Source organism: Cupriavidus sp. P-10, assembly GCF_003402535.2.
GTDB lineage: Bacteria > Pseudomonadota > Gammaproteobacteria > Burkholderiales > Burkholderiaceae > Cupriavidus.
The window spans coordinates 1,692,975-1,808,317 of record NZ_AP025170.1; the positions used below are offsets into that span (position 1 = coordinate 1,692,975).

Sequence of the window (115,343 nt, forward strand, 5' to 3'; positions counted from 1 at the left end):
AGCCGTCTCGCATCACGACGCCCAGCAGCAACGCGGGTTCGCCGTTGTTGCGGACGAGGAAGGTCGCCGGATCTTCATAGCCACGTTCCACCGTGGCGACATCCGAAAGCTTGAGTGTGCGGCCCTGTGCCACCACCGGCGTGTCGCGGATCTTCTGCAGCTTGTCGAAGGCGCCGTCGAGGCGGATGAACACCTGGGGACCCGCGGTGTCGATCGAACCGGCGGGCGTGAGTGTGTTCTGGCTGTTCAGCGCCGCCAGGATGGCCTGCGGCGAGATGCCCAACGTCGCCAGGCGGTCATGGGAAAAGCTCACGAAAATGCGTTCGGACTGTTCCCCGATGATGTTCACCTTCTTCACGCCGGCGACGTGCAGGAGGCGCTGCCGCAGTGCTTCGGCATCGCGGACGAGCGCCCGCTGCGACTCGCCCCTGGCCTTCAACGCGAACAGCGCGAAGGTCACGTCCGAATATTCGTCGTTGACAATGGGGCCGATGACGCCGGCGGGCAGGGCGGCGGACTCATCCCGGATCTTCTTGCGGGCCTGGTAAAACTCTTCCTGGACCTCCGAAGGGGGGGTGCTGTCGAGCAGGGTTACTGTGGTGAATGCCAGGCCGGGGCGCGTGTAGGTCTCCGTGCGGTCGTACCAGCGCAATTCCTGCATGCGCTTTTCCACCCGTTCGGCCACCTGGTCCTGCATCTCCTGCGCCGTCGCGCCCGGCCAGGCCGTGATGACAGTCATGGTTTTCACCGTGAAGGCGGGATCTTCCGCGCGGCCCAGCTGGAAGAAGGCGATGACGCCTGCCACCGACACCAGGATGATCAGGAACAGCGTGACGGACCGCTCGCGGACCGCGAGTGCCGAAAGGTTGAAACCACTCATTGCAGCGCTCCTTCCCCGGAAGCCTGGGTAGCCTTGGTGCCAATGGCTGCGATCCGAACCTGGTCGCCTTCCCGCAGCAAGTGCGCGCCAAGCGCCACGATCCGGTCGCCGGCCCTGAGCTCACCCGCCACGCGCGCGGCATCGTCGTCCAGGCTGCGGACCTTCACCGGGCGCCAGGTGACGCGGTTGGATTTTCCGTTCAGCATCCACACACCCGGGCCTTTGCCCGGATCGAAGAGGGCGCCGATCGGCACCTGCAGGTCGGGTTGCGTGGCGGTGCGGCTGACTTCCGGGATCTGGACGATAACGGTGGCGCCGAGCGGGGCCTCGGCCAGCGCGCCTTCGAGCACGTACCTCGCTTCGTAGGTGCGGGTCTGCCGGTCCGCCGCGCTGGAAAGCTGCCTGAGTTTCGCCGGTACGGTCAGCGTGTCATTGCCGTAGAGCGTTGCCTCGCCAACGGAACCCACCGGCGGCAGCAGCGTTTCGGGCAGGTGGACGACGGCTTCGCGCCGGCCGGCATGCGCCACGCGCACCACCACCTGGCCGGCACTGACGACCTGCCCGGCATCGGCCAGTGTTTCCACGACAACGCCGTCGGCGTCGGCGACCAGGACCGCGTAGCCGGTTGCATTCCTCGCCACGTCGGCCTGGGCTTCCGCTGCTTTGAGCTGGGCCCTGGCCGACTCCGCCGCTGCCTTGATCTGGTCATAGGCCGAGGCCGATACCGCGCCGGTCCCGACCAGGTCGCGATACCGGGCTTCGTCCTCCGCCGTTTGCCTGGCCCGTGCCCGCGCGGCAACAACCGTCTCCTGCTGCGCATGCGCTGCCAGCTTCAGGTCGTTCGGATCGATGCGCATCAGCGGCTGGCCGCGCTTGACGGCCTGGCCCGTATCGACGAGCCGCTCAACGACTTTGCCCGCCACACGAAAGCCCAGATCGCCCTGGATTCTGGTGGCCACGATTCCCGTGAATGCACGAGTCGGGGTGGCCGGATCCTGGACGATTCCGACCCTGACCAGCGGAGGCTGGCTGCGGGGATCGGGTGCCGCGGGCTCGCCGCAAGCGGCTAGTACAAGTGGCAACACGCACGCGGCGGCGGATAAGGCGATTCGGTGCTGAAGCATAAGATCCTCTCGAGCGAGACTGAACCTGGATTATTGTTCTGGTGACTAATTTAGTCAATGGTCACAATGGCGCAAAACAAAAGCGGCGTCTGATGCGCCGCTTCCGGCAATGTTCAGTTCCTTCCTATGGAGCCAGGCTGCGCAGGATCAGGCTGGAAAGCTGGGCGTGAGCCTCCGCGGCGACATCGAGGTTGTGCTGCAGCAGCAACGGATCGATGTAGGGACGCATGACGAGGTAGATGCCGTTGGCGGTCTCGTCCAGCGGTGTCTTGCGCTCGAATTCCCCGGATTTGCGACCCTCCAGCACGATCCGCATGACGAGATTCCGAATGTGGTCCTCATAGGCGAGTACCGGCTGCCACCGCTCCTGCGCCGCCGCCGAGGCAATGGCGTAGAGCTTGCGGTCCTGGAAGAACAGGCGCACCCCGGCCTCGACGAGCGTCTTGAAAAGGCGCCGCAAGCGCTCGGAAGCGGTCGGGACCGCTGCAAGGGCCTCGTCGACCTCGCTTGTGATCGCGCCCAGGCAGTTGGCGCATATCACTTCACCGATCGCCTGCTTGGAATCGAAGAACTTGTAGATGTATGCCTTGGAGAAGCCGATTGCCTTGGCGAGGTCGGAAACCGTTGTCTTCTCGTAGCCGTAGAGGCTGAAGTGCTCGGTGGCAGCCTCAACGATCTGCGAGCGGACGTTGTGGTCCGCGGGGCCTCGGGACGGCAGGACAGGGGGTGTGGTTTCGATCATTCGGCCAGCTTACCGTGGCAGACGGTCATTGACAACTAGTGACCGTTTTATAATATAGTCACAGTTCCGATCGATCTTGAGTACCGCACATCCATGCCTTTTCCTCGCTATCTAACCCTGTTGCTGAGTGCCGGCGTCATGGCGGGTTGCGCAGTCGGCCCTGACTACAGAAAGCCGGATGCCCCGGTTTCGCAAAGCTACCTGGGACAGTCCGGTGTTGAACAAAGGCAGGCGCCGACGCCGGCGGAGCTGACGACGTGGTGGGAAGGATTCGGTGACCCGATGCTGACCCGCCTGGTGTCTGTGGCGTTGGCGCAGAACCTGGACCTGGCGCAGGCCTCAGCGCGCGTCACCCAGGCACGCGCGGGCCTCGGCGCGGCCAACGCGGCCTTGCTGCCTTCAGGCAGCGCCAGCGCGCAGGCGGCCAGGAGCTACCAGTCGATCGAGACGCCCGTCGGCAAGTTGCTGAATGCCACGCCGGGCTTTGACAGGTATGGCAACGCCTACGAGGCAAACCTCGGCGCCGGCTGGGAGCTGGACGTATTCGGCGGACTGCGCCGCGGGCGGGAAGCCGCCCTGGCGGAGTACCAGGCCTCCACAGCGGGTGCCTCCGCGACGCGCCTCGCCGTGGCCGCGCAAACGGCCGATCTCTACATCACCGTGCGTGGGTTGCAGGCCCGTCTCGGCATCGCCAGGCGGCAGATGGAGACCCAGCAGAAGCTGCTCTCGACGGTTCGCCTGCTGTTCAGCAAGGGGCTTGCAGCCGAACTGGAAGTCCGACAGGCCGAGGGGGCGCTGGCTCAGGTCAGCGCCACCATCCCGGTGCTGGAGACCGGGCTCGATGCCGCGTTGAACGCGCTGGACGTGATGCTCGCTGTCCCGCCGGGCACGTATCGCGCCGAACTGGCCGGTCCCGGTACGATTCCCGCCGCACCGCAACTCGCCGGCACGGGTTCGCCGGCGGACCTGCTGCGACGCAGGCCCGACCTCATCGTCGCGGAGCGCCGGCTGGCGGCGGCCAACGCACGCATCGGCGTAGCGATGGCGGAGTATTACCCCAAGTTCTCGATCAGTGCCCTGTTGGGCAGCGCCACGACCGTAGCCAGCGGCAACCTGTTTTCAGCGGGCGCGAGCCAGGCAGCGGGCGTGCTGGGCTTGCGCTGGCGCTTGTTTGATTTCGGCCGCATCAATGCACAGATCGAGCTGGCCCGAGGCCAGGAGGCTGAAGCTTTGGCGGCGTACCGGCAGGCCGTGCTGCGCGCGACCGAAGATGTCGAAAACGCCTTCTCCGCGCTGATCAATCGTGAAAGCCAGGCCGGCACACTGGCACAAGGCGAAGCCTCGCTCACGCAGGCGCGAAACGCCTCGCTAGCCGCCTACCAGAAGGGCGTCGTTCGCCTGATCGAAGTGCTGCTTGCTGACGAGAGCCTGCTGCGCACGTCTGATGCCAGGGCGCACGCACAGGCCGAATCGGCCCGCGCCGCGGTGGCGGCGTTCAAGGCGCTCGGCGGCGGGTGGGAGCCGGCAACGGGTGTGGCTGCGCTGGTCCCGGCGGGAAGCCAGATGAATTAACGACGTATGAACAAGCCATGGCATTACGGTCATCAGGGCGACCACGCGCGCTGGCTTTATACGGAATCGCCCACAAGGAACGCCATGGGCGACAGGAAGGGCGCGCCAGCGCATGGCTGGCGCCGCTTACTACAGTGACAGCCGCAGGATCAGACAGCGCGGCGGACCATCAGCTCCTTGATCTTGCCGATGGCCTTGGTCGGGTTCAGACCCTTGGGGCACACGTCGACGCAGTTCATGATGCTGTGGCAGCGGAACAGGCGGTACGGGTCGTTCAGGTTGTCCAGGCGCTCGCTGGTGGCCTGGTCACGGCTGTCCGCGATGAAGCGGTAAGCCTGCAGCAGGCCGGCGGGGCCGACGAACTTGTCCGGGTTCCACCAGAACGAGGGGCACGACGTCGAGCAGCTGGCGCAGAGAATGCACTCGTACAGGCCATCCAGCTCGTCGCGCTCTTCCGGCGACTGCAGGCGCTCTTTCTCGGGCGGCGGCTCGTCGTTGATCAGGAACGGCTTGATCGAGTTGTACTGCTTGAAGAAGTTCGTCATGTCGACGATCAGGTCGCGCACCACCGGCAGCCCGGGCAGCGGACGCAGCACGATGCGGTCCGGCAGCTCGCGCATGTTGGTCAGGCAGGCCAGGCCGTTCTTGCCGTTGATGTTCATCGCGTCCGAGCCGCACACGCCTTCGCGGCACGAGCGGCGGAACGAGATGGTCTCGTCCAGCTTCTTGAGCTTGACCAGCGCGTCCAGCAGCATGCGCTCGTGACCGTCCAGCTCGACCTCGTAGGTCTGCATGCGCGGTGCCGCATCCTTGTCCGGATCGTAGCGGTAGACTTCGAAAATACGCTTCATTTCTGTGGGTCCTGTTTTCTCTACGACGCGGTGCTCAGAAGGTACGGGCCTTCGGCGGCACGCTTTCCACCGTCAGCGGTTCCATCTTCACCGGCTTGTAGTCGAGGCGGTTGCCTTCGCTGTAGAACAGCGTGTGCTTGAGCCAGTTCTGGTCGTCGCGGTTCGGGAAGTCGCTGTGCGCGTGGGCACCGCGCGATTCCTTGCGGGCCGCCGCCGAGATCATGGTGGCCTTGGCCACTTCCACCAGGTTGGCCACTTCCAGGGCTTCCACCAGCGCGGTGTTGAAGACCTTGGACTTGTCCTTCAGGTGGATGTTGTTGGCGCGCTCGGACACTTCCAGGATGCGCTCGACGCCTTCGTCCATCAGCTTCTGCGTACGGAACACGCCGGCATGCGACTGCATGTTCTTGCGGATGTCGTTGGCGACGTCCTGCGTGTACTCGCCCGACGACGTGGCCTGCAGCTTGGCCAGGCGCGACAGCGCGAGGTCGGCGGCATCGGCCGGCAGCGGCTTGTGTTCCTTCTGCTTCAGGTTCTGCGCGATGATGTGGTTGCCGGCGGCACGGCCGAACACCACCAGGTCGAGCAGCGAGTTGGTGCCCAGGCGGTTGGCGCCGTGCACCGACACGCACGAGCATTCGCCGATCGCATAGAAACCGTTCAGGACTTCGTTCGGGTTGCCGTTCTTCGGCACCACGACCTGGCCGTGATAGTTCGTCGGGATACCGCCCATCTGGTAGTGGATGGTCGGGACCACGGGGATCGGTTCCTTGATCGCGTCGACGTTGGCGAACTTCATGCCGATTTCGCGGATCGACGGCAGTCGCTTCATGATGGTCTCGGCACCGACGTGGGTCAGGTCGAGCAGCACGTAGTCGCCGTTCGGGCCGCAGCCGCGGCCTTCCTTGATTTCCTGGTCCATCGAGCGCGAGACGAAGTCACGCGGCGCCAGGTCCTTCAGCGTCGGGGCATAGCGCTCCATGAAGCGTTCGCCGTCCTTGTTGCGCAGGATACCGCCTTCGCCGCGCACGCCTTCGGTGATCAGCACGCCCGCGCCGGCCACGCCGGTCGGGTGGAACTGCCAGAACTCCATGTCTTCCAGCGGCACGCCAGCGCGTGCGGCCATGCCCAGGCCATCACCGGTGTTGATGAAGGCGTTGGTGGAAGCGGCGTAGATACGGCCGGCACCGCCGGTCGCGAACAGCGTGGTCTTGGCTTCGAGGATGTAGACCTCGCCGGTTTCCATTTCCAGCGCGGTCACGCCCAGCACGTCGCCGTCCTGGTCGCGGATCAGGTCCAGCGCCATCCACTCGACGAAGAAGTGGGTCTTGGCGCGCACGTTGCGCTGGTACAGCGTGTGCAGCAGCGCGTGGCCGGTCCGGTCAGCCGCGGCGCAGGCGCGCTGCACCGGCTTCTCGCCGTAATTGGCGGTGTGGCCGCCGAACGGGCGCTGGTAGATGGTGCCGTCGGGGTTGCGGTCGAACGGCATGCCGAAGTGTTCGAGCTCGTACACGACCTTCGGGGCTTCACGGCACATGAACTCGATGGCGTCCTGGTCACCCAGCCAGTCCGAGCCCTTGATGGTGTCGTAGAAGTGATAGTGCCAGTTGTCTTCGCTCATGTTGCCCAGCGAGGCACCGATGCCGCCCTGCGCCGCCACGGTGTGCGAGCGGGTCGGAAACACCTTGGACAGCACGGCCACGTTCAGGCCGGCTTCCGCGAGCTGGAGGGATGCGCGCATCCCGGCGCCGCCAGCACCGACGATGACCACGTCAAAGCGGCGACGCGGCAATCCAGTCTTGACTGCGACCATTTATTACACCCTCCAGAGAATCTGAGCAGCGTAGCCCGCGCAACCGACGAGCCACAGAATCGTAAGTACTTGCAGCACGAGGCGCACCGCCATCGGCCTCACATAGTCCATCCAGATGTCGCGCACGCCGATCCAGGCGTGGTAGAGCAGCGACAGGATGGTCAGGAACGTGATGATCTTCATCCACTGGTTGGCGAAGAGCCCTGCCCACGCTTCGTACGAAGCGCCGTTCGACAGCAGGAAGGCAATGGCCAGGACCACGGTGAACACCACCATGATCACGGCCGTGACGCGTTGCGCGAGCCAGTCTTTCAGGCCGTAATGGGCACCGACGACCAGACGCTTGGGACCGATATTGTTATTTGCCACCTTGATTCTCCTCAGAACAGGCCGAACAGCTTCAGGCCGAAAATCAGGGTAAGCAGCAGGCTGACAACCAGCACGCTGATGGCAGACTTAGCCGAAGCGGGCTTGGACACACCAACGTGCACATCCAGCAGCAGGAAGCGGATACCCGCGCAGAAATGATGCAGATACCCCCAGATCAGGGCCAGCACAACCAGCTTGACAAAGCCACCGGACAGCAGGGCCGAAAACTTTGCGAAGCTCAGTTCGGAGGTGATGCTCTGCTCGAACAGATACAGGACGAAGGGAAGGAGGAGGAACATCAAGGCACCGCTCACGCGATGCAGGATGGATACCTTGCCGGCCCAGGGCAACCGGTATTTCGCGATCTGCGAAATACCGATATTCCGGTATTCGGGCCTGGTGGATAGTTGCTTTTCCATGGGGCGCTGATTTCTTGTAGTGGGATGATTCGCCGCCTTTGCCTTGAACAACACGATTCGAACGCGGTCTTCGACACCGTGAAGCCCCGGCAAGGGGTGATACGCGCGTATTTTGGCCTTCCGCTGATATACTGTCCAATATCTATCGCATCTTTCTGATATATAGGACGGCAGATATCGCATGGAGCTGCGGCATATTCGCTACTTTCTCGCCGTCGCTGACGAGCGCAACGTAACGCGGGCAGCGGAAAAGCTCGGCATTGGCCAGCCGCCGCTCAGCCAGCAGATTCACGCGCTGGAGGAGGAGCTCGGTGTAAAGCTGTTTCGCCGGACCGGGCATGGCGTGGTCCTGACCGAAGCGGGCGAGGCGTTCGCAGCGGATGCCCGGCGAATACTCCATGACACGCGCGCGGCCGTAGAAAAGGCACAAAGCGCCGGACGGGGCGAGATCGGGCGCCTCAACATCGGATTTACCGGTTCTGCCGCGTTCAACCCCGTGGTCTCCAGGCTGATCCGCGCATATCGGCAGGATTACCCCAATGTTGTCCTGACCCTGGCGGAAGGCAACACCTCGCAACTCCTCTCCTATCTCAACGATGGCCGTGTCGATGTGGCGTTTGTCCGATTGAGCGGGCAGTCGCCGGCGGGGGTTCAACTGCAGCACATTGCCGTGGAGCCAATGAAGGTCGTGCTTCCCGCAACCCATCCTCTTGCGAAGCGGCGCCGGATATCCCTCGAAGCATTGGCGGAAGACCATTTTGTCCTGCTACCCCGCGAGGCGAGTCCGACCTTGCATGACGTCATTGTCGGCGCCTGCAAGCAGGCCGGTTTTGATCTCATCGCCGGGCAGGAAGCGCCGCAACTCTCTTCGGTTGTGAATCTCGTTGCAGCGGAGTTCGGCGTGTCCATCGTCCCTGCGTCTGTTTGCCAGATTCAGGTCGAGGGCGTTGTCTATAAGGACATCGTCGGCAGCCCGGTTTCCATCCGCCTGGCACTCGCGTCACGGATTGAGTCGACCCCTGCGAAAACGGCTAACTTCCTCGAAAAGGCTCAGGGATTCGGCGTCGGCGCCAACGCAGGCTGACCTGCATGATGTGGCTGGGACGTGAAGACACGCCTTACCATCGGCGCAAAGACTTCCAGCGGCAGGGTGTCATAGTGGGGATCGAACGAGTTTTGATCCCACTGTTCGCAGAAGCGTTCGGCCGATGCAAAGTACGGGTGCCCGCGAAACGCCTCGCGTGCGTGCCTGTCGCGACCAATATGGTGCCAGTAGTAGACCCCCTGGAAGACGCCATGGTGCCGGATGACCCAGTAAATCTCGTCCGAGACAAACGGCCGCAGAATCTCCGCCGCGACGGCTGAATGATTGTCCGGAGCCAGGACGTCACCGACATCATGCAGCAGCGCAGCAACGATCCATGCCTCGGATGCCCCATCACGACAGGCACGCGTCGCGGTCTGCAGGACATGCTCCAGGCGATTGACCTGGTAGCCGCCATCGTCGCTCGCCTGTGTTGACAAGATCTCCAGGATCCGATCGGGTAGCGCATGGCTGTATGCCTCGTCCCGGGCGGCCAGCATCTGGAACTCTTCGGCCGTGCCGGCCTTCATCTCGATGAAATTGACTTTTTCCACGTTTAACCAGAAATAGTAGAGGGTGCGTCAGTTCGGCACGGCCACGGGCAGTTGTCGGCAGCCGTGCCACTGGTCGGCAATGCGGATCAGTCCAGCTTGATGCCGACCTCGTCGACGACTTTCTTCCACTTGCCGGTTTCGCTCTTGATCAGCGCACTGAGCTGCTCGGGCGATCCGCCAGCCGGAACGAGGCCCATTTCGGTCAGCTTTGCCTTGGTCTCCTTCTCTTGCAGGATGGCGTCGATCGCTTGATTCAACCGGGTGACGATCTCTTTCGGCGTTCCTGCCGGCGCCACGAAGGCGGACCAGAAGATCAGCTCGAACCCGGGCACCCCGGACTCTGCCACCGTGGGCAGGTCCGGATAGTCGGGAGAGCGCTTTGTCGTGGTCACCGCCAGGGCCTTCAGCTTGCCCGCCTTGACCAGGGGCATGGCTTCAGGCACGAGCGCCATCATGACTTCTACCTGCCCGGCCATCAGGTCCTGGAGCGCGGGCGCCCCGCCTTTGTAAGGCACATGCATCGGCTTGACGCTGGTCGCCTTCTTGTAGAGCTCCATGCCCAGATGGTTTGGCGTACCGTTTCCGCCGGATGCGTAGGCGATGCCGGGCCGCGCCTTCAGGTACTCCAGCAACTGCGGCATGGACTGCACCGGTACGCCGGGATTCACGACCACTACGCAGGGAATCGTTGCGGCGAGGGCAATTGGCGCGAAATCTTTCTGCGGCGCATACGGCAGCTTGCTGAACAAGCTCGGGTTGACCGTCAAGCCGCTCATGGTGGAAAGAAAGATCGTGTAGCCATCGGCCGGCGACTTGGCAACGAAGCTTGCCGCGATGGCCTCGCTTGCACCGGGCCGGTTCTCGACGACAACAGGCTGGCCGAATTTCGCGGAGAGCTTCTGGCCGACCAGCCGCGCGACGGCATCCGTCGATCCGCCTGCCGGATACGGGACGACCAGACGGATCGGCTTGGTGGGGTAATCGCCCGGCTGCGCCATCGACTGCATCGGGCTCAGCGTCAGGCAGGCGGCGAAGAAGGGAATAGCGAACTTCATGGCAGTCATCCTCTGGATGGAAAGATAGCGCATGCGGGCTCTGGCCCGTACGCGGGGTGAGCTGACATTCAGCCGCTGCTCGAGCGCACGGAAGGGGTTGGCTTCCGGCTCTATCGCATTGCGTCGCGCCGATGTCGTCATGTCGGCATCATCGGCGACGGATGCGGCGCGAGACAAACAAGAATTTGATGGCGCCAGGGCAAGCTTCGCTGGTTCGGTAATAACCCTGAGCCGGTGATGGTGCATCGCGACGCTGCTGCGACACGCGTATGGTGCACCCCGACATCCGACGCACCATACCCATGGCATGCGCACCAGAATGCGCATACCTGACAGGCTTGTGCGCCCGATGATGGCGCAATGTCCTGCTTGCATGCGCAGGACTAGGGTTAGTACGGAATCAGAACGGCTTGCCCTGGTGCCATCAAATTCTTGTTTGTCAGCCGCCACATCGTTCGCCCATGATGATCTCAACGCGGCGTCGGGGGCTTCGGTGTGACAGCCTCCACGCGCTAATCCTCCGAGGCAAGGCATCGAGAAAATGGGCAAAGATACACAACAGATCAGGGCAGGCGTCGATATCGGCGGCACCTTCACGGATGTTGCACTGGAGTGCAACGGCCGCATCCATACGGCAAAGATACTGACTGACTACGAGAAGCCCGAGCGTGCCATCGTCGCCGGGCTGAAGGCCGCGGCGCGCGAGGCATCGATACCAGTGGGATCGATCGGCGCGATTATCCACGGCACCACGCTGGCCACCAACGCACTGATCGAGCGGCGCGGTGCGCGCACCGCATTCATCACGTCGGAGGGATTTCGCGACGTGATTGAAATGCGCACCGAAGGGCGTTTCGAGCAGTATGACCTGGGCATTACGTTGCCGGCGCCGCTGGTCCCGCGCAATGACCGGTTTACCGTCGCAGGGCGTCTGGATGCAACGGGCCAGGAACTTGTGCCGCTGGACCTGGCCGGGGTGGAGGCCGTGACCCGAAAACTGCGCGCTGGCGAGTATGAAAGCGTTGCGATCGGCCTGATGCACAGCTATCGGAATGGCGCACACGAACGCGCGGTGCGCGACCTGGTGGCAAAGGCGCTGCCGGACATCGCCATCTCCATCTCGAGTGAAGTGTCGCCCCAGATCCGTGAATTCGAGCGGTTCAACACGGTTTGCGCCAATGCCTATGTCAAGCCGCTGATTTCTTCGTATCTGAACCGGCTTGCCGGTGCGCTGGCCGAGGACGGGATGCGCTGCCCCTTGTATCTGATCCACTCCGGCGGGGGGCTGATGTCGCTGGGAAGCGCCGCCGAGTTTCCGGTGCGGCTGCTGGAATCCGGGCCGGCAGGCGGGGCGATCTTCGCCAGCGACATTGCCGCGCGCTACGCGTTGCCGGAGGTGGTTTCGTTCGATATGGGCGGGACGACGGCAAAGATCTGCCTGATCGAGAACCAGGTGCCAAAGACAGGGCGCGTGTTCGAGGTGGCGCGGACCTATCGCTTCAAGAAGGGCAGTGGCATGCCGATCTCGATCCCCGTCATCGAAATGATCGAAATCGGCGCTGGTGGCGGCTCGATCGCCCACGTCGATGAGATGAAGCAGGTGCGGGTCGGACCGGAAAGCGCGGGTTCCGAGCCGGGGCCGGCATGTTATGGCCGCGGCGGCAGGCGCCCCACGGTGACCGATGCGGACCTGGTGCTGGGCAAGCTCGATCCTGAACGCTTTGCCGGCGGCAGCATCAGGCTGGACCGCCTGGCATCGGAGACGGCGCTGGCCAACGATATCGGCAAGCCGCTGCAGGGCGAGACCATCCAGGCCGCCCACGCCGTGGCGGAAGTGGTCGATGAGAGCATGGCCAATGCGGCGCGCATGCATGCGGTAGAAAACGGCCGCGCCCTGGAGCAGTACACCATGATCGCCTACGGGGGCGCGGCGCCGCTGCATGCCGTGCGCTTGTGCGAAAAGCTTGGCATCCGCAGGCTGCTGGTCCCCGCCGGGGCAGGCGTAGGCTCGGCCATCGGTTTCCTGCGCGCGCCGTTTTCTTATGAGTCGTTGCGCAGCGCCGTGATGCGACTGGCAGATTTCGATGCCGGGGTGGTGAACCATCTTCTTGAGCAGATGGAGGCTGAGGTTTCGTCCTTCCTGGCGGATGCCGGCTACGAAGGCGAAACCATACGCGAACTCCGCGCCTACATGCGCTATGCGGGGCAGGGCTGGGAGATCCCCATTCCCGTGGAAATCCACCGCTTCGATGCGGCCAGCACCGGGACGTTGCGCGAGCGTTTCACCGCGTCCTATGTCGAACTGTTCGGACATGCCGTCGATGGGCTCGATGTCGAGGTTGTCAGCTGGGCGCTTTCGCTGCGCACCGAACTGGCCCCTCCGCAACGTGTACAGGCATGCAGCGGCCAGGTGCCGCCTGCCGGGGCCGCCACGGCACCGATGGCATGGCGCGATGTCCTCGACGCAAAGACCGGGCAGCAGCACCGCTGCGCAATCTATGACCGCGGACAACTCGTGCAGGGGGAGGGCATCGACGGGCCCCTGATCGTTGTAGAGCGGGAGACCTCTACCTACGTCAGCCCGGACTACCGGGTCACCCGCCAGCAGGACGACTGCCTGCTCATCGAACGCCGCAATTGAGGATGAAAGCAATGAGCCATCAAATCGCAGTACACCAGCAGATCATGTGGAACCGCCTGATTTCCGTGGTGGAGGAACAGGCGATCACGCTGATGCGCACCGCGTTCTGCACCAGCGTGAGAGAGGCGGGAGACCTGTCCGCCGGGGTTTTCGATGCGCAAGGCCGCATGATTGCGCAGGCCGTCACCGGAACGCCTGGCCATGTGAACTCCATGGCGGAGTCGGTGGCGCATTTTGCGCGCTTGTTCGACCCGCAACGCCTGGCACCCGGCGATGTGCTGGTCACCAATGACCCCTGGATGGGTACCGGCCATCTGCACGACATCACCGTGGTGACGCCAGTCTTCCGCAAGCAGGGCGACGCGCCACGGCTGATCGGCTATTTCGCGTCGACGGCGCATGTGGTGGATATTGGCGGCCGCGGCTTCGGGCCCGACGCAGGGGATGTGTTCGAGGAGGGAATCTGTATCCCGCCGATGAAGCTGTACAAACGCGGCGAGCTTAACGAAGACCTCATCGCCATCCTGCGCTGCAATGTACGAGAGCAAGACCAGGTCGTTGGCGACTTCCAGTCGCTCGCCGCCTGCAACGAGACCGGCAGGCGCCGCCTGGACGCGATGCTTGATGAGTTTGCCTTGACGGATCTCGCTTCGCTGGCCGAATTTATCTTTGCGCACAGCGAGCAAGCCACCCGCGCGCGCATCCAGGGACTGCAAGGCGGACAGCACAGGTATGCCATGACCGTCGATGGCTATGAGCGGCCGATTGAACTGAAGGTTGCCGTCGAGGCCAGGGCGGGGGCGCTGCACGCCGACTTTGCCGGCACCTCAGGCACTAGCCGCTATGGCATCAACGTACCGCTGACCTATACCAAGGCTTACACGTGCTATGCGCTCAAGTGCGCCATCGCGCCTGATATCCCCAATAACTGGGGTTCCCTGCTGCCGTTCGAGATCTCGGCCCCGGCAGGCTGCATTCTCAATGCACCGCGGCCATGCCCGGTATCGGTACGGCACGTCATCGGGCATCTGATTCCCGATGTCATCCTCGGCGCGCTGCAGCCGCTTTGCCCGGAAGTCGTTCCCGCTGAAGGGGCGAGCGCGCTGTGGAACCTGCAGATGCGCTTCCAGGGCGTCACCGACGAGACGAACGGGCTCCAGCACGAAGTGCTGATGTTCAACACTGGCGGCACCGGCGGCCGCCCGTCGAGCGACGGACTCAGCGCCACGGCATTTCCAAGCGGTGTCCAGGTCATGTCGGTCGAAGTGACGGAGAGCGTGGGCCCGATCGTCATCTGGCGCAAGGAGCTGCGGCCGGATTCGGCGGGCGCAGGGCGGTGGCGGGGTGGCCTGGGCCAGCATATTGAAATCAGTGCCCGCGCCGGCTACGAGTTCAGCCTGAATGCCATGTTCGATCGTGTTGCGTTCCCCGCGCGAGGCCATCACGGCGGTGGCAACGGTGCCGCCGGCAGGGTGGCCCTGGACGACGGCACCGTCCTGAGAACCAAGGGCAAGCAGACCATTCCGGCCGGCCGCAGGCTGGTGCTCGCCCTTCCGGGCGGTGGCGGCAACGGGCCGGCCGGCGAGCGCGCGGCAGACCTTGTCAGGCGCGACGTCGCCTTCGGCTACCTCAGCCGAGAGCAGGCAGAGCGCGACTATCCGCACGTCTTTGCCGCTGCTGCCGCGGCCGTAAGCAGCGTCTAAGCAGCGTCTAAGCAGCGGCTCGCCAACGCCAAAGTCCTGGCGTTGTCATCCAGGGCCTGCGCCATGCCCGGCTGCAGGCCTTTCTGCTTGCTAGCCTGCTTTCCACTTGCAACGCGATTCGTAGCCGATGACCTCGGGCTGGCAGACATACTCGAGCAACCACTCGATAAACCGCTTGAGCACGGGAGACTGCGCGCGTTCCTGCTTGAAGCAGAGGAAGAATTGAGGCGTTTTCTCCAGAGGCAACTGGCGCAACAGATCTACGCCGAACGGCGCAACCAGTTCCCCGGCTTCGATGTGCCTGAGCGCGTCCAGGTAGGAGATAAAGCCGATACCTAGCCCGGCCAGCGTGGCCTCCAGCATGGCGTCGTGCGTGTGCAGCTGGAGCACGGACTGTCCCGCTTTCGGTTCGAGCCCCAGCATCTCGAGCGTGTCAGGCCAGAGCGAATTCTTTGCCAGCGGCAGCACCAGGTTATGGCGCAGCAAGTCTTCCGGTGCGTTGATCGGCTGCCGTGCAAGCAGGGGCGGGGCGGCAACCAGTACCTTCAGGTCTTCGATCAGCGGTATCTCGGTCAGCGTGCTGCTGCCCCCGTAGCCCCAATGGATCGCGGCATCGATGCCCTGGTGGTCAAGATCGACCATCTCCACGCCGACCGACATGCGGAACTCCAGTTCAGGGAGGTCGGCGGTGAAGTTTCCCAGGTTGCGCACCAGGTAATGCGTGGAGAAATAAGGGCTGACATGGAGATACAGGCTCTTCTTCGCCGTGTCACCGCTTACGGCACTGACGCCCTGTGCGAACTGGTCCAGACCCTCCTTGACCGGGCCATAAAGCCGCCTGGCTGCCTCGGTCGGCGTCAGGCTGCGGATGCTGCGCTCGAAGAGGCTTTGTCCCAGCGAGGACTCCAGGATCTTGAGTTGCTGGCTGATCGCCTGTGGCGTCAGGCAAAGCTCGGCCGCCGCCTGGCGAATGGAGCCCCGGCGATAGATGGCCTCGAAGATGCGGAGCGTGTTCAGAGGTGGCAGTCTGTATTGCATGGATCTCATCACGTTGCGCAATTGGATAGGGACGGTCGTTCCTACGGCGTCCAGGGCGCGCGAGCACCGGCGTCGATTCCGCAAGCCGTTATAGCACCGGGCATGCGCCCCGTAAATCTAGGCTTGCCCTCGGCCGAGGAATTTCTTGTTTGTCAGTGCCTGCCGCCGCGGAAAAGAATGGGAGGCAGCGAGATGCGCCTTGCCTGCGCTGTCTTCCGTGAAACCAGAGACCTGAAGAGACGACACCATGATCTCCACCACCGACCCGCATATCAATCGCGTACCCAGAAACATGTCCCGGGAAGAATGGGAGACGCGAGTCCAGCTGGCGGCCGCCTACCGTCTTGCCGCGAAGTTCGGGATGACGGACCTCATCTATACCCACATCTCCGCCCGCGTGCCCGGTACCCCGGACCAGTTCCTCATCAATCCGCATGGTTGGTTCTTCGACGAGATCACCGCCTCGTCACTGGTCAGGATCGACGTGAACGGTCAGCCGATCGGGGACGAGCGCTTTGAAGTCAATGCAGCCGGCTTCACCATTCACAGCGCGTTGCATATGGCACGCCATGACGTGGAATGCGTGGTGCATCTGCACACCACCGCGGGAATGGCCGTCGCGGCGATGAAATGTGGCCTGCTTCCCATCAACCAGATCAGCATGCAGTTCTACAAGCGCGTGGCCTATCACGACTACGAAGGCATCTCCCTGGAGCTGGATGAGCGCGAACGCATCGTCCAGTCGCTGAAGGACAAGGATTACCTGATCCTGCGCAACCATGGCCTGCTTACCACCGGCAGGTCGGTGGCCGAGGCGTTCACCCGCATGTTCTACCTGAATCGCGCCTGCGAGATCCAGGTGACGACGCTGTCGGCTGGGCAGGAGCTGGTAATTCCTTCGCCCGAGGTTTGCGAGCACGCGGCCAGGCAGCACGATAACTACGCCTGTCTCGACACTGTGCATCTCGATCGCGAGTGGACGGCGCTGCTGCGGCTGCTGGAGCCGGATGCCGCGGGGTATCGTTGCTGAATCTGGATTTGACAGCGGGGTCCTTGAATGGTGCCGACGAACGCATCCTGCAAGTTGCCGGGGCGATTGAGAAGGGCCTTCGCTGAAGGGCAGTGCGCTTGGACGCTCTAGATACCCGGCTGTCCTACGATCTTGGCTTCCACCACAGGGCCAGCCCGGGCTACCTCCTGGTCCAGCAAGTCAATGATGCCGGCGACGACGCGCAGTTCGCCCATCCGCACGCCTGCCAGCGCAAGCGACAGCGGCAGGGCGGGCGCGGCGATGTGTTGGCCGATTGCTGCCACGTGGCGGTCCTGCCGTTCGATCAAGCCACTTTCGCCGCCGCCGCTGGCGTGCAATGCCTGGCCGAAATCCCATGCCGCGGCGCGCGTCTGCACAAGCGCCGCGCCGATCAGCGTTTCGTCCAGGCGGCCGGCCACGTTGTCTGCCAGCCGCAGCAGCGGCCAGACCGCGGCGAGCCGGTCCTGAACCTCATCGACCATCAGCAACAGGAGATCGTTGACGCGCTCGAAATCCGCCCGTGGCAGCGGGTAGTCGGCCAGCGTCCGGGCCGCGGCGATACCCAGGTCCAGGTTGATATGCGCATTGATGCCGAGCAGCAGATGTTGCGATACCGTAGGCCGCCAGCGCCCTGCGGCATCGAAGGCGACCTGCCATGAACGGGTCACCGGGGCGCCGCCGAGGTGCGCCGCCAGCGCTTCGAAGTACCGGGTGGCGAACAGCACCACCAGGCGTTCGGCTGCCTGGGGTTGCTCGAAGGCGCCGGCCGCGAGGGCACTGCGGGCACGCAGCGTGACGCCGCGGTAGAGCGCGGCAAAATAGCCGAGCCGGCTTGCATGCTGGCGCGACCAGGCAAGGACCGCATCGAAGCGCGCGAGGACTGCCGCGCCGTCAGGCGGCGGCAGCGGATCGAGCAGGAGGCTCATTCGCCTATCGTGACGTGTTCGATCCCGCCATCGTCGTCGAGCGCAATCGAGACGCACAGGTTTTCGTCCCGCGCCTTCTCCAGCAGGCGTCGCAGGCGCTCGTCGTGGCGCTTCACGGCAACCTCGCGCTGTCCGTCCAGCAGGGCAGCGAGCAGCCGCCCGCGGGCATCGAAGCGCAGGGCGGTGACGAAGCCCTTCAGCAGGCGGTGCCCGCTTCCCGGCAGTTTCTCCACCACGATTCCGCCAAGGGTTTCGGCATCGGGCTGGTAGGTCAGCACCTCGCGCGCACCGGGGAAGGCGTCGCCGGCGACCGCGATTTCCGCGATGGCTTCGAGCGGGCTCAGCACCGTGAAGCGCACGACTTCGATACCCGCCCCGAAAGCGATCTGGGTTGCGGCGGTGAAGGCCGCATCGTGGATCGTTACCGCTACCCTGTAGCGGCGGCCCGGCCGGAAGCGGGCGGGCTCGACCGTGAGGCGTGGATCGCGCGGGCGTCCGACCTGCACCGAGGTGAACTCCATGCGCGCGACCTTGTGCTTGCCTTCCAGCAGGCCCTTCAGTTCGACGCGCAGCGGGGCGATACCAGGTTGCGGGAAGTCTGCCTTGGCAACGAGGGTGCCATCCTGCTGCGGATGCATCGGCCAGGTGCGGCCGGTGAAGTCGCTCAGGACCGCTTCGAACTTGCCGGCGGCGGGCTTGCCCTGGAACATCGGCGTCGCGGTGACGACGCTGGTGTCCTGCGGATTGAGCTGGAAGGGATCGACATGCAGCAGGATATCGAACTCCGGGCTGACCGAGCGCGCCATCAGGTTCATGCGCAGCGGCCGGAACTGCGGGTCGCCGGCCACGCGCACACGCCAGGTACCGGCTTCGGGCGAGGGGACGTGCAGCGCGGTCATCCATCCCACGCCGATCTCGAAGGCACCGTTGATCCCGTGGCGGAACAACGTGCCCGACGGCGAGGTGGCTTCGATCGAAGGGCGGCCGGGGTGATGCCACGTCAGTCCCAGCAGGAGTTCCTGCGAGATGTCGTCGACATCGACTTCGAACTGCGCCTCGTTGATGCGGCGTCGCGATCTTTCGTCGCTGCCTTCCGTCGTCAGGCCCGGCAGGCTGAACTGCTCCCACAGCAGCCTGGAGGCTGGCCATGCCAGCGGCCGCAATGGCAGGATGCCGTTGTTGTTGACGACCTTCATCGAGTTCGTCATCAGCGCTGCCGAGGTGTCTGCCGCATACGACGGCGTGGTGCTGATCGTCTTTGCGGTGCTGCCGAAGGGCTCGGCTTCGGCGACCAGGTCCGTCAGCGTCGCGTTGAGCAGATCCGAGCCGATCCCCTGCGCATTGAGCGCGATGCCGTTGCCTGCCAGCAGCACGGCAAAGTCGATGCCCTGCTCGAATTCATAGCCGCCCTTGGTCAGCCGGTTGTCATGCTGGATGGTCTGGTTGCCGTCGGTGAACAGCACGATTTTCTTCTTGTACACCGCGGGGAACAGCGGCGGAGGGTTGGCGACCATGAAGTCGGCGACGGTCCGCACCGCATGGAAGATATCGGTCATGCTGCCAACCGCTGCCTGCACGGAGGGCTGGTTTTCGATGGCGCTGACCACGTCTTTCCAGGTCGTGGTGTCTCCCACCGGAAAATTGCCCTGGCCGATCAGTCCGTTGGTCTGCGTGGCGAAGTACCAGAACGAAACCGCCCAGGTTTCACCGGATGACGATGTCTTGTTCTGGATCTCATCGATGATGTACTGCACCGACTCCGAGGCTTCGACGATCTTGTCCTTGGACGAGCCGTTGCCGGCGGCGTGGAACATCGAGCCCGAGGCATCGATCAGGATAGCGAGTTGCTTGTCCATGCAGTGCTCCTGTTCGGACGAATAGCGCTTGCGCGACGGACAGGGGCAAGTTCGAACCCCAGTTAGTTATAGTGCGTCGGGCAATGACCGCGGGGCCGGTTGTTGCTTTTCTGTCTATCCCTCTGGTGCAAGTGAAAATCGTGCAGATCTCATCTGCAGACGGTTTGAAGCCTGCCTTGGGTTTCAGTTTCCCGGTCAACCAATCCCCTGCACGTCGAAGACGTGATAACCCCACGGGGGCAGGTCCAGGAAAAGTCCGCGGGCGCGCAGGTCATTGCCAGGTCGATCATAGGCAGCCGGGCTGAGCCGGTCCTGCAGCCGCACGGTCCGCTCGCCCAGTTCCGTGAGTTCCGGGAAGGGCGTTTGCATGAAGCATTGGCTTTGCTGCGGCGAGTAGTTCACGGCAACGAACATCCACTCGTGGGGATCGCCCACCCAACGGTATGCAATGAAATTATCCGACGACTTGTTGTCGGCCCAGGCGGGAACGCATTCCAGCAAGGACCAATTACCATCGCGAAGCAGCGGTTGGTGTAACACGGCGAGGAGCCGGGCATAGAACTGGGCGAGGGCGCGGTCCTCCGCTTCCTCCGGCGCGCGGACCAGATGTGGCGAAATACGCGTGCGCCAGCCCGCGAACTGCCCTTGGTGGAAAAAGCGCAAGCCTGGCGAGAGGAATGTCAGCACTGCCGCGGCGGGATGGGCTTCGGGCGCAAAGGTCGATGCGGCGCGCGGCTCGTCGTGATTCTCCAGAAAGCGCGCCAGCTTGTCCTGATAGGCCATGTCCGCGTGCAGGTGCTCGCGCACGGGGCGGGCGCGCTGTTCGCGCAAGCGGTCGTACAAGCGCTTGTCATAGGTGTAGTCGAAGCCCTGCTGCTGCAGCGTCCATTCCAGATCCCAGTAAACCTCGGCCATGAACAGGAAGCCGGGATGCTGGCGCCGCACCGCCTCAATCGCCTTCGGCCAGAACAAGTCGGGCCGGATGCCCCAGGTGCGCTCGAACACCTCGGGCAAGACGAGCATGGCCATGTCGCAGCGCACGCCGTCGCACTGGCCGGCGATGCGCTCCAGTTCGGCAATCATCGCTTGCTGCAGTTGCGGATTGCCATAGTCAAGCTGCAGCGTGTCGGGCCAGCCGTCAAAGTAAGGGTCCCTGCCGTAGGCGAGGCGAAGCGGTCCGTTCTTCGTCGCCATGCGGCAATAATTGCGGGGCGAACGCACCAGATCTTCCTCGGTGCCATGGACGAAATAATCTGGGTGCTCGTCGACCCACGCGTGATCCGGGGCCATGTGGTTCGGCACGAAATCGAGCATCAGGCGCAGCCCGCGCTGTCGCGCGCGCAGGCGCAGGCGGGCCAGCGCATCGTCGCCGCCGAGGTCGCGGTGCACGGTGTAGCTTTGGATCGCAAAGCCGGAGCCGGCGATATCCGCCTCGCGCAGGTCGGGCAGCGTTTGCTCGAACTCGTGCCGCCACCCTGCGTTGGTGCGCGAGATGCGCTGCGCGGCAGGCCCGGTCTGCCAGACACTCAGCAACCAGAGCCAGTCGAAGCCCATCTCCGCCAGGCGGTCCAGTTCGGTGTCAGTGATGTCGTCCAGCGTGGCCGCATGGCCCAGCGACTGCGACAGTTCGGTTAGCCGGACCCTGGTGTTGAGCTGGTAAAGCGCTGGATAGCGAGGTGTCAGCATGGCAGCCCCTAACTGTGCGCGGCTCTCAGCGCTCGCAAGAGCGCCACTTCGGCGCCCGGTGTGAGCAGCATGTCCTTCGACAGCACGGAGTTCGCCTGGATGATGCGCGCGACGCAGCCGGTCCAGCCGGTCTGGTGGCTGGCGCCGATCCCGGCACCGGTGTCGCCGTGGAAATATTCGTAGAACAGCACCAGGTCACGCCAGTGCGGGTCGTCGCGGAACTTGTGCGCCCCGCCGTAGATGGGCCTGCCTTTGTCGCCGTCGCGCAGGAAGATCCGGCTCAGGCGTTCGCCCAGTTCCTTCGCCACTTCTAGCAGCGTCATCATCCGTCCAGACCCGGTCGGGCACTCGACCTTGAAGTCCTCGCCGAAGTAGGCATACAGGCGTATCAGCGACGTGTAGAGCAGGTAGTTGATCGGCATCCACACCGGCCCGCGCCAGTTGGAGTTGCCGCCGAACATGCCGGTGTCCGAATCGCCCGGCACATAGGCCACGCGATACTCCTGGCCTGCGTGGCGGAAGACATAAGGGTGCTCGAGGTGGAAGCGTGACAGCGCGCGGATGCCGTGGGGGCTGAAGAATTCGCTTTCGTCCAGCATGCGCGCCAGGATCCGGCGCAGCTTCTGCTCGCCAACGATTGCCAGCATGCGACGGTTGGCGACGCCGGGCTGATCGGGAAGATGCATGTTGGCGGCGAGCTCAGGGTGCCGTTCCAGGAACAGCCTCCCGCGCTCGGGGAACTTCTGCAGCCTCGCGAGGATGTCTTCTTCGAACACGGCCACGGCAGCCAGTGGCAGCAGCCCGACGATGGAGCGCACCTTGAGGCGCGTGGCGCTGCCGTCCGGGAAACGCAGCACATCGTAGAAGAAGCCATCCTCTTCATCCCACATTTCGTCGTTCCGCTCGCCAACGCAGTCCAGCGCGCCGGCAATGAACACCGTGTGCTGGAAGAATTTCTCGACGAACTCTTCGTAGACCGGCTCCTGCAACGCAAGCTCGACCGCGATGCGCAGCATCTGCTGGCTGAAGAACACCATCCACGCGGTACCGTCGGCCTGGTCCAGGTAGCCGCCAGTGGGCAGGGGGGACGAGCGGTCAAACACGCCGATATTGTCGAGTCCGAGGAAGCCGCCCTCGAACACATTGGCACCCGTGCGGTCCTTGCGATTGACCCACCAGGTGAAGTTGACCAGCAGCTTGGAGAAGGCGTACTTGAGGAACTCGACATCGCCCCGGCCGCCGTGACGCTCCTTGTCGAGGACGTAGAGTTGCATCGTTGCCCAGGCATGCACGGGTGGGTTGACATCGCCGAAGTTCCATTCGTAGGCGGGGAGCTGGCCGTTCGGATGCAGGTAGTCGTTGCGCAGCATCAGGTCTAGCTGTTGCTTGGCGAAGTCGGGATCGACCATGCTCAGCGGAATCATGTGAAACGCCAGGTCCCACGCGGCGAACCAGGGATACTCCCATTTGTCCGGCATCGAGATGATGTCGTCATTGAACATATGGGCCCAGTCGCTGTTGCGTACCCGCCTGCGCTCCGGCTTCGGCAACCGGGCACCCGCGCCGTGCTGTTCGAGCCAGAGGCCGAGGTCATAGTTGAAGTACTGCTTGGTCCAGAGCATGCCGGCAAGCGCCTGGCGCATGACGTTCCCCCGGTCTGGGTCGTCGCGAATGGCGGGCGGTGTGATCGATGCGTAGAAGGCATCGGCTTCCACCAGCCTGGCGGCGAACACCGTGTCGAAGTCATGGAAGGGCGCGGATGCCGCGGCTGGCGTCCGGGTCGTCAGCCGCAACCGCACGACTTGCGACTCACCCCCGCCGATGTTGAGCTGATAGCAGGGCGCCGCCTTGGTTCCCTGCTGTGCGGGATTTACCGCTGCGGCATCGCCGTGCACGATGAAATTGTGGATACCGTCCTTTACGTAGGGCGACGTGTTGGCCGTGCCGAATACCCGGGTGTTGTTGGTCTCGTTCTCGGTGAAGAGCAACGGCACGTCGGCGTCGCAGCAGAGGTAATAATCGCCCAGCGAGTCCTTGAACATCGGATCGCTGTGACGGGCGCGGACCGTTGCCCGGCCAGGGGAATCGACGCGCTCGAGGATCGGCTTCAAGCCGCCCGCCGGCTGCGACCATGTGTTGCGGAACCACAGGGTCGGCACGAGGTGCAGCGGCGCCGCGTCCGGACCGCGGTTGAAAACGCTGATGCGCACCAGCACGTCCTCGGGCGCCGCCTTCGCGTACTCGACAAAGACGTCAAAATACCGGTTGTCGTCAAACACGCCGGTGTCCAGCAACTCGTACTCGGCCTCATGCTTGCCGCGCCTGCGGTTGGTCTCGACGAGGTCGGTGTATGGATAGGCCTTCTGCGGATACTTGTACAGATACTTCATGTACGAGTGCGTCGGCGTGGAATCGAGATAGAAGTAGGCTTCTTTCACATCCTCGCCATGATTGCCCTCGCCGTTGGCCAGGCCGAAGGCGCGCTCCTTCAGGATAGGATCGCGCCCGTTCCACAGGGCTAGCGCGAAGCACAACACCTGGTGGTCGTCGCAGATACCGCCAAGGCCGTCTTCGCCCCATCGGTACGCGCGCGACCGCGCCTGGTCATGGGTAAAGTAATTCCAGGCGTCGCCGTTCTCGCTGTAGTCCTCGCGCACCGTTCCCCATTGCCGCTCGCTGAGGTAGGGGCCCCATTTTTTCCAGGCCGCGCGGCCCGCCTGCGCTTCGTCGAGCCGGTCCCTCTCTGCATCGTTGCTCATCGCGCTCTCCCTTTGGCCAGCGAAGCTGGGCATCCGGATTGGAACGGCCTGACGTGGAGCACGAAACACGTGCGGTCCCGTCAGGTATCAAGCTGGCTAAATAGTGAGAATCCGCCCCCGGGGCCGCTGAACGAAATGCCGTTATCCCAGGGCAGGGCGGCAAATCGTGGGCAACAAAAAAGCACCCTGTCTAAGGGTGCTTGGGTACGTCCGAACCGGGTCAGCAACTTATGATCCGGTTCGGACTCGCAGGCACTCCGGCCTGCGCGACCACGCTCTCAATCAGGGAAACATGATCGCTTTTTCTGACCTACCTCCGCTTGTCACGGCGTGTCTCAGTCAGCGTTGAAAGTATAGGTCAGCCCGTGCGCACGTCAACCACGGTCGCAATGGTGTGCGGACATATGCACGTACTGCTGAGTGGGAGTCCTGCTTGCGCGACGGCTGGGCTACCGGGGGTCCCCGCCGGAGTCGTGCCGCGAAAACATCGACATGTGCCGGGTGATGTGATCCAGCAGCTCGAGCGCCGCCGCCGGCAACGGCCTGCCGGCCTTCACCAGCAGCCGGGCCTGGGTGCCCAGGAACAAAGGGTGATCGATCGGCACGACGGCCAGCGTTCCCGCCGCGATCTCGCGGTAGGCAGCGAACTCACCGATCAGCGTCATGTAGTCGCCGTAGGCGACGAACTGCTTGAGCGCTGTCAGCGAGTTGCTGACCAGCGTCGCGCGGATCGAGAGGTTCTCGGCGAACTCGACCATGCTGAGTGCATGCCCGACGCCGAACGATGCCGGCATCATCGCAAGCGGGTAGGCGAGCAGGTCCTCTACGGTGGCCGCGCCGCCGCGCAGGGCCAGCGGGTGGCCGGGGCGGACCAGCAGCACCACCGGCTGCGGCGCGCTCGCGCGGTATTCGATGCGCGCGTGCGGCGGCGGGTTGTAGGCCAGGCCGATGTGGGCGCGGCTCTCCGCGACTTCCTCCAGCACGCCATCCACCGCCAGGATGTCCATGCGGATATCGAGCCTGGGGTAACGCGCGCAGAACTGCGCCAGGACTTCGTTGACCAGGAGATCCACATAGCCCTCGCTCAGCACCAGGCTGATCTCGCCTTGCTGCAGTCCCTTGAGCGAGTGCAGCTGGTCCTCGAGCTTCTCCTGGTGCGAGCGATAGCCCCGCCAGAACTCCAGCAGGTGCGTGGCGGCCGCAGTCGGCTTGAGGCCTCGTGCTTCGCGCTCGAACAGCGTTGCGCCGAGTTCTTCCTCCAGCAGCCGGATCTGCCGGGTGATCACTGACGGCGACGTATTGAGGTTTTCCGCGGCGCCGCGGATGGTTCCGCGCGCCAGCACCTCACGGAAATACCGCAGCCGCTGCTGATTGATCTCTCGCATGTCGAACCGCCCGCTCAAGGTGTTTTTGCCGAGCGATAACGATACCTGAACCCCGTTCGTGTTGTCTGTCACGTGCGCCGTGAAGCACCGCATGCCCGCGAAAGTGGTGTTCGCACCTCTCTCAGCAAGCGTGTTGCTCAAAAGGGAACGGATCGTGGACTTTGTTGCTCTTTGCCCCCATCGCCGCGACTGCCAATATCAAGGCCACAAAAGAGCCATCGAAACACAAACCACCCGGAGACATGCAGCATGCTGGCAATCCCTACCCCGAGCACCGTCGACGACGCCTCGGCGCTCTACAGCAAGATCAACTGGCGGTTGCTGCCGTTCCTGCTGATCTGTTATCTGTTCGCCTACCTGGACCGCGTCAACATCGGCTTTGCCAAGCTGCAGATGCAGAGCGACCTGGGGTTTTCCGATGCGGCATATGGCGTGGGAGCCGGCATCTTCTTCCTGGGCTATGTGCTGTTTGAAATTCCGAGCAACCTGCTGCTGCCGCGGGTTGGGGCACGCAAGACGTTCAGCCGCATCCTCGTGCTGTGGGGCATCACGTCCGCGTGCATGCTGTTCGTGCGCAATGTGCCGATGTTCTATGCCATGCGCTTCCTGCTCGGCATCTTCGAGGCCGGCTTCGCGCCGGGCATGATCTATTACCTGTCGTGCTGGTACGGGCCGCAGCGCATGGCCCGTGCCATTGCCATCGTGTTCCTGGCGGGGCCGATCGGCGGCATTGTCGGTGGCCCGGTCTCGGCGTGGCTGATGACCGCGCTCGCCGGCCATGCCGGCCTGGCCGGCTGGCAGTGGATGTTCCTGGTCGAGGGCCTGCCCTGTGTCCTGTTGGGCATCCTCGCGCTGCGGCTGGTGCCGGACCGCCCGGCGCAGGCGGCATGGCTCAGCGATCAGGAGCGGCGGCTGCTCGAGGCGGAACTCGGGCATGCGGCGGCGCACAAGCACTCGTTCAGGGCGGTCGCGAAGGATGCCAGGGTCTACGTCCTCGCACTGGCCTACTTCTGCATCATCGCCACCATCTACGCCATCAGCTTCTGGCTGCCGACCATCATCAAGGCGCAGGGCGTGGCGGATACGGTGACGCTGGGCTGGTATTCGGCGGTGCCCTACATGGCTGCGGCAATCGGCATGTACTACATGGGCCGCAAGTCCGATCGCTCGGGCGAACGGCGCTATCACTGCGCGCTGCCGGCGTTGGCAGCCGGCGCGCTGCTGGCCGCATCGATCCTGGCCGATGGCAACCTGACCGTGTCGCTGGTGCTCCTCACTCTCGCCACGATGGGGCTGTGGATGGCCTATACGGTGTTCTGGGCCATGCCCGCCGAATACATCAAGGGCCCCGCGGCGGCCGGCGGCATTGCGCTCATCAACACCATCGGGCTGTCGGGCGGCTTCTGGGGCCCCGCCATCATCGGCTGGGCCAAGACGGCAACCGGCAACCTCCATCTCGGCGTGCTGCTGATGGCCTGCCTGCCGTTGCTGGCAGCCATGATCATCCTCGCCAACAAGCTTCCCGCGAAACAGTGATCCCACGCCGCGGGATACAACGCCATCCATGACGTCCGGCACACGGACCAAGACAGGAGTAACCATGCGACTACATCTTTCAACCTGGGCGGAGATCGAGCAATACCTGGCGCGCAGCCGCACCATCGTGGTCCCGATCGGCTCGAACGAGCAACACGGTCCGACCGGGCTGCTGGGTACCGACTGGCTGTGCCCGGAAATCATTGCGCATGAAGCAGAGAAGCGTGCAGACATCCTGGTGGCGCCGACATTCAATATCGGCATGGCGCAGCATCACCTCGCGTTCCCGGGCACCATCTCGCTGCGTCCCTCGACCTTTATCGCGGCAATCGGGGACTGGGTCCGTTCGCTGGCGGGGCACGGGTTCGAGAAGATCCTGTTCCTGAACGGCCACGGCGGCAATGTGGCTTCGATCGATGCCGCGTTCTCCGAACTCTATGCCGAAGCCAGCTTCGGCAGGCGCCGCGCGGGATTCGCGCTGAAGCTCTGCAACTGGTGGGACCTGGAGGGCGTCGGCGAACTGGCGCGCGGCCAGTTCCCGCAGGGCCATGGCGCGCACGCCACGCCGTCCGAGATTGCGATCACCCAGTGGGCCTTTCCCGATGCCGTGAAGCATGCGGACTATGCGCCGAAGATCGCGCCCTCGGGCCCGATTCGCGAAGCGCTGGATTTCCGTGCGCGCTATCCCGACGGCCGCATCGGCTCCGACCCGGGACTGGCGACACCGGAGAAGGGTGCCGCGCTGGTCAGGCTGGCGGCGCAGAGCCTTGCCAGCGAGCTGGATGCATTCAGCCGCGAGCCGCTGCCCTGAGTAATTCCCGTCAGGCGTCGATCATCGGCAGCGTGGTCAACCGCTTGCCGGCATGGCTAACCGCCAACGCCGGCAGCCTCTTTCCCACGCTGCCTGCCCTGCAAGCAAAACACCTTGTGTGTAGCGGCAACCAGCCGCTGCCAATGGCACCGCCAGGATGGTCGCTTCGCGACACTCGCCGGCCGGGCCGGCTCCAGGTCCGCTTGCGTTTCTGTTTGCGTTTCTGTCTGCATTAAAGGCTGCACCAGTATCGCGAAGTGGCTGTACTCGGACAGCAACTCTTCCCGACTGACATCCTGCGCTCCGCCGCCCCAGCCCGGCAGCGCGACCAGAAGACGTCCATAGTTGCGGCGCTCCAGCAACACGCACGGTCTGCGCCCGCGCAGGAGCAGGATTGCCGGCAGTTCGCAGTCCGGGATCTCGTCAAGATTCCTCTGCACGAGGCGGGTCGACCAGCCGGCGTGTGCCGCTGCGGCGCCCAGCAGAGGCAAGGTGAGGCGCTGGCCTTCCAGCGGCAGCCCTTTCAGCATGAGGGCAGACGGCACTGGCCGCTGCCGCGCGCGGTTGATCAACATCAGGCAGCCAAGCAGCGGATCATCCGCGGGTGTTGTCTCGGGCGGCACGACCAGTGGTGGCGCCTTGGGCCGCTTCTCTGTCGGTCTTTGCGCCGGTGTTCCGGCTACGCCTGGCTCAGGCATCTCGCACAATGACAGCTCAGCTGGCGCGTACTGCTCGTACGGCCCGCGCGGGTTCCACTCGCCCATGATTCCCCCCGGTTCAGTGGTGTCGTATTTTTTTGCAAGCGTAATGTAGCGGGGCACCCGTTCCCATCCTTCAAACAGGCGAATGCAGGCTGATTCGACTTTGAAACAACTGCTCGGGTCGCGTGCGTCGGCTGGCCTTCACTGCGAGCGGCCCTTTGGACGCGTGCATGGCGGTTGCGGGCAGTTGACATCTCTGCCGGAGTCAATGCGTGGCCAGAGCGGCACGCTTTGATGGCCACGACGTTTCATTTCTTAAGCATCCTTTCGGCGTCCGGTCGCGCTTGCCGCAAACCCGGCGCTCGTCCATAGAGGCGATTTTTCTTTCCAATCCCGCCACCTAGATTGAACGCATCGTTGGCGCAAGCGCAAGCCATCAAATTTCAAAGTGGCTAAGAAAAGCCGGGAAAAGGGGGGATATCCATGAAACGCATCCACGTGAGGCTGGCTGCCGTGCCGCTTGCCTGCCTGATCGCCACAGTCGCCGGCTGCGGGGGAGGCGGGGGCGACTCGGCGCCTGCCAGCGCCACGTCAGCCGCGACCACGACAGGCAACCCGGGATCGTCCACGACAGCGCCAGCTGCCGCCACCGCTGGCAGCGCCATGCTGTCCGGTACCAGTGATCCGGGGCCCGATATCGGCAAGGACGGGGACTTCTATCTCAATACCGCGACGTGGATGCTCTTCGGCCCCAAGGCCAACGGCGTATGGCCGGCAGGGGTGTCCGTAGCAGGGCCGGCGGGCGGCACCGGCGCGCAGGGCAACACCGGGGCCGGGGGCAATACGGGCCTGGCCGGTAATACCATCCTGTCCGGCTCGACCGATCCGACCAGTGGTGTCGGCAACAATGGCGACTACTACATAAACACCTCCACCTCGACACTGTTCGGGCCCAAGGCGGATGGCACCTGGCCGCCCGGCGTCCCGCTGGGTGGCGGCACCGGTTCGTCGGGCCCCGGCGGCGGCACTGTTCTGACGGGCGCGGGCGCTCCGGACAACAGCGTCGGAAACAATGGCGATTACTACCTGGATACCAACACCTGGACGCTGTACGGGCCCAAGGCCAACGATGAGTGGCCGCAAGGAGTCTCGCTGGCCGGCCAGTCCGGCACTGGCTCAGCCGGCGGCACGGGTGGCACGGGTGGCACGGGTGGTACCGGCGGTACCGGTGGGAGCACGGCCGGCAATGGCGGCCATATCCTGTACGGCAGCGGTGCCCCGACCGACAGCATCGGCGTCGATGGCGATTTCTATTTCGATACCTCGACCTCGACGCTGTACGGGCCGAAGCAGGACGGCAAGTGGCCAACCACCGGCGCGACGATGACGACAGCGACCGTCTACAACGGCAACTTCAACGTGCCGGATACGCTCAGCCGCGGCCACTATGCCATGACCGGCGCGGGTGGCGCGGTGGCTCTGCCGTCGGATTTCGGTGTCGTGATTCCCTATGACTGCAGCAGCGTCAAGCTCACCGCCAGCACGCTCGGCAAGGTGCACGGATCGCTGGACATTTCGGTGTACAAGGTGACAGGGGCGGGCGCTGCAGTGCAGCTGGCGGAGGTGGGCAGCCTGAGCTGCAAGGTGACCAACGGCCTGCAGAACTGCACCCGTGAGGTGCCTTCCGGAACCATCCTTCACAACGACAAGCTGCAGGTCCAGGTGGACAACAACCAGGCCACCGAATGGGGCGGACTGGCCGTCAACCTCGCGTGCGTCAAGTAGGCTGGCTGGACAAGGCGCGTCACGAGGCCGGGCAAACGGGTTTGCCCGGCCTCGTGGAGGTGCAGCGCCCTGGTTGTCTTAATCAGCGGTGATGTTGTTTGCCTTCACCACATCGCCCCACATCTTGTAGTGGGTGCGGGTCAGCGTTGCGAGCTGTTCAGGTGTGCCGCCACCGGGCTCGTCGCCGCGGTCGACGATGCTCTTGACGACAGCCGGGTCCTTCAGCGCCGTATTCAGGGCGCCGTTGGCTTTCTTGACGATGTCAGGGCTCAGGCCCGGCGGCCCGTACAGTCCGATGAACGAGATGATGGTGAAGTCCTTGATGCCGCTCTCGGTGGCCGTCGGCACATCCGGGATCATTGCCACGCGCTTGGGGCCGGTGACCATCAGCGGCCGCAGCTGGCCCGACTTGATAAAGGGCGCGACCACCGAGGTTGCATCGAACATTGCATCCAGGCGTCCGGCCATCAGGTCGACCATCGCCGGGCTGCTGCCCTTGTAAGGCACATGGTTCATCTTCGGCCCGCCCATGCGCTCGCGCAGCAGTTCCATCGTGACATGCGGCAGGGCGCCGGTGCCGCCCGAGCCATAGTCGACGGTCTTGCCCGACTTGTCCCGCGCCTTCACTTCCTCGACGAACTGCGCGTAGGTCTTGATGGGCGAGCTGGCGGGCACGACGAGGACCAGCGGAGATTGCAGCATGACGCCGATCGGCGTCAGCTTCTGCGGATCGACGATGCCGAGCTTGGTGTAGACGTGAGGCATGATCGTCATCGAGCCGTTGCCTACCAGCAGCTTGTTGCCGTCCGGCGCCGCGCGCATTACCTCTATGGATGCGATATTGCCGTTCACGCCGGCCTTGTTGTCGATGACGAACGACTGGCCGAGCGAACTCTGCAGGCCGCCAAGCAGCGCACGTCCCGCGAAGTCGGTCTGGCCGCCGGGCGGGAAGCCGACCAGCAGGGTCACCGGCTTGGTCGGCCAGGTGGTCTGTGCCCAGGCGGCCGTCGTCGCCAGCGTGCCAAGGCCGAGCGCAGCGAGGCCCAGGATCAACGCCGAACGGCGCGATTGCACCGATTGCACCGATTGCACGGGCGATTTCTTGATGATTGTCATGCCAGGTCTCCCATTATGTTTTGACAGGGCAGCAGCCCCGCGGCGCTTCAGGCCGTCTTTTCCATCGCTTCCCACATCCCGTTGATATAGACGGCGCCCAGTGCCCGGTCATAGAGCCCGTATCCCGGCTTGCCCGTCTCTCCCCAGATCATGCGGCCGTGGTCGGGGCGGAAATAGCCCTGGAAGCCGACGTCATGGTACGCCTTGACGATCGCGGCGATATCCAGCGATCCGCAGCTCGACAGGTGGGCGGTTTCCTCGAAGTCGCCGTCCGGGGTGATCTTGACGTTGCGGATATGGGCGAAGTGGATGCGTCCCATGCCGCCGAACTCGCGCACCAGCGCCTCGACGTTGTTCTGCGGGCCGGCGCCAAGCGAGCCCGAGCACAGCGTCAGGCCGTTTGCCGGCGTGTCGACAATCCCGAGGATGCGTGCCAGGTCGTCGCGGTTCTTGACGATGCGCGGCAGTCCGAAGATGGGGCGCGGCGGATCGTCCGGATGGATGGCCATCTTGATCCCGCACTCCTGCGCCACGGGAATGATCGCGCGCAGGAAATACTCCAGGTGCTCCCAGAGCCGGGCTTCGTCGATGCCGCGGTATTCGGCCAGCAGCGCCTGCAGCTCCCCTGGCTGGTAGCTGGAATCCCAGCCGGGCAGGGCGATGCCCTGGCTGACGTCGATCTGTTCGACCTCCCGGGTGCTGAAGGCAAGGCAGGTCGAGCCGTCATCGAGCTTTTTCGCCAGTTCTGTACGGGTCCAGTCGAACACCGGCATGAAGTTGTAGCAGATGACTTCGACGCCCGCGGCGGCCAGGTTCCTGATGTTCTGCTGGTAGTTGGCGATCAGCTGGTCGCGCGTCGGCTTGCCCAGCTTGATGTCCTCGTGGACCGGGACCGACTCCACCACCTTGAACTGCAGGCCCGCCGCCTCGATGGTGGACTTGAGCGCCAGGATCTTGTCCAGCGGCCATACCTCGCCGACGGGTTCATCGTAGATGGCCGAGACGATATGGGTCATGCCCGGGATCTGCCGGATGTATTCGAGAGGGATCGGGTCGGACGTGCCAAACCAGCGGAACGACATCTTCATGTGAGGGGCTTCCTTGGGGCGACTCTGTTGAGGCAGGAGGAGGGAGCGGCGATCCGTCCTGCCATCCAAAGCGGCGCGCGGCATGGGCCAGACGCCTGACAGCATTGGTCTACCAAATTTATTTAAGTGGTTCACCAATTATGAAGCGGTTGCCCAATTTTGCCGTCATGGTTTACCATGGGATGCATCAGGCACTGCCCGGCCGTTCCACGCGCGAACCCTCCCTATGATGCGAAATTCCACCAGCGATCTTGCAACCACTCCGACAGTCGAGAGCCCGCCCGCTGCCGGCGACCGGTCCTACCTGAGCCTGGCCAGCCAGGTGCAGGCACTGATCGCATCCGGAGAGTTCTCCGCCGGCATGCGGCTGCCGTCCGAACGCACCCTGGCCGAGCGGTTCAGCGTCAGCCGTACCCTGGTGCGTGAGGCGATCATCGCGCTGGAGGTCCAGGGGCTGGTCGAAGTGCGCGGCGGCTCGGGTATCTACGTCTGCGCGGCGGCGCCCGCGCCCGGTCCCGAGCCGTTCGAACTGCCGTGGCGGCCGGGGCCAATCGAATCGCTGCGCGCCCGGGTGCTGATCGAATCGGAAGTCGCCGGCCTGGCGGCCAGCGAGCGCAAGGACAGCGACCTTGACCGCATGTTCTCGGCCCTGAGCCTGATGCGCGAGCACATGGACGACAAGCAAGCCAACGAGGCGGCGGACCGCCAGTTCCACCTGTGCCTGGCCGAATCGACCGGCAACAGGGTCCTGCTGCATATGGTCACCGCACTGTGGGACAGCGGGCGCAGCGACCCGCTGTGGGGCAAGATCGAGGAACACTTCCATACCACCGGACTGCGCGAGGCATCGCAGGAAGACCATCAGCGGATCTTCGCGGCCGTGATGGCCCGCGACGCCACGGCGGCGCGGGCGGCAATGCGCAACCACCTGGAAAGGGTCATCGGCGAGTTCACGCAGGCGTGGCGCTGAAGGCCCGGAATCCTGCCTTGCCAAATTCTGCTTAGGCAGCTATATTTCGTCTGACTGAATCTGGATGAGCCCATGAACGCAAGGAAACCCTCGGTGATCGCAGAGTTGAGTTCAGGCGAACTTGGCTTTCTCGTCACAGACGTGCGCAACCAATTGCTTGCCGGTGTGGAGCGCGAGCTGGAACCGTTGCAGATCACCGCAGCGCAGTTCGTCGTCCTGAACAGCATCATGTCGGGCAAGGGCCGCACGCTCAGCGAATTCTGCCGGCTGCTCGGCTACGATTCGGGCGCAATGACGCGGCTGCTGGACCGAATCGAAGCCAAGGGCATCATCCGCCGCGTTGTGAATCCGACCGACCGGCGCAGCTTCATCGTGGAACTGACGGAGCAGGGCCAGGCGGTGTTCCCGCAGGCACGGAAGGGTACCGAGGTGGCGATTCGTCGCCTGCTTGCCGGCTTCAGTGAAGCCGATGCCCAGACGCTGCGCGGCATGCTCAGGCGCATCCTGGCCAACGCAGCGGAAGTTTGAGTCTGGCCATTTTTTTTGGATATTTATCTGCCTAGGCACATTCAGCCTGGGCAATGGTTGCGGAGAAGGTCGATGACCTTGATGACTACCTCAAAGACTGACTCACTAAAGGCGCGCACCGTCCCGGCCCGGTGGCGCCTCGCCGTACTGGGCGCCGCGGTGTTCCTGGCGAGCTGCGCCAGCATGACGGGGCTGGAGACGCAGGCCACGGTCGACGATGCCAACCACCTTGCCGCGGCCGCATCGATCGGCGCTACGCCGGTATCACCGGCGGCATGGCCGGAGCGAGCATGGTGGCAGGGCTTTGGCGACCCGCAGCTGAATGCGCTGGTCGAGGCGGCCCTGGCCGGACAGCCGACGCTGCGCATCGCCGCGGCGCGTGTGCGCCAGGCGGATGCGCTGGCGGGCGGTGCCGAAGCCGCGCTGTTTCCGCAAGCCAGCCTGAACGCGAGAAGCACGCGCCAGCGCTTCAGCGAGAACAGTGTCGCGCCGCGGCCGCTGGCAGGCAGCTGGAAATGGGCCAGCGACGTGCAGCTCGGCCTCGGCTATGAACTGGACTTCTGGGGCAAGAACCAGGCGACCTTCGATGCCGCGCTTGACCGCGCCCGCGCCGTGGAAGTCGATTACCACGCGGCGGAGCTGATGCTGACGACGTCCGTGGTGCGCACCTACCTGAAGCTCGACGCCGCCTATGCGCAGCGCGCGCTGACCGAACAAACCTATCGCCAGCGCCAGAACACGCTGGACCTGACGCGCCGGCGCGTCGACGCGCAACTCGACTCGCGGCTCGACATGAAGCAGGCCGAAGCGGCACTGCCGGCCACGCGCGAGCGCCTTGCCGCGATCAACGAGATCATTGCACTGACCCAGAATCAGCTCGCCGCGCTGGCGGGCAACGGCCCGGACGCCGGCGCCAACATACGCCGCCCGCAGCTTCGCGATGGCTACGCGGCGGCGGTGCCGGCATCGCTGCCAGCCGAGCTGATCGGCCGCCGGCCGGACGTGGTCGCGCAGCGCTGGCGCGTGGAAGCCGCCAGCCATGACATCAAGGCGGCCAGGGCGCAGTTCTATCCCAACATCAGCCTGACCGCCTTTGCCGGCCTGCAAAGCCTGAGCCTGTCAGACCTGCTGATGGCGGGCAGCCGCACCTTCGGCATCGGCCCGGCGATCTCGCTGCCCATCTTCGACGGCGGCCGGCTACGCGCCAACCTTGGCGCCAGGCAGGCGGAGTACGACGCTGCCGCGGAGCAATACAACGCCACGCTGGTCACGGCGCTGCACGACGTGGTCAACCAGCTGGTGTCGCTGCGCTGGCTGTCCGAGCGCGCCGGTGAACAGCAGCAGGCGCTGCAGCTGACGCAGGAAGCCTACGACATGGCCGTGTCGCGCTATCGCAGCGGCGTCGGCAACTACCTGCAGGTGCTGTCGGCCGAAGGCCAGGTGCTGCAGCAGAAGCAATTGCTGATCGATATCGAAACCCAGGAACGCACCCTGCACCTGGAACTGATCCGCGCCCTCGGGGGCGGATACGAAACGGCTGCCGCGACCGCCAATGACGCGGGCGCTGCCAGATCCCCCGCAACAAGGAACCCATCATGACCCCCGCCAACCAACCCAACTCCGCCGGTGCCACACCCGCGGAACCGGCCGGGGTCCGCCCGGCACGGCGCCGGCGCATCGCAGCAGCAGCCTCGGTCGCCGTCGCTCTCGCCGCTGCATCCGTCTACTGGCTGCAATACGGTCGCCATTGGGTTTCGACGGAAGACGCGTATGTCGAAGGCAATGTGGTGCAGGTGACGCCGCAGGTAAGCGGTGTGGTCACCGCGATCCTTGCGGACAACACTGACCTCGTTGGATCCGGCAAGACGCTGGTCGAACTCAACGGCGTCGATGCACAGCTCGCCCTGGCCGCGGCACAGGCCCAGCTTGCCCGCACGGTGCGCCAGGTGCGCGGCCAGTTTGCCGCCGCCGGCCAGGACCGTGCCAACGTGGAACTGCGCTCGGTTGACCTGGCGCGCGCCCAGGAAGATATGGCGCGCCGCTCGGCGCTGGCCGCCAGCGGCGCGATCTCGGGCGAGGAACTCGTCCATTCGACACAGGCGGTGCGCACCGCCAAGGCGTCGCTGGCCGTGGCCACCCAGCAACTCAAGCGCAACCAGGCACTGGTCGAACGCACCTCGGTGGACTCCCACCCTGATGTGCAGGCGGCCGCAGTGCAAGTGCGCAACGCCAGCATCGCGCTGTCGCGCACGCGCATTCCCGCGCCGGTCGGCGGCGTGGTGACCAAGCGCTCGGTGCAGGTGGGGCAGCGCGTCAGTGCCGGCGTGCCAATGATGTCGGTGGTGCCGCTGGACCACCTGTGGGTCACGGCCAACCTGAAGGAGTCGCAACTCCGCGATATCCGCCTGGGCCAGCCGGTGACGCTGACCACCGACCTGTACGGCGACGGGGTGGTGTACCACGGCCGTGTCATCGGGCAGGACGCCGGCACCGGCAGTGCCTTTGCGCTGCTGCCAGCGCAGAACGCCACCGGCAACTGGATCAAGGTGGTGCAGCGCGTGCCGGTGCGCATCGCCCTGACGCCTGCGGAAGTGATGGCCCATCCGCTGCAGATCGGACTGTCGATGAAGATCTCGGTCGATACGCGCTCGCGCGACGGCAAGCGGCTGGTCGCCGTCGATGCGTCGGGCCAGAACTACCGTACCACCGTGTTTGCCGACGAACTGGCGCGCGCCGACGAACTGGTGCGCCGCATTGTCGAAGAGAACCTGTAGGCACCGCCACACAACGGAGACGCCGGCATGAAACCCGCCGCTAAACCCAAAGCCTTGCTGATGCTGACGATCGGCGCGCTGACCTCGATCGACTTCCTGCAGAACGGCATGGTGGCCTTTGCCACCGCCCCGATCATGGGAGAAATCGGCGCCAGCCCCGAGGAGTACAGCACCATCGCCGCGGCCTACGCCAGCGTGGCCGTGGTCGTGATCGCGCTGCAGCGCTGGATGGTGGAGCGCATGGGCTGGCGCCGCTATGTCCAGGGCGCGCTTGGCGCGGCTGCCATCGGTGCGATCCTGTGTGCCACGGCCGAGAGCTATCCCGGCTTCCTGGCCGGCCGCATGGTGATGGCGCTCGGATGCGCGGGCATGCTGACCTCGTCGCGGCTGGCGATCAACCTGATTCCGCCGAGCCCGGCGAGGTTTCTTGGCATCAAGGCGCTGGCCACGGGCATTTGCTGCGGCACGGCGATCGCGCCCTGGCTGGCCGCCGTCATTGTCACCGCGGACCGGTGGCCCCTGATTTTCTGGCTGGTGGCTGCCGCCGCCCTGGCGTTGCTCCCGGCCACCGGTGTTCTGCCCACGGCAGTGGTGGCGCCTGCGCAACGCTCGGACGCGCATCCGGTGCGGCTTGTCGCGCTGTCGGTGGGCAGCTTCCTGGTGCTGTTCGTGCTGCAGCGTTCCTACTATGACTTCTACGCCGACCGGCTGTGGCTGGTGATCGGCGCGGTCGCGGGCGCCGGCGCGCTGCTCGCCTTCGTCTGGACGGAATCCAGGAGCGCGCGGCCGCTGCTCAGGCTGCGCAGCCTGGTCGAGCCGCGCTATCTGAGCGGCCTGGCGCTCTTTACCTTCTGCTACGTCACGCTCGGTTCGAACGGCTACCTGCTGCCGATCGTGCTGCAGCGCTCGCTGGGCCATTCATGGGCCACCGCCGGACAGTTCTATGCGCTCGGGCTTGCCGCCGGCGTCGCGACCTGGCTGACAATCTCGCGCCTGCTGCCGCGCTGGCCCAGCCCGCGCAAGTACTTTGTCGCGGGCTTCCTCGCCCTGGCGGCCTCCGCGTGGTTGCTGAGCCGGACCACGCCCGCGCCCGACCTGTGGGGACATATCCTGCCCGCGCTCGCGCTCTATGGGGTGTTCATCATGACGCTGATGCCGGTCACGGCCATGCAGACCTTCAACGGCGTGATGCACGACGAGTCGGTGTTCTCGCATGCGCAGCAGACCAAGAACATGCTGGGGCAGTTGGGCCAGGCGCTGGGCGTGACCATTGCCACGGTCGGGCAGCAGTGGCTGACGACGCTGCACTACAGCACGCTGCATGGCGCCATCAATCCTGCCAGCCCGCAATTCCAGGAGACCCACGCGCGCTTCACGGCCGCGTTCTCTAACTCGATGGATCCGGTCCGCGCCGCGGAGTCCGCCACGGCGCAGATCGCGCAAGTGCTGGCGCAGCAGTCCGCGCTGCTGGCCAATATCGACTATTTCCGCGCGCTGGCGGTGGTGGGGGTGCTGGCGATCGGCGTCAGCAAGTTCCAGAAGGTGCTGCGATGAGCGCCGGCCTGGTTACGGCATTGGCGACTGAGGGCGCCGCGCTGTCCGCTGTGCTGGTTGCGGCCAGCCGCCTGCGGCGCGCGACCCAGCAAGGCGCCACGCAGGCCTTGCGTGCGGCGGACCTGACCGTGCCGCAGTGGCTGATGCTGTGCCACCTGCGCGGTGCCGGCGGCAGCACCCTCACCGAGACCGCCGCAGCTATCGACCATGATGCCGGCGCGCTGTCGCGCGCGGTGCACTTGCTGCGCGAGCGCGACCTGGTCGTGGCGCTGAAGGTGCCAGGAGACCGGCGCAGCGTCAGCTTGCGCATCAGCCGCTCGGGGGAGGCGCTGTGCGATCGGATCGATGCGCACCTGAAAAGGCAGGTGGCCGATGCACCCGATGGCGGGATGGGGCCGCAGGAACTGCACCGATTGCTGGACCTGATGGAAAAGGCCGTGACGGCACTGTTGGGGCGCACGGAGCAGGGCTGACCTTTTTGCCTGCAGGAGCCATACAGCACCGAAGACAAAGCCAATTGCCGAACCCGTGCTTTTCGTGACCCGTGCTTTTCGTGCCAGCGCCAGCGCGTGGCGGTCCCGCGGGCCCTTGCCGTGCCGGCACTTCCCTCTGCGGCGAGTCCATCAGATTGGAAACTGCGTCGTCGATAGCACCTGCTTGAGCACCATGAACGACCGGATCTGCCTGACACCCGGCAGGTAGAGCAATTGTTCCGCGTGGAGGCGGTTGAAGCTCTCGCTATCTCTTGTGCGCACCAGCATGAAGTAATCGAATTCGCCGGTCACGACATGGCACTCCATGCAGCCGGACACCTTTTGCGCGGCAGACTCGAACAGCGCGAAGGATTCTGGCGTGGAGCGATCCAGCACCACGCCGATCATCACAAGCATTCCCGCATCCAGTGCAGCAGGGTTGAGCAGCGCCACGATGCCGCGGATCAGCCCCAGCTCCTTGAGCCGTTCCACGCGCCGCAGACAGGCGGGCGGGCTCAGGTTGACCTTTGCGGCCAAGGCCACGTTGGAGATCGATGCGTCCTGCTGCAGGGCTCGCAGGATCGCCTTGTCGGCGCGATCGAGCGAGTCCACGTGGGGTGTGGGTGGCAGCGTTTGCGACGCGGCCTGAACTGGTGCATCGCGGGCGGATTTGGTGCGAAATTTTGTTTCTTTCATTTGGTCTGAAAAAGAATTTACAACTGCTTTCGCGTGATATCACTTATTAATAGTGTTCAAAATAACGCTTCTTTGCAAGCACGTTTCGTGACTTTTTTCCTAGGATAGAGTCCGTCGCCGCATCGTCTGGCCTTGCTGAGAGGCACACCGATGACGGGATAACACCCTAACCCTGGAGTTGCCACCATGAATCTCAAGCGCTTTGCCCGTTACCCGCTGACGTTCGGCCCCACGCCCATCCAGCCGCTCAAGCGCCTATCTGCCCACCTTGGCGGCAAGGTCGAGCTGTACGCCAAGCGTGAGGACTGCAACAGTGGCCTGGCCTTCGGGGGCAACAAGACCCGCAAGCTCGAATACCTGATCCCGGACGCGCTCGCGCAAGGCTGCGACACGCTGGTCTCGATCGGCGGCATCCAGTCGAACCAGACGCGTCAGGTGGCTGCCGTGGCCGCGCACCTGGGACTCAAGTGCGTGCTCGTCCAGGAAAACTGGGTCAATTACTCCGATGCGGTATATGACCGGGTCGGCAACATCCAGATGTCCCGGATGATGGGCGCCGACGTGCGCCTGGTGGCCGACGGCTTCGACATCGGCATCCGCAAGAGCTGGGAAGAGGCCATGGAGAGCGTGCGCAAGGAGGGTGGCAAGCCGTATCCGATTCCGGCCGGCTGCTCGGAGCATCCGCTGGGTGGCCTGGGCTTCGTCGGCTTTGCCGAGGAAGTGCGCGCGCAGGAGGCTGAACTGGGTTTCAAGTTCGACTACGTCGTTGTGTGTTCAGTCACCGGCAGCACGCAGGCGGGCATGGTGGTGGGGTTTGCCGCCGACGGCCGGGCTGATCGCGTGATCGGCATCGATGCCTCCGCCAAGCCCGCCCAGACCCGCGCGCAGATCCTGCGCATCGCCAGGCACACGGCGGGGCTGGTGGAACTGGAGCGCGACATCGTCGACGCCGACGTAGTACTCGACGAGCGCTATGGCGGCCCCGAATATGGCCTGCCGTCCGAAGGCACGCTAGAGGCCATCCGCCTGAGCGCCAGGTACGAAGGCATGATGACCGACCCGGTCTACGAGGGGAAATCGATGCAGGGCATGATCGACATGGTCCGGCGCGGCGAATTCCCCGAAGGCTCGCGCGTGCTGTATGCCCATCTCGGCGGCGCACCGGCGCTGAACGCCTACAGCTTCCTGTTCCGCAACGGCTGACCGACGCACGGAGGTGCTGCGATGAATCCCACTCTACATTCGTCCCTGCGCAGAGCCTTCGTGGCGGCCCGGGCGCTGGCGCTGCCAGCGCTGGCGGTTGCCGCCGTCGGGGCCCACGCGGCATCGGCGTATCCGGTCCGGCCCGTCACGCTCGTGGTGCCGTTCCCGGCCGGCGGGGCGGTCGACATGATCGGCCGCCTCGTCGGCAAGAGCCTCGGCGATGCGCTGGGCCAGCCGGTGGTGATCGAGAACCGCGCCGGTGCCGGCACCATCGTAGGTGCCGGCTACGTGGCCAAGGCCGCGGCCGATGGCTACACGCTGCTTATCAGTTCGGGCTCGACATTCACCGTCAATCCGGCCATCAACGCGAGCCTGCCGTATGACCCCGTGAAGAGCTTCGAGCCTGTCGGGCTGGTGGCGCGCGTACCGCTGATTGTGCTGGCGAACAAGGCGGTGCCGGTGGATACGCTGCCGCAGATGGTTGCAGCGGTCAACGCCGCGCCGGGCAAGTATGTCTATGGGTCTTTCGGTACCGGCACCACCGGGCATTTCGCAGGCGAGATGCTGCTGGGTGCCACGGGCATGAAGCTGCAGCATATCCCGTACAAGGGCAGTGCGCCGGCCGTGGCCGACCTGATCGGCGGGCAGATTCCATTCTCGGTCGATACGGTCGCCGCGTCGTTGCCCCATATCCGCAGCGGCAAGATCAAGCCGATCGCGGTCACGGGCGCGCGCCGCGCCACGCTGCTGCCTGACGTGCCCACCGTGGCGGAAGCTGGCTATCCCGGTTTCGACGCCGACTCGTGGGTAGCCATCGCGGCGCCGCGCGGCTTGCCGGCCGACGTCAAGGCCCGGCTGGAAAAAGCGGTAGCGCAGGCGATGAAAGACCACGAGGTCCAGCAAAAGCTGCTGGCTAACGGGCTGGAGCCGAACTACGCGGGCCCGGGGCAGGTCAGCGCGATGATCAGCAAGGAACTGCCGCTGATGCGCGCCACCGCACAGCGTGCGAGCATCACGGCGAATTAATGGTTTCCATCGTCTTACCTGGAGACGGCGGCATGGAAGAACAAAGGAAGCTGGTAGCGCGTCCGGCCACCGAACTGCGGTGTATGCCTTCTGTCGTGCCTACGACTTACCGGTCCAGCTAATCCGGTGCCGCTCCTGCGTGGCCTCATGGCGTGCATCCTCCTCGCTGTGCAGGTAACCGCTCGTCGTCGACAGCGAACTGTGCCCGAAGTTGTCGCGCACAAAGCGCAGGTCGATCTGTCGGTCGGTCATGTGCGAGCCAGCGGTGTGGCGCAGCCAGTGCGCCGAGGCGCTGGCCAGCACCGCGGCTTGCGCCTCCCATTCCGGCCCGCGCTCCCGCAGGCGCGCCGCGGCCATGCTGAACACCTCTTTCAGGATCAGGTGCAGCGCGCCGCGTGACAGCGGTTTCTCGCTGCCCGTTCTTCCGATCACCGGCAGCACCAACGGACGCGTCTCCCCGAACTGCGGGGCAGGCGGCAACGCGTGGGCGCGGCGGTATCGCGCCAGTTCGGCAACCAGCTCGTCGGTTGCAGGCACCAGCCGGGTCTTGTTGCCTTTGCCGGTCACCTCCAGCCACCAGCGCTCGATACCCTGGGCATCGCGCCGGCAGAAGAACGCGCCCATGGTGGTGGCCGTCAGTTCGGCGGCACGCAAGCCGCCCAGATACAGCACGGTCAGCACCCAGCGGCAGCGCGCGGCGTGCAGGCGTTCCCGCGCCGTCTCGGTCGGCATTGCCGCGACGGTCTCCTTGACCGTCTCCCACAGGTCGTGGCTCAGATAGCGGGTGATGCGCGCCTGGGCAGGGGCGCGCCGGCGGCGGGCGAGGGCGAGCGGGTTGCCGGCCAGGTAGCCCGCCTCGGTCAGCCAGGCGAACAGGGCGTTCAGGATCACCATCGCCTGGCGCACGCTGCCGGGCGACAGCGGTCCGGCAAACGGGCGCCAGTCCGGATGGCCGCGCGCGAGCTTCTTGCTGCCGGCCAGCACCCAGCGCTCGGCCGGTTGCGGATCGGCGAGGAAGCGCTCGTAAGCGAGCAGGTCTTCGTGGGTCAGCGAGGACAGGGGCTTGGCCCATTGAAGCGCCGCCCACAGGATCAGCCGCTCAACCTCGCGGCGATAGGTGGCCAGCGTCGCGGCGCTGTCGGCATAGCGCGCGAGCCAGGCGGTCACGGCGGCCAGGTCGTCGCCCGCGGCGATGCGGGCGACGGTGGCCGGCGCGCGGTTGGTGCCGGCGACGCCGGACAGTGCCGGTGGCAGGCGCAAGCGCTCGAGTGGGGCAGGACGGCTCTCGGATGGGGAAAGGGGGAGCAGTTCCATGGTGCAAGGCAATGCATTCGGGATCGGAGCGAAGATTATAGACATAAGCAAACTTATGTCTAAGGATTTCCGAGAGATGTTTAATTTATTACGTATTACGTAGCATTATTTTCTATTCCTTTTTCGGTGCTCAGCCCGGCAGCGGATGCGCGAGGAAGAAACGCAGCATTTCCGCACTCGCATCCGGCCCCTTCGGATCGGTATAGCTGCCCTGGCGGCTTCCGCCCGCCCAGGCGTGCCCGGCGCCGTGGACGATCCAGTATTCGGCATCGACGCCGGCGGGCGTGGTGATCCTGTGCCGCGTGTAGTCATGCCCACCGGCAACGTTCCTGCGTTCCGTCTGCTGGCGCGGGCGGTCCTGCTCAAACGGCGCGACAAGACGGTCGCCGTTCGACGGATGCACCGTGTGGTCCGCATCGCCGTGGAACACAATCATGGGCCGCCCGGTCGAGGCGGGCGGCACCGCGCCTGACCTGGACCGGCCAATCCCTTTGCCGCCCTTCATCGCGCCCAGCGCCGACGGCAGATCGTGCGCTGACCCCGCCGGCAGGCCGGAATGCACGCCGGCCGCCGCGAACAGTTCCGGATAGCGCTGGATCAGCACCGCCGCCATCGCGCCGCCGGCGGACAGGCCAGCAATGTAGACGCGCCTCGCGTCGATGCTGTGGCTGGCAATCACCTCTCGCGCCATGCCGGCAATGATCGACGGTTCTCCCTTGCCGGCTTGCTGGTCACCGGGCCGGAACCAGTTCCAGCATTTGGACGGATTGTTCTCGGTGGCCTGGATCGGGTACAGCACCATGAAGCCAAGCTTGTCGGCGAGGGCATTCATCTGCGTGCCGGCCGCGAAATCATCGGCATCCTGCGTGCATCCATGCAGCATCACGACCAACGGCATCGGCTCGGCCCGCCGGCCGGCGGGCACGTAAAGCTTGTACGTGCGGGATCCCGCCTGGTTCACGAACGTGCGTTGGCTGAAATGGCCGACATCGTGCGGGGCCGCGTGTTTGCTGTCGGGGCGCAGCGCGTGGGTGGCGCGCGAAGATGCCGGGGGCGCTGCGTTGGCGGCGTTGCTGGCAACATCGGCCGGGCGGGCCGGCGCGCGGTCATCGGTGAGCAGGCGTTCGACCACCTGTGCGGGCATTGGCGCGGCGCGGGAGGCCGGAGCGACTACGGCGCCCATCGACGCTTGCTCGCGCAGTGCGCGCTGGATAGCCTCGGTGGCTTCCATCGGGCCCGCGGTCTGCAGCAAGTGCATGGCTTCTCGCATCGAAGCGAGGAAGGCGTCATTCATTTTCATACTTGTTTCCAGGAAAACCTGGCGAACCAGGGCGCGGCGACATTGCCGCGGTACTACCGTATGCGCCCGGCAAGCGCGGCCTTGACTGCCGCGGGGGCGTGAAAGGCGCCCAGCACCACGATCGATTCAATGGTTGCCAGCGCCAGTTCCGGGCTGACATCCGAGTCGATGCTTGCCAGGCCGAGGACATGGATGTCCAGCTTCTCGTTGGCCGCGCGCGCTGCCTCCAGGTCCCGACGGCTGAAATGCTGGAGCCCGAGGACCAGCGCCCGGCGCGTCACCGTTTCCTGTATGGCCAGCGCGTGCGTGGCCAACTGGTTGCGGATGGCGGTCCGGATCAGGTCAGTGCGATTCGAGTAAAAGCCTTCTTCGACCAGCAGATCGATCTGCCCAAGGTCCACCGGGCCGAGGTTGATCGTGATTTTTTCCGTGTCACCGGTTTTTGGTTTGTTCATGTGTTTGCGTGCGTTGCCAGCAGGCTGGCTAAAAGTGCCTTTTAATTATCACGCCATCCGGATACCATCTGTAAACCATCCAAATACCATCCATATGGATGGTAAATGTATATACGTCTGGAGATGCCGGGTCAAGGGGAAACCGCTTTTCCCAAGACTCACGGGCAGGAGTCGTCTAAGCGAGGGGGCGCAAAAGGCGGAGGTGAGAATTAACCCGGTGCGTCGGGGGCCGGGAAAGAACTGGTCGCCAAGTCGGCTGATGTCGCCAGGCGTGTCACAGGACGCGTCAAGTCCGAGTGGGAAAACGGCGCGAGCGTGCCGAATCGCTTGTCCATGCCAATCCGGTGCGCGCGCTTGGCGTCGCCTTGGGCATCGGCGTTGTTGCCTGGCGGGAAATTACTCGGATCGCATCGGCGAGGCGGCTCTCTGCAAACGCTCGCCGCTCAGTGAAGCGCGGGGCGTGGAATGCAGCGCCCTCGAGTTTGCGGGTCTTGCCAGTAGGTCGCGTATGCCCTCGCCACAGAGAGAGCGGCCGGCCCGGTAAGCGGCCCGGCCCGCTCGCGACTATCGGCTCGCAGTTGGCAATGGAGCTGGCGCCGCCGCTGCCTGCGGTTGCGCCTCAGAGCATCGACGCTGGTAGCTGAGGGTCTGCAACTGACGCGCCCGTTGGTCGGCGCTTTCCATGGCACTATTCTTCTCGATCATGTTCCCAATGCCGAAGTCTCCCAGGAACGACAGGATTGAACGGCCGCTGAACTCGCTCTCCTTCTCAACGGCCTGGGTAAAGCCATTTACCTTTGCCTGCTCGAGCTGAATTTCACGACAGGACATCGTCTGCCGCTCGAAGTCTGTCACGGTCCCGACCCGCCCATAGTTCTTTGTCGCGCAGCCCTGCGCTGCCAGCAGGCAAAGACCAATCACCAGAATTGACCGATTCATGAGGAACTTCCTCCGCTGTTGTCCTGACAGAGTAGTCCCCTGAGGGGTTTGCCCCATATCGTGCAGAAGGATGTTTCAGGCGTGAACATGTGTGAAGCCCCACCAATTCAGGGGCGCATGGTCCCTGAGGCATAGAATATTGTCCCCGCGATTAGTACAACGAACTATGCATCACACCGACGAATCACTTTCGGAGCAACAATCGGCCGCCATCCACGAACCCCGACTTTGGCGAGACAAGGGCTGGACTGCCCGGGTGATCAAGAACGAGGATGGCGACGGCTGGGCGGTCGAAATGATCCGGGATGGCAGCGCAGAACCGGCGCTTGTCGGTCCCTGGACCATGGGGCGCAACAAGGTCGATCCGAAGCCGCTCGATGCCACGGCTCACCAGACGCTGGTCAAGACCGCCGCAGAAGTCATCCGGCGGCATGAGCAGCAACTGCACGCTCAACTCAACAAGCAGACCAGCTTCGAGACCGAATCCGGAACCGTGACGGTCAAGCTTGTCGTTACGCCAGATGAGTTCGAGCCTTTCGGAACGCTTACGGCAGTGGATCCCTTCGGGGATGTGATTGCGGCCGTCAAGGTACCACCGGATTTTCGCCTGACGCGCGATAGCGCCGCACGCTGGGCGGCGGATGGCTTTTGCAAGATCCGCTAACGTCGCACACGGTGGAGACAGCAGGCGGTTCGCACCCCGTTACTGCGACTTGCGTCGCAGCGCCTGGCACCCGGATGCCTGCGCCAACCGAGCCAAAACCGAGCCAACATAGGCATTCCGGCGCGCTTCCACGGAATCCAGGTTCCGGATTACACCGCGGAGACGCCGCCGCTTTGATGCGCAGCGCCGGCTGACGGCGGCGCGGTGACGATCGAGCGCAGCGCCGGGTCGGCGGGCCTGAGCGCTGCCAGGTCGGGCACCGGGCGGCGCAATGCCGGCGACGCGGCGAACGCCGTTTCCATGGCCCGCGCGGCGGCCAGCGTTTGCAGGTCGCCGCGGAAGCGGCCGGTGACCTGCAGGCCGAACGGCATGCCGGCTTCGTCGGTGCCGCAGGGGAGCGCGATGGCCGGGTGCGTGGTCAGCGTCACGACATAGGTCAGCGCCAGCCAGCGGTAGTAGTTCTCCTGCTTCTCGCCATTGATGGTGTCGGCGTACAGCCTGGTCCATGCGAACGGCGACACCGGGGTGGTCGGCGACAGGATCAGGTCGTATTCCTGGTAGGCCCGCTGGAAGCGCTGCAGGATGCGGTTCTGCTCGGCCTGCGCCCATGCGCTGTCGGCCAGCGACATCTTCGCGCCCATTTCATAGTTGGCGCGGGTGTTGGGCCCGAGCGCTGCGGGGTCGCGCTGGTAAGCGTCGTGCAGGCCGGCGACAAAGCTTTCGGCACGCAGCACGTCGAAGCAACGATGCACATCGCCAAGGTCGAAGCTGACTTCGTCGCAACGCCCGAACAGGTGGCGCATCGCCGCGATCTTCGCGCGAAACACGCGGCGGATGCCGTCATCGACCGCACAGCTGCCGAAGTCTTCGGTCCAGCCCACGCGCAACGTCGACAGGTCGACCGGCGCCGGCGACAGGTAGGCATTCGCGTCCAGCGCGTAGCTCAGCGGATCGGTGACCGACACACCGGCCGAGGCCGCCAGCTGCAAGCAGGTGTCGTCGACGGTCCGCCCCATCGGTCCCACCACCGAGATCGGCGTCCAGCCCAGCAGCTTGCGCGAGTTGGGCACGATGCCGGGCGACGGGCGGAACCCGACCACGCCGCACTTGGCCGCGGGAATGCGCAGCGAGCCGCCGGTGTCGGAGCCGGTGCAGACCGGCAGCAGGTCCGCGGCCAGCGCAGCGGCCGAACCGCCGGACGATCCGCCTGCATTGAGGTTCGGATTGAACGGATTGCCGGTCGCGCCCCAGACCGCGTTGCGCGAATTCGCGCCGGCGCCCATCTCCGGGATGTTGGTCTTGCCGACCACGATGGCGCCCGCCGCGCGCAGGCGCGCCACCAGCACGTTGTCCTCGGCCGGCACATGGTTGCGGAACAGCGGCGAGCCATAGGTGGTCAGCAGCCCCTGCGTCGCTTCCAGGTCCTTGACCCCCAGAGGCAGCCCGTGCAGCAGGCCCAGCGGTTCATTGCGCAGTACCGCCTGCTCGGCGGCGCGCGCTTCCTGGCGGGCGCGCGCGAAGCAGGTGGCCGTGATGGCATTGATCAGCGGGTTGTAGGCCTCGATGCGCGCGATGCACGCTTCGAGCAGTTCTACCGGCGAGATTTCCCGGGTGCCGATCAGGCGGCGCAATTCGACCGCGGTCAGGGAGGTCAGCGATGTTTGCATCGGTTGCTTAGGGTGGAATGTCAGTCTGTGGCGCGGTACCTCTCTACCGGCATCAGCCGGCACCGGCCCGTGCCAGGAAGGTCAGTCGAGCTTGATGCTGGCGCGTTGCGCGATCGCGCGCATCTGCGGGATTTCCTTGTCGATCATGGCGGCGACCTGCTTGCCGGGCGCGAACGAAGGCTCGATGCCGCTGTCCGCCAGTTGGCTGCGCGTGGCCGGATCGGCGATGGTGTCGGCCAGCGCCTTCTCCAGCTTCGCCCGGACCTCGGGGGGCAGGCCGTGCGGCCCGACCAGCGCGATCCAGGTGCTGGCATCCATGCCGGGATAACCGCTTTCCGCCACCGTCGGCACATTGGGCAGCAGGGTCGAGCGCTTTGCCGTGGTGACCGCGATGGCCTTGATCTTGCCGGACTTCAGCTGGGGGATCGCCGCCGCGACGGTATCCACGCTGAACGGGATCTGGCCACCGATCAGGTCGGTCATGGCCGGCGCGCTGCCCTTGTATGGCACGTGCAGCAGCTTCGTGCCGGTGAGATTCAGCAGTTCCTCGCCGGCGAAGTGCGCAGTGGTGCCGGCGCCGAACGAGCCGTAGGAATACTTGCCCGGCTGTGCCTTGACCGCGCTGACGAACTCCCTGAGATTGTTGACCGGCACGTCGCGGTTCGCCAGCAGTACCAGCCCGGTCGAGCCGATCAGGCCGATCGGCTCGAAGTTCTTCTGCGGGTCATACGGCAGCCTGGCGTAGACCGCGGGATTGACAGTGAAGGTGGTGCCCGAGGTGGCCATCAGCGTATAGCCGTCCGGTGCCGACTTGGCCACATAGCTCGCCGCGACTACGGTGCCGGCGCCGGGCCGGTTCTCGACCACCACGGTCTGGCCGAGCCGTTCGCCGAGCTTGCGCGCGATCGTGCGGCCGACCAGGTCGGTGGCGCCACCCGGCGGGAACGGCAAGACGAGCTGGATCGGCTTCGACGGGTAACCGCCGCCCTGCGCCGCGGCCGGGTGGGGCGCCAGCACGGCGGCGGCGGCCAGGCTGCAGGCGGAGAGGAAGAGCGGGGGGCGGTGAGCGGTGGATCGCATGGAGAAGCTCCGGCAGTTAGGACTCGACGCAGCGCGGTGGGGGGGCGGTGACCGCGTTGAGTCCATCGTACGACCGATCCGGAATGGAATCGTGGCAATGTTTCGAAGGCTTGATTGCCAAAACGGCAATCCATAGAATGGACTTCGTCGATGCAGTGATCTCATCCCAAGAAAGCCGCCCATGTCGTACCGCATCCTGCAGGAAACCGCCGTCCGCTACTTCCTGGAGGTCGTGCGCACCGGCTCGGTCAAGGACGCCGCGATCAAGCTCAACGTGGCGCCGTCGGCGGTAAGCCGGCAGATCGCCAAGCTGGAGTGCGAACTCGATACGCTGCTGTTCGACAGGCGCGCCCGCGGCCTTGTCCCCAACGCGGCGGGAGAGCTGCTCGCCGCACACGCCAAGCGTGCCCAGCAGGAGATCGATCGCGTCACCGGTGATATCCAGGCACTGCGCGGCCTGCGCGTCGGGCAGGTGCGCCTGGCAAGCGTGGAGGGTATTGCGCACGATTTCATCCCGGAGCTGGCCGCCAGCTTCCGCGAAAAGTACGGTGGGATCCGCTTCGATCTCGACGTCTGCCCGCAAGGCGACATCGCGCGCCGCATCCGCGATGGCGAGGCGGATATCGGCATCACGCTGAGTGGCCTGCCCGAGCTCGATATCGAAGTGGAACTGCGCCATCCGGCGCCGGTGCTCGCCATCATGGCGCCGGACCATCCGCTTGCCGGCCAGCGCCAGGTGTCGCTGTCCCAGGTCATCGGCTACCCGCTGGCGCTGCCGCCAAAGGAAAGCTCGCTGCGGCAGCTGCTGGACACCAGCTGCAGCCGGCAAGGGCTGAGCTACCAGACCGTCTTTTCCAGCAACAACCTGGATTCGCTGGTCGGCTTCACCGTGGCAGGCGGCGGCGTGGTCGCTTTCTATGGCGAGCTGTCGGTGCGGCGACGCCTGGTGGAAGGCAGCATTGCCGCAGTACCGTTGCGCGACCGAGAAATGAACGAGCGCTATATCGAGATCCAGACACTTGCCCGCCGCAACCTGCCGCCGGCGGGGCGCGCCTTTGTGCAGCACCTGGCCGAGGCGATCACCCACATCGCCAAAGCGTGATTGCCGATCCGGCAATCACGGATTCCAATAATTGCTTGCGACCGATATTACGCGGGGCCCCGCCACCGATGCAGAATCAGGTTTCGGATACTCGGATCTCAGGCACCGCATCAGACATCATGACTAAGGACATCGTTGTACTCGGCGCCGGCATGGTCGGCGTCTGCACTGCGTTGGCGCTGCGCCAGCGCGGCCATGCGGTCGTGCTGGTCGACCGGCGGGAGCCGGGCAGGGAGACGTCGTATGGCAACGCCGGCATCATCCAGCGTGAAGCGGTGCAGCCCTATGCCTTTCCTCGCGAATGGATGGCGGTGCTGCGCGTGATGGCCCGGCAGGGCAACGATGTCCATTACCACCCGGGCGCACTCGCCAGCCTGCTGCCACCGCTGGCGCGCTACTGGCGTGAATCGGCGCCCGACCGCTATGCCGGCACCGTCACGGCCTACAGCGCGCTGATCCGCCATTGCCTGACCGAGCACGAGCGCCTCATTGCGCTGGCCGGCGCCGACGACCTGGTGCGCAAGTCGGGATGGCTGCAGGCCTATCGCAGTGCCGCCGCGTTCGACGACGCCGCGCGCGCCGCGACCGAAATCGGGCAGCAGCACGGGCTTGACTACCGGGTCCTGGACAATGCCGGCATCAGCGCAACGGACCCGGCGTGGCGCGGTCCGATGGCCGGTGCGGTCCACTGGCGCGATCCGTGGACGGTCGCCGATCCCGGCGAGCTGGTCAGCCGCTATGCCGCGCTGTATACGCAGGCGGGCGGCATCGTGCGCCGCGGCGACGCGACGACGCTGAAGCAGGCGGGAAGCGGCTGGACCGTGACGACGGACGACGGCCCCGTCAACGCTGCCCACGCCGTCGTTGCCTTGGGGCCGTGGGCCTCGACGCTGATCCGGCCGCTCGGCTACCGCTTCCCACTGTTCGTCAAGCGCGGCTACCACCGCCACTATGCAGTCGAAGCAATGCCGACGCTGCCGCTGCTGGATGTCGAGAACGGCTTTCTCCTGGCGCCGATGAAGCGCGGCCTGCGCCTGACCACGGGCGCCGAGTTCGCCCACCAGGATGCGGCGCCGACGCCAGTCCAGTTGCGCAATGCCGAGCGCCACGCGCGCGAGCTGTTGCCAATGGGCGCGCCGGTCGAAGACAGGCCCTGGCTGGGCGCCCGGCCTTGTGTCGCGGACATGAGGCCGATCGTCGGGCAGGCGCCGCGCCATCGCGGCCTGTGGTTCAACTTCGGGCATGGGCACCAGGGTTTCACGCTCGGGCCGGTCACCGCCCGGCTGCTGGCCGAGTTGATGGACGGCGAGCAGCCGTGGGTCGACGCCAGGCCGTATGACCCTGTGCGCTTCGGCTGATCTCGCGACGTATCCGGCCGCCTGGGTAGGCGTAGATTGACTGCCAAGTGCCGAAGAGGGCTCTTTGCGGTTATTTTCGAAAAAGGGCTTGCAAGCCTGGTATGGAGACATTAATATTCGCCCCCCGTTCGCAAGGCACCGCGTAACGGGGAGGGAAACGATCTGCAAGGCTTCACTCGAAAGAGCGTGTTTTCCAGAATAAAGAATTTTTCGAAAATGATTGATTAATCGAAAAAAATTCTTTAATATCTCGTTTCTTCGCTGCTAACCAAACAGCGACGCGACCAGCAAAGCGAATCGCGGAAGTTCTTTAACAAACAAACACCGATAAGTGTGGGCGCTTGATTAACGGATGCGAAAGACCTCGGTCTTTCAGCTTACAAGTTATACAGTGCTCGCACAGCAAAACGTGACTGGGTCTTTGGATCTGGTCAGTCAGTTTTCTGAGAGTGAGCGACCGCTCGAAAGAGCGAGGGAGCCGCGAGGCTTCCACACAGAGATTGAACTGAAGAGTTTGATCCTGGCTCAGATTGAACGCTGGCGGCATGCCTTACACATGCAAGTCGAACGGCAGCACGGGCTTCGGCCTGGTGGCGAGTGGCGAACGGGTGAGTAATACATCGGAACGTGCCCTGTCGTGGGGGATAACTAGTCGAAAGATTAGCTAATACCGCATACGACCTGAGGGTGAAAGCGGGGGACCGGTAACGGCCTCGCGCGACAGGAGCGGCCGATGTCTGATTAGCTAGTTGGTGGGGTAAGAGCCTACCAAGGCGACGATCAGTAGCTGGTCTGAGAGGACGATCAGCCACACTGGGACTGAGACACGGCCCAGACTCCTACGGGAGGCAGCAGTGGGGAATTTTGGACAATGGGGGCAACCCTGATCCAGCAATGCCGCGTGTGTGAAGAAGGCCTTCGGGTTGTAAAGCACTTTTGTCCGGAAAGAAATGGCTCTGGTTAATACCCGGGGTCGATGACGGTACCGGAAGAATAAGCACCGGCTAACTACGTGCCAGCAGCCGCGGTAATACGTAGGGTGCGAGCGTTAATCGGAATTACTGGGCGTAAAGCGTGCGCAGGCGGTTTGATAAGACAGGCGTGAAATCCCCGAGCTTAACTTGGGAATGGCGCTTGTGACTGTCAGGCTAGAGTATGTCAGAGGGGGGTAGAATTCCACGTGTAGCAGTGAAATGCGTAGAGATGTGGAGGAATACCGATGGCGAAGGCAGCCCCCTGGGACGTCACTGACGCTCATGCACGAAAGCGTGGGGAGCAAACAGGATTAGATACCCTGGTAGTCCACGCCCTAAACGATGTCAACTAGTTGTTGGGGATTCATTTCTTCAGTAACGTAGCTAACGCGTGAAGTTGACCGCCTGGGGAGTACGGTCGCAAGATTAAAACTCAAAGGAATTGACGGGGACCCGCACAAGCGGTGGATGATGTGGATTAATTCGATGCAACGCGAAAAACCTTACCTACCCTTGACATGCCACTAACGAAGCAGAGATGCATCAGGTGCCCGAAAGGGAAAGTGGACACAGGTGCTGCATGGCTGTCGTCAGCTCGTGTCGTGAGATGTTGGGTTAAGTCCCGCAACGAGCGCAACCCTTGTCTCTAGTTGCTACGCAAGAGCACTCTAGAGAGACTGCCGGTGACAAACCGGAGGAAGGTGGGGATGACGTCAAGTCCTCATGGCCCTTATGGGTAGGGCTTCACACGTCATACAATGGTGCGTACAGAGGGTTGCCAACCCGCGAGGGGGAGCTAATCCCAGAAAACGCATCGTAGTCCGGATCGTAGTCTGCAACTCGACTACGTGAAGCTGGAATCGCTAGTAATCGCGGATCAGCATGCCGCGGTGAATACGTTCCCGGGTCTTGTACACACCGCCCGTCACACCATGGGAGTGGGTTTTGCCAGAAGTAGTTAGCCTAACCGCAAGGAGGGCGATTACCACGGCAGGGTTCATGACTGGGGTGAAGTCGTAACAAGGTAGCCGTATCGGAAGGTGCGGCTGGATCACCTCCTTTCAGAGCGTGCATCCCAGGTTGAGCGTCCACACTTATCGGTAGTTTGTTGGTTAAGGCCAGGTGGCCAAATGCAAGCGCTTAAGGCTTTGAGCGTTTGCATTTGGCATTGCCAAGCGATCGAAGGATCGGCTGTTCTTTAACAATATGGGATGTAGTAAAGGTGTCGCGCGAGCGTTGATGAGACGCTGTAGTACCCAACGCGATACCGGGTTGTGATTGTATCAACCAAAATGTATTTAAGTGATCGAAAGATGACTTGGAATACGGCACAAATGCGAGAACTCAACCTGTAGTGAGCGGTGTCATGGAGCGCAAGCTTGAGACACACTTGTTATAGGGTCAAGCGAACAAGTGCATGTGGTGGATGCCTTGGCGATCACAGGCGATGAAGGACGCGGTAGCCTGCGAAAAGCTTCGGGGAGCTGGCAAACAAGCTTTGATCCGGAGATGTCCGAATGGGGAAACCCGGCCCGAATGGGTCATCCCACACTGAATTCATAGGTGTGGGAAGCGAACGCGGCGAACTGAAACATCTAAGTAGCTGCAGGAACAGAAATCAACCGAGATTCCCAGAGTAGTGGCGAACGAAATGGGAACAGCCTTGTACTCTTTAGCAGCATTGTTAGCAGAACGGGATGGAAAGCCCGGCCGTAGCAGGTGATAGCCCTGTATGCGAAAACAGCGTTGTGGAACTAGGTGTACGACAAGTAGGGCGGGACACGTGAAATCCTGTCTGAAGATGGGGGGACCATCCTCCAAGGCTAAATACTCGTGATCGACCGATAGTGAACCAGTACCGTGAGGGAAAGGCGAAAAGAACCCCGGGAGGGGAGTGAAATAGATCCTGAAACCGCATGCATACAAACAGTCGGAGCCCCGCTTTAAGCGCTTTCGGCGATTTTTACGACAGTAAAAATCGTCAAAAGACACCAGTGTGAAATAGCACTGCTGGCGCGTAAAGCGGTTTAAGCGCGAGAGCGCTTAAAGCGGGGTGACGGCGTACCTTTTGTATAATGGGTCAGCGACTTACATTCAGTGGCAAGCTTAACCGATTAGGGCAGGCGTAGCGAAAGCGAGTCCGAACAGGGCGTTGAGTCGCTGGGTGTAGACCCGAAACCAGATGATCTATCCATGGCCAGGTTGAAGGTGCGGTAACACGTACTGGAGGACCGAACCCACTAACGTTGAAAAGTTAGGGGATGAGCTGTGGATAGGGGTGAAAGGCTAAACAAATCTGGAAATAGCTGGTTCTCTCCGAAAACTATTTAGGTAGTGCCTCGTGTGTCACCTTCGGGGGTAGAGCACTGTCATGGTTGGGGGGTCTATTGCTGATTACCCCGCCATAGCAAACTCCGAATACCGAAGAGTGCAATCACGGGAGACAGACATCGGGTGCTAACGTCCGGTGTCAAGAGGGAAACAACCCAGACCGCCAGCTAAGGTCCCCAAGATTGGCTAAGTGGGAAACGAAGTGGGAAGGCTAAAACAGTCAGGAGGTTGGCTTAGAAGCAGCCACCCTTTAAAGAAAGCGTAATAGCTCACTGATCGAGTCGTCCTGCGCGGAAGATGTAACGGGGCTAAGCCAGTCACCGAAGCTGCGGACGCGTGCGTTCCTTTAAGTGCACCAAGCTTGTCGATGCGCCGCATCGACAAAGCCCCCACCAATGATTGTGGTGGTGAAAATGCTAGTGGATTTAAAGGAGCGCACGCGTGGTAGGAGAGCGTTCTGTAAGCCTGTGAAGGTGTCTTGTAAAGGATGCTGGAGGTATCAGAAGTGCGAATGCTGACATGAGTAGCGATAAAGGGGGTGAAAGGCCCCCTCGCCGTAAGCCCAAGGTTTCCTACGCAACGTTCATCGGCGTAGGGTGAGTCGGCCCCTAAGGCGAGGCAGAGATGCGTAGCTGATGGGAAGCAGGTTAATATTCCTGCACCGTCGTATGATGCGATGGGGGGACGGATCGCGGAAGGTTGTCCGGGTGTTGGAAGTCCCGGTCCCTGCATTGGAGAAGGCGCTTAGGCAAATCCGGGCGCGGAATTCAAGGATGTGGGGCGAGCGGCCTAGTGCTGCGAAGCAATTGGAAGTGGTTCCAAGAAAAGCCTCTAAGCTTCAGTCATACGAGACCGTACCGCAAACCGACACAGGTGGGCGAGATGAGTATTCTAAGGCGCTTGAGAGAACTCGGGAGAAGGAACTCGGCAAATTGGTACCGTAACTTCGGGATAAGGTACGCCCTGGTAGCTTGACTGGCCTGCGCCAGAAGGGTGAAGGGGTTGCAATAAAATGGTGGCTGCGACTGTTTAATAAAAACACAGCACTCTGCAAACACGAAAGTGGACGTATAGGGTGTGACGCCTGCCCGGTGCCGGAAGATTAAATGATGGGGTGCAAGCTCTTGATTGAAGTCCCGGTAAACGGCGGCCGTAACTATAACGGTCCTAAGGTAGCGAAATTCCTTGTCGGGTAAGTTCCGACCTGCACGAATGGCGTAACGATGGCCACACTGTCTCCTCCCGAGACTCAGCGAAGTTGAAGTGTTTGTGATGATGCAATCTCCCCGCGGCTAGACGGAAAGACCCCATGAACCTTTACTGTAGCTTTGCATTGGACTTTGAACCGATCTGTGTAGGATAGGTGGGAGGCTTTGAAGCGTGGACGCTAGTTCACGTGGAGCCGTCCTTGAAATACCACCCTGGTTTGTTTGAGGTTCTAACCTTGGCCCGTGAATCCGGGTCGGGGACAGTGCATGGTAGGCAGTTTGACTGGGGCGGTCTCCTCCCAAAGTGTAACGGAGGAGTTCGAAGGTACGCTTGGTACGGTCGGACATCGTACCTAAAGTGCAATGGCAAAAGCGTGCTTAACTGCGAGACCGACAAGTCGAGCAGGTGCGAAAGCAGGACATAGTGATCCGGTGGTTCTGAATGGAAGGGCCATCGCTCAACGGATAAAAGGTACTCTGGGGATAACAGGCTGATACCGCCCAAGAGTTCATATCGACGGCGGTGTTTGGCACCTCGATGTCGGCTCATCTCATCCTGGGGCTGTAGCCGGTCCCAAGGGTATGGCTGTTCGCCATTTAAAGAGGTACGTGAGCTGGGTTTAAAACGTCGTGAGACAGTTTGGTCCCTATCTGCCGTGGGCGTTGGAATCTTGACGGGGGCTGCTCCTAGTACGAGAGGACCGGAGTGGACGTACCGCTGGTGTACCTGTTGTCTCGCCAGAGGCATCGCAGGGTAGCTATGTACGGAAGAGATAACCGCTGAAAGCATCTAAGCGGGAAACTCGCCTGAAGATGAGGATTCCCTGGAGGCTTGACCTCCTTGAAGGGTCGTTCGAGACCAGGACGTTGATAGGCTGGGTGTGGAAGCGCAGTAATGCGTTAAGCTAACCAGTACTAATTGCCCGTAAGGCTTGATCCTATAACCAGTGTGTTTCACCTGGTGTGTGTGATCGTGTCTGTGCCCTCGGTTGGCACAATACGCACAACCCAAGACTACATCCCGATTCGCAGCGTTGGCCTCAACCTCAACGCTGCACCCCCTTATGCCTGGTGACCATAGCGAGTTGGAACCACCCCTTCCCATCCCGAACAGGACCGTGAAACAGCTCCGCGCCGATGATAGTGCGGATTACCCGTGTGAAAGTAGGTCATCGCCAGGCTCTTATTGTGCAAAACCCCTCGACAGCGTGTGCTGCGAGGGGTTTTTGCTTTGGAGGTTTTGCTCCTGCCCAGCTGGTGATCGTGCCTTGTAGACGGCGACAATTATCTTGGCCGGTCAAGATAATTGTCGTTTGACCGGCCAAAGTAGTTGACGCTCTACAGCCTTGCTTATTTCTGCAAGTAATTATCGCGATCATCTATATAACCACAAGGCTTATGAGAGGGAAACGGTAGGCCAGGGTGGCACTCAACGCGCGCGCATTCCATACTGGAAATGGTGCCCCGCTCGGTAGGACGACGGGCTCGGGGCTGGCGCATGAGCGCCCGTCCTGAGGGAAGCGCGAAGGGCGCCAAAATGGCTAGGAGCCAAGGCTAGATATGAAAACGCTAGGCGTGCTTCTCGGCATAACCATGGCGGCTGGCTTTGCGGCTCACGCCGGGGCCGCCGGATGCCAATATGATATGCAGTGCAAAGGCGAGCGAATCTGCGAGAACAGTCAGTGCGTCTCTGCTGGCACACAGGACCGGACCGTCGAGCAAGCTCCCAAGGCTCCCACGACCCCAAAAAGCGTTCCAAAACTTGAGCAACCCGCCAAGGTTCCCCCGGCAACGAGGAATGTTCCGCCGCCTGCGCCATCCCCCAGGGCTGCGCAAGTGACGAAGAACATTCCGCCCCCTGAGCAACCCGCGCCGGCCGAGCGACCCGCCATGACTTCCCCGGCAGCGGCGAATTCACCAGCGCCTTCGACGGGATTTCGCTTCTGCTGCACCAAGGTCGGAAAATTTCCCCTCGACCCGGAGGCGAACGACGAGGGCGTTGCGCTCAAGTCTGGCGATACCTGCTACGGGGTAACCAGTTATGGGACGCCGCTCCCTGGTACGCCCTGCAATTGAAATGCCCGCGCGCCGGGAATCCCTCAGCCAGAAAGGCTCCGGCGGCTAGGCACGCCCGCTCCTTGCGACTTCAGGCACCAAGGCATGAAGCCTGGAAAGAACGAGTCGCGCCGCCCGGGACAACGGATGATGTCGCGTGACGCCCATCGCAATGGTCCGTGTCAGGCGCGGCTCGACAATCTCGACTGCTGACAAGCGACCGGCGGCAACCTCGTTATCCACTGCCAGGACCGGGAGTATCGTCAAGGCGCCACCAGCGAGCGCAACCTCCTTCATCGTATTCAGCGATTCCACTTCCAGTGCCACATCCAGCGAGATGCCGAGCTGGCGCGCGTGCTGATCGAGAATGGATCGCAGGCCGTTGGGCGCCGGCGGCAGGACGAGCGGGAGGCCGTCGAGCTTGCGGAACGCCACCGTTGGCATCCCGGCGAGCGGATGCCCGGGCGCGCAGATCAGGTAGGTGGCGACCTGGGCGAGCACATCTTCGTTCTGTCGCGGCCCGGGGCCATAGCGGTTGATGACTGCAAGATCGAGATGGCCCGACTCCAGCTCCTCATCGAGTTGTCCGCTGAACCCTTCGGCCACGCGCAGCCGGACGCCCGGCGCCTTGGTGCGCAGGTCCTCGAACAGCGACGGAATCAGGCGTGGCGCCATTGACGGCAGCACGCCGATCCTCACCTGACCGACCGGCACGCCCGCCGCGTCCTTGACCTCGTCGCGCAGCCGTACCGACTGGGCCAGCAGCAACTGGACATGGGGGAAGATCCGCTGGCCAAACTCCGACAGCACCACACCCCGGCCGGTCCGTTCGAACAGCCGGTCGCCCCATTCGGCTTCGACCTGGGCAATGGCGCGGCTCACCAGCGACTGGGCGATTCCCAGCGAACGGGCTGCACGTGACAGGGACCCCACTTCGGCCACCAGCGCCACGGTTTCAAGCTGTTTCAGGTTCACGGCCTCATCCCATCCAAAAACTAGATATCAGATATCGACGATTCTACTCTTTTGCGTTAGCTCGGTACTCCATACACTAAGTTCATCCCTCCTGGCAGAGAGAGGGCTTATGAACATCTGGAGACAACATGCCGCGCTTTTCCGCCGTGCTTCGCGCATTCCGGCGACCGCTTTGCGCCTTGCTGGTCGCTGCCGCCCCGGCCGCCTTCAGCGCCGCCGCTGCCGCCGCTACCGGCTATCCCGCCAAACCAATCCGCCTGGTCGTGCCGTTTCCGGCCGGCGGGCCCACTGATGCGATGGCGCGGCTGATCGGCCAGCACCTGTCGCAGAAACTCGGCCAGGCCGTGGTGATCGACAACCGCGGCGGCGCCGGCGGCACCATCGCCACCGAGGCCGCCGCGCAGGCGGCACCCGATGGCTACACGCTGTTCTTTGCCACCACCGGCACCATGGCCATCAACCCGTGGCTCTACCGCTCGCTCAAGGTGGACCCGGTCAAGTCGTTCGATGCCGTGGGCTCGGTGGCCGCCACGGTCAACGTGCTGGTGGTTCCGAGCAACCTGCCGGTCAGCAACGTCAGGGAACTGCTGGCGCTGGCAAGACAGAAGCCGGGCACGCTGACCTTCGGCTCGGCCGGTAACGGCAGCTCTAACCACCTGTCCGGCGAACTGTTCAAGTCGATGGCGGGCATCGACATCGTTCATGTGCCGTACAAGGGCTCGGCGGCGGCGTTCACCGACCTGCTTGGCGGACGCATCTCGATGATGTTCGACACGGTATCGAGCCAGGTGCAGTACATCAGCACAGGCAAGGTCAAGGCGCTCGGCGTGACCGGGGCGACGCGTTCGGAAGCGCTGCCCAAGGTGCCGACGATTGCCGAGGCTGGCCTGCCGGGCTTCGACGTGACGATCTGGTTCGGCCTGTCTGCACCGAAGGGGACCACGCCAGACGTGATCCGCCGCCTGAACAGCGAACTGCAGGCCGTGCTTGCGCAGGCAGACGTGCAGAAACAGCTTGCCGCGCTGGGTGCCCGGCCGCTGCCGGGCACGCCGGCCGACTTCACCAGGCTGATCCAGCATGACGCGGGCAAGTGGTCGCCGGTGGTCAAGGCATCGGGAGCGAGCCTTGACTAAGACCGCCGCAACCTTCGACGCCCTGTTCTCGCCAGCCTCGGTGGCCGTGATCGGCGCCTCGGACAACCCCAACAAGGTGGGCGGACGCCCGATCCACTACCTGCGCACCTTCGGCTACACGGGCGAGGTGTTTCCGGTCAACCCGGCGCGCGAGGTCATCCAGGGCTATCGTGCGTACCCCGATCTCGGTGCGATCGGCAAGGCGCCAGACGCCGTGGTGATTGCCGTGTCCGGCGATGCCACGCTCGAGCAGGTGCGCCAGTGCGGCGCCGCCGGGGTCAAGGCTGCCGTCATCATGGCGTCGGGTTTCGCCGAGACGGGCGAGGCGGGACGCCTGCGGCAGCAGGAACTGGTGGCGGTGGCCAATGACAGCGGCATGCGGCTGGTGGGGCCGAACGCGCAAGGCACGGCCAACTTTGCCAGCGGCGCGGTGCTCAATTTTTCGACCATGTTCATGGAGGTGGCGCCCCAGGACGGCCCGATCGCGATCATCAGCCAGAGCGGCGCGGCGAGCGTCATGCCCTATGCGTTGCTGCGCCAGGCCGGCTACGGCGTGCGCTACCTGGTAGCGACGGGCAACGACGCCGACCTCGACGCCTGCGCGATGACCGCGGCCGTGGCGGCGGACCCCGAGGTGCGGCTGATCCTGGTCTACCTCGAATCGGTCTCCGATCCGGCACAGCTTGCCCGCGCGGCGGCAGTAGCCCGGGCGCGTGGCGCCAGCATCGTGGCGATCAAGGCTGGCAACAGCCAGCGCGGCGCAATGGCGGCGGCCTCGCATACCGGTGCATTGGTCGGCAACGACGCGGCGATCGATGCTTTCCTGGCCCGTCACGGCATCTGGCGTGCGCGCGATATCGGCGAGCTGGTTCGCGCCGTGCCGCTGTATTTGCAGCAGCGACCGCCGGGGCAGGGCCGCACGGTGGTGATGAGCCATAGCGGCGCGGTGGGCGTCATGGCGGCCGACCTGGCCGAACGGCACGACCTCCCGCTGACCGGGTTGCAGCCTGCAACGCTGCGCGAACTGGGCGCGATCCTGCCCGCGTTCGGCACGGCCAGCAATCCGCTCGACATGACCGCGGCGCTGCTGGGCAAGGGCGACATGTTTCCGCGCGTGCTCCAGGCGCTGGGCGCCGATACGCAGGCCGATATGGTGATGGTCGGCATTCCGGTGGCCGGTCCCGGCTACGACGTCGAGGCGCTGGCGCGCGATGCCGCCGCCTTCAGCGCGGGGCATGCCAAGCCGCTGGTGGCGAGCGCGCCGCAACAATCGGTGCGCGAGGTCTTCGTGCGACACGGCGTGCCGGCCTTTGTCACCGAAGCAGATGCCATTGCAGCGCTGGCGCAATACGCCGCGCATCACCGGCTGGCCGATGCGGCAACGGCAATGGCAACGGCAGCGGCCTGGCCTGAGGCACAGCAGCTCGACGGCGGCGGCCTGCAGGACGAAGCCCATAGCCTGGCCCTGCTCGCCGAAGCCGGCGTACCGGCCGTGCCCCACCGGTTGTGCGACAGCATGGATGCGGCGGTGAGAGCGTTTGACGCGCTCGGCGGGGTGCCGGTGGTGGTCAAGGGCTGTGCGGCCGAGATCCCGCACAAAAGCGAGCATGGCCTGGTGCATCTCCGGCTGACCGATGCGGCGAGCGTGGCCCGCGCGACGCAGGACTGCCTCGACACGCTGCAGCGGCTGGGCGTGGCAGCGCCACGGGTGGTGGTGGCGGCGATGGTCAAGGGCCGCCATGAGTTTGCGCTGGGCGTCTCGGTCGATCCCGTGTTCGGGCCGATGGTGATGATCGGGGAGGGCGGCACGCTGCTCGAACTGCGCAAGGACGTCGTTACCCTGCTGGCGCCGTTCACGGCCGAAGATGTCAAGGTGGCCTGCGCACGGCTGCGCCTGGCGCCGCTGTTCGATGGCTATCGCGACATCCCGGCGCTCGACCTGGAGGCGCTGGCGTCGTCGGCGGTCGCGCTCGGCGACTGGGCATTGCGTCACCGCACCGTGCTGGCATCGGTCGACATCAATCCACTGATGGTGATGGCTGCCGGCGAAGGTGTCATGGCAGTCGATGCCGTGGTGGAACTCAAAGGGAATTGAAACATGGAAGCCATACGTGTCGAACAGGATGGCGAGATCGCCATCGTCACGCTGAACCGTCCGGCCCGCATGAACGCCGTCAACGACGTCCTGCGCGGCGAGCTGATCGAAGCGCTGGGCCGGCTCAACGCCGAACCGTCGGTGCGCGCCATCGTGCTGACCGGCGCCGGCGAGCGGGCCTTCTGCGCCGGGCAAGACCTCGATGAGGCGGCCGCCGTGACATGGCAGCAGCTCGTGCCCTGGCTGAACCGGCAGCGGGCGATGTACCAGGCCGTCCGCGACCTGGACAAGCCCTGCGTGGCCGCCGTGCGGGGCGTAGCGGCAGGCGCGGGTTTCCAGCTGGCGCTGTGCGCGGACTGGCGCCTGACTACGGCAGACAGCCGCTGGGGACAGCCGGAGGTCAAGGCCGGCCTGGCGAGCATAGTCGGGTCCTATCTGATGACGCTGCACGTGGGGCACACGCATAACGTGCAGATGTCGCTGTCCGGCGAACTGGTCAGTGGCCAGCGCGCCTTCGACATCGGCCTGGTGACGGCACTGTGCGGCAAGGCCGAACTGATGACACAGGCGCTCGCGCAGGCCAGGTTGCTCGCGGCGCTGCCGCCGACTGCCGTGCGCCTGTCCAGGCAGCGCTTTCGCGCCATGACGCAGCCGGGCTTCGACGAGGCCTGTGTCGCCGGCATCCGGGCACAACTCGAATGCTATGCCGATGGCGAACCGCAGCGCGTGATGGCTGCGTTTCTCGAACACCGCAAGACGAAGGAGTCGCAGTGAAGCAGTTGACCCAACACTATATCGACGGCGCACGTCGCCCGATGCGAGGCAGCGAATCGATCCGCGTCTACGATTCAGCGACCGAAGCCCCATTGGCCGAGGTCCGCCTGGGCACCGCGGACGATGTGGCCGAAGCCGTGGCGGCGGCAGCGCGGGCCCAGCCTGGCTGGCACGCGCTGGGCGCAGCCGGGCGGGCGCCGTATCTGAATGGGCTGGCCGACGCGCTGGAAGGCTGCGCGGCGGAGCTCGCCCATGAGATCTCGCGCGAAGTCGGCATGCCACTGAAGCTGTCGCGCCGCATCCAGGTCGATGCGCCGATCGCGGCCTGGCGCGCCGCGGCGGCGCTGGCCGACACGTTCGATTTCGTCCGCACGATCGGCAATTCCCGCGTGACGCTGGCACCAGTCGGTGTGGTGGCCGCCATTACGCCGTGGAACTACCCGTTGCACCAGATCACGGCCAAGCTGGCGCCCGCGCTGCTGGCCGGCTGCACGGTGGTGCTGAAGCCGTCAGAGCTGGCCCCTGCCGTCACGGAACGGCTGATGGCCGCGTGCGAACAGGCGAAGCTGCCGCCGGGCGTCCTCAATCTTGTGCTGGGCGGTGCGGCGGTCGGCGAGGCGCTGGTCTTGCATCCCGGCGTCCAGATGGTCTCGTTCACTGGTTCCACGGCGGTCGGCCGCAAGGTCGCCGCGCAGGCCGCCGGCGACATGAAGCGTGTGTCGATGGAACTGGGCGGCAAGTCGGCGGCCGTGGTGTTGCCCGGCGCAGATCTGGCCAGGGCGGTCAAGGCGACGATCAGTTCCTGTTTCCTCAATTCGGGGCAGACCTGCAGCGCGACCACCCGGCTGATCGTTGCACGCGAGGACTACCCGCGCTGCCGGCAACTGCTGGCGGAGGCGGCGGCAGCGATGAAGCTCGGCGATCCCGCCGATGGCGAAACCCGGGTCGGCCCCTTGTTGTCGGCGCTGCAGCGCCAGCGCGTGCAGGCGCATATCGCTGCGGCGGAGCAGGCAGGCTTTGACCGGATCGCCGGCGGTGCCGATGCACCCGTGCCAGCGACCGGCTATTTTGTCGCGCCGACCATCTACGGCAATGTCGCACCGGACAGCCGGCTGGCGCAGGAGGAGGTCTTCGGGCCGGTGCTGGCGGTGCTGTGCTACGACAGTGTCGACGAGGCGATAGCCCTGGCCAATGGCACGCGCTACGGACTGGCTGCCACGGTCTGGGCTGCCGATGACAGCGCCGGCGAAGCGGTCGCCAACGCGCTGCGGGCAGGGCAGGTGGACGTCAATGGCGCCCGCTTCAACCCCGCGGCACCGTTCGGCGGCTTCGGCCTGTCCGGCGTCGGGCGCGAAGGCGGCGTCCATGGCCTGGAAGAGTTCCTGGAGCCGAGATCCGTTCAGCTTCCCTAATCACGACTCCGAAAACACGACTCCGAAAACACGACACCGAAAATCACGACATCGAAAGGCATCGCACTATGTACAGTCAGGTTACCGTTGCTCGCGCAGGAAAAAGCGAGCGGATCGCCGTGGTCACCTTGAACCGGCCAGACAAGCTCAACGCGCTGACCAAGGTCATGGAGGCCGAATTGCGCGACGCCATGGAGGCAGTCGATCGCGACGACAACGTCCGCGTGGTGGTGCTGACCGGCGCGGGCAAGGGCTTCTGCGCCGGCATGGACATCAACGAACTCGAAGTGCTGCCGCCGGGCGATATCCGCGCCGCCCAGTGGATGCGCCCGTTCGACATGAACCGGCGCGCCGACTACCAGACCCGCTATGGCTACTTCCCGGCCATGCGCAAGCCCGTGATCGCGGCGATCAATGGCGCCGCAGCGGGGTTGGGCCTCGTCTTCGCGCTGTACAGCGACATGCGCTTCGCCAGCGCCAATGCCGCGTTCAGCACCGCGTTCGCGCGTCGGGGCCTGATTGCCGAGCACGGCATTTCCTGGCTGCTGCCGCGCGTGGTCGGCCCCGGCCATGCGGCCGACCTGCTGTACTCGGCGCGCAAGGTCCTGGCTGACGAGGCGCTGCGGATGGGCCTGGTCGACCGTGTGGTCGATGCGGACGCGCTCATGAAGACGACGCTTGACTATGCCGACGACCTGGCCGAGAACGTTTCACCCCGGTCCATCCGCGTGATGAAGCGGCAACTGTGGGAGCAACCGTTCCAGTCATTGGCCGAAGCCACGCGGGTCGCCAATGCCGAGATGTTCGAAAGCATCCAGAGCGAGGACTTCACCGAGGGGGTTGCGCATTTCATCGAGCGCAGGCCAGCCCGATTCTCCGGCCAGTGACCGATAACCTGTCCGCAATGGATGCAGCGTAGGAGATGGCAGTCAAAGTGCAACTGCGCGCCGTTTAATTCTGATCTGCACGTTTTTCGGGCCCCGGCCCCGCCGGGATCCCTTTGATCTCCTTGAAATCCGCAACGGCACGCAGGCTCACCGCTGGGCGTGCTTCTCCCTCGGGGCAGACCCGCGATGAGGCACGCGCAGCGCAATCCTGCCGCGCCGCCTCTACCTTCGACGCGGCAAGATATTAGCCCCCCTAACATCTGGCTTTAAACAATGAAAATTATCACGGCATGCCACGCTGCTAAGATAGTAGCAATGCAATAAATCAATGTGGTCAATGTCAGATAAAGCAGAACCACGATAATAAATATTGGACGGGAACGCCATCGGCAATCTTCAGCGCCGGTATAAAGCAATCAACATCTTTCAAGTCATCCGACTTCGCCACGGGGGTGGCCAGGCTCGTCTCTAGATCAGGAGGCGGCATATGCCTTCCGTGACCGCCGCCCTTCCTGGCGATGCCGCAGGGCCCGCCTGCGGCAGACGGAATGGCTGTTCACGAACCTCCACCAGCGTTCCGCTTCACGCCCATAGGGCCATCCTCGACGGCAGCAGGGTGCGTTGTCCCCGCCAAAGCTGACCGCACGAGAGTCGGAAGTTCTTTCATTGATCGCCAAAGGCATGAGCACCAATGAAATTGCGACAAATCTCGGCGTTACCTTGTTCACCGTGAGGAAGCACAGAAACAACATATCCAGGAAATTGGATATCCACACCACGTCCAGGCTCGTTTCCTTCGCGATACACCGTGGCAATGTCGTTGACAACCATCATCCATTAGAGAATTCAGGGCACGAAATCCTGAGCGATCGTGAAAAAGAGATCCTGCGAAAGCTGGAACTTGGCCTGACAGCCAAGGAAATAGCCAGGGATCTTCGCATCAGTCCACGGACCGTCAGCAAGCATATCGAGAATATCCGCGCCAAGACGGGGCTCAAGGCACTGGCGGATCTCATGCTGGTTGCCAGGCAGCTGCAAAGCGCTGAAAGACACCGCTCGGAGTGCTAGGCACGGACGTCCTTTCCTCATCGCTGGCAAGCGCAGGCGTCAGGAATACGCATTCGGAGTAATTGTTTGCCCCCCCTGCAACGCCAACACTGACTGTGCGGCAGGCACCAATTCCGCACAGTCCTTCCGATCCCAATCGCTTGCAAGGGAGTAGAACCATGAACTGGAATCGTTCCTTCACTGACCTGATACGAAACGGCCGTCCGGCCTACTGGGGCAACTGGACGCTGGCCCCGAACATCAAGCCAGGCGCCGTCGGCTTCGTCTCTCCGGACAGCGGCGACTTCACGCTGGTCCGGGAAGAGACGCCCGGGCTTGCGCTGAGCACGCGCGGCATCCCCAATCAATGGAAGCTGTCGTCCAGCAATGTCCAGCGCACCGAATCCAACGTGAACCTGGACGGTTCCGGGACCGACCCGGATACCGGCACCAAGGTCACGGCGGGCGTGGAGGTGAAGTGGGATTTCGCATCGGTGGGGTCGGTGGCATCCGAGTTCAGCATCGCGTCGGAAACTTTCATCAGCGACCTGACATTGCTCAGCAAGCCCGATACGCTCAAGTGGCTTTCCGACCAGGCGCAGTCCGTCAGCATGGGTTCGAACGGACAGATGGCGCAAGGGTTCGGGGTGGTGACCAGCGCGGTCTATGCGCATAGCGGGCTGAATGTAGGTTCGCAGGACAACAGCTCGTCCTTTTCCATTGCCGGGTCGGCCAGTGCCGTCCATGACATGCTCGGCGGCGCCAACGGCAAAGGCTCGTTTGTTTCCACCAGCCAGAACAAGAGCGTGGATCAGCATCTCTGGCCGTACCAGGCGGAGCAACTCGCAACGGCTCCCATTCCGATCGCCTATACCTTTGCCTCGTTTGACGGGACGCTGTTGATTCCGAACTGGATCACCCGGCTTGGCGCGTTCGAGATCTTCTTCGACAACAAGCCGGGATGCACCTACATCACGCACATCCAGATGAGCTACGACACCCCGAAAGGTCCGCAGAAGGACGAGTTTTCCCTGACCGGCGGCATTTCAAAAACGGTTGGCAACATTCCGCTCAGCGCCACCAACATCAAGGTGGACGTGAAGTTCCAGGGAATGATCAACAGTGATCACTACGGCTTCAGTTGGCCCAACCCGCTTGGGCAATGGCTGACGGGCCGTCGTGTGATCGAGATGACCGGGGTCTGGCCCGGCCAGACCCACGCCCGCGAACTGTAGCGCCCCCGCCAGCGCCGGATGTCGAACACGCTGCTGCGCGAACGTTCTCGCTCACGGACGCGCCTGCGCGCGACATCGGGCCCTGGTCCTTTGCCGTTGTCAAAGCTCTCAAGGAGATCAAGCCATGGCCACCCTGGTTAATATCACCCAGAAAACCCCCAACGCCGTACAGATCTGGGGCTTCCATGATCCCTGCACAGTGAGGGATGTTGCAGGCGCACTGAACACCATCGCCGCCGGACTGAGCGGCGATGGCAACACGATCCACATCATGTCGGGAACCCACGGATACTGCGGCGGGCAGGTCGGCGCCGTTGCCACGCGCGACCAGCGGTTCGCGCAGGAAGACCGAAGCCTCGCTTCCCCGAAGACCAGGGACAACAAGCCGGTCGCAGTCGCCGTGCACGATTTCAACAATGGCAAGCTGCCTGCGCCCGACTATGTGACCGCCGCGATGGCGAAGCTGAATACGGACATGCGGGCGATCGTGACGAACAGCCCGGGAACCCATACGTTCCTGCTGGCCTATTGCTGCAGCGCCGGCACGCGGTAAGGTCTGGCCAGAGGTAAGCCTGGCGGCCAGGATGGGGCCGCCGGGCACATTCCACGGCGTCAGGGCGACGACACGCCTTCCGCCTACCGGGTCGCCGTGGGGTCGGCGACGGGCATATGGGTCGCGACCTGGTCGAGCACAACTTCCGGTTCATCCGCCTCAACGTCGGACTCGTCATCAAGCCGGCGGCGCATCCGCTCGACGTCGAGGTCGCCGGTCCATTTCGCCACCACCACCGTGGCCACGCCGTTGCCAATCAGGTTGGTCAGGGCGCGCGCCTCTGACATAAAGCGGTCAATGCCGAGGATCAGGGCGAGCCCTGCCACCGGAACATGCCCCACCGCCGAAAGCGTAGCCGCAAGCACAATGAAGCCACTCCCGGTTACGCCGGCAGCGCCCTTTGAGGTCAGCAGCAGCACGGCGAGCAGGGTGAGTTGCTGCGTCAGGCTCATGTCGGTGTTGGTTGCCTGGGCGATAAACACCGCCGCCATGGTCAGGTAGATGGATGTGCCATCCAGGTTGAAGGAGTAGCCGGTCGGGATCACCAGTCCGACGACGGACTTTCTGGCACCCAGGTTTTCCAGCTTGGCCATCATCCGTGGCAACACCGATTCGGATGACGACGTGCCCAGTACGATCAGCAGTTCCTCCTTGATGTACTTGATGAACTTCCAGATCGAGAAGCCATGCAGCCGCGCGATCGTGCCCAGCACGACGAAGATGAAAAGCAGGCAAGTGGCGTAGAAGGTCGCCATCAGCTGGCCAAGCTGCAGCAGCGAGCTCACGCCGTACTTGCCGATCGTGAAGGCCATGGCGCCGAAGGCGCCGATCGGCGCGACCTTCATGATGTACCCGACGATGGTGAACAGCACGTGGGAAAACTTCTCGATGAAGTCGAACACCAGCGTGCCGCGGCCGCCAAACCTGTGTAGCGCGAAGCCGAACATGACTGCAAACAGCAGCACCTGGAGGATCTCGCCCTTGGCAAAGGCATCCACCACCGTGTTCGGGATCACGTGCAGCAGGAAGTCGACCGTGCCTTGCATCTTGCCGGGCTCGGTATAGGCGGCGATGCCTTTCGTATCGAGGGTGGATACATCGACGTTCATGCCCGCGCCGGGCTTGACGATGTTGATGATCAACAGGCCAACCAACAGCGCAATGCTGCTCACGACCTCAAAGTACAGCAGTGCCAGCCCGCCGGTCTTGCCGACTTTTTTCATGTCTTCCATGCCGGCGATGCCCACCACGACCGTGCAGAAGATGATCGGCGCAATGATCATCTTGATCAGCTTGATGAAGCCATCTCCCAACGGTTTCATCGCCTCGCCGGCCTGCGGGTAGAAATGGCCAAGGATGACACCGAGGACAATGGCGGTGATGACCTGCACGTAGAGGGATTTATAAAACGGCTTCGGATGATCGCCTGTTTCCATCATCTTCTCCATTGATGATTCACTGCTGGCGACCGGAGTTCCGGTCGGGTCACCCGTATGTGTATGCCTGAGCATGCTGCGCGCTGGCATCAGCGCTCGCGACCGTCATCATGCTGGCGCTGCGACGAACGTTCGACGACGCTGTTCAGTATATGCACGGGGTGCACGGCGCCAAGAGGGATGCTGCTCAAACGTGACGCGGCGGAAGGAGATACGCCATAACGGAAAAATTCGACATTCGGTTAACTGGCTGAAACACTTCGATACGGAAAGTGCACTCCGCAGCCCCTCAGGGTCACGGCTTGACCGACGTTTTACAGCCCGCGATACAGTGCCCCATCCGCAGTAGCAGGGAGGTACGAAGCGGGGCCAGGCCCCGAGCGTCCTGGCTTGCTTGCGTGGAACCACATCCTGGTATTAGTTGGTCTTGTGACATGCCGATCCCGGGTCAGGCACCGTCGGGAAGCGCCATGTCGGATCGAGGCCTGTGCCACTGCCGCCTCGACTCGCAATTTCCCTCCGGGAGACGGGCATGCGCGGGATTTTCATCAGCTACCGCCGTGATGATGCCGAGGGGCAGGCTGGACGCCTGTTTGACGACCTCACCGAGCATTTTGGCAACGACGCGGTGTTCATGGACGTCGCTGATATCGAGCCGGGCCGGGACTTTCGCCGCGTGATTGACGAACATGTCGCCTCTTGCGCAGTCCTGCTTACCATTATCGGCAAGAGCTGGCTTACGATTTGCGACGCGTCGGGTGCGCGAAGACTTGATGATTCGGCGGATTTCGTTCGCCTTGAAACGGCATCGGCGCTTCGGCGCGACATTCCGGTCATACCCGTTCTGGTGCATGGCGCCAGGATGCCCCGTGCAGAGGATCTGCCCGACGACATCCAGGAGTTGGCATTTCGCAACGGCGTCGAGCTCTCGCACGCGCGTTGGGAATCTGACGTTCGCCTGCTCATCAATGCCCTGCGCCCCTACGTCCAGTCGAAGCACGTGCCGACAAGCCAGGAGCGCGAAACCGGGCGCAGGGCCGCGCCGGCGCCCGGTACGCGCATGGCCCTGGCAGGCGTCGCGGCAGTTTTGGTTTGCGCGGCTGGCGCCTATGTCTGGTACGACCGCTCCGCCAACAAGGCATCGGCTCCTGAGCCAGGGAACGGCGAGCGCGTCAGCAAGTCTGTTCCCAATCCTGCCGGGCCGGATACTGCTACCGCGCCGGCGGCCCCCCCTGTCTCAATGGATCCGCCTGTCCCCCAGAATCCGGGTGAGCCGCGCTTCGCCACCATCTGGGAAATGAGGCAGGGACCGGCCTGGCAGGCCCGGCACGCGCTGACCGCTGAAGAGCTGCAACACGCGGAGGACACGCTTGCCGGCCAGGGATACCGGCTCGTGGATCTCAGCGGCTATGCGGTCGGCGGACAAGCGCGCTACGCCGCAATCTGGCAAAAGACCGCGGGTCCTGACCAGAAGACGCGTCATGGCCTGACTGCTGACCAGTATCAGCAAGAGTTCAACCGCCTGGTCGATCAAGGATATCGCCCGGTCCATGTGGTTGGGTACGCCGTCGGCGACCAGGTTCGCTTTGCCGCCATCTGGGAAAAAGGCGGGAGCATCGCATGGGTGGCGCGGCACGACATGACGCCAGGCCAGTATCAACGGCAGTTCGAGCGCTTCACCACAGATGGCTATCGGCTTGTCGATGTCAGTGGGTACGTGCGTGAGGGGCAGGACCGCTACGCCGCCATCTGGGAGAAGAAAACTGGCGCAGCCTGGGAAACGCATCACGGGATGTCGGCAAAGGTTTACAAGCAGGAATATGACCGGCTGTCCCGGCAAGGCTATCGTCCCGTACGAATCAGCGCATGGAGTGCCGGAAATGCGACGCACTACGCCGCGATCTGGGAGAAGGGGGAAGGATCTACATGGACCGTGCAACACGGCGTACCGTCGGGGCAATATCAGGCGGCATTCAATGCAATGAAGAGCGCGGGCTATCGACTCGTGGGTGTCACCGGCTATCAGCCGGGCATCGAGTAGTAGTTGCGTAGGCCAGGCCGCATAGCATTCCCTTTCGCTACCGACACGCGATGAAAAATATAGAAAAGGGAGATTTAAATTAATTTCACAGTGTTACATAAATGAAATCAAGAGAAGCATTCTTCATTCGCATATTTTCGTTTCCTTTATCCCAATAAAGCAAATAGATCTGCAGTTTCATTAGCGGCGCAGCCCTGCGTCGCTATCTACTTGTGGCCGATCTGGCAATCAACTAAATTACATCCAATCAGCCTGTATCCAGCGCATACGAGAGCGCTTCCTCGCGATTCCATCGCTGCGACTGCCGTCTTGTGGCAGAAGCCAATCGTAGAAAATTTGCATGGCCAATATGTGAAGGGATAAGAACCCGGTGGGTTTATAGACGCATCCTCATCAAGCCTACCTCCCGGTGGCCAATCAGCGGGTTTCACGATTTTCCCTGCATCGGCAGAGACTTCTTGATAAGGCAACGCAAGCCGGGATTCCGGCCATGTCCTGGATGGATCCTGGCAGGCCGTGAAGTCTCTTATGAGGTGCCTGGAGAACGAATCTCTGGTCGTGTCCACTGTCTTGGGGGATCGGTGGGCATGGCGCCACGCAGCAGGCCGCCAATGGCCTGCTCACGACTGTCCGGTCGCGGCCTGATGTCATTCCCCAGCACCGGCTGCCCGTCCGCACGGCTACGTTGACCGCCCCGGCGCCAGCGAAGCTGGATGGACAGCCCACAAGGGGATCGCACATGTCTTCCTTCGATGAACTGCTCGCCGAGACGATCAGCACGCCAGGGCTTCTGGATGCCTCGGACACTTCGCCAGATGAGGAACGCAAGCTCTTCGAACATGAGAATCCGCCCCCGGAAAGCACCATGCTGCTGGGAACGGCGACGGTTTCCACACGTGCGATGGACATGATTGTTGCGTTCGAGGTGAGCAGCGAAGCCGCCTACAACCGTTTGTATCGCCATCCGGTCTGGCCCCACGGCAAATCGGGCGTCACGATTGGTATCGGATACGACATCGGCTACGTCACGGCGGAGGTTCTCGCGACTGACTGGGACGAGGCCATCGGCGGTCCTGCTGTCGGTACGCTAAAGCCCGCTTGCGGCAAGACGGGCGAGACTGCCAAGCAGATCCTGCCGCAGGTAAAGTCGGTCGACGTGCCATTTACCGCTGCGGACGCGGTGTTCAAGAAGACCGTGATGCCGCGCTTTATCGGCCGCACGCTCGCGGCGCTGCCACCCGCCGCGGAGAGCCTGACGCCCGATTGCCTGGGCGCGCTGGTTTCGCTTGCCTACAACCGTGGGGCCTCCTTCAATGCAGCCGGTGATCGCTACCAGGAGATGCGCGCCATCCGCGATGCGATTCAGGCAGGGCGCCTCGCCGACATCCCGGCGCAGATCCGGGCGATGAAGCGCCTTTGGGCAGGCAAGCCGGAAATGGCGGGCCTGTTGCGGCGGCGTGACCTGGAGGCCCTGTTATTCGAGCAGGGCCTGGCAGCGGCCTGAACCACCGCCGCAGGCGCGCGCCTGCGAGACGCGTTGAGACAGCGCGCGCGCCGGGACGCTGTGCCACCCGGCAGAAGAGAGGGGAGACTGCCATGCCGATTCGACAGATTGCCGGAACCGATGTCGAATACTTCCTCGTGCTGTTTGACGAGGAAGGACGCGAACGAACGGAGCCTGACGGCTCGCTGCTCAGCGCCGCCATCTGCCAGCGCCTCGCCGACCCCGGCGCGGCGGTTACCGACGTCTTTGTCTGCAGTCACGGCTGGCAGGGCGACGTGCCGGCCGCCATCTTCCAGTATGACAACTGGATCCGTGCCATGGCCGCCTGCGAAGCCGACCTGGCGCTGATGCAAAGCAACCACGCGGGCTTCAATCCGTTGGTGATCGGCATGCACTGGCCGAGCCTGCCGTGGGGGATGGAGGAGGTGCCGGCTGAAAGGGCGGCCGTCCTGGCCGCTGGCCATGACGCTGACATCAACGCGGTTGTCGCGCAACTGGGCGAGGAGGCGCGCGGCACCATTGCGCACATTTTTGCCTATGCGGACACGGCAAGCAGTGCCGAACTGACACCAGCCATCGAGGACGATTTCGCGGCATTGTTCCAGCTCTCGGGATTGCGTACCGGCAGCACAACCGGGCGACCGGGTGCGGACCAGGACGGCTTTGATCCGCAGGCGATCGTTTCCGAGGCGGCAGCAGGCGAGGGTGGCGCAGCAAGGGATACGCAAGTCCTGGGCTTTGGCAGCAAGGTAAAGGACGCCATCCTGGCGCCGGTACGCCAGCTGTCTTTCTGGAAGATGAAGGACCGGGCGCGCCGCTTCGGCGAAACGGGCGCGCATCAGCTCCTGATCGGCATGCAGGCAAACGGGCCCAAGGTTCGTATCCACCTGATGGGCCACAGTTTCGGTTGTATCGTCGTGTCTGGCATGGTGGCAGGCGAAGCGGGCGGTCCGGCATTGCGGCGGCCGATCGAATCGCTGTTCCTTGTCCAGGGCGCGCTGTCGTTATGGTCCTATGCCGACGATGTCCCTTATGCGCCCGGTTCGCCCGGCTACTTCCGGCGTATCGTTGCCAATGGCATGGTGAGAGGGCCGATCCTGACCACACGTTCAAGGCACGACACGGCAGTCGCCAGGTTTTATCCGCTGGGTGCCGGCGCCAAGGGACAATTCCTGCTTGGCGAAGATTTGCCCAAGTATGGCGGCATCGGGGCATTCGGCATCCAGGGCAGTACCGGCATGGTTGACATGCCGATGGCGGCCAGCGATCTGCCCTATGACTTCAGTGAAGGCAGCATCTTCAACCTTGAGGCAAGCAACGTCATCTGCAACGGCGGCGGCGCTGCCGGCGCGCACAACGACATTGTCCATCCTGCTGTCGCGCACGCCTTCTGGGCCGCTGCGATCCAGGGATCAGCCCGACCTTCCATGCTGTCACCAGACTGGGGAATAGCGGCCGATCCTGAACCGCCGACAGGATTCGGCGCCGGCGCGTGGAGGGGGACAGGGAGAGGGACAGGGACAGGGACAGGGACGGTGGTCCGTGGTGGTACGGGAACCGGCACGGGCACTTCCCGTGGCGCCACGCCGGCACCTTCGGTTTCGCCGTCTGTTCCGCCCTGCAACGGTGGCGGACTTCTGGGCATCGATGAGATGCCGCCCGCCCCGCCGCCCCAGGAGCCGCGGCAAACACCCTCCCCAGGCGGAGAGCCCGGGTCGCCACGCTGGATTCACGCCGATTTCGAGGGACTGGATCCGGACGCACCGGTGGTGCAAGGCGAGTGGTACACCTTGGCTTTCGACCTGGATGTCGCGCAACGTGGGGAGGCACTGGCTACCGCAGAGGCGCCCCTGCCGACAAGTGACCTCTTCGCGCCGGACGACAAGGCTGTCGTGCTGACGGTTCAGCTGGACACCGATGACTTCGAAACGTCCGGACACACCAGCCTGATGCGCATCCCCCGCACGGGCAAGGGACTCACCAAGGCGCGTTTCGACGTGTCGCCACTGAAAAGCGGGGCGTGCAAGCTCAAGGCAACCATCCTGAAGGACGGCCAGTTCATTCAGCAGATGGACCTGACGATCCAGGTTGGCGTGCCGGGTGCGCCCGCGCAAGTCACAACGCGCGGACGGGCAATGAGCGGGGTCGCCGTGCTGCAGCCACGCGACCTGAGCATGCAGATCTACCCGGGCGCCGCCGGTGGCTATGAATGTGTGGTATGCGGCCCGGTGGCCACGCGAGTGCGGCTGCCCGTCAATGCAGGCCTCATCGACAGCTACATCAACGGCGCCCGCGCGGATCTGATGAAGGTCGTCATGCACGAGGATCCCACCGGCCGCTACGTGTTCCAGCGCGACATCGACATCCCCCCTGAGGCCCAGCAGAAGGCCCTGCAGATCATGGCCCGGGCTGGCGCGCTACTGATGCTTCGGCTCTTCGAGGGCGCCGGCGCCGGAGAAGATACCAGGGCGGTCGGCAGGGCGCTGCGGCGGTTGAGTACCAATCCCGACATCCGCCTCAAGATACAGGTCGTCGCCGAGACGTTGCCGATGCCTTGGCCGCTGCTGTACATGGGCGATGTCAGCGGGGCCGAGCCACTGGACTGGAACAACTTCCTCGGCATGCGCCACATCATCGAGCAGATTCCCTTGCAGAACCCGATGGCTGTGATGGCTCCGGAAATCCCCAGTGCGCCAAACCTGCAAGTCAGCCTGAACTTCAACGCGGGCATCGATGCCGCGATGGGGGTGGACTTCGTCAAGTCTCAGCGCGGCTTCTGGAAGGACAGGCCGGGCGTGGCCGTGACTGACCGCGCTACGCCCGCCGATTTCATCAGCGCGCTCAACAATCGGGATACGCCGGACCAGATCCTTTACCTGTATTGCCACGCGGTATCGCGCGGCCTGACAGAGGCTGGCGGACCCGGCGCCTCGAGCCTGGCGCTGACCGACGAACTGATCAGCCTGAATGACCTCGATCTCAGCGCACCGCGTGCCGTGCGGCTGAGCGGCCAGCCGCTGGTCTTCATCAACGCGTGCGAATCTGCCGAAATGTCGCCGACCTTCTACGACGGCTTCGCCCCATACTTCATGGATAAGGGCGCGCGCGGCGTCATCGGCACGGAATGCAAGACACCAGCCCTGTTCGCCAGGGCGTGGGCGGACCGGTTTTTCGAACGCTTCCTGCACGGCGAGCCCCTGGGCGAGGTTGTGCTCGGCCTGCGACAGGAGTTTCTCAAGCAGCATGGCAATCCGCTGGGGTTGCTTTACGCCGTGCACTGTGATGCCGACACGGTCATCCGGCCAGCGCTGAACTGAACCCCTCATGAAGCCACAAGATGGCGGCACGGGTGCCGTTCCTGCCCGGTCCGCCGACACAGGCAAAGCCGAGCCAAAGCCCGAGAGCGCGGGAACCCGGAGGACGACGCTCGGGCAAAAGCGCGCCGCGGGCGCGGCCGCCTTGCGCGTGGAAGTTGTCAACGGCAACCTCAAGTTCTTCGACGCCCCCGTGCTGGTGGGCCACTACCGCGGCAGCGCGCTGACGGGTACCGAGGCCGCGATGGACTGGCTCATCGGCAACGCCATGTCGACCTCGATGCGACTGGGTCGCTATCCACAGGAACTGAAGACGCAGCAGGTCTTCGTCAATACCAGCTCGGACAGGATCAATCCCTTGCGCGATGTACCCCGGCCCAAGGGCATTGTCGTGGTTGGCCTCGGCGACGAGGGGCATCTGCGCGCCAGCGGACTGGACGAGACGGTCCGGCTCGGCGTCATCGCCTGGGCCCAGCATCTGACCGAAGCCGAACGCCCTCCGGGCGAGTCGTCGCCTTGGCCTGCTTCCTTCTCGCTCGCCGCGGCGCTGGCGGGCAGCGGCGGCACCGGGATGTCGGCCGGCCAGGCCGCGCGCTCGGTGGCAGAAGGCGTGTGTGAGGCGAATCGCCAGCTTGCTGCGGCTGGCTGGCCTGTTGCGGCGTGCCTGAGCCTGGTCGAACTGTATTTGGACAGGGCTTCCGAGGCATGGCGGGCATTGCAGCTGATCGTCCAGGCCTGCCCCGGGCGTTTTGTCCTCAAGCCATACATTCGCAGCAGCCCAGGGGCACTGCTGCGGCCACTGGACTCCAACTATCGTGGCGCGAACTTTGACCTCATCACGGCGACGACGCAGGTCGACGCCCGGGGCGCCTCCTCGATCGTCTACACGCTCGATACCCGGCGCGCACGCACCGAGGTGCGCGCGGTTGCCGCGCAGGGCCGCCTTCTGCGTGAACTGGTCAGCGTGGCGTCGTCGAGTTCCTGCAACGATGACAGTATCGGGCGGACGCTGTTCAAGCTGCTGGTTCCGGTGGAGGTGCGGCCGTTTCTGGCCAGTGCCACGGAAATGCAGATCGAGCTGGATCCCGGGACCGCCGGCATTCCCTGGGAGATGCTCGACAGCGGGCGGGATGCCGGCGCAGGCGAGAACGTCGACTACAAGCCGTGGGCGATCCGCGCCAAGCTGCTGCGCAAGCTGCGCACGCAAGAGTTCCGCCGCCAGGTGGAAGACGCCGGACGGCGCGCCCCAATCCTTGTGATCGGTGATCCCTGCGCGGACGACAGGCGCTATCCGCTGCTGCCCGGCGCCAGGCGAGAGGCCCGTGCGGTGTCGGCGCTGTTGTCGAAGCGACTCGGCATGGACCGCCAGGTGAAGATCCTTGCCGCGGCCAACGACGTCGACCGGGGCCCGGACAGCCGGCAGGTCGTGGCAACACTGCTGGACGGCGACTGGGGCATTGTCCATATCGCGGGTCACGGCCAGGCGGCCACTGATAGCGACGACACTGCGGCCGACAGTGGCGCGGCGCGGACGGGAGGGATCGTGTTGTCCAACGATACGTTCCTCGGACCAGAAGAATTCGCCCGGATGGAGCGCGTGCCGGACCTGGTGTTTATCAATTGCTGCCATCTTGCGAAGACGGATACGGCAAACCTGCTGGGCAGCTGCGCCACGCCGTCCTTTCATCGGCCGGATTTTGCCGCCAGCGTGGCCGAAGCGCTGATCAAGCTTGGCGTGCGCTGCGTGGTGGCCGCCGGATGGGCGGTCGACGATGCGGCGGCCGAGATATTTGCCACTACTTTCTATCGGGCCCTGCTGGATGGCCAGCGCTTCCTTGACGCCGTCGGCACGGCCAGGGAGGCGGCGTACAAGGTGCCTGGCAATACCTGGGCCGCCTATCAATGCTACGGCGACCCGGACTGGTGCCTGCCGGGCTGGCTTGACATAGGCTGCCGCGGCGGCACCCGGGCGGCTGGCCAGTCGCCGGAGGAAGAGAAGCAACGCTTTGCCATGGCCTATGGCGGTATCGGGTCACCGCAGGGATTGCTGCTTGCCCTCGACATGATCCAGATGGAGTTGCGCGTGAGCAGTCCCGATGTGGAGGAGTCCGCCAGGCGCTTGCGCTATTTGCTCGATACCTTCGGCGACCCGGAGCGTAACTGGACACGCATGGGCGCAGTGGCCGAAGCGTTTGCTACGGCGTGGCGCGAGGCAGGCCTGCTGGAGGAAGCCGCGGTCTGGTATCAGGCCGCCTTCAACGCGGCCGACGGCAAGGCGAGCCTGCAGTCCGCCGAGCAACTCGCGAACGTGCGGGTGCGGCTGGCATGGCAGCGCTTGCGCGCCGCCGCCGGTGCAAACGCAGGCGTGCCGCAGCCGGCAATCGACGCTTCCAGGGAACTTCTTCTTGCCACCATGGAGCAGTTGGCACAACTGCTGGCACTGCACCGTTCCATGGAGCGGCTTGCATTGTGCGGTTCTGCCAGCAAGCGGCTGGCAATGGTCGAGCGCGTGGCTGGCCGCCGCGATGCCGAGGTCACTGCCATCGGTGAAACCGTGCGGTGGTACCAGGAGGCCGAGGCGCTCGCCAGGGCACAGGGCGCTCGCAATGCTTACTACCCGGCCATCAATCGCTGCGCGGCGGAGCTTGTCGCGCACTGGACGGCTGGGAAAGAGGGCAGTTACGAGGCCGACTGGGAAGCGTTGGCGACGGCATCGCCGGAGCGGAACAATGCCGAGCCGGACTTCTGGAGCCGATCGGCCCTCAGCGAGATGTGGATCTACCAATGCGCGGCGCGCGGCAACCTGGCACATGACCTGCCCTGCATCCTCGCCGATCTGGGCAAGCTTCACCGGAGCCTGCCGGCTATCAACAACTGGCGTACCGTGCGCGACCAGGCAGACTTCGTCCTGCCGGTCTACGCCCGGCAAGCCGACACGGCGGAGCGGACGGCTGCCGAATCGCTGTTGCAACGCCTGGAGCGCTGGGCGGGCACCGCCCCGGCGGTCACTGGATGAGCGCCATGCTCCCTGCAACCCCTGCAGTGGTAGCCCTGGCGGGCCGTCGCATCGATGCCGCGGACGCGCAGCCGGCGCGCTTTCCGCTGGTGAATACGGACCGCGTCGCGGCGCGCATCGCCGCCGGGTTCCGGCTTGTCGGAGCGGCGGCGCTGGTGTGTTCGGCCGCCTGCGGCGCGGATCTCATTGCGCTCGACGTTGCCGCGAAGCAGAGGCTGCGCCGGCGCATTGTATTGCCGTTCGAGCCGAGCCGCTTTGTCGAGACCTCGGTACAGGACCGCCCTGGCGACTGGACCGAGGCATTCTGGAAGCAGGTGGGCGCCGCCGAGCTCGAAGGCAATCTGGTCGTCCTGCAACCGTCCGGCAACAGCATCGAGGACTACCGCAGGGCAAACACAAGGATTCTTGAAGAGGCCCGTGCCGTCGCACGAGCATTCGCACCAGCCACGCCATCGCTGCACGCGTTCACTGTCTGGGATGAAGCGTTACGCCCTGGCGTTGATGCGACTGCGGAATTCCGGGAACTGGCCACGATGTCACATTTCCACATCGTGACCATTCCAACGCTTTAGGAGTAGGGCGGCAACCTGCAATGGCTACAGATCAGGGAGCTGGCTGATGAACGACTTGCTGTGCTGCGCGACGCGCTTGCCAAGCTCCGGCTCCAGCTCGTCGAGGATGCCGACATTGATCTCGGCCTTGGAGTCGAAATGCGTGAACTCCGCATCATTGCTGCTCGCCTTGAAGAAGAGCACCTGCGTGACTGCCGAGTCCGCCTTCAGCGTGAACGCCATCATGGATACGACAAAGCGTCCATCGGCGGCCTCTTCGGCCAGCGCGACCTGGAAGTTCGATACGCTGGAGGAAGTGGTTTCGCGGCTGAAGATGGTGATCCACGGCTTGCTCTTGTCCATGCTGGCCAGCCCGTCGAGCGTGGTCTGGACCAGCGCGAGCGCGCCGGGAGAACCCGGGCCAAGCAGCAATGCCGCCACCGACATGACGGCCTTGTGCGTTTCGAACTTGTCGCTGCCTTCGACATAGCGGGTGGCCGTCGTGCTCTCGATCAGCCAGCCGATGTTGGCCAGCACCCGCACATATTCCTTGTGCCACGCTTCAACGTTTTCCGGATCGCCAGCGGTGCGCCGCGCAACCAGCTGCGCCAGCAGCAGCGAGTTGGTCACCGCGGTACGGCGCGCTGCAGGTACGCCTTTGGCGAAGGTCAGGACACCGGATCCCACGACGACGGCCTGGTCCTTGTTCTCATCGAACTGTGGCGTCTCGCCGTCCAGCAACATCGGACCGCGCGTGTGGTCCACCGGGGGCAGTTCCGCGCCAAGCAAGAACGTCTTGGCGCTTTCGATGGTGACGTCTGGCATGGGGATCTCCGGCAGGTTGAAGGGTTCGTTCATTCTAGGTCGGCAACGACGATTCGCCATGGCGAGAACACAGCAACTTCGGGCACGCACGCCCTGAATGGACGCCCGGAAAGAACGACTGATATCGGGAACGCGACATGACCTCAATATTCATCAGCCACAGTAGCGCCGACAACAACGCGGCGGCTGAAATGAAAGCGTGGCTGGAAGCGCAGGGCCACGCTTCGCTGTTCCTGGATTTCGACCCCGAGGCAGGCATCAAGGGCGGCGCCGGATGGGAGCAGACGCTTTATCAGAAGCTGCGCCAATGCCAGGCGGTGATTGCGCTGCTGACGCCAAGCTGGCTGGCCTCCAAATGGTGTTTTGCGGAGCTGGTGCAGGCACGGGAGCGCGGCAAGGCGATCTTTCCGGTCAAGGTGCAACCGTGCGACGCAAGCGGGATCTTCAGCGACATCCAGCATATCGATCTCACAAGCGAGCCGGAGGAAGGCTATCGGCGGCTCAGGGCCGGCCTTCTGGAGCGGGGGCTCGACCCGTTGGATGTTTTCGCCTGGGATCCCAGGCGGCCCCCGTATCCCGGGCTGCTGGCATTCGAGGAGCAGGATGCGGCCATCTTTTTCGGGCGCGGCGAAGACATTCTCAAGACGCTTGAAACCCTCGATGCGCTACGCCGCCAGGGTAGCGACGCGGCGCGTTTCGTGCTCCTGCTCGGCGCCTCCGGCAGCGGCAAATCGTCGCTGGCAAGGGCCGGAGTCATCCCTCGGCTCAAGAAGAAGCCTGCGGAATGGCTGCCGGCGCCGCCTTTCCGGCCCCAGGTCGAACCACTCGACGAACTGGCCATCGCGCTGGCCGCAAGCTTTGATGACCAGGGGGCGCCACGCGACTGGAAAGCGATCCGAACCGAACTGCAACAGGCGGCAATGCAAACGCCTCCGGATGGCCAGGTGTTGCTTGCCGTGGCCCGGGATCTGGCGGTTGCGGCCAGGCGTCAGGAAGCGACGGTATTGCTGACGGTCGACCAGGCCGAAGAACTGTTCGGCTACACGCCTCCGGAAGCCGCCACGCGCTTCCTGCGGCTGTTGCGTGCCGGGCTGGAACTCGGCGACCGCCGCCTGATGGTGATCGCCACGCTGCGCTCGGACTTTCTCGGCGATTTCCAGAACCATCCGGTTCTGCAGGACAACGACTATCCCCATCATTTCCACTACCGGGCTGTGCCGATTGACCCGATGCCGCTGCGAAGCTTCCCGGAGATCATCCGGGGGCCGGCCCGGCTGGCGGGGCTGCAGCTTGCCGATGGCCTGGTCGAGGCCATGGTCAGTGATACCGGTACCCGCGATGCACTGCCCCTGCTGGCATTCACGCTGAGGCGACTCTACGAACGCAGCGGCGGCAGCGGCCAGCTGGCGCTGGACCAGTATGAACGTCTCGGCCGGCTGGAAGGCGCAGTCCGCGAAGAAGCGGAGCGAATCATCGTGGAGGCGAACCCCGCGCCGGATGAACTCGACGCGCTGCACGCCGCCTTTGTGCCGACGATGGTGCGAATCAACGCCGAAGGCGCCTATTCGCGCCGGCGTGCCCTGGTTGACGACTTGCCGCGTCGCGTCCTGGCGCTGCTGCGCCGGTTCATTGACGCGCGGCTGCTGGTCACCGACCGTGATTCCCAGGGGCGGGAAACCAGCGAGGTTGCACACGAGGCGCTATTGCGGACCTGGCCGCAACTGAGCAACTGGCTGATGGAGGATCGGGACAAGCTGCGTCTGCTCGAAGGCTTGCAGCGTGCCGCGGAGGAATGGAACCAGGGCGGGCGGGCTGACGATCTTCTGGTACACCGCGACGGTCGCCTGAGCGATGCCGAGGCACTTCTGGGCAACCCGCGTTTCACCATGCCCGAAGCCTCCGTGGAGCGGGCTTACCTCAATGCCTGCAGCGTGGCGCAGCGTGCCCGCGAGGCGGCCGAGAAGGCGGAGCAGGAGCGACGGATCCGCGATGCCGAGCGGATCGCCGCAGAGCAGACCAAGGCCGCGCAGGCGCAAAAACGGGCGGCACGGATTTCCCGCATGTTCACCTTCGTAGCATTGGGCTTGTTCCTGGTCACTGCTGTCGCCGCTGTGATGGCCACCTGGCAATATCGCGAGGCAACCGCCGCCAACAAAAGAGTGGGCGAAGTGCAACAACTCGCACGGCACACCAGCGATATCGGGACCAACGCGCCGCGCAGCCTTCTGTTGAGCGTGCAGGCCGCCTCCCTGAGCATGGATGGCCGGGACGGCACATTGCTTGGCATCGACGGCCTGCGCCGGCAACTGCGGGTGATCGGCGGCAAGCCCCTGGGCGGGCACGAGAAGGCCGTGCGCATTGCCGCGTTTTCAAAGGACCGGCGCTGGCTTGCCACGGGAAGCGACGACGGTGCGGTTCGGCTCTGGGATCTCAATACCGTGAATCCGGCGGGCCACTCCCTCGGGGGACATAACGGCGCCATTCACGGCCTGTCATTCAGCCCCGATGGCCAGTGGCTCGTCAGCGGGGCAGCCGATGGCGCGATCCGGCTCTGGCGCCTGACATCCGATGGTGCAAAGCCAGGGCCGACCTATGGTGGCGGCCAGTACGGTGCCATTCGCGCCGTGGCGATCAGCCCCAACGGGGCGTGGCTGGTCGTCGGAACCCAGAGCGGCAAGATGTGCATCTGGAAGATGACCGGGGAAGGGCCGGTGGAAGCGCCTTGCGAGACGTGGAAAGACGATCTGCCCGTCATGAATGTCGTGTTCAGTCCCAAGGGGCGCTGGCTTGCGACCAGCTGCACCGGTGGCTGCAAAGAGTTCGGCGCCCCGGTTCGCCTGTGGGACCTGTCGGCTGACTTTCCGAATCAGGAACCCAGGCGGCTTACCCACGCGACGGAACTCAATGAGGACTCCCTGCTGGCTTTTGCCTTCAATGGAGACGAGACACGCCTGGCGGTTGCGTATGGCTACGCCGTCGAGGTCTGGGACCTGACGCAGGAGAACCCGCCACAAAGCGTCGTGGGACGCTACGCCAGCAGTGGCGGCTGGGTCGGCGCTGTCGGCCTGAGCCCTGACAACAAATGGCTGGCGGTAGGGAGCGGCAGCGGGGCGGCCGTCATGCTGTGGGACCTGACCGGAACGCGCAAGGATCCGGTCGCGCTGAAGGGGCATCGTGCCGCGGTCAATTCCGTCGTATTCAGCGATGACGGGCGGTGGCTTGCGACGGGCGGCCAGGATGCAACGGCACGCCTTTGGGACCTGGATGAGCCGACGATACCGTCCACGGTCCTGCGCGGCCAGGAATTGCCCATCAGGCAAGTCCTGTTCAGCGCTGGCGCGGAGCCGCGCCACCTCGTTACGCTAGGGGAAGATGCCCATGCGCGGCTCTGGACCGTGCCCGACCCGGTTGCGGACCCCCTCGTGCTGCGCGCAAGGGTCAAGCCTGCCATTGTCGGGATGGCGGTCAGCCCGGACGGGAACTGGATTGCTACGTCGAGCCAGGAGGACAAGAAGCTTGTGCTGTGGTCTACCAAAGATCCTCGTCAACCGGCCCGGGAACTGCCGCTGCCCGGTGCCTCGCATGCCATCGCATTCAGTCCGGACGGGCGCTGGCTGGCCGCCAAGAGCCAGGACCAGCACGTCATCAGCCTCTGGCACATGCAGGATCTCTCCAGGAAGCCGCTCGAGCTGTTCGAGCAAAGGTGGGGAGACGTGCGGACCCTCGTGTTCAGCCCGGACAACCGGTGGCTGGTGAGCGGGACGTGGGAGGGTGGCATGGTCAATATCTGGGACGTCTCCAGCGATAGTCCCTCCCTGGAGCCACGGCACCGCTGCATCCAGGGAGACCCGGTGCGTGAGCCTGCGTTCAGCGCGGACGGACGCTATCTGGCAACGGCGGCACACGGCCTCAACGCGCGCATCTGGGACCTGCGCGCCAGCAATCCTTGCACAAGCCCGCGTCTGCTTGCGCATGGAGACGTGGTGTACCAGGTTGTGTTCAGCCCCGACGCGCGCTGGGCTGCGACTGCCAGCATGGATACCAAGGGGCGGCTTTGGGATCTTGGCGCCGACGCCGGGGCCGAACCGAAACTGGTTGCAGAACTGGCGTTCTCGGATCGGGTCCTGGAGGCGGCCTTTAGTCCCGATGGCCGTTGGGTAGCCTTCGGCTCCTGGGACACGACGGTCAAGCTGCTCAACCTTGCGGAAACCGGTACCAGGAAGCCGATCGAACTGACCGGGAACACAGGCCGGATCTTGTCGGCATCGTTCAGTCCGGACAGCAAATGGCTGGCCGCGGGTGGCGAAGATCGGACAGTCCGCCTCTGGGATCCAACGAATCCGGGTGCCGCGCCCGTCGTCCTGCGCGGGCACGAAGCGACGGTTGCCCATATTGGATTCACAAAGGATAGCCGTTGGATCATTACGGGTGCTTACGATGGGACAGTAAGGCTGTGGCGGCTGACGTTAGCCGACCTGCAGGACATCGCCTGTCAAACCGCAGGGAGAAGCCTCACAACCGAGGAAGCCAATGCATTCCTGTCAGAACCTGCCCACCAGCCCTGTACCGGTAAAGCCATGCCGCAGCTAAGCGCAAAGCAATGAAACCCAGCAGCCTGGTCCAATGTGTAGCAAGAGCCGTACCCGAGCGGCCTTGCCCGGGACGGCAGGTGGCCTGGCGCCGCCCGCCTGGAAGCCGCCGGCCCAAATGAGAAAAGCCCTTCACGATCGGAAGGGCTTCTATTGCAATGCTTCATGCCTGAACGGCTAGAGCTTGCGAATGTTTGATGCTTGCAAGCCTTTTTGGCCTTGCGTCACTTCGAACTCGACTTTCGCGCCTTCCTCCAACGACTTGTACCCGGTACCCTGGATTTCGGAGTGATGCGCAAAGAGGTCTTTGCCACCGTCATCGGGCGTGATGAAGCCATAGCCCTTCTCGCTGTTGAACCACTTCACAATGCCTGTCGCCATCTCATCCTCAATGCCAAAAGCCTGCAGGTTGCACTCGTTGCCAAGATGCTGCGCGCCACCGAGATCGGCTGTGCGCAGTAGTAGGCGCCGTCAGCATATCGTGACGTTTCCCTTGCGCCAAGTCATCCGGCGCTAGGGTTTACCTGTGTCGATGAGCCGCCGAGGAGGATTGGTAGGCAAGCGGGTGGGTTTGGGTCATCGGAGTGTGAGCGTCAGGAGGCAAGGGGCGGCAGGGGGGGGCTTAGGACAGGCGGGCGATCTCGTCAAGCAGCGCCGCCTCCATTGCCTCGATCGGCGCGCGTGCGCAGCCGGTGTAGAACTCGACCTGGGCGCACGCCTGGTGCAGCATCATGCGCGTGCCATCGATGGTGCGGCAGCCGAGCGCGGCGGCATCGCGGATCAGCTTGCTCCTGACCGGGATGAAGGCAGCGTCCATGACGATCAGGTGCGCGGCAAGCTGCCCGGCCACCGGGTTGACATCGGGGGCGCGAAAGCCCGCGGCGGTCGCGTTGGCGAGCATGTCGAAGTCCGCCGCGCGGAAGTCGGATAACCCGCCGCCAAAGCGCAGGCCAAGCGAGCCGGCCAGCTCCTCGCCGCGCGCCGCGGTGCGGTTGAACACGGTCACGCTGGCGCCGGCCTCGCGCAAGCCATAGGCCATCGCGCGCGCCGCGCCGCCCGCGCCCAGCAGCGCAATGCGCTTGCCGGCGACTTCCGTCACCTCCTGGAACGCCCGGACGGCGCCGATGCAGTCGGTGTTGTAGCCGGTCAGCACGCCATCGATATTGTTGATGGTGTTGACCGCGCCAATCGCGCGAGCGGTCTCGTCAAGATGGTCGAGGTGCGGGATCACGGCCTGCTTGTGGGGCATCGAGACATTCATGCCGCGCACGCCGAGCGCGCGGATCGACTGCACGGCGCCGGGCACGTCCTGCACCCCGAAGCACACAAAGGTGTAGTCGATCCCCAGCGCCCGATAGGCGGCGTTGTGGATGCGCACATTGAAGGTGAAGGGCTCGCCCATGATCGAGCCGCACAGCGTGGGTATGGAGCTGGGCATTGCGGGGTGTCCTTGCGGGGTGTCCTTGCGGGATGTCCTTGCGGGAAAAATCAGGCGGCTGCCTGGGCGGCAAAGGCCGCCAGGTCGAAACGCGCGGCGGGTTGCCGTCCGGCGAGCGCGTCCAGCAGGTTGCGCGTGGCCAGTTCGGCCATGGCGCGCCGGGTCTCATGCGTGGCCGAGCCGATATGGGGCAGGGCGGTCACCCTGGGATGGCAGCGTAGCGGCGAGTCCTGCGGCAGCGGCTCGGTGGCGAAGACGTCCAGCCCGGCCGCGCGCAGGTGGCCGCTTTCGAGGGCCGCGAGCAGCGCGTCTTCCTGCACGATCTGGCCGCGGGCGCCGTTGACGAAGATGGCGCCCGGCTTCATCAGCGCGAACTCGCGCAGGCCCATCAGGCCGCGCGTGCTGTCGGTCAGGGGCAGCGTGACGGCGACGATATCGGCGCGCCGCAAGGCATCGTCAAGTTCCGTCCGGGTGGCGCGTCCCACCAGATCGGGCGGCTCCGCGGCAGCCTCGTTGACGTAGAGCACCTCCATGCCGAAGCCGAGCGCCGCGCGGCGCGCCACGGCCTGGCCGATGCGCCCGAAGCCCAGGATCGCCAGGGTCTTGCCATGCACGTCCCAGCCGAACAGGCTTTCGCCGATATTGGCGGTCCAGCGGCCTCCGCTGACGTGGGCCGCCAGCTCGACCAGGCGCCGGCTCGTGGCCATGATGAGGGCGAAGACCGTGTCGGCAGTGGTCTCGGTGAGTACGCCGGGCGTGTGGCACAGGGTGATGCCGCGCCGGTGCAGGCAGGGGAGGTCGTAGTTGTCGACCCCCACCGAGATACTCGAAATCACTTCCAAGCGGCCGGCTTCGGCCAGTTCCGCCGCGCCCAGCTTCACGCTGGAGCCGATCAGGCCATGGGCGCTTGCCAGCGCGGCGCGGAAAGCCGGCCGTTGTGCCGGCTGGCGCGGGTCGGCCACGATCACGTCATGCTCCGACTCGATCCTGGCGAGCAGGTCATCCGGAATCGGGCGGAACACCAGTACATTCTTGCGCATGGGTCATCCTTGCCGTGGGCTTTACAAACTGGCGGCCGCCAGCTGGGCATGGGTGGGCAGGCCTTCGGTATCGCCCCGCACCTGAACCGCCCGCGCGCCGATCCAGGCGCCGCGCCGGACGGCTTCACCAACCGGGCGGCCCTCCAGCAGCGCGCTGATCACGCCCACGGCAAAGCCATCGCCGGCGCCCACGGTGTCGACGACGCGCTCGACGCTGAACGCCTCGACATGGCCGCTGCCGGCCTCGCCATCGAACCAGGCGCCGTCGGCGCCCAGCTTCACCACCACCAGCTTCGCGCCGCGGGCACGATAGAAGGCGGCAATGCGTTCCGGCTCGGCGTGGCCGGTGAGGAAGCGGCCTTCCTCGATGCCGGGCAGCACCCAGTCGCACTGCCGCGCGAGGTCGTTCAGCGTCTCCCGCATCAGCTCGGGCGTGGCCCACAGCGTGGGCCGCAGGTTGGGATCGAACGAGATCGTGCGGCCGGCGGCGCGCATGGTGGCAATGGCCTGGCGCGTGGCGGCCTGCGTGCCTGCGGCTAGCGCGGGAAACACGCCGGTGACGTGCAGGTGCCGCGAGCGCCGCAGCCACCTGTCGTCCAGGTGCTCCGGGTTCATGCGGCTCGCCGCCGAGCCGCGGCGATGGTATTCGACGGGCGGATCGCTGCCGTCGTCGACCCGGCCCTTGAACTGGAAGCCGGTGCGCTCGCCGCGCTCGCACACCACCTGGCTGCAATCCACGCCTTCGCGCTGCATTTCACCGAGCAGGTAGCGGGCCATCGAGTCATCGCCCAGCCGGCTGGCCCAGCCGACCTTCAGGCCCAGGCGCGACAGGCCGATGGCCACGTTGGTCTCGGCACCGGCGGTGCGCTTGTGGAAGGTCTGCGCGCCTTCCAGCGGCCCGGCTTCGCCGGCGACCAGCATCAGCATCGCCTCGCCCAGCGTGACCACGTCAAGATCGGTGCTCATGCGGAGACCTCCACCGAACGCAGCAGTTCGACATGACGGCGCGTGACCTGCACCAGGTCGTCGCCTTGCAGCGGGAATTCGATCGCACGGGCAACGTGCGCGGGCAGGCGGCGCAGGATGCCGCGCCACGGTGCCGTCGACTGGTCCAGCGGCACCGCGATCCATTTGGCGGGCGTGCGCTGCACGCCCTTGCAATGCACGTAGCCGACGCCCGCGCCGAAGACCTGCGCGGCATCGAGCGGGTCTTCGCCGGTCCAGTGCCAGTTGCCCATGTCGAAGGTCATCGGCACGGTCTCGCCGAGCGCCGCGAGACGCGCGAAGAAGTCGCGCAGCGGCGGTACGGTGCCGGCCTGGGCGGTCTGGTCGTTTTCCACGACGAGTTCGATGCCATCGTGCCGCAGCCAGGGAAGCAGTGCTTCCAGCGCCGTGCCTGCCCGATAGCCGCCAAGCGACATCTTGACCCGGGCCGCACCGAGCGCCAGCGCGGTCGTGAAGGCACGGTCGACCGCGGCGGCATCGAGGCTGCCTGCGTCATTCCAGAGGCCTTCCGGGCTGGACCAGACCACGCTCAGTCCATGCTCGCCGGCGGCCTCGCGCTGCTCCCTGACTTCCTCCTTGTACCCGCGCTGGAGTTCGCCGCGGAATTCCACGCCGTCCGCACCCGCTGCCGCGGCAATCCGCGCCAATGCGGCCTGGCCGTCGCGCAGGGCGAGGTCGGCGCCATAGGCGGTCAGCGAGATCAGCACCGGCGGACGTGAAACACCTCCTGCTTGCCACTGGCTCATTTCAATGCTCCCGCGCTGAGGAATTGCTGCAGTTCCGGCGTCCGCGGCTGCGCGAACAGCGCCTTCGACGGCCCCGCCTCGTGCACCTTGCCCTGGTGCATGAAGATGGTGGTATGCGCCATGCGGCGCGCGAACTCCATCTCATGCGTGACCAGCACCATGGTCATGCCGGAGGCGGCCAGGTTCTCCATGACCCGAAGCACTTCCGCCGTCAGCTCGGGGTCGAGCGCGGAGGTGACCTCGTCGAACAGCATCACCTTGGGTTCCATCGCCAGCGAACGGGCGATGGCCACGCGCTGCTGCTGGCCGCCCGAGAGCTGCTCGGGGTAGCAATCCTTCTTGTCGAGCAGGCCGACCTGGGTCAGCACCTGGGCGACGATGCCGTCGATCCTGCCTGCGGCCATCTTCTTCACGATGGCCGGCGCCAGCGCGATGTTCTGGCCCACGGTCAGGTGCGGAAACAGGTTGTAGCTCTGGAACACCATGCCCACGTCGCGGCGCAGGTCGAGCAAGCGCTTGCGGTCGTGATCCAGCTTGTGCCCGGCGACGGTGATATTGCCGGCGTTGATCGTCTCCAGGCCGTTCAGGCAACGCAGCATGGTGCTCTTGCCGGAGCCGCTGCGGCCGATGATGGCAACCACCTGGCCCGGCTCGATCGCAAACGACACGCCTTTCAGGACTTCGACTGCGCCATAAGACTTGTGCACGCCTTGTGCTTCAACGATTGACATGGAGCCTCCTTTCCATGCGCCGGGCTGCCGCGGACAGCGGGAAGCAGAGCGCGAAATAGATAAGTGCGACGACGACAAAGACCGCGAAGGGCTGGAAGGTCGCGTTGTTGATCAGCTGGCCGGCGCGGGTCAGTTCGATGACGCCGATGATGGAAGTGATCGAAGTGTTCTTGACCAGCTGGACCGAGAACCCCACCGTGGGCGGCAAGGCCAGCCGCACCGCCTGCGGCAGCACCACGTGACGCAGCTGCTGCCAGCGGGTAAGGGCGAGCGCTTCGCTGGCCTCCCACTGTCCTTGCGGCACGGCCTCGATGCAGCCGCGCCAGATCTCGCCAAGATAGGCGCTGGCGTAGATCGACATCGCCAGCATGGCCGCGACCATCGGCGACAGCTTGAGCCCGAGCACGGAGAGTCCGTAATAGCTCAGGAACAGCACGATCAGCACCGGCGTTCCTTGCACGACCTGGATATAGACCGTGCTGGCCAGGCGCAGCAGCGGGCTTCCGGAGGTACGCGCCAGCGCCACGATGAAGCCGGCCAGCGTACCCCCGACGAAGGCGAGCAAGGTCACCCACAGCGTCCAGCGTGCCGCCAGCAGCAGGATCTCAAGATGATTCCAGGAGAACTCGGTGATCATTTCGCGCTCCCTGCAACCGCTGCCGTCAGTTCCGCCGGCGCCAGCGGCACGACCGGGGCTGTGCGGGCCAGCTTGCGTGCGCGCGCCACCACGCGGCGCCGCCTGAACACCAGGTTGCCGATCACGGCGAACATGGCGCGCAGCAGCAGGGCCAGCGCGATATACATGAACATGACCAGGATGTAGCTCTCGAAGGTGCGGAAGGTCTGCGAATCGATGTGGCTGGCGACCGCCGTCAGCTCTTCCACCGAGATCGCCGACACCACGCTCGAGGTCAGCATCATCAGCGTGAACTGGCTGGTCAGGGCGGGATAGACCTTCTCGAAGGCCGGCACCAGCGCGACGTGGCGGATCAGCTGCCAGCGCGTCATGCCCAGCGCTGCGGCGGCTTCAAGCTGCGAGCGGTGCACTGCCTGCAGGCCGGCGCGGATGATTTCCGTCGAGTAGGCACCGAGATTGACGGTCATCGCAATCACCGCGGCGGTGACGGCATCGATCTGCAGGCCCACCGTCGGCAAGCCGAAGAAGATGATGAAGAGCTGGATCAGGAAGGGCGTGTTGCGGATCGCCTCGACATAGGCCCGGGTGGCGCGCTGCAGCCAAGGGCCGCCAAAAGCGGCGGCAATGGCGCCGGCGGTGCCGACCAGGGTGCCAAGCAGGATCGAGCCGAAGCTGAGCGCCAGCGTCATCGCCGCGCCTTCCGCGAAGCGATCCAGTTGCGACAGCACCGGGGTCCATTCGAATTGGTAGTTCATGCGGGTCTCCTGGCACGCCGGCTGGCGCCGGCGCGCAGCGTCGGACTGCCTGGTTCAGAACGTTTGCAGCGCGGGCAGCGCCTTGCCGGTCCACTTCTGCGCAATGGCGTCGAGTTCGCCGTTGAGCTTGACGTAGGAGATGGTGGTGTTGAGCCACTGGCGCAGCTCGAAGGCGTCGCGGCGCACGGCCATCGAATTGGGCTGCACCGAGAACGCGAACTTGGCGTCGAACTTGCCGGCACCGCGCGCCTTCATGATCTCGTTGCCGGTGGTGTTAGGCAGCGCAATGGCATCGACCTGATTGCTGATCAGCGCCTGCGCGCAGGTGGCATCGTCCTCGAAGCGGACGATATTCATGCCGGGCACGGCCAGCCGGGTCAGCGCGGTGTCCTGCGTGGTGCCGCGCGTCACGCCAACCTTCTTCTTGCCGAGCTCGGTCAGCTTGGCGTATTTAGCTGCGGCGGGCGCAAAGATGGTCAGCTCGAACGCGCTGTAGGGCGCGCTGAACATGATGGCCCGCGCCCGCTCGGGCGTCGGCGCCAGCGTTGCCACCAGGAAATCGACCTTGCCGGCCTCCAGCGCAGGAATCCGGCTGGGCGAGGTGAGCGGAACGATATCGACCGGCACGCCCAGGTACTTGCCAAGCAGGTTGGCCACGTCGACGTCATAGCCGGCGGGTTTGCCGGTGGCGTCCGTGGTGCCGAAGGGCGGGGCGCCGGTCACCACGCCGATGGTGACCTTGCCCTTCTTGACGATCTCGGCAACCGTCTGCGCCTGGGCGGTGAAAGCGGCGCTGGCCAGGACCAGCAGAGTCAGCACGGGCGCGGCTACGCGGCGCAACAAGCGTTGGACGTTCATCTATGTCTCCTGCACGTATAGGGGTGTCGCTGGCGTCGCAGCGGTGGCAAGTACCGTCTTGAAACCGGTTTCAGGATTATAGGAAACCGGTTTCAGAGATCCAGCAGTGGAAACCCTTACGGGCAGGGCCGTGTTTGGCCTGTGGGGGAAATGGGCGCGTTGCTGCACCCCCTACGCTGACGCAGCGGGTCTATGCGTGGCTTACATGCGCGCGCCAGACGGCGGCGGGGGAGGGATCAGCCGCGGCGGGTGGAGCCGCGCGTGACCAGCGTGCCGGGCAGCAGTACCCGGCGTGGCGGCAGCTGGGTGCCTTGCAGGCGCTCGATCAGGCAATTGGTGGCGACGCGCCCGATATCGTCGGTGGGCTGGGAAATCGCGCTGAGGCCAGGACCGACCAACGCAGCCCATTCCGGATCATCGAAACCAATCAGTCCAAGGTCGGTACCGAGCTGCCAGCCCAGCCGGGCGGCCGATGCGGCCACGCGCAGCGAGATCACCGCGTTGGCCGCCAGCACGGCAGCGGGTGCCTCGCCAGCACGGCGTCGCAGGTCGCGCAGCGCTGCATCCAGGGCATCGTCTTCACCCCTGTGGGCTTCAAATGCGGTCCCGCTGACAGAGTCCGCGTGCTCGGCGACAAAAGCCTGGAAGGCGCGGGCCCGCTCGTTGCGCGAGCTGATGGCCTTGATCGGCTCGCTGATAAAGAGCACGTGCCGATAACCGGCTTCGACCAGGTGGCCGGCAGCTTCATGGACGGCGGTCAGGTTGTCGAGCGCCACCAGGTCCACCTCCGCATCGCCGACCTTGCGGTCGACCAGTACGACTGGTTTGCCCAATTGCGCCGCATCGGCCAGGGCGCCGGCATCATGCCCCAGCGTGTGCAGGATAAAACCCTCTACCCGGTACGCCGACAGCGAGCGAATCGCCTCGCGCTCCAGCTCCTCGTCATTGCCGAGATTGAACAGCATCACCATGTAGCCCGCGTCGCGGCAAGCCTTCTCCACGCCACGCAGCACGGCCACCGAGAAGGAATTGGAAACATCCGCCACCACCAGCCCGATCAGGCGCGACTTGCCGCGCTTGAGCCCCTGCGCCATGGGACTGGGGCTATAGCCAAGCGCGCGGATGGCAGCGGCCACGCGCGCCTCCACGTCCGCGGACAACTGCTCGCCGCCCCGGTTCAGGTAGCGCGAAACGGTGGCCTTCGAGACGCCGGCATAGTCGGCAACGTCCTGGATGGTGAGCTTCTCTGCGGGTTTCAGGTCGGAAATCGGTCGGGTCACGGGACGCGGGGGCATTGGATTCGGGTCTTGGTGAAACCAGTTTCACAATTATGCCTCGGCATGCCGGGATTTGGCAGCACCCGGAACCCCTGCTGCACTTCACAGGATGTGAAGACCCGACCAGGCCAGATAGACAAGCCCTGCCGCCACCACGAAAACCGACAGCAACGCATAGTAGCGAGCCCCGTGACATGGCTGTTCTGGATGCCCTGGCTGGTGAAAAATCACGTTTCGCATGCTGCTCTCCCGTTTAAGAGGAGTCTGATGCAGTTTACGCGCTACCGACCCAGTCGGCGTATCGGCCCCGAGAAGCACGTTGCCGGCCACGCGTTGGCGACGTTGAATGGGCAACGCGTGGCAAGCAGGTCGACTGAACGACCACTATTCCGGCTGGATTCCCGCTTCCTTGACGACTTTCCCCCACTTTGCCAGGTCAGACTTGATCAACGCCGCGTATTCCTGTGACGTGCCGCCCTTGACCTCGATCCCCGCCGCTTCCAGCTTGGCGCGCACCTCGGGCAATTTCAGCGCGGCATTGATCTCGGCATTCAGCCTGGCAATGATCTCTTTCGGCGTTCCCGCTGGGGCCAGGAAGCCGCCATTGGTATTGGCGTCATAGCCCTTGAGGCCTTGCTCTTCAGCAGTTGGCACATTGGGCAACGCCTTGGATCGGTGGTGGGTGGAGACTGCGACGGCGCGGACGTTGCCCGATCTGACCTGCTCCTGGATGGCGCTAATGGTGTCGATGTACAGCGTGGTCCGTCCGGCGATCAGGTCGGGATGGGCGGCGGACGACCCCTTGTAGGGCACCAGCAGTACGGGGGCCCCGCTTACCATGCGGAACATTTCGGCGGCCATTTCCTGCGCGCTGCCACGGCCGGAGGTGGCAACCTTGGCCTCGCCGGGATTGGCCTTCATCCAGGTGACGAGCTCAGGCACCGTCTTGACCGGGAGTTTCGGGTAGACCGCGAACACCAGCGGGATTTCATGCGTGTAGACGATGGGCTCGAAGCTCTTTTGCGGATCCCATCCCAGGTTTTTGAAGAGGAATTTGTTGATGTTGTGGCTGCCGCCCACGATGCCGATCGTGTATCCGTCGGGCCTGGCGTTGGCCAGCACCGCAGTGCCCAGGTTGTTGGACGCGCCCGGACGGTTCTCGACGATGAACGGTTGGCCAAGCTTGACTGAAAGCTTTTCGCCGACGACCCGGGCGATCAGGTCGATGCCACCCCCCGCTGGCGCCGGGACGATGATGGTGACAGGCCGTGCCGGGTAATTCTGGGCCGATGCCAGGCCGGGTGCGATGAGCAGCGCGGCGGGTACGACCAATGTCTTGATCAGGGTAGTGAACTGCATCGTTGTCTCCGTTTGTTTCTGGTTAACTCATGTCAACTCTGGTGACGCACCCTTCGCCATGAGGGCTGGCGGGGGGCATTCAGCCGCGCCCGACGAATGGCATGGCACTGGCCATGACGGTCATGGTCAGCACGTTGGCGTCGAGTGGCAACGACGCCATATGACGCACGGCATTGGCGACGTGGCTGGCGTCCATCATGGGCTCGGGTGCGGTCGTTCCGTTGGCCTGCAAGACGCCGCGCGTCATGCGCTCGGACAGGTCGGTCAACGCGTTGCCGATGTCGATCTGGCTCGCAACGATGTTGAAGGCGCGCCCGTCCAGCGCCAGTGCCTTGGTGAGGCCAGTGACGGCGTGCTTGCTGGCGGTGTACGGCGCCGTGTAGGGACGCGGCGTATGCGCCGAGATGGAACCGTTGTTGATGATGCGCCCGCCCTGCGGCGATTGACGGCGCATGAGTCCGAAGGCCGCGCGCGCACAGAGATAGACGCCGGTGACGTTGGTGTTGATGACGTTGAACCAGTTGTCCAGCGGCAGCTCGTCCATCGGCACGGCCGGTGCGTTGACACCCGCGTTATTGAAAAGCAGGTCCAGCCGCCCGAACTCGCGTTCGATCGCGTCAAACAAGGCCTGCACGCGTTCGGGGTCGGTAACGTCGGCAGGCATGGCCACCGCGGCCTGTCCGCGCGCGGCAGCTTCGGCGGCCAGCGCTTGCAAGGGAGCGGGGCGACGGCCGGCCAGCACGACCGTCCAGCCGTCGTCGAGCAAGCCAATCGCGGTAAGGCGGCCAACGCCGCTACCAGCACCCGTAACAAGGGCAATCTTTCGGGAAGCGTTCAAGGACGGTCTCCAGCAATGAGGTGGGAACGAAAATCAGGAATGAGGGGGCCTTGCGCCATCAGTGGGTGACGGTCAGTGAGAATTCGCCAATGCCGGCCACGCTGGCGCTGACGACGTCGCCGGGATGCAAAGGCCCCACGCCTGCTGGCGTGCCGGTAAAGATGAGGTCGCCGGCCATCAGCGTCACGGAGCGCGACAGCATGGCAACGAGTTCGTGAACCGGCCACAGCAACCCGGACAGGTCGGCATGCTGCCGTTCGACGCCGTTGACCTCCAGCGCTATCGCCCCTTCCCGGAGATGCCCGCAGTCGGCCGCGGGCACGATCGGGCTGCAGGGCGCCGAGTGGTCAAAGGCCTTGGCTGGTTCCCAGGGTCCGCCCACGCGTTTGGCCTGCTGCTGCAGGTCGCGGCGCGTCAGGTCGAGCCCGACGGCATAGCCCCAGATATGGCGGTCCTCGGCCTGCGCCGGCTCGATGTCGCGGCCGCCACGCCCGATGGCGACCACCAGTTCGACCTCGTGGCAAAAGTCTCCCGTTCCCGGCGGATAGGGCAGCCGGTCCTGCGCGGGCACCACGGCGGTGGCGGGCTTCATGAACCATGCGGGCATTTTCCGTGGCGCCGGTTCGTCAGGAGACCACCGGTAGTTGCGCCCGATGCAGAAGACCCTCGCGACGGGAAACAGCGCCGCGCGGCCGCTGACGGGCAGGGCGGGCGTGGCCGCGGGTGGGAAAACGAAATCGGTCATCTTGGGTGTCCGTGATTGAACCCGCGCTCAGGTGGTCAGGCTCATGGTGGGACGGCTGCCGGCCAGCGCCTGGGCGACGCTGTCGAGCACCATCTGCGCCATGGCGGCGCGGGTTTCCCAGGTGGCGCTGGCGCGGTGGGCCTGCAGCGTCGTGCGGTCGGACTGGCGTAGCGCCAGGGGAACGCGAGGCTCGTCCACGAATACGTCCAGCGCGGCGCCCGCGATGCGGCCCGCGGCAATGGCTTCGGCGAGATCAACCTCGTTGACCAGTCGGCCACGTGCCACGTTGACGAGGAAGCCGCGGGCGCCGAGCGCATCCAGCACGGCGGCATCGACGAGGCCTTCGGCCTTGTCGGCAGCCGCGCACAGCACCAGCGCATCGCTGTCGTGCGCAAGCTGGCGCAGATCTGCCACAAACTCATGCGGCATGTCGTCCATGCGGTGCAGGTCGGTATAGCGGATGGGGCAGCCAAAGGCGGCGGCCCGCGTCGCGACCGCGCGGCCGACTCGCCCCATGCCCACGATGCCGACGCGCATGCCGCTGAAGCGCCGGGCAAGCGGGATGGCGCTGGGCTGAGGATGCAACTCCCATTGGCCGTCGCGCACAAAGCGGTCGCCGGCGCAGATATTGCGGCAGGCTGCGATCAGCAAGCCGATGGCCAGGTCTGCCACGTCTTCGGTCAGTGCGCCCAGGGTGGCGGTGACGGGCAGGCCGCGTTCACGGCAGTAGGCCAGATCCACCGCATCCGTCCCGACGCCATTGACGGCTACCACCTTCAGGCCAGGCAACTGTTCCAGCATCGCCCGGGAGATTCCGGTGTGCCCACCGGTAATGACGGCCTCAATGGCGGCGCCATGCTCCCGCAGCCAGGCGTGCTGGTCCGCGATCTCGAAGAGTTTGTGAACCTGATAGCGGGTGGCGAGTTCGTCATTGGCCGCCGGGATCAGGATGGGATTGAGTTGCAGGATCTGTGGCTTCATGTCCGGATGCAGTCAGGTTGTTGAAGGTTGACTGCATGGTGTGATAAGTTGATTTGATAGGCAATCTTGATATATAAAATCAACATAAAATTACTCAACCACAAGTCATCATGGGTTCCTGGATATCGATGGAGGAGGCGTGCAAGCGCCTTGGCGTCCGGCCGCAGACGATCTATGCCTATGTCAGCCGAGGCAAGCTGGAAGTCACTTCAGACCCCACGGACACACGCCGCAGCCTGTACCGCGCCGAAGATGTGGCAAACCTGGCCAGGCGCAAGCAGGCCGGGCGCAAGTTCGAGACGCTCGCAACCAATACGCTGTTTGGCGCGGAGCCCAGCATCCCCACCGCGCTCTCCACGTTTGTGCGGGAGCGGCTGTACTACCGCGGCCAGGACGCGGTGATGCTGGCGGGCTCGGCGAGCCTGGAAGACGTTGCGCGCTTGCTCTGGAATGCCGACCAACCCGTCGACTTTTCAGCGACCGCCCGCTGCGGCAAGCCGGGGCGTGTTGCCGCGTTCAGGGCCCTGGCCGAGCTGGCCGCCACGGGCCACTCCACCCATGGGCGCATGACCCGCGTCTTGCATTACGAATGCCAGAGCCTGGTGGGCCAGTTGGCCAACAGCTTTGGCGCGCATGCGGGACAACAGCCGTTGCACTTGCGCTTTGCGCAAGGGTGGAAGCAATCCCCGCAAGTGGCAGATCTCCTGCGGACCGCAATGGTGCTTCTGGTCGACCACGAGCTGACCAGCTCGGCCTTTGCCGCGCGCATTGCCGCGTCCACTGGGGCATCCCTGCCGGCCTGCCTCCTGTCCGGCCTGACCACACTGTCCGGTCCGCTGCATGGCGACGCCTCGGGCCGCGTGAAGGCGCTATTCAATGAACTGGACCGACAGGGCGAAGATCAGGTGATCGCCCACCACCTGTCCGCTGGCTTGCCGTTGGCTGGCTTCGGGCATCATCTCTACCCCGAAGGCGATCCGCGCGCGGCTGCGCTGCTGGCCCTGTTCGATCCGCCCGAAGTCATCGCCCGTTTTATCGAGAAGGCGACTCGCCTGACCGGCCTGCAACCCAATATCGATGTTGCCCTGGCGGCCCTGGTTACCCACTACGGGCTGCCTGACGACGCAGCGTTTGGCATGTTCGCCACGGCACGGAGCATCGGACTGTTGGCGCATAGCCTGGAACAACTCGGTGTGGGGCAAGTGATACGCCCGAGAGGGCGTTATGTCGGGAAGCCGCCTGAAAGAGCGGCCGAGGGTTGAGGCGCGACAGGGCTAGCCGCGTTCGACGCTGTCGGCGAGCGCGCGCAACAAGGCCGCGCCATCGCCGCGCCAGGCGCTGCCGTGCATGCAGGCAAGCGTCGTCGGCTGCAAGGCAGCGAGGCGTTCCAGCATGGCGCGGGCGTTCCTGGTGTGCGAGAAGTAGTCCATCTTGCGACGAAACGCCTCGCTCGGCTCGAGGATGTCACCTTCGGTCAGCAGCGGGAGCTGCGAGCCGCCCTGGGTAAACAAGTCCCCACAGAGCAGCGTTGCCGACGTGGTCTCCATGAGGAACCCGCACTCCCATGCATGCGGCAGATGCGGTGTGTCCAGCCAGCGCACGCTGTGCTGCCCGAGCGAGATTGTCTCGCCATCATCCAGCGCGCGTGGCGGCCGGTCGGCATAGTCACTCACCGAGACCATGGCCGCGATCTGGCCACACAGTGGCTCCGCACGCGGCGCGGCAGCGAGAAACGCATTGAGCGCGCCGCATTCGTCAGACTCGAAATGCGAGAAACCGACATAGCGCAAACGATCGATTGGCATGATCCGCTCGACGGCCTCGCTGACAACCGGAAACAGCCTGCGCAAGCCGGTATGAAACAGCAGCGGCTCTTCGTCGTCGATCAGGTACTGGTTAAACGAGAAGCCGACACCGCCAGGGATCTCGACCGGCGTGGAGATGCGATAGATGCGGTCCGCAATCTCGCCGATCGTTGTCCCGCTTGAAAGGGCTAGGGTCGCCATGGCGCGCTCCTTCTGAAGGCGCAAGGGAAGGGTCAATGCGGGCGGAGCGGTGGCGCTTTGGCACCGGATTTTGCCGCTGAGGCGGCGGGCATTGCAGGTAATTCGGCCGCGGTTGCTGATTCAGCATCCGTCGGCGGGCCGTCTCCCTCTTGTGCCGGTTTCCTGCCGGTGACCATGGCCAGCATCAGGTTCTCTTTGTGCAGCCAACTCATGAAGCATGCAGCGGCGATATGGATGCCGACCAGCGCCATCAACACGTAGGCCAGGATGGCGTGGAAATCCTTGGGGCCGTCTTCCCCCCAGAACCGGTCCAGCCGCGATAGCCAACCGGTAAATGCCAGTGCAAGGATGAAGATCCACAGCGTCAGCATCATCATGGCGCCAAGCGGACTGTGGCTCAGATAGCGGGGCGGGCGCCCGGCGGCGGCGGACTTGAGATAGGCCAGTACCCCGTGATGGGTGGGCATCCACGCGCGGAAATTCCCTGCGCCCGACCCTGCGACACCCCACGCCACGCGGATCAGCACCAGGCACGCGGCGGCATAGCCGAGATTGCGGTGCAGCGGCCCGCCGGAATCCTCGTACAGGTCCCACAGCACCAGTGCCGCCACGCTCCAGTGCGTCATTCGGACAATGGGGTCCCAGACCAGAATGGACGGGCGCGAAGGCTGCATGGTACGGCAGGGCAGGGACGACGGAATCCCGTGTCGTTACTTCTCGATTTCTGACTTGACCACGTCCAGCGTCTTGGTATCGAAATAGATCTCAGCCTTTTTCCCATCCTTGGTGGTGCCGTAGATCTCGTAGCAATTTCCGTCAACCTTGAATTTCTTGATGTTGTAGCCCTGCGCCTCGATTTTGGCGCGGGCGTCGCTTTCCTTCATCCATTCGCTCTTGGGGTGCGCGGGACATTTCGCGCTAGCCAGTGCTGAACCGGACACCAGGATCATTGCCATCAGCGCACCAAGCTTCAGCATGGGAGTCTCCGTTTCGAGGGAGTCTTGAGCATAGTGCACGCGAGAATCATTCGCAATCCGCGGCGGGCCCGCAGAGGGACTGGCCAAATCAGCCCGCGACTTCGCCCGGATCGCCAAACGAGCTTCGCTCCACGATCTGGCGGTCACGGCCGTGGACAAGCAGTTCCACCTTTGCACGCCTGGCCTTTTCCCTGCCGGTGGCAATCGCGTGATCCATGGAAGTGAATCGCTGCTGCCTGCCGGCGCCACCTTCCGCTTCAACGGCCCAACCGTTATGGGTAGGCACGACGTGGATGTTCTTGCTGGCCATGGTCGTCTCCGGAGGTTGTGCCCTCAGTGTCTGCCCAACGTCACCGCGCCGCTATCAGGCGTTGTCCGACAAGCGCGTGGCAGCCGTAGCAGTCTTCCGCCCGTCTTTCATGGAAGCTCTGGTCGCACCTAAACTGGTGCCATCACATCCTTCTTTGCGCGACTTCGCGAAATCCGGGGTCATTCGATGGAGGGACGAATCATGCACACTGTTATCAGGACTTATGCCGGAAGCGGGGCCAGGGCGCTATTTGATCTGCTGGAAAAGCGGACACCGGAAGTCGAATCCCTGATGCGCTCGGTCCAGGGCTTGGTGAGCTATACGCTCGTGCGGACCACCGATGGCGGATTCTCCGTGACGACCTGCAATGACAAAGCGGGCGTGGATGAGAGCGTCAAGAAAGCCAGGGAATGGATTGCCGAGAACGCGACCGGTACCGGTGCCAGCGCGCCGACGATTGCCGAGGGGACCGTCATCCTGCACGTGAAATAGCCGCTGTACGCAAGCAGGGCAGATCGCAAGTGCGCCGCGTGCCTTGGCGCGCCATTTCGATCCGCCCCAGGCTTGCCCAACCGGAAGATCAACATGGCAAAGCTTGTCGCACTGTACAAGATGCCCGCCGACAAGGCGGCGTTCGACGCGCACTACTTCTCGAAGCACGTTCCGATTGCCAGGAAGATGCCCGGCTTGCAGGCTTACGAGGTAAGCAGCAGTCCGGTGGAGACGCCAGCCGGGCAATCACCTTTCCATCTGGTAGCGTTGCTTACCTTCGATTCCCTGGAGGCAATGCAGCAGGCTCTCGCTTCGCCAGAGGGCGCCGCGGCCGCGGCCGACCTGGCGAATTTTGCACAGGCAGGCGTGGATCTTCTGGTCTTCGACACCAAAGAGGTGTAGCCCTGTCAGGCAGCTTCGATCTGTTTGCGCAACGCCGCGAAACGCGCTTGTACCCTGTCTCCAAACAGGGGATCGGCGCCATCCGGAACGGTCTCCGCGACTTCGGTCCAATCCCTTTCGGTCAGTCGCTGCGCGGCACGCGGCATGACCTGTTTTTCCTCAGTGGAGAGATGGTTGCGATAGTAGGCAAGGTACATGGCGGCGGCGGCTTCGAGCGCCGTCCGCGACGTGATGACGTCGCTTTCAGCTTCATGCAGCCGGCTGAGCAGCTCCTCGCCCACCGCGGCAATGACACGATGCTCTTGCAGGAGCCGACTGACCACAATTTGCATGTCCGGGGATCGCTCAACGAGCAGGGCGTATGCCACATCCTCGCGAGGGTGGTGAACGCGATCGCCATAGTTGCGCAGGTAATCGATGATCGTGCCCATCAGGCCGTAGTCTGGCGGCTCCTCCCGGTAAAAGGCGTTCACCTGTTCTTCCAGCAGGTCAAGCAGTGCGGCGAAATGGATATGGTCGGAATGCCAGACGGCAAGCTGGTTGGCCATGGCGCCCTCCAGGGAAAACTGGTTACGGAAACCGCTGCGTCCAAATTCATCGGAACTGCAACATTTCAGTAACAATAGTCTTCCCTCGCGACGTGGGTCTGATCCAGATCAAAGAGGCGCATGTCCTGACCCGCGTGCTACCAACAGCGGAAGGCCGTGCTCACTGTTCGTGCCTGGCGATAAAGGCCTCAATCGTGGCGTTCACGAGATCGGGCTTTTCCAGGAAGATGAAGTGACCACCGTCCAGGGTGGCAAGCTCGGCTCCCGGAATCCGCTCGGCAATCTCCGCGGAGAAGTAGGGCGGGGCGCAGAAATCGCGCTCGCCGACCATCACCAGGGTCGGCGTCGTGATCGACGGAAGAGCGTCGAAGGCGTCGTGCGACACGATCATGTCGATCCGGGCGAAGCCGATCTCCGGTTCAAATGTGCCGGCCGCTGTCGCGTTCACCCACGCCTGCACCTGCTCCGGGTGTTCGCGCATGAATCTCGCATCGAAAAGGAACAGTGCGTTGGCCTCGGTGGATGCGCGCATCCCGGAATCGGTCAGCATCCGTCGCCGCATCTCGAACTGGCGACGGTAGAACGCATCCGCGCGTGCAATGGAAGAGACGATGGTCGCGCTGCGCAGCAGCTCGCGGTGACGGATCGCCAGCCATTGCGCGATGGCGCCCCCCGTTGAGGAACCGACCGCGTGGACCGGCCCGCATCCTACCGCCTCGACAACCCGCGCCATGTCCCGTGCGTGTTGTGTAATCGTCATATCGCGGGCGGTATGCCCGGACGCGCCGGTTCCGCGGTGGTCGGGCACGATTACCTGGTGATGCGCGGCGAACAGCTCGATCTGTGGCCCCCACGATGTGCCCACTCCCGCCAGCCCCGCCAGCAAGAGCACAGGCGAACCCTGGCCCTTCACCTCGTAGTGGATGGAAACACCGTCGGACATTACGTTTGGCACGTTTCCCCTCCGATGCAGAAAGACGCGAAGGACGGGCCGAACGCGTCAAGAGTCAGGTTATTGCATTTGATAATAGCGCCGCCCTGGGTACCTGACGAGCGCTGGAGCCCACGATCGCCATCGCTCTTTTTCTTATATCGGCCAGTGCGCAAGCGCACAGTGGCCGTATGTCGAAAGTCGCACAATTGCTCTCATTGCGGCATAGCGCAGTGGAAGCGCGCGGGTCTTATTCTCCCCGAGGCCGGTGGTTCGATTCCACCTGCCGCAACCCCATTCAATGGCAGACCGACGCGAACCCGGGCGGTCGTCAGGCAGGGCTGTCAGCCGAACCAGGGTCTCCGTCGATTCTCGTCGCCAGACTGCATCGATTACTTGCTTCGCCGGCTTTTGTGACCGGGGAAGAGGAGGGCAGCGAGCAACAGACCTCCGACGGTCAGAATAAGAATGTCCTGCATGTTTTCGCCTCCCATGAAGATGCCAGATCGAGCGGGTCAATCTAGTCGCTGCCTGTTTGTAGTGCTATCGGTCTTTGTCCGACAAGTTTTCGTGGGAAAGCCCAAGACCCATGCTCAGCCTGCCACGAATGACTCTGTCCAAATGAAACAGATGTAATCGATTGTTAGCGCGGTGCCGCGCATCCACGTTTGGCACCAGACGCGTTCCCGCGCTTTGGTACGATCCCGCTCTTTCCGCCAAACGTCCCGCCACCGTGATTCGCCGCCCTGTATTGTTGTTTCGAGAGTATTGCGCGCGGTGGCTCATCCGTATCCGACCGCTGGTCGTTGCCAACGTCACGGCGGCAGGGCGCGCCTTCAAGGGCGCGCTGGAACGCATGCGCCGGCCGACGCGACGCGGCGTCATCCTGACCCTCGCCGCGGTGCCCGTGCTGTTCCTGCTGTACGTGCTGGCGCTCGTGCCTTTTACACCTGGCATCAGCGATATTCGGAAAGCTCGCATCGACCGCCCGGCGCTCATCGTGTCGGTCGACGGCAGAGTGCTCGACGAATTCAAACCGGTCAATCGCGAGTGGGTATCGCTCAGGCAGATCTCGCCGTACATGCTGGATGCATTGATCGCAACCGAGGATCACCGCTTCTACGAGCATCACGGCATCGACTGGCTGCGCATGGCGGCGGCTGCGCTGCATACGTTCTCCGGCGATCGCCAGGGCGGTTCGACCATCACGCAGCAGCTCGCGCGCAACCTGTATCCCGACAAAGTCGGCCGCGCCCCGACCCTGGCACGCAAGATCAGGGAAGCGATCACGGCGCTCAAGATCGAAGCCGTGTACAGCAAGGACCAGATCCTTGAGACGTACCTGAACAATGTGCCGTTCCTGTACAACGCCTACGGCGTGGAAATGGCGGCGCGCACCTACTTCGGCAAATCGGCCCATCAGCTCGATATTCTCGAAAGCGCGACACTGGTCGGCATGCTCAAGGCCAACAGCACTTACAACCCCGTTCTCAATCCGGCGCGCGCCATGCAGCGGCGGAACACGGTGCTAGGGCAGATGAACAAGCACGGGAAGCTCAGGCCCAATGCCTACATCTGGTTGAGCCGACAGCCCCTCAGGGTCAATTTCGAGGTGCAGGCCGCGCCGCGAAGCGCCGCGCCGCATTTTTCAGTGCAACTGCGCAAGTGGCTGATCGCATGGGCCGAGCGCAACGGCTACAACATCTACGCCGACGGGCTTGTCGTGCGCACGACCATAGATTTTCGCCTGCAGGCCATGGCGTTGCAGGCGGTGAACTGGCAGGCGAGCCAGCTGCAATGGATCGCGAACGGGGCATGGAACGAACGCCGGGGCTGTCACCCAGGCAACGACCTGTTCCGGACGTTCATGCGGCAAACGCCCGAATATCGCGCCGCACGCGATGCTGGCAAATCGGATCAGACGGCGCTCAGGAACCTCGGCCGGAACCTGACCTTCGTCCGTGACCTCTGCCGAAGCAAGACGCAGGTCCAGGCGGGTTTTATCGCGATCGATCCGCGCAACGGCGATATCAGGGCATGGGTCGGTAGTCGCGATTTCACGGACGCACCGTTCGATCACGTGCAGCAGGCCCGGCGTCAGCCGGGTTCGACATTCAAGCCGTTTGTCTACGGGGCGGCGTTCGCAGATGGCGCCCGGCCGGGCGACACGATCGTAGACCGCAGCGTTGCCATTCCACTGAAAGGGCAGGCCATGTGGCGGCCCACCGACGCGGAGCCGCCTACCGGCCGGCCGATGACGCTGCGCGACGCGCTGGTGTACTCCCGCAACCGCGTTACCGCCCAGCTCATGCAAAAGACACGCCCCGAAAAAGTCGCACGGCTTGCGCGCGCGATGGGCGTGCGCGAGAGTGCGCTTGAACCGGTGCCGTCGCTAGCGCTCGGCACGAGCCCGGTCACGCTCAAGGAAATGGTCTCGGCTTACAGCACGATTGCAAACCGCGGCGCCTATGTCGAGCCGCGCATGGTCACCCGCATCGAGGATCACGAGGGCAAGGTCCTTGCCGAATTTGGGAGCGCATCGCCGGAACAGGCACTGCCCTCAGCTGCGGCGCAAACGCTCGTCGATGTGATGCGCGACGTCGTGGCCCGAGGCACCGGGGCGGACATCCGGACGCGCTTCGGAATTCGCGCCGACGTGGCGGGCAAGACGGGCACGACGCAGGACAATGCCGATGGCTGGTTCATCCTGATGCATCCCCAACTGGTCGCGGGCGCGTGGGCGGGCTTTGATGATGGGCGCGTGACGCTCGGCGACTACTGGGGGCAGGGCGCGCGCAGCGCCCTGCCGATGGTAGGCGCGTTCTACGATATGGCACTGCGGGCACGGGTTGTCGACCCGGAGGCGCGGTTCAGCCCTGAGGCCCGGTCGCCTCGCGAAGCCCAGGCACGGCAGCATCGGCACTTCCTGTTCTGGTAGTACTGACACCACCGCCAGCGCCTGGTACGCGTCCGCGAAGCAGGGGGGCTGCCTGACCCGGGCGCACGTGCAGTTTTCAGCCAGCCAACTCCCGGTGCAACGCCACGTATTCCTGCGCGAGCTTATGGCGCGGATCCAGGTGAATCATGGGAGTAGCGTGCTGGTGCGATTCCCGGATCTTTACCGAGGAAGACAGCCGCGACGCAAGTACCGGCAGCCCCTCGCTGATCAGTTCTTCGACCAGCTTTATCGGCAAGCTGGCGCGCGGCTGGAACTGGTTGATGACGATGCCCTCGACCTGCAGCGCGTCGTTGTGGTCTTGCTGGATTTCCTTCACGTTATCGAGCAGCGTGTAAAGGGCACGGCGCGAGAAGTCATCGCAGTCGAACGGGATCAGGCAGCGCTCCACGGCAATCAGTGCAGAGCGCGTATAGAAATTCAGGGCTGGCGGTGTGTCGATGTAAATGGCGTCGTAGACCGACTCCAGTTCGAGCAGGGCGTCGCGCAGCTTGTAGATCTTGTAGCGGGACTCAAGCTTGCCATGCAGGGCGTCAAGGTCGGCATGCGCTGGCATCACGTCGAGGTTCTCGAAGGGCGTCGAATGGATATACGACGTCAGGTCCACCGGCTTGAAGCTGTAGGTCAGGGACGCTTCGAAGAAGTTTGCCGCGCTCGGACTCGCCTCGCTGGCGCGCGCGCCCATCAGGTATTGGGTCGAGTTGCCTTGCGCATCCAGGTCGACGACCAAAGTGCGCAAGCCTTCGCTGGCGCTGATTGCCGCAAGATTGCATACAATTGTTGACTTGCCAACACCGCCCTTCTGATTGAATACGACGCGCCGCATTTCTTCCTCTGAGAAGACCGTTTCGAAGGCGAAAGCATACCTTAGCGAGGCGGCGCGTGGTCATGGAAAGCGGGCATCTGGCGCCCGCCCGCCACAGGTGACAGCCCCTATGCCGCCTTCGCCGCTGCCGCGTCCTGCCGGCCGTCCGTCGCCTCGCGCTGTAGCGCGGACGCGCGTTGCACCAGCTTGCTGAGGCTCGGGTTCATCGGCTTGAGCTCCATGCGCTCGGCCGCCAGCGCGCAGGCCAGGTTGGCGTGTTCACCGCGCAGCGCCGCCTCGATCAGGGTCAGGTTGATCAGGTCGCGCTGGGCATGGCTGCCGCCGAAGCGATGCGCGATCTGGCGTACCGGCATCAGCAACCCGATAGCACGGCCATAGTTGCCCCGGGAGAAGGCGACCAGGGCCTCGGTCACCGGCAGGCCGACCTCGCGCGTCATCATGGCGTTGCAGCCGCCTCCGGCTGCAGCGGCGCGCATGCCGGCGAGCAGGGCGGTGAGTGCGTCATCGCGCCCCGCGCACAGGAAGGCCATCGCCGCATGGGTGTCGTTGAAAGCGTAGTACCCTTGCGCACCGCGGGCCTGCCAGGTGTCGGCCAGTTCATTCCAGCGCGAGCCCACGTCGATGCCGCGCAAGTGCAGACGCCACAGCATGGCGCAGGCATCGATCAGTTCCAGCGCGACTGAAGACTGGTTTTCGCGGATATGCGCGTCGTAGATGTCCAGCACCTGCCTGGCATGGCCGAGCTCCAGGTGGAACAGGGCCAGGTGCCACCAGTTGTGCACGGCCATCATGTTGTCCTGCGACCAGTCGCCGGCACGCCCGCTCAGCCAGTCGATGCCTTCGTCCTGGCGGCCTTGCATTTCCATCACGTGGGCCACCGCATGGATCGCCCAGGGATCGCGCGGGTTCAGCTCCAGCGCGAAGCGGCCGCGCTCCTCGGCCTGCTCGTACCGGTGCGTTTCCTCCAGGCCGAAGGCATGCATGCCCAGCACATAGCCGAAGCCCGGCACGCGGGTATTCCAGTGGGGCAGCACCTGGGCGATGCGGTCACGCAGCAGGGTGGACTGCCCAAGCAGGAAGTCGCCGATATGGGCAACCTGCAGCGCCAGGCTGTCGCGCGGATAGTCGATCACGATGTCGCCGTAGAGCTGGATCGAGCATGTGAAGTGGCCATCCAGCCACGCACGCGCCGCGGCGATATGCCGGCGTTCGCGCTCGTTCGCGCCGGCGGACAGCGCCTCGCCGGCTTCGACGCTTTCCCGCAGCAGCGGCGCTACGGTGCCGTCGCCGGCGGTGATCATCATCCCGGCGCGCAGCGCATGCCCCATCACGAAGCCGGGATCTTCCGCCAGCGCATGGTCGATCACGGTGAGCGGGTCGCCGTAGTAGCCGTGCAGCAGTTCCAGGGCCGCCTCGAAGCGCTCGATCGAGCTGGCGTTGGTGCTTGAGACCGAAACACTCCGCGAATCAGTATGTGCCATGACGCAATCCTTCCAGTGTGATGGAGACAGCCCTTGTCCCGATGAAATTGACCGTTCGCGCGCGCCGCGGTGGTGCCTCGCGCCCGAGGTTGTGCTGATACTAGGCAGGGGCCGTGAAGGGGTCCGGCAGTCCGGCGTGAAAGAAGCGTGAAAGTTGCCGCGGGCGTGAAAGTAGCGATTGATTCTCTTTGCGGCGGGGCTACGCAGCGTAGTCCTTTGGCGTCGCCTATAAATGATGGGCTTGCCAGCCTCCATCCCATGACCCGCGCCCGTCTTGAACTGTTCGGCGGTTTCCACCTCAGTTCCGCCGACGGCACGCCGATTCCGCTGACGGCGCGCAAGGCGCGCGCCGTGCTGGCCTATCTCGCGCTGGCCCAGGGGCGGGCCCAGCCGCGCGACAAGCTGGCCGCGCTGTGCTGGGCGGAGAGCAATGCCGAGCAGGCGCGCAGCAGCCTGCGCCAGGCGCTGAGCGCTGCACGCCGCGCGCTGGACGATGCCGGCACGCAGGGCCAGCACGTGGTACTGGCGGAAGGCGACTGCGTGATGCTGGGCGAGATCTCGGTGGACGTGTGCGAGTTCGAGCAGTGTGCCCGTGAAGCCACGCCGGCATCGCTGGCCCGCGCCGCGGACCTGTACCGGGACGACTTGCTGGAGGGCTTCCACGCCGCCGCGCCGGCCTTCGACCACTGGCTGGCAATCGAGCGCGAGCGCCTGCGCGGCGTGGCGCTGGGCGTCCTGGCGAAGTTGCTGGCGCATCACGAGCAGGCCGGCGCGACAGACCTTGCCATCGCCAGCGCCACGCGCCTGCTTGCGCTCGACCCGCTGCAGGAAGCCGTGCACCGGGCGCTGATCCGGCTGTATGAGCGGCAGGGCAGGCAGGCGCTGGCGCTCAAGCAATACCGGCTGTGCCGGGCGGCACTCCAACGCGAGCTCGGCGTGTCGCCCGAGCCCGAGACCGACGCGCTGTACCAGGCCATCCTGCGCGCGCGGCGCGAGCCGGCAGCGGGCAGCCCGGGCGGTGACGACGCCGCCGTGCAAACGGCCGGTTCGGACATGGCCCCATCCGCCGCCACGCTGGCGGCCGCCCTGACACCCGAGCCGCAACTGCGCCATGCGGTGGTGCTGGTGGCCAGCCTGGACGAGGGCGCTGCCGGCGCGCTGGAACCCGAGCAACTGCACCAGGCCCTGGCCTGCTGGCGCCAGCAGGCCCGCGCCCTGGCGGGCACCTGCGGCGGCCACATTACTGATGAAATCGGCACCCGGCTGACCATCGTGTTTGGGGTTCCGGTGGCGCACGGCAACGACGCCGAGCGCGCGCTGCACACCGCGGGGGCGCTGCATGCCGGGCTGGCGCGGTTGGCCGGTGCCGCCGAGGCTCGGCTGCAGGCCCGGGTGGGCCTGGCAAGCGGGCAGGTGCTGGCGGCCTATGGTGACAGCGGCATGATGCTGACCGGCGGCCCGGTCGGCGTGGCCTTGCAGGCGATGGAAGCTGCCGGGGCCGGCGCCACCATGGTGTCCAACCGGGTCTACCAGGCGCTGCCCGGACGCCTGGAAGCCGATTGCGCGGCCCGGGCCGCGTTGCCCGGCGTGGCCGAGCCGATCCCGCTGTGGCACGTACGGCGATTCCTAGGGGTGGAGCAGGCGCCGGCCGAGCACGCCTTTATCGGGCGGCACGCGGAACTGGCCCAACTGGCCGGCGTGGCCGACAGCTGCCTGCGCTCGGGCCATGGCCGCGTCGTATTGATCCGCGGCGAGGCCGGCATCGGCAAGAGCCGGCTGGCCGGACGCTTCGTCGCGCTGGCGCGCGAACGCGGGATGGAAGCGCACCGGGCCCTGGTGCTTGACTTCGGCGCCGGCAGCGGCGGCGATCCCATGCGCATGCTCGCGCGCAGCCTGCTGGGCGCCGCGCCGCGTTCCGATGCGGAGGGCGGCAACGGGGCGGCCCTCGAAGGCAGGCTCACCGCCTGGCAACTTGCGGAGCAAGACCTCATGTTTGCGCACGACATGCTGGAGCTGCCCCAGTCCCCCGAGCATGCCGCCGCACTGGCCGCGATGGATGCCGCCAGCCGGCAGCGCGGCGCGCAGCGCCTGATGGTAGCGCTGGCTATCCGGCGCAGTGCCGCCCGGGCGCAGCTGATCGTGGTCGAAGACGTGCACTGGGCGGAGCGTACGGTGCTCGACTGCCTCGCGCAGCTGGCCGCGGCAACGCGCAACCATGCGCTGCTGCTCGTGCTGACCGTGCGCCCGGAGCACGACCCGGTCGATGCGGCGTGGCGCGCGACCAGCCAGGGCGCGCCGCTGACCACCATCGATCTCGGGCCGCTGGACGATACCGAAGCGCACGAACTGGCGGCCTGCTACCGGCAGGTCGATCCCGCCATGGCCGCGTCCTGCATCCGCCGGGCGGAAGGGAATCCGCTGTTCCTCGACCAATTGCTGCGCGGCGCCGAGGCGGGCGCGGAAACCGGCGGGGACGAACTGCCCGGGACGCTGCAGAGCATCGTGCTGGCGCGGCTGGACCGCTTCTCCACCGCCGACCGGCAGGCGCTGCAAGCCGCTGCCGTGCTGGGCCAGCGCTTCAGCCCCGCCGCGCTGCGGCACCTGATCCAGGATCCCGCCTATGCGTGCGAGCACCTGGTCATGGCCGCCATGACGCGGCCGGAAGGCGAGGATTACCTGTTCATGCACGCACTGATCCATGAGTCGGTGTACGCCTCGCTGCTCAAGTCGCGCCGACAGAACCTGCACCGGCGCGCGGCCGCCTGGTACGAGGGCAGGGACCCGGCACTGAAGGCCGAGCACCTCGACGCCGCGGGCGATCCCGGCGCGCCCGAGGCCTATGCCGCCGCGGCACGGTACGAGGCGGCGCACTTCCGCGGCGAGCGCGCGCTGCGCCTGGTCGAACGCGCGCGGCGGCTCGACAGCGACGACGCTTGCCGGCATGCGCTTGCCTGCCTGCATGGCGAGCTGGCGCTGGATCTGGGTTTAGCCGCGCAATCCCTGCAGGCGTTCCGGCAGGCCCAGCCGCTTGCGAGCGGGGCGGCGCAGCAGGCGCGGGCATGGCAGGGCACGGCGGCGGCCCTGCGCCTGCTCGACCGGCATGACGAAGCCCTGTCAGCGCTGCGCGAGGCCGAGCAGGCCGCCGCCGCGCTGGGCCAGTCCGAGCGGCTGGCCGAGATCGAATCGCTGCGCGGCAACCTCTATTTCCCGATGGGCGACATGGACCAGTGCCTCGCCGCCCACCAGCGCGCCCTCGGCCACGCACGCGCAGCCGGATCGGTGCTGGGCGAGGCGCGTGCGCTTGGCGGCCTCGGCGATGCCTACTACCAGCAAGGCCGCATGATTACCGCCCATGCGCACTTTGCCCGCTGCGTCGAACTGGCGCGGGCACACGGCTTTGTCCGCATCGAATGCGCCAACCTGCCGATGGTGGGCGCGGTGGAGCTGTTCCGCAACCAGCTCGATGCGGCGCGTGCCGGTTGCGAGGAAGGGCTGCGGCTGGCCCAGCGCATCGGCGATGCGCGCAGCGAAATGCTGGCCTACGACGTCATGACTTCGACCGCGCAGCTGGCCGGCGACTGGCCGCGCGCTGAAGCGCAAGCGCGGCTGGCCCTGGCGCTGACGCGCCGGCTGGGCGCGCGCCGCTTCGAGGCCGAGGTGCTGGCGCGGCTTGGCCTCGCCCTCGGCGCGCTCGGCCAGATGCAGGAAGCCGAGGCACTGCTCGATGAGGCGCTGCAACTGAGCCACGCCAGCGGGCTGCGCTACTCGGGCCCCACCGTGCTGGGTTTCCTGGCACGCACCACGCGCGATCCCGGCCGGCAACTCGACGCCTTGCGGCAGGCCGAAGCGATCCTGGCGCAGGGCTGCGTGAGCCATTGCCACGTCGACCTGCTGGAAGCCGCGATCGACGTTTCCGTGTCGTTGCGGCGCTGGCAGGAAGCGGATCGCTACCTGGCGGCGCTACAGGACTACATGCGGCCTGAGCCGTTCCCCTGGGGCGACTTCCTGATCCGCAGGGGCCGCGCCCTGGTCGACGCCGGGCAGGAAGAGGAGGGCGGCGGCACGCCGGCGCTTCGCGAGAACCTGCGCCAGCTCAGGGACGAGGCGCATGCGGCCGGCCTGCACGCGTCGCTGGATGCCATCGATGCCGCACTGATGCGGCTGGCGGCAGGGAGTAATTAGTGAGACGCATGCACCATGCACCTTGGAAAATCGTACTCAATATCCGAGTTCACGTTCTGGTCGAGACGGCAACTCTATGCCTCGGTAGCATGCGCATCGCTGCCAGTCATGCTCTACCAGTTCCTGGGACTGAAATGGCTGTCAATCCCGGTTTCGGTTGTGGTGCTTCTGGGAACGGCCACTTCGTTTATCGTGGGTTTCAGGAACGTGCAGACTTACAGCAGGGCGCTGGAGGCCCACCAGATCTGGACCGAAATTCTGAATGGCAGCCGGTGCCTGGGCGTGATGAGCCGGGATTTCCTGGCAGGGCAGCCGGGCGCGCGCGAACTGATCCTCAGGCATTGCGCCTGGCTGACGGCGCTGCGTTACCAGCTGAGGACCCCAAGGGTGTGGGAAAACGCGGGCAAGGCATCCATCGTGGAGTACCGCAAGTACTACCGGATCCCGGAGTGGGAAACGCCATTGGAAAAGGCGCTCGCGCGATACCTGCCAAAGGCCGAGCTCGACTCGCTTGCGCACGCCGAGAGCAAGACCAGCCGGTTACTGGGAATGCAGTCAGCGACGATCAAGCGGTTCCTTGACGCGGGCGAGATCAGCAATGCCTTCTACCTGGAGTTGGGAGGATTGCTCAGGGGCTTCATCGCGCAGCAAGGGCGAGCGGAGCGCATCAAGGACTATCCGTACCCCAGGCAATATGCGGTCATCAACAAGCTGTTCGTCCGTACCTTTTGTGTGCTGCTGCCCTTTGGGCTGCTTACAGAGTTCGAAAAGCTCAATGCCGGCGTTTCAGGCTTCATGCATGGCAACATGATCTGGCTGGTCATTCCATTCGGCACGATGATCTCGTGGATGTACCTAGCGCTGGAGCAGGTGGGCGAAAGTACCGAGAACCCGTTCGAAGGCAACGCCAATGACGTACCCATGGCACAGATCTCACACAAAATCGAACGCGAGCTCATGGACATGCTTGGCGAGAAAAGCGACGTCCCCGAGCTAAAGGCAGAGCGCGGTATCGTCCTCTGACCGATTCAGCGGCTGGCGCCTGCGCGCCACCTTGGTACGCGCGCCGTCCCGGTCCGCGCTGTTACGGGGATGAGACGGTGTCTTGACCTGCGTGCGCCATCAACTTGATTTAACATAACATACATTATGCGAAACAAAAATGTTAGGCCCAAATAGTAATGTCGTACTTGAGCCAAATAGAAATGTCGTACCCCCTTGCCAAGGCTGGCATGCTGGCGGCTTTCCGTCTGTCCGAGACCGGAGGCCGCGATGCGCAAGCCCGAGACCATCACGATGACTATGCGCGAACTCGATCGGCTCAAGGTGATTCAGGCCGTGGTCGATCATGGCCTGTCGGTATGGCGCGCGGCCGAGAAGCTCGGCTTATCACGGCGTCAGGTGGAACGTCTGGTACTACGCTACCGTGAGGACGGTCCCGTCGGCTTGGGCTCGCGCAAGCGTGGTCGTGACAGCAACCGCCAGCTCCCGCCCGGGCTGGAATCCCGTGTCCGGGGCCTGATCCGCGACAGCTACGCCGACTTCGGCCCCACGCTGGCGGCCGAGAAGCTGCGCGAGCGCCATGGCATCAACCTGGCCACGGAAACGGTGCGCCGGATCATGATCGACGCCGGTTTTTGGATCCCCAGGAAGCTGCGCCCGCCCAAGGTGCACCAGCCGCGCAACCGCCGCGCCTGCCTGGGCGAGCTGGTGCAGATCGACGGCAGCGACCACGCCTGGTTCGAGGACCGGGCCCCGGCCTGCACGCTACTGGTGTTTGTCGACGATGCCACCAGTCGGCTGATGCAGTTGCTGTTCGTCCCATCGGAATCCACACCAGCGTACTTCACCGCCACACGCGCCTACATTGAGCGCCACGGCAAGCCGATGGCGTTCTACAGCGACAAGTTCAGTGTCTTCCGGGTCAATGCCCGGGACAGCGCCGAGGGGCGCGGCTACACCCAGTTCGGGCGCGCGCTGTTCGAGTTGAATATCGACATCCTGTGCGCCAATTCGAGCCCGGCCAAGGGCCGCGTCGAGCGCATGAACGGCACACTGCAGGACCGGCTGGTCAAGGAGCTGCGGCTGCGCGGCATCAGCACGATGGATGCGGCCAATGCCTTTGCCGCGCATTTCATCGCCGACTTCAACGCGCGCTTTGCCAAGGTGCCGCGCAGCGACTTTGATGCGCACCGGCCGCTGCGCGGCGATGAGGATCTGGAGCGGATCTTCAGCTGGCG

Annotated in this window: 90 protein-coding genes, 1 tRNA gene, 3 rRNA genes and 1 pseudogene (2 of these 95 cut by a window edge); 44 read left to right on the forward strand and 51 right to left on the reverse strand. The window is 64.4% G+C overall.

All coding sequences use genetic code 11. From position 1 onward, the window contains the following. The 3 genes from CTP10_RS07825 to CTP10_RS07835 form a co-directional block, all read right to left on the reverse strand. Positions 1–880 carry the 5' end (the start) of an efflux RND transporter permease subunit gene (locus CTP10_RS07825; protein ID WP_116322619.1) on the reverse strand. Its footprint begins 2,267 nt before the window's first position, so 880 of the gene's 3,147 nt are visible here — the first part of the coding sequence; its start codon is at positions 878–880; its stop codon lies off the left edge, out of view. Beyond that, positions 877–2,004, reverse strand: coding sequence for an efflux RND transporter periplasmic adaptor subunit (locus tag CTP10_RS07830; protein ID WP_116322620.1), 1,128 nt, complete (start codon positions 2,002–2,004; stop codon positions 877–879). Before CTP10_RS07830 ends, CTP10_RS07825 begins: the two co-directional genes overlap by 4 nt. A 124-nt stretch (positions 2,005–2,128) precedes the next feature. Next, a complete protein-coding gene (locus tag CTP10_RS07835) occupies positions 2,129–2,746 on the reverse strand; it encodes a TetR/AcrR family transcriptional regulator (RefSeq protein WP_116322621.1) in 618 nt (205 codons plus the stop codon). 93 nt (positions 2,747–2,839) lie between these two features. Here CTP10_RS07835 and CTP10_RS07840 point away from each other — a divergent pair, with 93 nt between their 5' ends. Continuing rightward, a complete protein-coding gene (locus CTP10_RS07840) occupies positions 2,840–4,318 on the forward strand; it encodes an efflux transporter outer membrane subunit (RefSeq protein WP_116322622.1) in 1,479 nt (492 codons plus the stop codon). A 149-nt stretch (positions 4,319–4,467) separates the two neighbouring features. Here the strand turns inward: CTP10_RS07840 and CTP10_RS07845 are convergent, their stop codons facing one another. The 4 genes from CTP10_RS07845 to sdhC are packed head-to-tail and all read right to left on the reverse strand — an operon-like array spanning position 4,468 to position 7,770. Further along, on the reverse strand, positions 4,468–5,169 hold the full coding sequence (locus CTP10_RS07845) for a succinate dehydrogenase iron-sulfur subunit (protein WP_011298473.1): 702 nt from the start codon (positions 5,167–5,169) through the stop codon (positions 4,468–4,470). A gap of 34 nt (positions 5,170–5,203) precedes the next feature. Next, entirely contained in the window at positions 5,204–6,982 is a 1,779-nt protein-coding gene (sdhA, locus tag CTP10_RS07850; RefSeq protein WP_022535986.1) for a succinate dehydrogenase flavoprotein subunit, read from the reverse strand. A gap of 3 nt (positions 6,983–6,985) precedes the next feature. After that, entirely contained in the window at positions 6,986–7,351 is a 366-nt protein-coding gene (gene sdhD / locus CTP10_RS07855; protein ID WP_116324062.1) for a succinate dehydrogenase, hydrophobic membrane anchor protein, read from the reverse strand. Positions 7,352–7,362: 11 nt separating this feature from the next. Then, the gene (gene sdhC, locus CTP10_RS07860; RefSeq protein WP_271815643.1) at positions 7,363–7,770 is read right to left on the reverse strand and encodes a succinate dehydrogenase, cytochrome b556 subunit; all 408 of its coding nucleotides are present in this window, start codon (positions 7,768–7,770) and stop codon (positions 7,363–7,365) included. 181 nt (positions 7,771–7,951) lie between these two features. Between sdhC and CTP10_RS07865 the strand changes: the two genes are divergently transcribed. Then, entirely contained in the window at positions 7,952–8,854 is a 903-nt protein-coding gene (locus tag CTP10_RS07865) for a LysR family transcriptional regulator (protein ID WP_116323539.1), read from the forward strand. Here the strand turns inward: CTP10_RS07865 and CTP10_RS07870 are convergent. Together CTP10_RS07870 and CTP10_RS07875 are read right to left on the reverse strand one after the other, a co-directional pair. Beyond that, positions 8,821–9,408: an HD domain-containing protein gene (locus tag CTP10_RS07870; protein WP_233528452.1), complete on the reverse strand. Its 588-nt coding sequence runs from the start codon at positions 9,406–9,408 to the stop codon at positions 8,821–8,823. The two genes, CTP10_RS07865 and CTP10_RS07870, sit on opposite strands and share 34 nt — an antisense overlap. 86 nt (positions 9,409–9,494) lie before the next feature. Then, complete coding sequence (locus CTP10_RS07875) at positions 9,495–10,709, reverse strand: Bug family tripartite tricarboxylate transporter substrate binding protein (protein ID WP_233528451.1); 1,215 nt, start codon at positions 10,707–10,709, stop codon at positions 9,495–9,497. Between the two features lie 295 nt (positions 10,710–11,004). Between CTP10_RS07875 and CTP10_RS07880 the strand changes: the two genes are divergently transcribed. Both CTP10_RS07880 and CTP10_RS07885 read left to right on the forward strand, forming a co-directional pair. Next, positions 11,005–13,104, forward strand: a complete 2,100-nt coding sequence (locus CTP10_RS07880; RefSeq protein WP_116323536.1) for a hydantoinase/oxoprolinase family protein — start codon at positions 11,005–11,007, stop codon at positions 13,102–13,104. An 11-nt stretch (positions 13,105–13,115) separates the two neighbouring features. Next, positions 13,116–14,807 carry a hydantoinase B/oxoprolinase family protein gene (locus tag CTP10_RS07885; RefSeq protein WP_116323535.1) on the forward strand — a complete coding sequence of 564 codons (1,692 nt, stop codon included), beginning with the start codon at positions 13,116–13,118 and terminating at the stop codon, positions 14,805–14,807. Between the two features lie 90 nt (positions 14,808–14,897). Here the strand turns inward: CTP10_RS07885 and CTP10_RS07890 are convergent, their stop codons facing one another. After that, positions 14,898–15,845, reverse strand: coding sequence for a LysR substrate-binding domain-containing protein (locus CTP10_RS07890; protein WP_158577760.1), 948 nt, complete (start codon positions 15,843–15,845; stop codon positions 14,898–14,900). A 247-nt stretch (positions 15,846–16,092) separates the two neighbouring features. Between CTP10_RS07890 and CTP10_RS07895 the strand changes: the two genes are divergently transcribed. Next, positions 16,093–16,875: a class II aldolase/adducin family protein gene (locus tag CTP10_RS07895; RefSeq protein WP_116323533.1), complete on the forward strand. Its 783-nt coding sequence runs from the start codon at positions 16,093–16,095 to the stop codon at positions 16,873–16,875. A gap of 107 nt (positions 16,876–16,982) precedes the next feature. Here CTP10_RS07895 and CTP10_RS07900 read toward each other — a convergent pair whose 3' ends face one another. From CTP10_RS07900 to CTP10_RS07920, 5 genes are all read right to left on the reverse strand, one after another. Next, positions 16,983–17,801, reverse strand: a complete 819-nt coding sequence (locus CTP10_RS07900; protein WP_116323532.1) for a DUF5995 family protein — start codon at positions 17,799–17,801, stop codon at positions 16,983–16,985. Next, the gene (locus tag CTP10_RS07905; RefSeq protein ID WP_116323531.1) at positions 17,798–19,657 is read right to left on the reverse strand and encodes a vWA domain-containing protein; all 1,860 of its coding nucleotides are present in this window, start codon (positions 19,655–19,657) and stop codon (positions 17,798–17,800) included. The genes CTP10_RS07900 and CTP10_RS07905 overlap by 4 nt, the downstream gene beginning before the upstream one ends. 195 nt (positions 19,658–19,852) lie before the next feature. Beyond that, positions 19,853–21,343, reverse strand: coding sequence for an alpha-amylase family glycosyl hydrolase (locus CTP10_RS07910; protein ID WP_116323530.1), 1,491 nt, complete (start codon positions 21,341–21,343; stop codon positions 19,853–19,855). 8 nt (positions 21,344–21,351) lie between these two features. Continuing rightward, complete coding sequence (locus CTP10_RS07915) at positions 21,352–24,102, reverse strand: MGH1-like glycoside hydrolase domain-containing protein (protein ID WP_116323529.1); 2,751 nt, start codon at positions 24,100–24,102, stop codon at positions 21,352–21,354. A gap of 449 nt (positions 24,103–24,551) precedes the next feature. Next, positions 24,552–25,487 carry a LysR family transcriptional regulator gene (locus tag CTP10_RS07920; protein ID WP_116323528.1) on the reverse strand — a complete coding sequence of 312 codons (936 nt, stop codon included), beginning with the start codon at positions 25,485–25,487 and terminating at the stop codon, positions 24,552–24,554. Between the two features lie 249 nt (positions 25,488–25,736). On the opposite strand from CTP10_RS07920, the gene CTP10_RS07925 reads away from it, so the two are divergent. Then, on the forward strand, positions 25,737–27,023 hold the full coding sequence (locus CTP10_RS07925) for an MFS transporter (RefSeq protein ID WP_116323527.1): 1,287 nt from the start codon (positions 25,737–25,739) through the stop codon (positions 27,021–27,023). Positions 27,024–27,087: 64 nt separating this feature from the next. Next, positions 27,088–27,834, forward strand: a complete 747-nt coding sequence (locus CTP10_RS07930) for a creatininase family protein (protein WP_116323526.1) — start codon at positions 27,088–27,090, stop codon at positions 27,832–27,834. A 56-nt stretch (positions 27,835–27,890) separates the two neighbouring features. Here the strand turns inward: CTP10_RS07930 and CTP10_RS07935 are convergent, their stop codons facing one another. Continuing rightward, complete coding sequence (locus tag CTP10_RS07935; RefSeq protein ID WP_233528449.1) at positions 27,891–28,655, reverse strand: peptidase; 765 nt, start codon at positions 28,653–28,655, stop codon at positions 27,891–27,893. Between the two features lie 363 nt (positions 28,656–29,018). Between CTP10_RS07935 and CTP10_RS07940 the strand changes: the two genes are divergently transcribed. Beyond that, complete coding sequence (locus CTP10_RS07940) at positions 29,019–30,320, forward strand: hypothetical protein (protein WP_199414736.1); 1,302 nt, start codon at positions 29,019–29,021, stop codon at positions 30,318–30,320. Between the two features lie 78 nt (positions 30,321–30,398). Here CTP10_RS07940 and CTP10_RS07945 read toward each other — a convergent pair whose 3' ends face one another. Then, complete coding sequence (locus CTP10_RS07945; RefSeq protein ID WP_116323523.1) at positions 30,399–31,436, reverse strand: Bug family tripartite tricarboxylate transporter substrate binding protein; 1,038 nt, start codon at positions 31,434–31,436, stop codon at positions 30,399–30,401. 47 nt (positions 31,437–31,483) lie between these two features. After that, complete coding sequence (uxuA, locus tag CTP10_RS07950) at positions 31,484–32,524, reverse strand: mannonate dehydratase (protein ID WP_116323522.1); 1,041 nt, start codon at positions 32,522–32,524, stop codon at positions 31,484–31,486. 229 nt (positions 32,525–32,753) lie between these two features. Between uxuA and CTP10_RS07955 the strand changes: the two genes are divergently transcribed. The 6 genes from CTP10_RS07955 to CTP10_RS07980 all read left to right on the forward strand — a co-directional run bounded on the left by CTP10_RS07955 (position 32,754) and on the right by CTP10_RS07980 (position 38,823). Next, positions 32,754–33,494 carry a FadR/GntR family transcriptional regulator gene (locus CTP10_RS07955; RefSeq protein WP_116323542.1) on the forward strand — a complete coding sequence of 247 codons (741 nt, stop codon included), beginning with the start codon at positions 32,754–32,756 and terminating at the stop codon, positions 33,492–33,494. Positions 33,495–33,566: 72 nt separating this feature from the next. Beyond that, a complete protein-coding gene (locus tag CTP10_RS07960) occupies positions 33,567–34,022 on the forward strand; it encodes a MarR family winged helix-turn-helix transcriptional regulator (RefSeq protein WP_116323521.1) in 456 nt (151 codons plus the stop codon). A 72-nt stretch (positions 34,023–34,094) separates the two neighbouring features. Then, entirely contained in the window at positions 34,095–35,621 is a 1,527-nt protein-coding gene (locus CTP10_RS07965; protein ID WP_233528448.1) for an efflux transporter outer membrane subunit, read from the forward strand. Beyond that, positions 35,618–36,796, forward strand: a complete 1,179-nt coding sequence (locus tag CTP10_RS07970; protein ID WP_116323520.1) for an HlyD family secretion protein — start codon at positions 35,618–35,620, stop codon at positions 36,794–36,796. Before CTP10_RS07965 ends, CTP10_RS07970 begins: the two co-directional genes overlap by 4 nt. 27 nt (positions 36,797–36,823) lie before the next feature. After that, positions 36,824–38,350 (forward strand): MFS transporter, encoded by a 1,527-nt coding sequence (locus CTP10_RS07975; RefSeq protein WP_116323519.1) that lies wholly within the window; start codon positions 36,824–36,826, stop codon positions 38,348–38,350. Next, positions 38,347–38,823 (forward strand): MarR family winged helix-turn-helix transcriptional regulator, encoded by a 477-nt coding sequence (locus CTP10_RS07980; protein WP_116323518.1) that lies wholly within the window; start codon positions 38,347–38,349, stop codon positions 38,821–38,823. Before CTP10_RS07975 ends, CTP10_RS07980 begins: the two co-directional genes overlap by 4 nt. 150 nt (positions 38,824–38,973) lie before the next feature. Here CTP10_RS07980 and CTP10_RS07985 read toward each other — a convergent pair whose 3' ends face one another. After that, complete coding sequence (locus CTP10_RS07985; RefSeq protein WP_233528447.1) at positions 38,974–39,519, reverse strand: Lrp/AsnC family transcriptional regulator; 546 nt, start codon at positions 39,517–39,519, stop codon at positions 38,974–38,976. 186 nt (positions 39,520–39,705) lie between these two features. On the opposite strand from CTP10_RS07985, the gene CTP10_RS07990 reads away from it, so the two are divergent. After that, positions 39,706–40,722: a 1-aminocyclopropane-1-carboxylate deaminase gene (locus CTP10_RS07990; protein WP_116323517.1), complete on the forward strand. Its 1,017-nt coding sequence runs from the start codon at positions 39,706–39,708 to the stop codon at positions 40,720–40,722. 21 nt (positions 40,723–40,743) lie between these two features. Continuing rightward, on the forward strand, positions 40,744–41,748 hold the full coding sequence (locus tag CTP10_RS07995; protein WP_022540418.1) for a Bug family tripartite tricarboxylate transporter substrate binding protein: 1,005 nt from the start codon (positions 40,744–40,746) through the stop codon (positions 41,746–41,748). Between the two features lie 99 nt (positions 41,749–41,847). Here CTP10_RS07995 and CTP10_RS08000 read toward each other — a convergent pair whose 3' ends face one another. From CTP10_RS08000 to CTP10_RS08015, 4 genes are all read right to left on the reverse strand, one after another. Then, positions 41,848–43,062, reverse strand: coding sequence for a tyrosine-type recombinase/integrase (locus CTP10_RS08000; protein WP_116323516.1), 1,215 nt, complete (start codon positions 43,060–43,062; stop codon positions 41,848–41,850). A 130-nt stretch (positions 43,063–43,192) separates the two neighbouring features. Next, positions 43,193–44,362 carry an extracellular catalytic domain type 1 short-chain-length polyhydroxyalkanoate depolymerase gene (locus tag CTP10_RS08005; protein WP_116323515.1) on the reverse strand — a complete coding sequence of 390 codons (1,170 nt, stop codon included), beginning with the start codon at positions 44,360–44,362 and terminating at the stop codon, positions 43,193–43,195. Positions 44,363–44,415: 53 nt separating this feature from the next. Continuing rightward, positions 44,416–44,817: a CopG family transcriptional regulator gene (locus CTP10_RS08010; RefSeq protein WP_116323514.1), complete on the reverse strand. Its 402-nt coding sequence runs from the start codon at positions 44,815–44,817 to the stop codon at positions 44,416–44,418. Between the two features lie 564 nt (positions 44,818–45,381). Beyond that, complete coding sequence (locus tag CTP10_RS08015; protein ID WP_116323513.1) at positions 45,382–45,756, reverse strand: hypothetical protein; 375 nt, start codon at positions 45,754–45,756, stop codon at positions 45,382–45,384. A gap of 166 nt (positions 45,757–45,922) precedes the next feature. Here CTP10_RS08015 and CTP10_RS08020 point away from each other — a divergent pair, with 166 nt between their 5' ends. Then, on the forward strand, positions 45,923–46,420 hold the full coding sequence (locus tag CTP10_RS08020; protein ID WP_116323512.1) for a hypothetical protein: 498 nt from the start codon (positions 45,923–45,925) through the stop codon (positions 46,418–46,420). Positions 46,421–46,569: 149 nt separating this feature from the next. Here CTP10_RS08020 and CTP10_RS08025 read toward each other — a convergent pair whose 3' ends face one another. After that, positions 46,570–48,087 (reverse strand): amidase, encoded by a 1,518-nt coding sequence (locus tag CTP10_RS08025; protein ID WP_116323511.1) that lies wholly within the window; start codon positions 48,085–48,087, stop codon positions 46,570–46,572. Between the two features lie 81 nt (positions 48,088–48,168). Then, the gene (locus CTP10_RS08030; RefSeq protein WP_116323510.1) at positions 48,169–49,167 is read right to left on the reverse strand and encodes a Bug family tripartite tricarboxylate transporter substrate binding protein; all 999 of its coding nucleotides are present in this window, start codon (positions 49,165–49,167) and stop codon (positions 48,169–48,171) included. Between the two features lie 181 nt (positions 49,168–49,348). Between CTP10_RS08030 and CTP10_RS08035 the strand changes: the two genes are divergently transcribed. The 5 genes from CTP10_RS08035 (at position 49,349) to rrf (ending at position 57,321) form a co-directional block, all read left to right on the forward strand. Then, positions 49,349–50,269, forward strand: coding sequence for a LysR substrate-binding domain-containing protein (locus tag CTP10_RS08035; protein ID WP_116323509.1), 921 nt, complete (start codon positions 49,349–49,351; stop codon positions 50,267–50,269). A gap of 119 nt (positions 50,270–50,388) precedes the next feature. Further along, entirely contained in the window at positions 50,389–51,627 is a 1,239-nt protein-coding gene (locus CTP10_RS08040) for an NAD(P)/FAD-dependent oxidoreductase (RefSeq protein WP_116323508.1), read from the forward strand. 502 nt (positions 51,628–52,129) lie between these two features. Continuing rightward, positions 52,130–53,663: ribosomal RNA gene (locus CTP10_RS08045) — 16S ribosomal RNA — on the forward strand. Positions 53,664–54,000: 337 nt separating this feature from the next. Beyond that, positions 54,001–57,080 (forward strand): 23S ribosomal RNA (locus CTP10_RS08050). 127 nt (positions 57,081–57,207) lie between these two features. Further along, positions 57,208–57,321 (forward strand): 5S ribosomal RNA (gene rrf / locus CTP10_RS08055). Together the 16S, 23S and 5S rRNA genes form the textbook arrangement of a ribosomal RNA operon. 940 nt (positions 57,322–58,261) lie before the next feature. Here the strand turns inward: rrf and CTP10_RS08060 are convergent. After that, on the reverse strand, positions 58,262–59,170 hold the full coding sequence (locus tag CTP10_RS08060) for a LysR family transcriptional regulator (RefSeq protein WP_116323057.1): 909 nt from the start codon (positions 59,168–59,170) through the stop codon (positions 58,262–58,264). A 128-nt stretch (positions 59,171–59,298) separates the two neighbouring features. Between CTP10_RS08060 and CTP10_RS08065 the strand changes: the two genes are divergently transcribed. The 8 genes from CTP10_RS08065 (at position 59,299) to CTP10_RS08100 (ending at position 68,306) form a co-directional block, all read left to right on the forward strand. Next, the gene (locus tag CTP10_RS08065) at positions 59,299–60,303 is read left to right on the forward strand and encodes a Bug family tripartite tricarboxylate transporter substrate binding protein (RefSeq protein WP_116323056.1); all 1,005 of its coding nucleotides are present in this window, start codon (positions 59,299–59,301) and stop codon (positions 60,301–60,303) included. Further along, entirely contained in the window at positions 60,296–62,398 is a 2,103-nt protein-coding gene (locus tag CTP10_RS08070; RefSeq protein WP_233528388.1) for an acetate--CoA ligase family protein, read from the forward strand. Before CTP10_RS08065 ends, CTP10_RS08070 begins: the two co-directional genes overlap by 8 nt. Positions 62,399–62,401: 3 nt before the next feature. Then, positions 62,402–63,172: an enoyl-CoA hydratase/isomerase family protein gene (locus CTP10_RS08075; RefSeq protein WP_116323054.1), complete on the forward strand. Its 771-nt coding sequence runs from the start codon at positions 62,402–62,404 to the stop codon at positions 63,170–63,172. Then, positions 63,169–64,584, forward strand: a complete 1,416-nt coding sequence (locus CTP10_RS08080; RefSeq protein WP_116323053.1) for an aldehyde dehydrogenase family protein — start codon at positions 63,169–63,171, stop codon at positions 64,582–64,584. The genes CTP10_RS08075 and CTP10_RS08080 overlap by 4 nt, the downstream gene beginning before the upstream one ends. Positions 64,585–64,652: 68 nt before the next feature. After that, positions 64,653–65,471 (forward strand): enoyl-CoA hydratase, encoded by an 819-nt coding sequence (locus tag CTP10_RS08085; RefSeq protein ID WP_116323052.1) that lies wholly within the window; start codon positions 64,653–64,655, stop codon positions 65,469–65,471. Between the two features lie 621 nt (positions 65,472–66,092). Then, positions 66,093–66,539 carry a response regulator transcription factor gene (locus CTP10_RS08090; RefSeq protein ID WP_271815647.1) on the forward strand — a complete coding sequence of 149 codons (447 nt, stop codon included), beginning with the start codon at positions 66,093–66,095 and terminating at the stop codon, positions 66,537–66,539. Between the two features lie 158 nt (positions 66,540–66,697). After that, positions 66,698–67,753 carry a hypothetical protein gene (locus tag CTP10_RS08095; protein ID WP_116323050.1) on the forward strand — a complete coding sequence of 352 codons (1,056 nt, stop codon included), beginning with the start codon at positions 66,698–66,700 and terminating at the stop codon, positions 67,751–67,753. A gap of 124 nt (positions 67,754–67,877) precedes the next feature. Continuing rightward, entirely contained in the window at positions 67,878–68,306 is a 429-nt protein-coding gene (locus CTP10_RS08100; RefSeq protein ID WP_116323049.1) for a hypothetical protein, read from the forward strand. A gap of 83 nt (positions 68,307–68,389) precedes the next feature. Here the strand turns inward: CTP10_RS08100 and CTP10_RS08105 are convergent, their stop codons facing one another. Beyond that, positions 68,390–69,742, reverse strand: a complete 1,353-nt coding sequence (locus tag CTP10_RS08105) for a dicarboxylate/amino acid:cation symporter (protein ID WP_116323059.1) — start codon at positions 69,740–69,742, stop codon at positions 68,390–68,392. 532 nt (positions 69,743–70,274) lie between these two features. Here CTP10_RS08105 and CTP10_RS08110 point away from each other — a divergent pair. The 5 genes from CTP10_RS08110 (at position 70,275) to CTP10_RS08130 (ending at position 80,189) form a co-directional block, all read left to right on the forward strand. Beyond that, on the forward strand, positions 70,275–71,783 hold the full coding sequence (locus CTP10_RS08110; RefSeq protein WP_116323048.1) for a TIR domain-containing protein: 1,509 nt from the start codon (positions 70,275–70,277) through the stop codon (positions 71,781–71,783). Between the two features lie 739 nt (positions 71,784–72,522). Further along, positions 72,523–73,287 carry a hypothetical protein gene (locus tag CTP10_RS08115; RefSeq protein ID WP_116323047.1) on the forward strand — a complete coding sequence of 255 codons (765 nt, stop codon included), beginning with the start codon at positions 72,523–72,525 and terminating at the stop codon, positions 73,285–73,287. 380 nt (positions 73,288–73,667) lie between these two features. Continuing rightward, positions 73,668–76,604 (forward strand): CHAT domain-containing protein, encoded by a 2,937-nt coding sequence (locus tag CTP10_RS08120; RefSeq protein WP_233528391.1) that lies wholly within the window; start codon positions 73,668–73,670, stop codon positions 76,602–76,604. 7 nt (positions 76,605–76,611) lie between these two features. Then, positions 76,612–79,617: a CHAT domain-containing protein gene (locus CTP10_RS08125; protein WP_116323043.1), complete on the forward strand. Its 3,006-nt coding sequence runs from the start codon at positions 76,612–76,614 to the stop codon at positions 79,615–79,617. Further along, positions 79,614–80,189, forward strand: a complete 576-nt coding sequence (locus CTP10_RS08130) for a hypothetical protein (RefSeq protein ID WP_116323042.1) — start codon at positions 79,614–79,616, stop codon at positions 80,187–80,189. The genes CTP10_RS08125 and CTP10_RS08130 overlap by 4 nt, the downstream gene beginning before the upstream one ends. 24 nt (positions 80,190–80,213) lie before the next feature. Here CTP10_RS08130 and CTP10_RS08135 read toward each other — a convergent pair whose 3' ends face one another. Then, complete coding sequence (locus CTP10_RS08135; RefSeq protein WP_116323041.1) at positions 80,214–81,026, reverse strand: hypothetical protein; 813 nt, start codon at positions 81,024–81,026, stop codon at positions 80,214–80,216. A gap of 104 nt (positions 81,027–81,130) precedes the next feature. On the opposite strand from CTP10_RS08135, the gene CTP10_RS08140 reads away from it, so the two are divergent. Continuing rightward, on the forward strand, positions 81,131–85,597 hold the full coding sequence (locus CTP10_RS08140) for an nSTAND1 domain-containing NTPase (RefSeq protein ID WP_116323040.1): 4,467 nt from the start codon (positions 81,131–81,133) through the stop codon (positions 85,595–85,597). A 162-nt stretch (positions 85,598–85,759) separates the two neighbouring features. Here the strand turns inward: CTP10_RS08140 and CTP10_RS08145 are convergent, their stop codons facing one another. The 15 genes from CTP10_RS08145 to CTP10_RS08215 all read right to left on the reverse strand — a co-directional run bounded on the left by CTP10_RS08145 (position 85,760) and on the right by CTP10_RS08215 (position 97,992). Beyond that, positions 85,760–85,963, reverse strand: a complete 204-nt coding sequence (locus tag CTP10_RS08145; protein WP_116323039.1) for a cold-shock protein — start codon at positions 85,961–85,963, stop codon at positions 85,760–85,762. A 241-nt stretch (positions 85,964–86,204) separates the two neighbouring features. Then, on the reverse strand, positions 86,205–87,020 hold the full coding sequence (locus CTP10_RS08150) for a shikimate dehydrogenase family protein (protein WP_116323038.1): 816 nt from the start codon (positions 87,018–87,020) through the stop codon (positions 86,205–86,207). A gap of 50 nt (positions 87,021–87,070) precedes the next feature. After that, a complete protein-coding gene (locus CTP10_RS08155) occupies positions 87,071–88,060 on the reverse strand; it encodes a 2-hydroxyacid dehydrogenase (protein ID WP_116323037.1) in 990 nt (329 codons plus the stop codon). Between the two features lie 21 nt (positions 88,061–88,081). Continuing rightward, positions 88,082–89,026 (reverse strand): sugar kinase, encoded by a 945-nt coding sequence (locus CTP10_RS08160; RefSeq protein ID WP_116323036.1) that lies wholly within the window; start codon positions 89,024–89,026, stop codon positions 88,082–88,084. Then, complete coding sequence (locus CTP10_RS08165; RefSeq protein WP_116323035.1) at positions 89,023–89,811, reverse strand: sugar phosphate isomerase/epimerase family protein; 789 nt, start codon at positions 89,809–89,811, stop codon at positions 89,023–89,025. Before CTP10_RS08165 ends, CTP10_RS08160 begins: the two co-directional genes overlap by 4 nt. Continuing rightward, entirely contained in the window at positions 89,808–90,542 is a 735-nt protein-coding gene (locus CTP10_RS08170) for an amino acid ABC transporter ATP-binding protein (protein WP_116323034.1), read from the reverse strand. Before CTP10_RS08170 ends, CTP10_RS08165 begins: the two co-directional genes overlap by 4 nt. After that, positions 90,529–91,179: an amino acid ABC transporter permease gene (locus CTP10_RS08175; protein WP_116323033.1), complete on the reverse strand. Its 651-nt coding sequence runs from the start codon at positions 91,177–91,179 to the stop codon at positions 90,529–90,531. Before CTP10_RS08175 ends, CTP10_RS08170 begins: the two co-directional genes overlap by 14 nt. Further along, positions 91,176–91,934, reverse strand: a complete 759-nt coding sequence (locus tag CTP10_RS08180) for an amino acid ABC transporter permease (protein WP_116323032.1) — start codon at positions 91,932–91,934, stop codon at positions 91,176–91,178. Before CTP10_RS08180 ends, CTP10_RS08175 begins: the two co-directional genes overlap by 4 nt. Before the next feature lie 54 nt (positions 91,935–91,988). Next, entirely contained in the window at positions 91,989–92,792 is an 804-nt protein-coding gene (locus tag CTP10_RS08185) for a transporter substrate-binding domain-containing protein (RefSeq protein ID WP_116323031.1), read from the reverse strand. 236 nt (positions 92,793–93,028) lie between these two features. Beyond that, positions 93,029–94,087 (reverse strand): LacI family DNA-binding transcriptional regulator, encoded by a 1,059-nt coding sequence (locus CTP10_RS08190; protein WP_116323030.1) that lies wholly within the window; start codon positions 94,085–94,087, stop codon positions 93,029–93,031. Positions 94,088–94,171: 84 nt separating this feature from the next. Beyond that, positions 94,172–94,309, reverse strand: a complete 138-nt coding sequence (locus CTP10_RS08195) for a hypothetical protein (protein WP_158577741.1) — start codon at positions 94,307–94,309, stop codon at positions 94,172–94,174. 144 nt (positions 94,310–94,453) lie between these two features. Next, complete coding sequence (locus CTP10_RS08200; RefSeq protein WP_116323029.1) at positions 94,454–95,428, reverse strand: Bug family tripartite tricarboxylate transporter substrate binding protein; 975 nt, start codon at positions 95,426–95,428, stop codon at positions 94,454–94,456. Between the two features lie 79 nt (positions 95,429–95,507). After that, a complete protein-coding gene (locus tag CTP10_RS08205; RefSeq protein WP_116323028.1) occupies positions 95,508–96,266 on the reverse strand; it encodes an SDR family oxidoreductase in 759 nt (252 codons plus the stop codon). A 58-nt stretch (positions 96,267–96,324) separates the two neighbouring features. After that, on the reverse strand, positions 96,325–97,011 hold the full coding sequence (locus tag CTP10_RS08210; RefSeq protein WP_116323027.1) for a fumarylacetoacetate hydrolase family protein: 687 nt from the start codon (positions 97,009–97,011) through the stop codon (positions 96,325–96,327). Positions 97,012–97,038: 27 nt separating this feature from the next. Next, positions 97,039–97,992 carry a 2-hydroxyacid dehydrogenase gene (locus CTP10_RS08215; protein ID WP_116323026.1) on the reverse strand — a complete coding sequence of 318 codons (954 nt, stop codon included), beginning with the start codon at positions 97,990–97,992 and terminating at the stop codon, positions 97,039–97,041. Between the two features lie 110 nt (positions 97,993–98,102). Here CTP10_RS08215 and CTP10_RS08220 point away from each other — a divergent pair, with 110 nt between their 5' ends. Next, positions 98,103–99,254, forward strand: a complete 1,152-nt coding sequence (locus CTP10_RS08220; protein ID WP_116323025.1) for a citrate/2-methylcitrate synthase — start codon at positions 98,103–98,105, stop codon at positions 99,252–99,254. A gap of 12 nt (positions 99,255–99,266) precedes the next feature. Here the strand turns inward: CTP10_RS08220 and CTP10_RS08225 are convergent, their stop codons facing one another. The 4 genes and pseudogenes from CTP10_RS08225 to CTP10_RS08240 form a co-directional block, all read right to left on the reverse strand. Continuing rightward, the gene (locus CTP10_RS08225) at positions 99,267–99,998 is read right to left on the reverse strand and encodes an MBL fold metallo-hydrolase (protein ID WP_116323024.1); all 732 of its coding nucleotides are present in this window, start codon (positions 99,996–99,998) and stop codon (positions 99,267–99,269) included. 158 nt (positions 99,999–100,156) lie between these two features. Next, positions 100,157–100,672 (reverse strand): annotated as a pseudogene (locus CTP10_RS08230) (cytochrome b/b6 domain-containing protein); the annotation flags it as partial. A 36-nt stretch (positions 100,673–100,708) separates the two neighbouring features. After that, a complete protein-coding gene (locus CTP10_RS08235; protein ID WP_116323022.1) occupies positions 100,709–100,975 on the reverse strand; it encodes a PepSY domain-containing protein in 267 nt (88 codons plus the stop codon). A gap of 88 nt (positions 100,976–101,063) precedes the next feature. Next, the gene (locus CTP10_RS08240) at positions 101,064–101,285 is read right to left on the reverse strand and encodes a DUF2188 domain-containing protein (protein WP_116323021.1); all 222 of its coding nucleotides are present in this window, start codon (positions 101,283–101,285) and stop codon (positions 101,064–101,066) included. Positions 101,286–101,486: 201 nt separating this feature from the next. Here CTP10_RS08240 and CTP10_RS08245 point away from each other — a divergent pair, with 201 nt between their 5' ends. Both CTP10_RS08245 and CTP10_RS08250 read left to right on the forward strand, forming a co-directional pair. Continuing rightward, positions 101,487–101,777 (forward strand): hypothetical protein, encoded by a 291-nt coding sequence (locus CTP10_RS08245; RefSeq protein WP_116323020.1) that lies wholly within the window; start codon positions 101,487–101,489, stop codon positions 101,775–101,777. A 93-nt stretch (positions 101,778–101,870) separates the two neighbouring features. After that, entirely contained in the window at positions 101,871–102,179 is a 309-nt protein-coding gene (locus CTP10_RS08250; RefSeq protein WP_116323019.1) for an EthD family reductase, read from the forward strand. A 5-nt stretch (positions 102,180–102,184) separates the two neighbouring features. On the opposite strand, the gene CTP10_RS08255 is transcribed toward CTP10_RS08250, so the two are convergent. Both CTP10_RS08255 and CTP10_RS08260 read right to left on the reverse strand, forming a co-directional pair. Then, positions 102,185–102,727: a hemerythrin domain-containing protein gene (locus CTP10_RS08255; protein WP_116323018.1), complete on the reverse strand. Its 543-nt coding sequence runs from the start codon at positions 102,725–102,727 to the stop codon at positions 102,185–102,187. Between the two features lie 160 nt (positions 102,728–102,887). Beyond that, entirely contained in the window at positions 102,888–103,670 is a 783-nt protein-coding gene (locus CTP10_RS08260; protein WP_233528387.1) for an alpha/beta fold hydrolase, read from the reverse strand. Between the two features lie 207 nt (positions 103,671–103,877). On the opposite strand from CTP10_RS08260, the gene CTP10_RS08265 reads away from it, so the two are divergent. Then, positions 103,878–103,950 (forward strand) — tRNA-OTHER (locus tag CTP10_RS08265). A gap of 444 nt (positions 103,951–104,394) precedes the next feature. Next, positions 104,395–106,596 carry a penicillin-binding protein 1A gene (locus CTP10_RS08270; protein ID WP_442875121.1) on the forward strand — a complete coding sequence of 734 codons (2,202 nt, stop codon included), beginning with the start codon at positions 104,395–104,397 and terminating at the stop codon, positions 106,594–106,596. Positions 106,597–106,672: 76 nt separating this feature from the next. Here CTP10_RS08270 and CTP10_RS08275 read toward each other — a convergent pair whose 3' ends face one another. Together CTP10_RS08275 and CTP10_RS08280 are read right to left on the reverse strand one after the other, a co-directional pair. Continuing rightward, positions 106,673–107,440 (reverse strand): ParA family protein, encoded by a 768-nt coding sequence (locus tag CTP10_RS08275; protein ID WP_116323015.1) that lies wholly within the window; start codon positions 107,438–107,440, stop codon positions 106,673–106,675. Between the two features lie 107 nt (positions 107,441–107,547). Beyond that, entirely contained in the window at positions 107,548–108,921 is a 1,374-nt protein-coding gene (locus CTP10_RS08280; RefSeq protein WP_116323014.1) for a tetratricopeptide repeat protein, read from the reverse strand. A 258-nt stretch (positions 108,922–109,179) separates the two neighbouring features. Between CTP10_RS08280 and CTP10_RS08285 the strand changes: the two genes are divergently transcribed. The 3 genes from CTP10_RS08285 to CTP10_RS08295 all read left to right on the forward strand — a co-directional run. Beyond that, positions 109,180–113,103 carry a BTAD domain-containing putative transcriptional regulator gene (locus CTP10_RS08285; RefSeq protein WP_116323013.1) on the forward strand — a complete coding sequence of 1,308 codons (3,924 nt, stop codon included), beginning with the start codon at positions 109,180–109,182 and terminating at the stop codon, positions 113,101–113,103. A 15-nt stretch (positions 113,104–113,118) separates the two neighbouring features. Beyond that, positions 113,119–114,126: a bestrophin family protein gene (locus tag CTP10_RS08290; RefSeq protein WP_116323012.1), complete on the forward strand. Its 1,008-nt coding sequence runs from the start codon at positions 113,119–113,121 to the stop codon at positions 114,124–114,126. A 249-nt stretch (positions 114,127–114,375) separates the two neighbouring features. Further along, positions 114,376–115,343: the 5' portion of an ISNCY family transposase gene (locus tag CTP10_RS08295; protein WP_271815661.1), read on the forward strand. The gene runs 559 nt beyond the window's last position; only the first 968 of its 1,527 coding nucleotides appear in the window; its start codon is at positions 114,376–114,378; the stop codon falls past the right edge of the window.

Bases quoted from the DNA above. Each gene is read 5' to 3' on its own strand.
- CTP10_RS07830 (WP_116322620.1), bottom strand. From the start codon at position 2,004: ATGCTTCAGCACCGAATCGCCTTATCCGCCGCCGCGTGCGTGTTGCCA.
- CTP10_RS07835 (WP_116322621.1), bottom strand. From the start codon at position 2,746: ATGATCGAAACCACACCCCCTGTCCTGCCGTCCCGAGGCCCCGCGGAC.
- CTP10_RS07840 (WP_116322622.1), top strand. From the start codon at position 2,840: ATGCCTTTTCCTCGCTATCTAACCCTGTTGCTGAGTGCCGGCGTCATG.
- CTP10_RS07845 (WP_011298473.1), bottom strand. From the start codon at position 5,169: ATGAAGCGTATTTTCGAAGTCTACCGCTACGATCCGGACAAGGATGCG.
- sdhA (WP_022535986.1), bottom strand. From the start codon at position 6,982: ATGGTCGCAGTCAAGACTGGATTGCCGCGTCGCCGCTTTGACGTGGTC.
- sdhC (WP_271815643.1), bottom strand. From the start codon at position 7,770: ATGGAAAAGCAACTATCCACCAGGCCCGAATACCGGAATATCGGTATT.
- CTP10_RS07865 (WP_116323539.1), top strand. From the start codon at position 7,952: ATGGAGCTGCGGCATATTCGCTACTTTCTCGCCGTCGCTGACGAGCGC.
- CTP10_RS07875 (WP_233528451.1), bottom strand. From the start codon at position 10,709: ATGCACCATCACCGGCTCAGGGTTATTACCGAACCAGCGAAGCTTGCC.
- CTP10_RS07880 (WP_116323536.1), top strand. From the start codon at position 11,005: ATGGGCAAAGATACACAACAGATCAGGGCAGGCGTCGATATCGGCGGC.
- CTP10_RS07885 (WP_116323535.1), top strand. From the start codon at position 13,116: ATGAGCCATCAAATCGCAGTACACCAGCAGATCATGTGGAACCGCCTG.
- CTP10_RS07890 (WP_158577760.1), bottom strand. From the start codon at position 15,845: ATGCAATACAGACTGCCACCTCTGAACACGCTCCGCATCTTCGAGGCC.
- CTP10_RS07895 (WP_116323533.1), top strand. From the start codon at position 16,093: ATGATCTCCACCACCGACCCGCATATCAATCGCGTACCCAGAAACATG.
- CTP10_RS07900 (WP_116323532.1), bottom strand. From the start codon at position 17,801: ATGAGCCTCCTGCTCGATCCGCTGCCGCCGCCTGACGGCGCGGCAGTC.
- CTP10_RS07905 (WP_116323531.1), bottom strand. From the start codon at position 19,657: ATGGACAAGCAACTCGCTATCCTGATCGATGCCTCGGGCTCGATGTTC.
- CTP10_RS07910 (WP_116323530.1), bottom strand. From the start codon at position 21,343: ATGCTGACACCTCGCTATCCAGCGCTTTACCAGCTCAACACCAGGGTC.
- CTP10_RS07915 (WP_116323529.1), bottom strand. From the start codon at position 24,102: ATGAGCAACGATGCAGAGAGGGACCGGCTCGACGAAGCGCAGGCGGGC.
- CTP10_RS07920 (WP_116323528.1), bottom strand. From the start codon at position 25,487: ATGCGAGAGATCAATCAGCAGCGGCTGCGGTATTTCCGTGAGGTGCTG.
- CTP10_RS07925 (WP_116323527.1), top strand. From the start codon at position 25,737: ATGCTGGCAATCCCTACCCCGAGCACCGTCGACGACGCCTCGGCGCTC.
- CTP10_RS07930 (WP_116323526.1), top strand. From the start codon at position 27,088: ATGCGACTACATCTTTCAACCTGGGCGGAGATCGAGCAATACCTGGCG.
- CTP10_RS07940 (WP_199414736.1), top strand. From the start codon at position 29,019: ATGAAACGCATCCACGTGAGGCTGGCTGCCGTGCCGCTTGCCTGCCTG.
- CTP10_RS07945 (WP_116323523.1), bottom strand. From the start codon at position 31,436: ATGACAATCATCAAGAAATCGCCCGTGCAATCGGTGCAATCGGTGCAA.
- uxuA (WP_116323522.1), bottom strand. From the start codon at position 32,524: ATGAAGATGTCGTTCCGCTGGTTTGGCACGTCCGACCCGATCCCTCTC.
- CTP10_RS07955 (WP_116323542.1), top strand. From the start codon at position 32,754: ATGCGAAATTCCACCAGCGATCTTGCAACCACTCCGACAGTCGAGAGC.
- CTP10_RS07960 (WP_116323521.1), top strand. From the start codon at position 33,567: ATGAACGCAAGGAAACCCTCGGTGATCGCAGAGTTGAGTTCAGGCGAA.
- CTP10_RS07965 (WP_233528448.1), top strand. From the start codon at position 34,095: ATGACCTTGATGACTACCTCAAAGACTGACTCACTAAAGGCGCGCACC.
- CTP10_RS07970 (WP_116323520.1), top strand. From the start codon at position 35,618: ATGACCCCCGCCAACCAACCCAACTCCGCCGGTGCCACACCCGCGGAA.
- CTP10_RS07975 (WP_116323519.1), top strand. From the start codon at position 36,824: ATGAAACCCGCCGCTAAACCCAAAGCCTTGCTGATGCTGACGATCGGC.
- CTP10_RS07980 (WP_116323518.1), top strand. From the start codon at position 38,347: ATGAGCGCCGGCCTGGTTACGGCATTGGCGACTGAGGGCGCCGCGCTG.
- CTP10_RS07985 (WP_233528447.1), bottom strand. From the start codon at position 39,519: ATGAAAGAAACAAAATTTCGCACCAAATCCGCCCGCGATGCACCAGTT.
- CTP10_RS07990 (WP_116323517.1), top strand. From the start codon at position 39,706: ATGAATCTCAAGCGCTTTGCCCGTTACCCGCTGACGTTCGGCCCCACG.
- CTP10_RS07995 (WP_022540418.1), top strand. From the start codon at position 40,744: ATGAATCCCACTCTACATTCGTCCCTGCGCAGAGCCTTCGTGGCGGCC.
- CTP10_RS08000 (WP_116323516.1), bottom strand. From the start codon at position 43,062: ATGGAACTGCTCCCCCTTTCCCCATCCGAGAGCCGTCCTGCCCCACTC.
- CTP10_RS08005 (WP_116323515.1), bottom strand. From the start codon at position 44,362: ATGAAAATGAATGACGCCTTCCTCGCTTCGATGCGAGAAGCCATGCAC.
- CTP10_RS08010 (WP_116323514.1), bottom strand. From the start codon at position 44,817: ATGAACAAACCAAAAACCGGTGACACGGAAAAAATCACGATCAACCTC.
- CTP10_RS08015 (WP_116323513.1), bottom strand. From the start codon at position 45,756: ATGAATCGGTCAATTCTGGTGATTGGTCTTTGCCTGCTGGCAGCGCAG.
- CTP10_RS08020 (WP_116323512.1), top strand. From the start codon at position 45,923: ATGCATCACACCGACGAATCACTTTCGGAGCAACAATCGGCCGCCATC.
- CTP10_RS08025 (WP_116323511.1), bottom strand. From the start codon at position 48,087: ATGCAAACATCGCTGACCTCCCTGACCGCGGTCGAATTGCGCCGCCTG.
- CTP10_RS08030 (WP_116323510.1), bottom strand. From the start codon at position 49,167: ATGCGATCCACCGCTCACCGCCCCCCGCTCTTCCTCTCCGCCTGCAGC.
- CTP10_RS08035 (WP_116323509.1), top strand. From the start codon at position 49,349: ATGTCGTACCGCATCCTGCAGGAAACCGCCGTCCGCTACTTCCTGGAG.
- CTP10_RS08040 (WP_116323508.1), top strand. From the start codon at position 50,389: ATGACTAAGGACATCGTTGTACTCGGCGCCGGCATGGTCGGCGTCTGC.
- CTP10_RS08065 (WP_116323056.1), top strand. From the start codon at position 59,299: ATGCCGCGCTTTTCCGCCGTGCTTCGCGCATTCCGGCGACCGCTTTGC.
- CTP10_RS08075 (WP_116323054.1), top strand. From the start codon at position 62,402: ATGGAAGCCATACGTGTCGAACAGGATGGCGAGATCGCCATCGTCACG.
- CTP10_RS08085 (WP_116323052.1), top strand. From the start codon at position 64,653: ATGTACAGTCAGGTTACCGTTGCTCGCGCAGGAAAAAGCGAGCGGATC.
- CTP10_RS08095 (WP_116323050.1), top strand. From the start codon at position 66,698: ATGAACTGGAATCGTTCCTTCACTGACCTGATACGAAACGGCCGTCCG.
- CTP10_RS08100 (WP_116323049.1), top strand. From the start codon at position 67,878: ATGGCCACCCTGGTTAATATCACCCAGAAAACCCCCAACGCCGTACAG.
- CTP10_RS08105 (WP_116323059.1), bottom strand. From the start codon at position 69,742: ATGGAAACAGGCGATCATCCGAAGCCGTTTTATAAATCCCTCTACGTG.
- CTP10_RS08110 (WP_116323048.1), top strand. From the start codon at position 70,275: ATGCGCGGGATTTTCATCAGCTACCGCCGTGATGATGCCGAGGGGCAG.
- CTP10_RS08115 (WP_116323047.1), top strand. From the start codon at position 72,523: ATGTCTTCCTTCGATGAACTGCTCGCCGAGACGATCAGCACGCCAGGG.
- CTP10_RS08125 (WP_116323043.1), top strand. From the start codon at position 76,612: ATGAAGCCACAAGATGGCGGCACGGGTGCCGTTCCTGCCCGGTCCGCC.
- CTP10_RS08130 (WP_116323042.1), top strand. From the start codon at position 79,614: ATGAGCGCCATGCTCCCTGCAACCCCTGCAGTGGTAGCCCTGGCGGGC.
- CTP10_RS08135 (WP_116323041.1), bottom strand. From the start codon at position 81,026: ATGAACGAACCCTTCAACCTGCCGGAGATCCCCATGCCAGACGTCACC.
- CTP10_RS08140 (WP_116323040.1), top strand. From the start codon at position 81,131: ATGACCTCAATATTCATCAGCCACAGTAGCGCCGACAACAACGCGGCG.
- CTP10_RS08145 (WP_116323039.1), bottom strand. From the start codon at position 85,963: ATGGCGACAGGCATTGTGAAGTGGTTCAACAGCGAGAAGGGCTATGGC.
- CTP10_RS08150 (WP_116323038.1), bottom strand. From the start codon at position 87,020: ATGCCCAGCTCCATACCCACGCTGTGCGGCTCGATCATGGGCGAGCCC.
- CTP10_RS08155 (WP_116323037.1), bottom strand. From the start codon at position 88,060: ATGCGCAAGAATGTACTGGTGTTCCGCCCGATTCCGGATGACCTGCTC.
- CTP10_RS08160 (WP_116323036.1), bottom strand. From the start codon at position 89,026: ATGAGCACCGATCTTGACGTGGTCACGCTGGGCGAGGCGATGCTGATG.
- CTP10_RS08165 (WP_116323035.1), bottom strand. From the start codon at position 89,811: ATGAGCCAGTGGCAAGCAGGAGGTGTTTCACGTCCGCCGGTGCTGATC.
- CTP10_RS08170 (WP_116323034.1), bottom strand. From the start codon at position 90,542: ATGTCAATCGTTGAAGCACAAGGCGTGCACAAGTCTTATGGCGCAGTC.
- CTP10_RS08175 (WP_116323033.1), bottom strand. From the start codon at position 91,179: ATGATCACCGAGTTCTCCTGGAATCATCTTGAGATCCTGCTGCTGGCG.
- CTP10_RS08180 (WP_116323032.1), bottom strand. From the start codon at position 91,934: ATGAACTACCAATTCGAATGGACCCCGGTGCTGTCGCAACTGGATCGC.
- CTP10_RS08185 (WP_116323031.1), bottom strand. From the start codon at position 92,792: ATGAACGTCCAACGCTTGTTGCGCCGCGTAGCCGCGCCCGTGCTGACT.
- CTP10_RS08190 (WP_116323030.1), bottom strand. From the start codon at position 94,087: ATGCCCCCGCGTCCCGTGACCCGACCGATTTCCGACCTGAAACCCGCA.
- CTP10_RS08195 (WP_158577741.1), bottom strand. From the start codon at position 94,309: ATGCGAAACGTGATTTTTCACCAGCCAGGGCATCCAGAACAGCCATGT.
- CTP10_RS08200 (WP_116323029.1), bottom strand. From the start codon at position 95,428: ATGCAGTTCACTACCCTGATCAAGACATTGGTCGTACCCGCCGCGCTG.
- CTP10_RS08210 (WP_116323027.1), bottom strand. From the start codon at position 97,011: ATGACCGATTTCGTTTTCCCACCCGCGGCCACGCCCGCCCTGCCCGTC.
- CTP10_RS08215 (WP_116323026.1), bottom strand. From the start codon at position 97,992: ATGAAGCCACAGATCCTGCAACTCAATCCCATCCTGATCCCGGCGGCC.
- CTP10_RS08220 (WP_116323025.1), top strand. From the start codon at position 98,103: ATGGGTTCCTGGATATCGATGGAGGAGGCGTGCAAGCGCCTTGGCGTC.
- CTP10_RS08225 (WP_116323024.1), bottom strand. From the start codon at position 99,998: ATGGCGACCCTAGCCCTTTCAAGCGGGACAACGATCGGCGAGATTGCG.
- CTP10_RS08235 (WP_116323022.1), bottom strand. From the start codon at position 100,975: ATGCTGAAGCTTGGTGCGCTGATGGCAATGATCCTGGTGTCCGGTTCA.
- CTP10_RS08240 (WP_116323021.1), bottom strand. From the start codon at position 101,285: ATGGCCAGCAAGAACATCCACGTCGTGCCTACCCATAACGGTTGGGCC.
- CTP10_RS08245 (WP_116323020.1), top strand. From the start codon at position 101,487: ATGCACACTGTTATCAGGACTTATGCCGGAAGCGGGGCCAGGGCGCTA.
- CTP10_RS08250 (WP_116323019.1), top strand. From the start codon at position 101,871: ATGGCAAAGCTTGTCGCACTGTACAAGATGCCCGCCGACAAGGCGGCG.
- CTP10_RS08255 (WP_116323018.1), bottom strand. From the start codon at position 102,727: ATGGCCAACCAGCTTGCCGTCTGGCATTCCGACCATATCCATTTCGCC.
- CTP10_RS08260 (WP_233528387.1), bottom strand. From the start codon at position 103,670: ATGTCCGACGGTGTTTCCATCCACTACGAGGTGAAGGGCCAGGGTTCG.
- CTP10_RS08275 (WP_116323015.1), bottom strand. From the start codon at position 107,440: ATGCGGCGCGTCGTATTCAATCAGAAGGGCGGTGTTGGCAAGTCAACA.
- CTP10_RS08280 (WP_116323014.1), bottom strand. From the start codon at position 108,921: ATGGCACATACTGATTCGCGGAGTGTTTCGGTCTCAAGCACCAACGCC.
- CTP10_RS08285 (WP_116323013.1), top strand. From the start codon at position 109,180: ATGACCCGCGCCCGTCTTGAACTGTTCGGCGGTTTCCACCTCAGTTCC.
- CTP10_RS08290 (WP_116323012.1), top strand. From the start codon at position 113,119: ATGCACCTTGGAAAATCGTACTCAATATCCGAGTTCACGTTCTGGTCG.